Source organism: uncultured Psychrobacter sp. (assembly GCF_947495825.1).
Taxonomy (GTDB): Bacteria; Pseudomonadota; Gammaproteobacteria; order Pseudomonadales; family Moraxellaceae; genus Psychrobacter.
Window position 1 is genome coordinate 57,672 of the sequence record NZ_CANMAH010000005.1, and the last position, 115,343, is coordinate 173,014.

106 protein-coding genes and 1 tRNA gene (1 of these 107 only partly in view) are annotated in these 115,343 nt (G+C 43.0%); 63 read left to right on the forward strand and 44 right to left on the reverse strand.

The annotated features are described in order from the left end of the window. A protein-coding gene (locus tag Q0895_RS06970; RefSeq protein ID WP_299186970.1) for a hypothetical protein crosses the window boundary here: on the reverse strand, positions 1–775 show its 5' portion. Its footprint begins 320 nt before the window's first position; only the first 775 of its 1,095 coding nucleotides appear in the window; it begins with the start codon at positions 773–775; its stop codon lies off the left edge, out of view. Positions 776–814: 39 nt separating this feature from the next. Then, positions 815–1,777, reverse strand: coding sequence for an acyltransferase (locus Q0895_RS06975; protein WP_299187345.1), 963 nt, complete (start codon positions 1,775–1,777; stop codon positions 815–817). A gap of 584 nt (positions 1,778–2,361) precedes the next feature. Between Q0895_RS06975 and Q0895_RS06980 the strand changes: the two genes are divergently transcribed. The 7 genes from Q0895_RS06980 to Q0895_RS07010 all read left to right on the forward strand — a co-directional run bounded on the left by Q0895_RS06980 (position 2,362) and on the right by Q0895_RS07010 (position 11,059). Then, the gene (locus Q0895_RS06980; protein WP_299186973.1) at positions 2,362–3,018 is read left to right on the forward strand and encodes an OmpA family protein; all 657 of its coding nucleotides are present in this window, start codon (positions 2,362–2,364) and stop codon (positions 3,016–3,018) included. Between the two features lie 267 nt (positions 3,019–3,285). Further along, positions 3,286–4,746 carry an imelysin family protein gene (locus tag Q0895_RS06985; protein ID WP_299186976.1) on the forward strand — a complete coding sequence of 487 codons (1,461 nt, stop codon included), beginning with the start codon at positions 3,286–3,288 and terminating at the stop codon, positions 4,744–4,746. A 272-nt stretch (positions 4,747–5,018) separates the two neighbouring features. Beyond that, positions 5,019–6,680 carry a di-heme oxidoredictase family protein gene (locus tag Q0895_RS06990; protein ID WP_299186979.1) on the forward strand — a complete coding sequence of 554 codons (1,662 nt, stop codon included), beginning with the start codon at positions 5,019–5,021 and terminating at the stop codon, positions 6,678–6,680. A 95-nt stretch (positions 6,681–6,775) separates the two neighbouring features. Further along, positions 6,776–7,924 (forward strand): imelysin family protein, encoded by a 1,149-nt coding sequence (locus Q0895_RS06995; protein ID WP_299186982.1) that lies wholly within the window; start codon positions 6,776–6,778, stop codon positions 7,922–7,924. Between the two features lie 3 nt (positions 7,925–7,927). Beyond that, positions 7,928–9,511, forward strand: coding sequence for a DUF1513 domain-containing protein (locus Q0895_RS07000; RefSeq protein WP_299186985.1), 1,584 nt, complete (start codon positions 7,928–7,930; stop codon positions 9,509–9,511). 62 nt (positions 9,512–9,573) lie between these two features. Further along, complete coding sequence (locus Q0895_RS07005) at positions 9,574–10,200, forward strand: YgjP-like metallopeptidase domain-containing protein (RefSeq protein WP_299186988.1); 627 nt, start codon at positions 9,574–9,576, stop codon at positions 10,198–10,200. 256 nt (positions 10,201–10,456) lie between these two features. Further along, the gene (locus Q0895_RS07010) at positions 10,457–11,059 is read left to right on the forward strand and encodes a methyltransferase domain-containing protein (RefSeq protein ID WP_299186990.1); all 603 of its coding nucleotides are present in this window, start codon (positions 10,457–10,459) and stop codon (positions 11,057–11,059) included. On the opposite strand, the gene Q0895_RS07015 is transcribed toward Q0895_RS07010, so the two are convergent. Together Q0895_RS07015 and Q0895_RS07020 are read right to left on the reverse strand one after the other, a co-directional pair. Then, positions 11,040–11,708: a hypothetical protein gene (locus tag Q0895_RS07015; protein WP_299186993.1), complete on the reverse strand. Its 669-nt coding sequence runs from the start codon at positions 11,706–11,708 to the stop codon at positions 11,040–11,042. The genes Q0895_RS07010 and Q0895_RS07015 overlap by 20 nt on opposite strands. Before the next feature lie 54 nt (positions 11,709–11,762). After that, positions 11,763–12,671, reverse strand: coding sequence for a hydrogen peroxide-inducible genes activator (locus Q0895_RS07020; RefSeq protein ID WP_058369459.1), 909 nt, complete (start codon positions 12,669–12,671; stop codon positions 11,763–11,765). A 290-nt stretch (positions 12,672–12,961) separates the two neighbouring features. On the opposite strand from Q0895_RS07020, the gene ahpC reads away from it, so the two are divergent. After that, a complete protein-coding gene (ahpC, locus tag Q0895_RS07025) occupies positions 12,962–13,528 on the forward strand; it encodes an alkyl hydroperoxide reductase subunit C (RefSeq protein ID WP_058369458.1) in 567 nt (188 codons plus the stop codon). Positions 13,529–13,800: 272 nt separating this feature from the next. Beyond that, positions 13,801–14,667, forward strand: a complete 867-nt coding sequence (locus Q0895_RS07030) for a glucose 1-dehydrogenase (protein WP_299187002.1) — start codon at positions 13,801–13,803, stop codon at positions 14,665–14,667. 127 nt (positions 14,668–14,794) lie between these two features. On the opposite strand, the gene Q0895_RS07035 is transcribed toward Q0895_RS07030, so the two are convergent. After that, on the reverse strand, positions 14,795–15,043 hold the full coding sequence (locus Q0895_RS07035; RefSeq protein ID WP_299187005.1) for a DUF465 domain-containing protein: 249 nt from the start codon (positions 15,041–15,043) through the stop codon (positions 14,795–14,797). A gap of 504 nt (positions 15,044–15,547) precedes the next feature. Between Q0895_RS07035 and ahpF the strand changes: the two genes are divergently transcribed. Continuing rightward, positions 15,548–17,125 (forward strand): alkyl hydroperoxide reductase subunit F, encoded by a 1,578-nt coding sequence (gene ahpF, locus Q0895_RS07040; protein ID WP_299187008.1) that lies wholly within the window; start codon positions 15,548–15,550, stop codon positions 17,123–17,125. A gap of 68 nt (positions 17,126–17,193) precedes the next feature. Here ahpF and Q0895_RS07045 read toward each other — a convergent pair whose 3' ends face one another. From Q0895_RS07045 to Q0895_RS07065, 5 genes are all read right to left on the reverse strand, one after another. Next, entirely contained in the window at positions 17,194–18,054 is an 861-nt protein-coding gene (locus Q0895_RS07045) for a bile acid:sodium symporter family protein (RefSeq protein WP_299187011.1), read from the reverse strand. Positions 18,055–18,284: 230 nt separating this feature from the next. Next, positions 18,285–18,617, reverse strand: coding sequence for a TIGR01244 family sulfur transferase (locus Q0895_RS07050; RefSeq protein ID WP_299187014.1), 333 nt, complete (start codon positions 18,615–18,617; stop codon positions 18,285–18,287). A gap of 39 nt (positions 18,618–18,656) precedes the next feature. Then, positions 18,657–18,983: a sulfur transferase domain-containing protein gene (locus Q0895_RS07055; RefSeq protein WP_299187017.1), complete on the reverse strand. Its 327-nt coding sequence runs from the start codon at positions 18,981–18,983 to the stop codon at positions 18,657–18,659. A gap of 199 nt (positions 18,984–19,182) precedes the next feature. After that, a complete protein-coding gene (locus Q0895_RS07060) occupies positions 19,183–20,892 on the reverse strand; it encodes a SulP family inorganic anion transporter (RefSeq protein ID WP_299187020.1) in 1,710 nt (569 codons plus the stop codon). Positions 20,893–20,976: 84 nt separating this feature from the next. Next, positions 20,977–21,438: a metalloregulator ArsR/SmtB family transcription factor gene (locus tag Q0895_RS07065; RefSeq protein WP_299187022.1), complete on the reverse strand. Its 462-nt coding sequence runs from the start codon at positions 21,436–21,438 to the stop codon at positions 20,977–20,979. 177 nt (positions 21,439–21,615) lie between these two features. Between Q0895_RS07065 and Q0895_RS07070 the strand changes: the two genes are divergently transcribed. Then, entirely contained in the window at positions 21,616–22,485 is an 870-nt protein-coding gene (locus Q0895_RS07070) for an MBL fold metallo-hydrolase (RefSeq protein ID WP_299187025.1), read from the forward strand. 95 nt (positions 22,486–22,580) lie between these two features. Beyond that, complete coding sequence (gene trxA, locus Q0895_RS07075) at positions 22,581–23,018, forward strand: thioredoxin (protein ID WP_299187027.1); 438 nt, start codon at positions 22,581–22,583, stop codon at positions 23,016–23,018. A gap of 114 nt (positions 23,019–23,132) precedes the next feature. Here trxA and Q0895_RS07080 read toward each other — a convergent pair whose 3' ends face one another. The 4 genes from Q0895_RS07080 to Q0895_RS07095 form a co-directional block, all read right to left on the reverse strand. Next, on the reverse strand, positions 23,133–23,534 hold the full coding sequence (locus Q0895_RS07080; RefSeq protein WP_299187030.1) for a hypothetical protein: 402 nt from the start codon (positions 23,532–23,534) through the stop codon (positions 23,133–23,135). 205 nt (positions 23,535–23,739) lie between these two features. After that, positions 23,740–24,099 (reverse strand): SirB2 family protein, encoded by a 360-nt coding sequence (locus tag Q0895_RS07085; protein ID WP_299187033.1) that lies wholly within the window; start codon positions 24,097–24,099, stop codon positions 23,740–23,742. Positions 24,100–24,245: 146 nt separating this feature from the next. Then, the gene (locus Q0895_RS07090) at positions 24,246–24,566 is read right to left on the reverse strand and encodes a BolA family protein (RefSeq protein WP_299187036.1); all 321 of its coding nucleotides are present in this window, start codon (positions 24,564–24,566) and stop codon (positions 24,246–24,248) included. A 201-nt stretch (positions 24,567–24,767) separates the two neighbouring features. After that, positions 24,768–25,580, reverse strand: a complete 813-nt coding sequence (locus Q0895_RS07095) for a M48 family metallopeptidase (RefSeq protein ID WP_299187039.1) — start codon at positions 25,578–25,580, stop codon at positions 24,768–24,770. A 438-nt stretch (positions 25,581–26,018) separates the two neighbouring features. Here Q0895_RS07095 and Q0895_RS07100 point away from each other — a divergent pair. Together Q0895_RS07100 and Q0895_RS07105 are read left to right on the forward strand one after the other, a co-directional pair. Then, positions 26,019–26,093: transfer RNA gene (locus Q0895_RS07100), tRNA-Gly, on the forward strand. Positions 26,094–26,323: 230 nt separating this feature from the next. Further along, complete coding sequence (locus tag Q0895_RS07105; protein ID WP_299187042.1) at positions 26,324–27,115, forward strand: glucose 1-dehydrogenase; 792 nt, start codon at positions 26,324–26,326, stop codon at positions 27,113–27,115. A 145-nt stretch (positions 27,116–27,260) separates the two neighbouring features. On the opposite strand, the gene Q0895_RS07110 is transcribed toward Q0895_RS07105, so the two are convergent. The 5 genes from Q0895_RS07110 to Q0895_RS07130 all read right to left on the reverse strand — a co-directional run bounded on the left by Q0895_RS07110 (position 27,261) and on the right by Q0895_RS07130 (position 32,479). Further along, the gene (locus Q0895_RS07110; RefSeq protein WP_299187045.1) at positions 27,261–28,517 is read right to left on the reverse strand and encodes an amidohydrolase family protein; all 1,257 of its coding nucleotides are present in this window, start codon (positions 28,515–28,517) and stop codon (positions 27,261–27,263) included. A gap of 216 nt (positions 28,518–28,733) precedes the next feature. Next, on the reverse strand, positions 28,734–29,537 hold the full coding sequence (locus tag Q0895_RS07115; RefSeq protein ID WP_299187048.1) for an SDR family NAD(P)-dependent oxidoreductase: 804 nt from the start codon (positions 29,535–29,537) through the stop codon (positions 28,734–28,736). After that, positions 29,537–30,676, reverse strand: coding sequence for a hypothetical protein (locus Q0895_RS07120; protein WP_299187051.1), 1,140 nt, complete (start codon positions 30,674–30,676; stop codon positions 29,537–29,539). Before Q0895_RS07120 ends, Q0895_RS07115 begins: the two co-directional genes overlap by 1 nt. Positions 30,677–30,798: 122 nt before the next feature. Continuing rightward, positions 30,799–31,704, reverse strand: a complete 906-nt coding sequence (locus tag Q0895_RS07125) for a LysR family transcriptional regulator (protein WP_299187054.1) — start codon at positions 31,702–31,704, stop codon at positions 30,799–30,801. 166 nt (positions 31,705–31,870) lie between these two features. Further along, the gene (locus Q0895_RS07130; RefSeq protein ID WP_299187057.1) at positions 31,871–32,479 is read right to left on the reverse strand and encodes a YceI family protein; all 609 of its coding nucleotides are present in this window, start codon (positions 32,477–32,479) and stop codon (positions 31,871–31,873) included. A gap of 532 nt (positions 32,480–33,011) precedes the next feature. On the opposite strand from Q0895_RS07130, the gene Q0895_RS07135 reads away from it, so the two are divergent. The 3 genes from Q0895_RS07135 to Q0895_RS07145 all read left to right on the forward strand — a co-directional run bounded on the left by Q0895_RS07135 (position 33,012) and on the right by Q0895_RS07145 (position 34,800). Beyond that, positions 33,012–33,416, forward strand: coding sequence for a DoxX family protein (locus tag Q0895_RS07135; protein WP_299187060.1), 405 nt, complete (start codon positions 33,012–33,014; stop codon positions 33,414–33,416). Positions 33,417–33,485: 69 nt separating this feature from the next. Continuing rightward, a complete protein-coding gene (locus tag Q0895_RS07140; RefSeq protein ID WP_299187063.1) occupies positions 33,486–34,040 on the forward strand; it encodes an NAD(P)H-dependent oxidoreductase in 555 nt (184 codons plus the stop codon). Positions 34,041–34,113: 73 nt separating this feature from the next. Beyond that, complete coding sequence (locus tag Q0895_RS07145; RefSeq protein ID WP_299187347.1) at positions 34,114–34,800, forward strand: YoaK family protein; 687 nt, start codon at positions 34,114–34,116, stop codon at positions 34,798–34,800. 205 nt (positions 34,801–35,005) lie between these two features. On the opposite strand, the gene Q0895_RS07150 is transcribed toward Q0895_RS07145, so the two are convergent. Further along, the gene (locus tag Q0895_RS07150; RefSeq protein ID WP_299187066.1) at positions 35,006–35,332 is read right to left on the reverse strand and encodes a GNAT family N-acetyltransferase; all 327 of its coding nucleotides are present in this window, start codon (positions 35,330–35,332) and stop codon (positions 35,006–35,008) included. A gap of 263 nt (positions 35,333–35,595) precedes the next feature. Between Q0895_RS07150 and Q0895_RS07155 the strand changes: the two genes are divergently transcribed. The 3 genes from Q0895_RS07155 (at position 35,596) to Q0895_RS07165 (ending at position 38,270) form a co-directional block, all read left to right on the forward strand. After that, positions 35,596–36,309 carry a pirin family protein gene (locus tag Q0895_RS07155; RefSeq protein ID WP_299187069.1) on the forward strand — a complete coding sequence of 238 codons (714 nt, stop codon included), beginning with the start codon at positions 35,596–35,598 and terminating at the stop codon, positions 36,307–36,309. A 205-nt stretch (positions 36,310–36,514) separates the two neighbouring features. Further along, positions 36,515–37,453 (forward strand): pirin family protein, encoded by a 939-nt coding sequence (locus Q0895_RS07160; protein ID WP_299187072.1) that lies wholly within the window; start codon positions 36,515–36,517, stop codon positions 37,451–37,453. Positions 37,454–37,658: 205 nt separating this feature from the next. After that, entirely contained in the window at positions 37,659–38,270 is a 612-nt protein-coding gene (locus Q0895_RS07165) for a nitroreductase family protein (RefSeq protein ID WP_299187075.1), read from the forward strand. A gap of 152 nt (positions 38,271–38,422) precedes the next feature. Here the strand turns inward: Q0895_RS07165 and Q0895_RS07170 are convergent, their stop codons facing one another. The 3 genes from Q0895_RS07170 to nadR form a co-directional block, all read right to left on the reverse strand. Then, a complete protein-coding gene (locus Q0895_RS07170) occupies positions 38,423–38,869 on the reverse strand; it encodes an Mpo1-like protein (RefSeq protein ID WP_299187078.1) in 447 nt (148 codons plus the stop codon). Positions 38,870–39,041: 172 nt separating this feature from the next. Continuing rightward, the gene (gene pnuC, locus Q0895_RS07175) at positions 39,042–39,785 is read right to left on the reverse strand and encodes a nicotinamide riboside transporter PnuC (protein WP_299187081.1); all 744 of its coding nucleotides are present in this window, start codon (positions 39,783–39,785) and stop codon (positions 39,042–39,044) included. An 89-nt stretch (positions 39,786–39,874) separates the two neighbouring features. Then, positions 39,875–40,930 carry a multifunctional transcriptional regulator/nicotinamide-nucleotide adenylyltransferase/ribosylnicotinamide kinase NadR gene (nadR, locus tag Q0895_RS07180; RefSeq protein WP_299187084.1) on the reverse strand — a complete coding sequence of 352 codons (1,056 nt, stop codon included), beginning with the start codon at positions 40,928–40,930 and terminating at the stop codon, positions 39,875–39,877. 608 nt (positions 40,931–41,538) lie between these two features. Between nadR and Q0895_RS07185 the strand changes: the two genes are divergently transcribed. The 4 genes from Q0895_RS07185 (at position 41,539) to Q0895_RS07200 (ending at position 45,819) form a co-directional block, all read left to right on the forward strand. Beyond that, positions 41,539–41,751 (forward strand): PspC domain-containing protein, encoded by a 213-nt coding sequence (locus tag Q0895_RS07185; protein WP_299187087.1) that lies wholly within the window; start codon positions 41,539–41,541, stop codon positions 41,749–41,751. 435 nt (positions 41,752–42,186) lie between these two features. After that, positions 42,187–43,170: a glycine--tRNA ligase subunit alpha gene (gene glyQ / locus Q0895_RS07190; protein WP_299187350.1), complete on the forward strand. Its 984-nt coding sequence runs from the start codon at positions 42,187–42,189 to the stop codon at positions 43,168–43,170. 9 nt (positions 43,171–43,179) lie between these two features. Next, entirely contained in the window at positions 43,180–45,273 is a 2,094-nt protein-coding gene (glyS, locus tag Q0895_RS07195; protein ID WP_299187090.1) for a glycine--tRNA ligase subunit beta, read from the forward strand. Between the two features lie 291 nt (positions 45,274–45,564). Beyond that, positions 45,565–45,819 carry a hypothetical protein gene (locus tag Q0895_RS07200; protein ID WP_299187353.1) on the forward strand — a complete coding sequence of 85 codons (255 nt, stop codon included), beginning with the start codon at positions 45,565–45,567 and terminating at the stop codon, positions 45,817–45,819. A 16-nt stretch (positions 45,820–45,835) separates the two neighbouring features. Here the strand turns inward: Q0895_RS07200 and Q0895_RS07205 are convergent, their stop codons facing one another. Together Q0895_RS07205 and Q0895_RS07210 are read right to left on the reverse strand one after the other, a co-directional pair. Beyond that, a complete protein-coding gene (locus Q0895_RS07205; protein ID WP_299187093.1) occupies positions 45,836–46,294 on the reverse strand; it encodes a cell division protein ZapA in 459 nt (152 codons plus the stop codon). Between the two features lie 108 nt (positions 46,295–46,402). Then, on the reverse strand, positions 46,403–46,843 hold the full coding sequence (locus tag Q0895_RS07210) for a hypothetical protein (RefSeq protein ID WP_299187095.1): 441 nt from the start codon (positions 46,841–46,843) through the stop codon (positions 46,403–46,405). Positions 46,844–47,055: 212 nt separating this feature from the next. Between Q0895_RS07210 and Q0895_RS07215 the strand changes: the two genes are divergently transcribed. The 4 genes from Q0895_RS07215 (at position 47,056) to Q0895_RS07230 (ending at position 50,392) form a co-directional block, all read left to right on the forward strand. Beyond that, entirely contained in the window at positions 47,056–47,709 is a 654-nt protein-coding gene (locus tag Q0895_RS07215) for a UPF0149 family protein (protein ID WP_299187098.1), read from the forward strand. A 73-nt stretch (positions 47,710–47,782) separates the two neighbouring features. Then, a complete protein-coding gene (locus Q0895_RS07220; RefSeq protein WP_299187101.1) occupies positions 47,783–48,265 on the forward strand; it encodes a nucleoside deaminase in 483 nt (160 codons plus the stop codon). Positions 48,266–48,300: 35 nt separating this feature from the next. After that, positions 48,301–49,536, forward strand: a complete 1,236-nt coding sequence (argE, locus tag Q0895_RS07225) for an acetylornithine deacetylase (protein ID WP_299187104.1) — start codon at positions 48,301–48,303, stop codon at positions 49,534–49,536. Positions 49,537–49,660: 124 nt separating this feature from the next. After that, positions 49,661–50,392 carry a LysE family translocator gene (locus Q0895_RS07230; protein WP_299187106.1) on the forward strand — a complete coding sequence of 244 codons (732 nt, stop codon included), beginning with the start codon at positions 49,661–49,663 and terminating at the stop codon, positions 50,390–50,392. Positions 50,393–50,502: 110 nt separating this feature from the next. Here Q0895_RS07230 and miaB read toward each other — a convergent pair whose 3' ends face one another. After that, on the reverse strand, positions 50,503–51,984 hold the full coding sequence (gene miaB, locus Q0895_RS07235; protein WP_299187109.1) for a tRNA (N6-isopentenyl adenosine(37)-C2)-methylthiotransferase MiaB: 1,482 nt from the start codon (positions 51,982–51,984) through the stop codon (positions 50,503–50,505). Positions 51,985–52,647: 663 nt separating this feature from the next. On the opposite strand from miaB, the gene Q0895_RS07240 reads away from it, so the two are divergent. The 4 genes from Q0895_RS07240 (at position 52,648) to Q0895_RS07255 (ending at position 57,469) form a co-directional block, all read left to right on the forward strand. Continuing rightward, positions 52,648–54,630, forward strand: a complete 1,983-nt coding sequence (locus Q0895_RS07240; protein WP_299187355.1) for a lytic transglycosylase domain-containing protein — start codon at positions 52,648–52,650, stop codon at positions 54,628–54,630. Positions 54,631–54,888: 258 nt separating this feature from the next. Beyond that, positions 54,889–55,710, forward strand: coding sequence for a hypothetical protein (locus tag Q0895_RS07245; protein WP_299187112.1), 822 nt, complete (start codon positions 54,889–54,891; stop codon positions 55,708–55,710). A gap of 329 nt (positions 55,711–56,039) precedes the next feature. Further along, on the forward strand, positions 56,040–57,023 hold the full coding sequence (locus Q0895_RS07250; RefSeq protein ID WP_299187113.1) for a malate dehydrogenase: 984 nt from the start codon (positions 56,040–56,042) through the stop codon (positions 57,021–57,023). A 206-nt stretch (positions 57,024–57,229) separates the two neighbouring features. Beyond that, entirely contained in the window at positions 57,230–57,469 is a 240-nt protein-coding gene (locus Q0895_RS07255) for a DUF2789 domain-containing protein (protein ID WP_299187114.1), read from the forward strand. A 78-nt stretch (positions 57,470–57,547) separates the two neighbouring features. Here the strand turns inward: Q0895_RS07255 and ribF are convergent, their stop codons facing one another. After that, positions 57,548–58,591 (reverse strand): riboflavin biosynthesis protein RibF, encoded by a 1,044-nt coding sequence (ribF, locus tag Q0895_RS07260; RefSeq protein ID WP_299187115.1) that lies wholly within the window; start codon positions 58,589–58,591, stop codon positions 57,548–57,550. Between the two features lie 201 nt (positions 58,592–58,792). On the opposite strand from ribF, the gene Q0895_RS07265 reads away from it, so the two are divergent. Then, entirely contained in the window at positions 58,793–59,431 is a 639-nt protein-coding gene (locus tag Q0895_RS07265) for a GNAT family N-acetyltransferase (RefSeq protein WP_299187116.1), read from the forward strand. A 41-nt stretch (positions 59,432–59,472) separates the two neighbouring features. Here the strand turns inward: Q0895_RS07265 and Q0895_RS07270 are convergent, their stop codons facing one another. From Q0895_RS07270 to ampD, 3 genes are all read right to left on the reverse strand, one after another. After that, positions 59,473–60,120: a DUF4878 domain-containing protein gene (locus Q0895_RS07270; RefSeq protein ID WP_299187117.1), complete on the reverse strand. Its 648-nt coding sequence runs from the start codon at positions 60,118–60,120 to the stop codon at positions 59,473–59,475. A 119-nt stretch (positions 60,121–60,239) separates the two neighbouring features. Further along, the gene (gene murJ / locus Q0895_RS07275) at positions 60,240–61,790 is read right to left on the reverse strand and encodes a murein biosynthesis integral membrane protein MurJ (protein ID WP_299187118.1); all 1,551 of its coding nucleotides are present in this window, start codon (positions 61,788–61,790) and stop codon (positions 60,240–60,242) included. A gap of 140 nt (positions 61,791–61,930) precedes the next feature. Then, positions 61,931–62,524: a 1,6-anhydro-N-acetylmuramyl-L-alanine amidase AmpD gene (gene ampD, locus Q0895_RS07280; protein ID WP_299187119.1), complete on the reverse strand. Its 594-nt coding sequence runs from the start codon at positions 62,522–62,524 to the stop codon at positions 61,931–61,933. Positions 62,525–62,692: 168 nt separating this feature from the next. On the opposite strand from ampD, the gene Q0895_RS07285 reads away from it, so the two are divergent. The 12 genes from Q0895_RS07285 to lpxC all read left to right on the forward strand — a co-directional run bounded on the left by Q0895_RS07285 (position 62,693) and on the right by lpxC (position 78,133). Continuing rightward, a complete protein-coding gene (locus Q0895_RS07285; RefSeq protein ID WP_299187120.1) occupies positions 62,693–64,783 on the forward strand; it encodes a DUF4105 domain-containing protein in 2,091 nt (696 codons plus the stop codon). Positions 64,784–64,857: 74 nt separating this feature from the next. Further along, complete coding sequence (locus tag Q0895_RS07290) at positions 64,858–65,697, forward strand: SDR family oxidoreductase (protein WP_299187121.1); 840 nt, start codon at positions 64,858–64,860, stop codon at positions 65,695–65,697. A gap of 135 nt (positions 65,698–65,832) precedes the next feature. After that, positions 65,833–66,870 carry a hypothetical protein gene (locus tag Q0895_RS07295; protein WP_299187122.1) on the forward strand — a complete coding sequence of 346 codons (1,038 nt, stop codon included), beginning with the start codon at positions 65,833–65,835 and terminating at the stop codon, positions 66,868–66,870. 61 nt (positions 66,871–66,931) lie between these two features. Continuing rightward, entirely contained in the window at positions 66,932–67,660 is a 729-nt protein-coding gene (gene pyrE, locus Q0895_RS07300; protein ID WP_299187123.1) for an orotate phosphoribosyltransferase, read from the forward strand. 125 nt (positions 67,661–67,785) lie between these two features. Continuing rightward, complete coding sequence (gshB, locus tag Q0895_RS07305) at positions 67,786–68,751, forward strand: glutathione synthase (protein WP_299187124.1); 966 nt, start codon at positions 67,786–67,788, stop codon at positions 68,749–68,751. 243 nt (positions 68,752–68,994) lie between these two features. Then, positions 68,995–70,080, forward strand: coding sequence for an undecaprenyldiphospho-muramoylpentapeptide beta-N-acetylglucosaminyltransferase (gene murG / locus Q0895_RS07310; RefSeq protein WP_299187125.1), 1,086 nt, complete (start codon positions 68,995–68,997; stop codon positions 70,078–70,080). Between the two features lie 89 nt (positions 70,081–70,169). After that, positions 70,170–71,609, forward strand: a complete 1,440-nt coding sequence (gene murC / locus Q0895_RS07315; RefSeq protein WP_299187126.1) for a UDP-N-acetylmuramate--L-alanine ligase — start codon at positions 70,170–70,172, stop codon at positions 71,607–71,609. 155 nt (positions 71,610–71,764) lie between these two features. Continuing rightward, on the forward strand, positions 71,765–72,733 hold the full coding sequence (locus Q0895_RS07320; protein WP_299187358.1) for a D-alanine--D-alanine ligase: 969 nt from the start codon (positions 71,765–71,767) through the stop codon (positions 72,731–72,733). A gap of 388 nt (positions 72,734–73,121) precedes the next feature. Next, a complete protein-coding gene (locus Q0895_RS07325) occupies positions 73,122–73,898 on the forward strand; it encodes a cell division protein FtsQ/DivIB (RefSeq protein ID WP_299187127.1) in 777 nt (258 codons plus the stop codon). Positions 73,899–74,077: 179 nt separating this feature from the next. Beyond that, positions 74,078–75,370 (forward strand): cell division protein FtsA, encoded by a 1,293-nt coding sequence (gene ftsA, locus Q0895_RS07330; protein ID WP_299187128.1) that lies wholly within the window; start codon positions 74,078–74,080, stop codon positions 75,368–75,370. Between the two features lie 279 nt (positions 75,371–75,649). After that, the gene (ftsZ, locus tag Q0895_RS07335; RefSeq protein WP_299187129.1) at positions 75,650–76,846 is read left to right on the forward strand and encodes a cell division protein FtsZ; all 1,197 of its coding nucleotides are present in this window, start codon (positions 75,650–75,652) and stop codon (positions 76,844–76,846) included. Positions 76,847–77,215: 369 nt separating this feature from the next. Further along, positions 77,216–78,133 carry a UDP-3-O-acyl-N-acetylglucosamine deacetylase gene (gene lpxC, locus Q0895_RS07340; protein WP_299187130.1) on the forward strand — a complete coding sequence of 306 codons (918 nt, stop codon included), beginning with the start codon at positions 77,216–77,218 and terminating at the stop codon, positions 78,131–78,133. Between the two features lie 299 nt (positions 78,134–78,432). Here the strand turns inward: lpxC and Q0895_RS07345 are convergent, their stop codons facing one another. Continuing rightward, a complete protein-coding gene (locus tag Q0895_RS07345; protein ID WP_299187131.1) occupies positions 78,433–78,948 on the reverse strand; it encodes a DciA family protein in 516 nt (171 codons plus the stop codon). Between the two features lie 151 nt (positions 78,949–79,099). On the opposite strand from Q0895_RS07345, the gene Q0895_RS07350 reads away from it, so the two are divergent. Next, positions 79,100–79,828, forward strand: coding sequence for a CHAP domain-containing protein (locus tag Q0895_RS07350; protein ID WP_299187132.1), 729 nt, complete (start codon positions 79,100–79,102; stop codon positions 79,826–79,828). Positions 79,829–79,999: 171 nt separating this feature from the next. On the opposite strand, the gene Q0895_RS07355 is transcribed toward Q0895_RS07350, so the two are convergent. Together Q0895_RS07355 and Q0895_RS07360 are read right to left on the reverse strand one after the other, a co-directional pair. Beyond that, entirely contained in the window at positions 80,000–80,761 is a 762-nt protein-coding gene (locus Q0895_RS07355) for a hypothetical protein (protein WP_299187133.1), read from the reverse strand. A 142-nt stretch (positions 80,762–80,903) separates the two neighbouring features. Then, positions 80,904–81,215 carry a YhbY family RNA-binding protein gene (locus Q0895_RS07360; RefSeq protein ID WP_058369384.1) on the reverse strand — a complete coding sequence of 104 codons (312 nt, stop codon included), beginning with the start codon at positions 81,213–81,215 and terminating at the stop codon, positions 80,904–80,906. A gap of 427 nt (positions 81,216–81,642) precedes the next feature. Between Q0895_RS07360 and Q0895_RS07365 the strand changes: the two genes are divergently transcribed. The 6 genes from Q0895_RS07365 to Q0895_RS07390 all read left to right on the forward strand — a co-directional run bounded on the left by Q0895_RS07365 (position 81,643) and on the right by Q0895_RS07390 (position 87,334). Further along, positions 81,643–82,275, forward strand: coding sequence for an RlmE family RNA methyltransferase (locus Q0895_RS07365; RefSeq protein WP_299187134.1), 633 nt, complete (start codon positions 81,643–81,645; stop codon positions 82,273–82,275). A gap of 279 nt (positions 82,276–82,554) precedes the next feature. Then, entirely contained in the window at positions 82,555–84,447 is a 1,893-nt protein-coding gene (ftsH, locus tag Q0895_RS07370; protein WP_299187135.1) for an ATP-dependent zinc metalloprotease FtsH, read from the forward strand. A gap of 201 nt (positions 84,448–84,648) precedes the next feature. Continuing rightward, complete coding sequence (gene folP, locus Q0895_RS07375; RefSeq protein WP_299187137.1) at positions 84,649–85,536, forward strand: dihydropteroate synthase; 888 nt, start codon at positions 84,649–84,651, stop codon at positions 85,534–85,536. An 86-nt stretch (positions 85,537–85,622) separates the two neighbouring features. After that, entirely contained in the window at positions 85,623–85,904 is a 282-nt protein-coding gene (locus Q0895_RS07380; protein ID WP_075102736.1) for a succinate dehydrogenase assembly factor 2, read from the forward strand. Between the two features lie 17 nt (positions 85,905–85,921). Beyond that, positions 85,922–86,401, forward strand: a complete 480-nt coding sequence (locus Q0895_RS07385; protein WP_299187140.1) for a hypothetical protein — start codon at positions 85,922–85,924, stop codon at positions 86,399–86,401. Between the two features lie 216 nt (positions 86,402–86,617). After that, positions 86,618–87,334 (forward strand): YidB family protein, encoded by a 717-nt coding sequence (locus tag Q0895_RS07390; RefSeq protein WP_299187142.1) that lies wholly within the window; start codon positions 86,618–86,620, stop codon positions 87,332–87,334. Between the two features lie 113 nt (positions 87,335–87,447). Here Q0895_RS07390 and Q0895_RS07395 read toward each other — a convergent pair whose 3' ends face one another. The 3 genes from Q0895_RS07395 to trmB all read right to left on the reverse strand — a co-directional run bounded on the left by Q0895_RS07395 (position 87,448) and on the right by trmB (position 91,467). Then, positions 87,448–88,569 carry a regulatory protein RecX gene (locus tag Q0895_RS07395; RefSeq protein ID WP_299187145.1) on the reverse strand — a complete coding sequence of 374 codons (1,122 nt, stop codon included), beginning with the start codon at positions 88,567–88,569 and terminating at the stop codon, positions 87,448–87,450. A 41-nt stretch (positions 88,570–88,610) separates the two neighbouring features. Next, a complete protein-coding gene (recA, locus tag Q0895_RS07400; protein WP_299187148.1) occupies positions 88,611–89,669 on the reverse strand; it encodes a recombinase RecA in 1,059 nt (352 codons plus the stop codon). Between the two features lie 1,060 nt (positions 89,670–90,729). Then, positions 90,730–91,467: a tRNA (guanosine(46)-N7)-methyltransferase TrmB gene (gene trmB, locus Q0895_RS07405; protein WP_299187361.1), complete on the reverse strand. Its 738-nt coding sequence runs from the start codon at positions 91,465–91,467 to the stop codon at positions 90,730–90,732. 405 nt (positions 91,468–91,872) lie between these two features. Between trmB and Q0895_RS07410 the strand changes: the two genes are divergently transcribed. Continuing rightward, entirely contained in the window at positions 91,873–92,802 is a 930-nt protein-coding gene (locus tag Q0895_RS07410) for a DUF2628 domain-containing protein (RefSeq protein WP_299187151.1), read from the forward strand. A 50-nt stretch (positions 92,803–92,852) separates the two neighbouring features. On the opposite strand, the gene Q0895_RS07415 is transcribed toward Q0895_RS07410, so the two are convergent. The 8 genes from Q0895_RS07415 to gmk all read right to left on the reverse strand — a co-directional run bounded on the left by Q0895_RS07415 (position 92,853) and on the right by gmk (position 104,221). Next, positions 92,853–94,742: a monovalent cation:proton antiporter-2 (CPA2) family protein gene (locus Q0895_RS07415; protein ID WP_299187154.1), complete on the reverse strand. Its 1,890-nt coding sequence runs from the start codon at positions 94,740–94,742 to the stop codon at positions 92,853–92,855. A 62-nt stretch (positions 94,743–94,804) separates the two neighbouring features. Continuing rightward, the gene (locus tag Q0895_RS07420) at positions 94,805–95,509 is read right to left on the reverse strand and encodes a hypothetical protein (RefSeq protein WP_299187157.1); all 705 of its coding nucleotides are present in this window, start codon (positions 95,507–95,509) and stop codon (positions 94,805–94,807) included. 543 nt (positions 95,510–96,052) lie between these two features. Then, a complete protein-coding gene (locus tag Q0895_RS07425) occupies positions 96,053–97,222 on the reverse strand; it encodes a cation diffusion facilitator family transporter (RefSeq protein WP_299187159.1) in 1,170 nt (389 codons plus the stop codon). Positions 97,223–97,529: 307 nt separating this feature from the next. After that, on the reverse strand, positions 97,530–99,803 hold the full coding sequence (locus Q0895_RS07430) for a primosomal protein N' (protein WP_299187162.1): 2,274 nt from the start codon (positions 99,801–99,803) through the stop codon (positions 97,530–97,532). Positions 99,804–100,005: 202 nt separating this feature from the next. Next, the gene (locus Q0895_RS07435; protein ID WP_299187164.1) at positions 100,006–100,386 is read right to left on the reverse strand and encodes a RidA family protein; all 381 of its coding nucleotides are present in this window, start codon (positions 100,384–100,386) and stop codon (positions 100,006–100,008) included. A gap of 117 nt (positions 100,387–100,503) precedes the next feature. After that, positions 100,504–102,690, reverse strand: coding sequence for an HD domain-containing protein (locus Q0895_RS07440; RefSeq protein ID WP_299187166.1), 2,187 nt, complete (start codon positions 102,688–102,690; stop codon positions 100,504–100,506). A 470-nt stretch (positions 102,691–103,160) separates the two neighbouring features. Further along, positions 103,161–103,421 carry a DNA-directed RNA polymerase subunit omega gene (gene rpoZ, locus Q0895_RS07445; protein ID WP_299187168.1) on the reverse strand — a complete coding sequence of 87 codons (261 nt, stop codon included), beginning with the start codon at positions 103,419–103,421 and terminating at the stop codon, positions 103,161–103,163. A 170-nt stretch (positions 103,422–103,591) separates the two neighbouring features. Beyond that, positions 103,592–104,221, reverse strand: coding sequence for a guanylate kinase (gene gmk, locus Q0895_RS07450; protein ID WP_299187171.1), 630 nt, complete (start codon positions 104,219–104,221; stop codon positions 103,592–103,594). 303 nt (positions 104,222–104,524) lie between these two features. Here gmk and ispH point away from each other — a divergent pair, with 303 nt between their 5' ends. The 10 genes from ispH (at position 104,525) to Q0895_RS07500 (ending at position 115,308) form a co-directional block, all read left to right on the forward strand. Continuing rightward, positions 104,525–105,481, forward strand: a complete 957-nt coding sequence (gene ispH / locus Q0895_RS07455; protein ID WP_299187174.1) for a 4-hydroxy-3-methylbut-2-enyl diphosphate reductase — start codon at positions 104,525–104,527, stop codon at positions 105,479–105,481. Between the two features lie 10 nt (positions 105,482–105,491). Then, positions 105,492–105,737: a hypothetical protein gene (locus Q0895_RS07460; RefSeq protein ID WP_299187177.1), complete on the forward strand. Its 246-nt coding sequence runs from the start codon at positions 105,492–105,494 to the stop codon at positions 105,735–105,737. A gap of 90 nt (positions 105,738–105,827) precedes the next feature. After that, positions 105,828–106,643, forward strand: coding sequence for a thioesterase family protein (locus tag Q0895_RS07465; protein ID WP_299187180.1), 816 nt, complete (start codon positions 105,828–105,830; stop codon positions 106,641–106,643). Between the two features lie 248 nt (positions 106,644–106,891). Then, complete coding sequence (locus Q0895_RS07470; protein WP_299187182.1) at positions 106,892–108,412, forward strand: catalase; 1,521 nt, start codon at positions 106,892–106,894, stop codon at positions 108,410–108,412. Positions 108,413–108,660: 248 nt separating this feature from the next. Next, positions 108,661–110,667, forward strand: coding sequence for a molecular chaperone HtpG (gene htpG / locus Q0895_RS07475; RefSeq protein WP_299187185.1), 2,007 nt, complete (start codon positions 108,661–108,663; stop codon positions 110,665–110,667). Between the two features lie 212 nt (positions 110,668–110,879). Then, a complete protein-coding gene (locus Q0895_RS07480; protein ID WP_299187187.1) occupies positions 110,880–112,370 on the forward strand; it encodes a C13 family peptidase in 1,491 nt (496 codons plus the stop codon). 217 nt (positions 112,371–112,587) lie between these two features. Continuing rightward, the gene (gene fghA, locus Q0895_RS07485; protein WP_299187189.1) at positions 112,588–113,478 is read left to right on the forward strand and encodes an S-formylglutathione hydrolase; all 891 of its coding nucleotides are present in this window, start codon (positions 112,588–112,590) and stop codon (positions 113,476–113,478) included. A gap of 366 nt (positions 113,479–113,844) precedes the next feature. Continuing rightward, complete coding sequence (locus Q0895_RS13460) at positions 113,845–114,108, forward strand: TIGR03643 family protein (protein WP_366139925.1); 264 nt, start codon at positions 113,845–113,847, stop codon at positions 114,106–114,108. Positions 114,109–114,213: 105 nt separating this feature from the next. Continuing rightward, positions 114,214–114,906, forward strand: a complete 693-nt coding sequence (gene rpe, locus Q0895_RS07495; protein WP_299187192.1) for a ribulose-phosphate 3-epimerase — start codon at positions 114,214–114,216, stop codon at positions 114,904–114,906. 51 nt (positions 114,907–114,957) lie between these two features. Beyond that, on the forward strand, positions 114,958–115,308 hold the full coding sequence (locus Q0895_RS07500; protein WP_299187194.1) for a hypothetical protein: 351 nt from the start codon (positions 114,958–114,960) through the stop codon (positions 115,306–115,308). The last annotated feature ends 35 nt before the right edge of the window (positions 115,309–115,343 follow it).

Here is a 115,343-nt window from a genome sequence, read left to right on the forward strand (position 1 = left end):
GAATTGCATTGCCCACTTCATTCGCTATAAGCTGGCCGCCCTGTGATCTATCGGTAAGCTTTTGAAGCATTGGCACAAGCTCTTGGCGTAATAACGATAACAGCATCGCTTCAATCTGGTCGCGGTTGCGCTCAATGGTCGATTTGATCAGCGACTTATGGACATCGGAGTCAGTAAGCTGCTGCCGAAAGTTATAGATAGTCGTTAAAATAACGCGATCAGATAACTCTTCTAGTAATACATCGATATAAAACTTAATGCGGTTGATCCATGGCTGCGGTAGTACCTGATAACCAAGTTGATGCAAGCGTCGACCAATAATCACAGCTCGAAACAAACGCAATGCCCGTAGCTGCGGAAAGCAGCCGAGTACTTCATACCAATGGACAAATGGAAAGAAAAACCAGCGATAATAAACCTTATCCTTAATGGCAATCGCCCAACGTACCAGAAGCTCTACAATCAAAAATATAGTAAAAAACCCGCCTACGGTACGTAGCGGATCGTGCACGCTCGTCTGATACCAGCTAAGTCCATCACTAATCGCCAACCATTCTGCCACATGGCTACTAAAGTTACTCATTAAAATTGCATCGATACTGATAAATAGTAGATCAATACTGATAGCGATGAGCATCACAATATCATAAGCCAGCTTTAACCGGTTCGGCTGTGGACGCCTAGGAGGCTTTGGTTCTGACAACGTGTTTTTTAGCTGATTGGGCAGCGGTTTTGTATCTGTAATAGAGCTAGTAGTAGAGGCGGACACAGTCATACCTTATATCATCGGTGGTTATGTTAGAGCGATTTAGTCTTAAGCGTTTTTGGATTCAATATTGGTATCAAATTCAGCAAGCATCTTATCAATACGTGCGTCTTTTTGTTGCCATACGTCTCCAACCCAATCAAACATCTTAGCCTTAATTGATTCATCTTTTTCATAACCGCCCTCTTGAACCGCAGTGAACAGCGTGTCAGGCATCTCAATATAGCGTACATCGACTCCCAAACGTTTGATATTGCCTTTCCACAAATCGCTGTAACTTGGTATACCATCAGGATATACGATGGTCATATCTAAAATTCCATCGATGTCTTCACCCAAGGCATTAATAGCAAGCGCAAGACCACCTGCTCGAGGCTTAAGCAAATGTCTATAAGGCGATTGCTGCTTATCGTGTTTGGCTTTGGTAAAGCGCGTACCCTCTAAGTAGTTTAGTAGGGTAAAGGGTTTACCTTTTAATAACGCACAAGCACGCTTGGCCTCTTCAATGTCTTTACCTTGCAAAGCTGGGTTTTTCGCCACTGCTTCTTTTGAATGCCGACGCATCATGGGAAAGTCTAAAAAGTAAAAGGCTTGTCCAATGACAGGAATATAAATCAGCTCAAACTTAGTAAAAAAACGCGTTAATGGTAGGCGTTTTTCACTGACATACTGTACGATACTGGTATCGACCCAGGACTGATGATTACTAATCAGCAAGTATTTACCATCTGGATGCACATCATCAGGTAAGTTAATACGCCAATCCTTATTGGGTAAAACGTTATCAATCAAAGCATTATTGCTATTTATCCAATAATTGGTCACTTTAATGACTGTATCATCAGCAATTTTCGAGCCAGTAATTGTCTTGGCAGCGCCCATAAACCATATAGGTAGGCTAGCACCGATACTATTACCAGTGATAACACCGGTTGCCGTTGCTAAAGAAAGGGCTTTACCAAGCCTAGGTGCACGATCATGCAGTTTTTGAATAGAGGAAGTCAGTCGCACGATAAGTCCTTTTTTATTTGTCATATTAATCGCTGTTAATATTTTATCTGTATAAAAGATTGCCATACTAAACAGGCACGAGTTTAGCAGAAAGCAAGAACAGTGTACGAGTGTTTACATGACTCATGGTAGCAAATACTACAAATATTTTTTATATGATTATCTTTTTAACTACTGGCTAAAATCGAGAGTTTCTATAAATAGTCATATTCGAGATAGCCTGAAAAAAGCTTACAATATTGATTTTTCATAATACCTGTTATATTCATATAACCGCATCCATAACACTGAGTGTAAGGTCTCATGCACTTTTTATACATAGATGTGACAAATTATTACACATAGATAGAACTTGCTTGCGATAATAATGACAAAGGTGAATAACACCTAATGAGCTATTTTATGTTTGGTATCTTATAAATTTATATTATTAATATATAACTGCTTTGGATTCTTTTTAAAGACGTTATAATCGTTAACTGCACTAAGTTTTGATAGGTATTACATTAATGGTTTGTTTTTAGAGGAAAAATTCTAGAATATAACAGAGCACAACTAATAAATTCAACTTAAGAGGAAATATTATGCGTAACAAATTAATGATTGCGGCAGTGGCTTCAGGATTGGCGTTAAGTGGTTGTACTACTGATCCTAACACAGGACAACAGCGTCTAAACAAAACGGCACTAGGTACTCTAGCGGGTGCAGCGGGCGGTGCGGTAGTATCTAAAGCGACTGGCGGTGAGAAGACTGGCCGTGATGCGGCTATCGGTGCAGCATTGGGTGCTGGTGTCGGTTACTACATGGAGCGTCAAGCCAAGCAGCTTGAGCAGCAAATGGCAGGTACAGGTGTAACTGTTGAGCAAAACCCGAATACAGGTAACATCGACCTTGTTATGCCAGGCAATATCACTTTTGCTTTTGATGATGCGACCCTAAGCTCATCTTTCAAGCCAACTCTTGATAAGCTTGCCTCTACAATGAACCAGTATAATAAGACCACGGTAAACATCGCAGGTCATACTGATAGTAAAGGTTCAGCGTCTTATAACATGGGTCTATCACGTGATCGTGCTTATTCAGTAGCGAACTACCTAACAGCACGTGGTGTTTCTTCTAACCGTATTAATGTAGTGGCTTATGGCGAGTCTCGCCCAGTTGCGGACAATAGCACTGACTATGGTCGTCAGCAAAACCGCCGCGTAGAGTTGACCATTAACTCACCACAGAGCGTTAATTAATTTATCGCTTTATTGACAAGTAAATTGATCATAAAAGAGTCAGCGAATTGCTGGCTTTTTTTGTTTTTATTACATGGCTATAACTATCGCAAACAATAATGACATGAAATTAAATATTGATAATGATTATCAATAACCCTATAATTTATAAAGGTTTTAGACAACTACCGTAACATTAGCAATATAAGAGCTGCTATCAAGGATGTTTTAAGCACCCGAGAGTGGCACAGACGACGTTTTTTTTTGCAATATATTTTGAGGATGTGTATGACGATTACTACAGGAACGAGCCGTAAGATTTTCCCCACCACTTTAGCTGCTGCGCTGGCAGGCGTGTTGCTGGTGTCAGGTTGTACCAAACAAACCGAAGAAAATACTGATACTACTGCTGAAGCTCAGACACAAGTGCAAGGCGCAGAGTCAGCTGACACAGCCGAGCTATCGGCTACTGATAAGGCGCATGTAGATAGACTGGCGATCAGCTATGCCAATATGGCTCATGCTGCCTATAAGGACTCACTTGAAACGGCTAAAGCGCTACAAAAGGCGGTGGAGACCTATGTAGACATGCCCACCGAGGCCAATCTAGAGGCGGCAAAAGCAGCTTACAAAACGGCGCGTCAGCCATACTCTCAGACAGAGGTTTTCCGTTTTGATGAAGGGTTTGTGACGGCCAATGATAAGCGTGCCATCGGTAGCGTCGATGGCTGGGAAGGTCAGGTCAATGCGTGGCCACTCGATGAAGCTTTGATAGACTATGTCAGCGATAGCTACGAAGGCGAGTACAACAGCCAAGACAATATCATCAATAGCGACAGCATCATGGTCGGTAGTATCAAACAAGACACCAGCAAGATCACACCTGAGCTACTGGCAGATATGAATGAGATCGGTGGTAGTGAAGCCAATGTCACCACAGGCTATCATGCGATTGAGTTTATGCTATGGGGCCAAGACACCAATGGTGTTAGCGCAGGGGCAGGCAACCGTCCTGTGACTGACTATGTCACCGAAGCTGGGCAATGTACCAGCGGTGATACGGTCAATGAAGACGCCAGTATATGTGAGCGTCGCGGCGAGTTCTTAAAAGCGGCAGCGCAGTTGCTGGTAGATGACCTCACAGCGATGGAAGCTGAGTGGCAGCCTGAGAGTGAAAACACCCTACGTAGCGATCTGATGGCGCGCAAATACGACAATGGCCTACGTCAAATCATGTATCAAATGGGCAGCTTGGCCTTAGGTGAGCTGGCCTCTGAGCGCATGCAGGTCGCGTTTGTGACGGGCTCTACTGAAGATGAGCACGAGTGCTTTAGTGACTTAACTCACCTAAGCTATGCCAATAACGCACGCGGCATCCAAAACGTCTTTAATGGCAGCTATAAGACTGTCGCTGGCAAGACCATCGGTGGCTACGGTGTCAAAAACTATCTGATCGATAGTGGTCATCAAGAAGCGGCTGACAAGCTGACTGCTGACTTTAAAAAGGTCGAAGACGCTTTTAATGTCATCGTAGAAAAAGGCGAAAAAGAAGGCATCAAGGTCGATCAAATGATTGCAACAGTCGGTCAAGCGAGCAAGCATGACATCTCAGCAGAAGAGCAAAACAAACGCCGCGGCTGGATCGAGGCGGGTATCACAAGTCTGCAAGCGCTGACAGATGGTATCGAAAATGCGGCAAAAGCAGTCGGTATCGATAACTTAGATGCGGACGCTGGCTCACAGTTTTAAGCGATTAACTTCTCTCACTTAGAATAATTTAATGATGTCAGCAATGTCTTACAAGTCATGAAAAGCTGATGGAAGATATGTTTGTAAAAGGACAAGTTATATATAATACATGCGTTGTTAACGACAGTTAGCAACGTATTTTTACGTGCAATAAAATAGGTCAGACGTTAATTTATAGCGTCGATGTATTTTTATACCGTTATATTAATAAGAAAAAATACTGTTATAGCCAGCCATTTTAATGGTTCTACTCTAGAACTAAGGCAACTCCTATGAGCGTCATTCATACCAAGTCCTCTGATTTCCCTTTCTTTTCTTCAAGCTTACAAGGTACATCGTTTAAACTTGCGCTTACCATCGTAGGTGCAATCGCCATCAGCGCTTGTCAGCCCACGGATAGCACGTCAGACAGCGCATCGACCAATAAAAACACCAATGACACTGCCGTTGCAAGTGGCGAAGGCGCGTCCGCTTTGACGCCCAAACGTACGCAAACCGTGGAATCGCTGGCTGGCGTGCCGATGCAGCAGCTGGTGACATTTGACCCGCAAGAGATCAAACAAGGCGGTGACACGGGCATTAGCATCACAAGTAGCGAGAGTTACTCCAAACCCTCATCCAATCTGTCGGCCTCGCGTAAAGGCAGTTTTTTTATTGGTAATGCGTTTTTTCGTCAGCCGTGGGTGGTCGCACCTGCCAGTACCGATAGCCGTGATGGTCTTGGAGCATTGTTTAACGTCGCGGCTTGTCAGTCTTGCCATATCAAAGATGGCCGTGGCCACGCACCGATGAGTAGTGAGGACGATGCCGACAGCTTGCTGATTCGTTTGGCGATGCCAGCGACCACCGATGAGGAGCGAGCGCAACTGCAAAACTCACTAATCGAAAAAGTCGTGCATCCGATGTATGGTGGTCAGCTACAAGATCGCGGTATTCAGGGCGTGCCTGCTGAAGCAAGAATCGCGGTACAGTGGACAGACAAGCCCGTCACTTTCGCTGATGGTCACGTCGAAACCCTGCGCGCGCCCACCTTTCATCTGACTAGCCCAGGCTATGGTGCGTTTGATGACGAGATGATGGTATCGCCGCGCGTGGCCTTGCCGATGATTGGGCTTGGACTGTTGGAGCAAATACCCGATGACGATATCAAAAAACAAGCCGTCGATAATGACAGCGCTGATATCAGTGGTAAGTTTAACTGGGTCATGGATCCACAGACGGGCAAAACCGCGTTGGGACGCTTTGGCTGGAAAGCAGGACAAACCAAGCTTTTGACACAAAACCAAAGTGCCTTTAATGAAGACATGGGGCTGACCTCAAACATTCGTCCTCATGAGTCCTGCATGCCTGCGCAAACGGCGTGTGTCAATGCAACCACGGGCGCTGATGAGCAAGGCGGTGGTAAGCCACCTGTGGAGGTCAATGACGAGGTGGCCAAGTTTGTGGAGTTTTATACGCGCAATCTGGCCGTCCCGCATCGCCGTAATGCCGAGGATAAGCTGGTACTTGCTGGCAAAAAACGCTTTTATGATATGGGCTGCCAAAGCTGTCATACCCCGCGCTATCAGTTGCCAAAAACCGACGATGACCATCTTGAGCAGCACGGACAAGTGATTTATCCTTATACTGATTTACTATTGCATGATATGGGCGACGAGCTTGCCGATCGGACGATCGCTGGTAAGCTGCCACCCAAAGATGCGCAAGTAGAGTTTTTGGCCAACTCTTATGAGTGGCGAACGCCAGCTTTATGGGGTATTGGTCTTGCCCAAACGGTCGATCCGCAAGCGACGTTTTTGCATGATGGGCGTGCTCGCACCTTGATGGAAGCAGTGCTATGGCACGGCGGCGAGGCCGAAAAACAAAAACAAAAAGTATTACAGTTAGACAAGCAAGGGCGGGCTGAATTGACAGCGTTCTTGCAGTCGCTATAAATTGCGTGACAAAAGGCTTGTGGGCAAAGGATACGCTCTTAGCAAATGACCAATAAACAATTGATAAAATCACTCATATAAATACCGAGAAACCTATGAAAATAAACCCTGCTGTAGCAATGGCACTGTCTGCTTTGAGTGCGGGCCTGCTGATCAGCTGCGTCAAACCTGCAGATGAAAACAAAGCGCCAAACTCTGAGGGTCAAGAAGTCGCGCAAGATAGAGCCGCTACGCCGTCTGTAGATGATAAAAACAACAGTACAGAGCGTATCGCTGCTGTCGATATCAGCGCTGAGACAGAAAAGACCTATCTGGCCCATGTGGCAGATGATCTCGTCATTCCTGCCTATGCCGATGCAGCGCGTCAAAGTGAGCTACTGCATGAGCTGGCACAAAAGCACTGCCAGTCAGGCGCCGTCAGCGGTGATGAGCTGCAAACGCTACGGGATCAGTGGCTGTTGCTGGCACAAGCGTGGGCGCGCGCTGAGATGATCAACTTTGGGCCTGCCACCGCTAGCATGAGCAACCTATATATCAACTACTATCCTGATGAGCGCGGGCTGGTGCATAGCGGTGTGGCTGATTTGATCGCAGCCAATCCAAAGCTCACCGCAGAGCAGCTCGCTGATGAGAGTGCTATCGTACAAGGGGTGCCAGGACTAGAAGAAGCTCTGTACGCCAATGATAGCTTGGATGCGGGGCAGTGTGCTTATGTGATAAGCGCCAGTGACGCCTTGAGTACGCGCCTACAAAACATCGAAAAAGACTGGCAAAAAAACGCGACAACGCTGTTGGCGATTGATAAAACAGCTGATAGCGATCAGGGCCTAAACCAATGGTTCAATTCGTTATTGTCGTTGGTTGAGACCATGAAATCTAACGCCATTGACCAGCCTTTGGGATTGACCGGCAAAGCCAAAGGTCATGTGCCAGCCGCCACCGCTGGCCAAAGCCGCGCCATTATCAATGCCAAATTAGCCACGTTAAATGAGGCGCTGACCGACCCTGTCCTGACGGCTATCCTCGGCAGCAATAATGAAAACAACGTCGCTGATACGCTATCGTCTGCCTTAGCAGATGCCACCACGCTATTGGCGCAGATGCCAGAAGATATCACCACGGCTGATAAAGCAACGCAGCAAGAATTGTATGACCATCTGACCACCATTACCCGTATTATTAAGCGCCAGCTGATACCGGCACTCGGTATCCGTGTAGGCTTTAATAGTACCGATGGCGATTAAATAATGCGTAAGCGTAACGACGATACCCATACCCGAGCTTTACTATCGAAAGATAGCAACCAGTCTCGCCACGAGCGACTGACGTCCGCTGTCACGACGACGCTCGCTAGCGTCACAGGTACGGCGGCGCTGGTCGCTGTCCATCATCATTATCGTAAACGCCGGCAGCCCGATGCAAGCTTGCAAGATTACGTGATCGGTGTCCGCGCGCAGTGGCAGACATGGCAGTTGAGCAGTAGCTCAGAGCCACAGCCGTCGGAGCCGCCTAAGTGGTCAAAGCTAGCACGCTTTCGCCATGCTTGCCAGCAGGCGGCGGTGACATGGCAGCGAGCCTATCAGCAGCCTTATTCAGATAACACTGATAATAACGTTATATCTGATTTGGCTGCTGTGCATACCACCACCATGATGGCACGCCCCGTGTGCTGGGTGAGTGGGGTGGCGTCTATGCCAAAAAATCTCACTGTCACTGACCACACTGATGGCCAGTCTGACAATGACTTTGGCGTCGTCGGTATAGACGCTGATAGACAGATCGTTTGGCAGACCACCATGCCTGAGCGTGTCCATGATATCGTCGTACAGCCGCCTGTCGATGGAGTGTTTGATACAGATACCCAGTACGATATGCAATACCATAAAAGCAATCATCAGTCGCACCGCGATGTTGTGGTGATGGGGCGTCGCCCGAGTGAGAGGTTTTGGGTGCTTGATACTGCCACAGGGCAGGTCAAGACAGCTATTCAAGCGACAAACCATCGACATTTTTATGGTCATGCCTGCTATAGCTTAGATGCCCAGCGTTTGTATGTAACCGAAAACGATACGGTGAGCCTCGATGGCAAAATCGGTGTCTATGATGCGACTGATGACTATAAAAAAATCGCAGAATTTGATGCTTTTGGTATCGGCCCACATGAGCTGGTCATGCATCCTGATGGCGACACACTGGTGATCGCCAATGGTGGTATCAAAACCGAGCGCGCCTCTCGCGAAGAGCTAAATCTCGATAGCATGCGCCCGTCATTGGTGTATCTCAATCGTCATACGGGCGCGTTGCTGGAGCAGGTCGTCCCAGCGCACAACCAGATGAGCGTGCGCCATCTCGCCATGCACGATGATGGCTCGGTGATGATTGGTATTCAGTTTCAAGGAGATAAGCATATCAATGTGCCTTTGGTATTGACGCATCAGCGCGGCGAAGCTGACTTCGAGCCACTCATCATGCCTAATGATGAGTGGCAGCGCTTTCATCAGTATATCGCTAGCGTCGCCGTCGATAGTGTGCATGATTTACTATGCGTCACCACCCCGATTGGCGGCTGTGCAGTGATTTATGATCTAAATACGCGGCAGTTGATTGATGATGTCAGTTTGCCAGATTGTGCGGGCGCGTCGGTGTTGGCTGATGAGAAAAAAGCAGGCTTTATCGTGAGTGATGGGCAAGGGCAGCTAACGACATTAGAGGTGAAGTCGGCACCGACAGCAGCGTCAGCCGCCAGCACATCGCTAGATACCGCTTGGCAAGTGAAGAGCGACAGCAAGTGGCATAAAATGTCTTTTGACAATCATTTGCAAGCGCTGTAACGGCGATAAGTGCTAAATAATAAAGCAAGAATGTAAGGAGACACGCCATCAGTTTACATGCGGTGAGACAACATCTTGCGCAGGCAGGAATAGAGCTGCAAGTCCATAAAAAACGCGTCAAAAACATCAATTTTCGCTTAAAGCCGTACACCTTGATGGTCTCCGCACCGGCTTTTATCAGTACCGTGCAAATCGAGAAAGCCATTGCCAAGCGTGTGTCTTGGGCAATCGACAATCACGCACAGGTCTTAGAGCAGCACCAGCGTAAACACCGTCCTTTAGCGGACTCTTCAACTACCGACAGTCCTATGCTGTTATGGGGGATTGAGCAATCCCTGACCCTCAGCCATGATAAAAAACTGACCTATTACCGTGAGCAGCTTGCGGCTATCATGCCGTTATTGTTTGACAAATGGCAACCTGTGGTCGGTGCCTATGCCAATGAGATACGCCTAAAAAAGATGCACACGCGCTGGGGCAGCTGCAACACGCGCGCGCGTCGTATTTGGCTGTCTGTATATCTGCCTGCCTATCCGCTTGAATGCACCGAATATGTCATCGTCCATGAGCTGTGCCACCTGCATCATGCCAACCATAGCCATGAGTTTTGGCAAACGGTGGCGACCGCGATGCCAGATTATCGGTATTGGCACGATATGCTGGCAGGCAAGACAGGGCAGTTGGATTAAGAATGGTATGGTCAATCCCATATAAAAACGATACAGCTATGCCAGCGTGCTACTGGTATAAATTTTCCTTGCGTGCTGCGAACCTAGAGGCTGCGCAACCTACATTTAAAAACAGCATCCCAGTAGAGCTATGTTCTTTTTAAAGTGGAGCGACTATGTCAATAATAACGCCAAGTAACCTATATAATACTGATATGATAATCTATAACAGTACAAAACGTATTATTTAAAATAAGAAATTAAGGATAAACATAATATGGAAAATGTCAGTCAATCCGAGTTTTGGCAGCAGCGCTACGAGCAAGACAGTATCGGTTGGGATATGGGACAAGTGTCGCCACCGCTCAAAGCCTATATAGATCAGTTGCCTGAATCTGCTAAGGCGCAGGCTATTTTGGTGCCAGGAGCGGGGAATGCTTACGAGGTAGGCTATTTGTATGAGCAAGGCTTTACTAACGTGACATTGGTGGACTTTGCTCCAGCGCCCATCAATGACTTTGCCGAGCGCTATCCTGACTTTCCATCTGAGCATTTAGTTTGTGCCGACTTTTTTGAGTTATCGCCTACGCAGTATCAGTTTGATTGGGTACTTGAGCAGACGTTTTTTTGTGCCATTGACCCTTCACGCCGCGATGATTATGTCAGAAAAATGGCCTCACTGCTCAAACCCCAAGGTAAGCTGGTTGGCGTGTTGTTCGATGTCGATTTTGGCCGTGATGAGCCGCCCTTTGGTGGTACAAAAGAAGCGTATCAGCAGCGTTTTGCCAGCCATTTTGATATCGATATTATGGAGCGCTGCTATAACTCACATCCGGCACGGCAAGGCAGCGAGCTGTTTATTAAGCTGCAAGCAAAGTAAGCTCACGTTGGATATTTGCTTGCGCTGGCGTCTCAAGCCGCTCATAGTAATAATGAGTTAGATAAAGCGTTGGATGTGCCAATAGTTTGTTTAATACTGCCATTCGTCCTGTACGATATTCGGCTAATGGCACATGGCTATACTCTTGGCGCACCGCTTGCGCATAGCGCTCGTACTGTGGCCAAGGCGCAGCCAAAATGCTTAAATCCATATCCAACAGATAAGCGGCATCACTGATTTTGTCAGGGTCGGATAGTCCCGTAAGTTGATGGTTAGCAGTCATCATGATCAGCGCATAGAGATGCTCGCACTGCTCAGCGCAAAGATACGGGCGTAACGTCTCTGCTGCGTACTCGGCGCTTTTTTGCTCATTGTCTGTACGCAGCGGGTCATATATCACATCATGATAAAACAGGGCTAATGCGACAATATGAGGATCGTTAAGCTTGTGCTTGATTTGCTCAAACTCTCCAAACAATTGCTGCAGGTGGCGTAAGGTATGATAAGCGCGTGTCGTTTCGTTATAGCGAGCAGCGATATCTTGCCACAGCGCATGGCCTGTCGCCGGCTTGTTATCGCTATTTATCGCAGATAAGTGCCGGGCAAAATAATGACCAGAATTAAGGGTTATTTGTGGAAATTGGCTCATACCTCACCTAAGTTGTTTTGCTCATTACTGCTCATTACGGCTAAGTCTTGCAGCTTAGGACTTGTTTGCAGCATCTTCAAACGCCTGTTTAAACACTTTACCCAGCAAATTGACATCATCGACCCGCGCATAGTTTAAGCGTGTGACAAAGGCAATATGACGATGCGGACCTGCCTCGGCAAGCGGTATCGCGACAGCATTGCGGTTTTGCAAATGCAGTTGATCTAGCGCCATCTCTGGCACCAGCGTCGTACCCATGTTGGCAAGTGCCATCTGAATTAAAGTGTTGAGACTGGCATCAGAAAAGCTCGATTTCATCTGTTCGCGATCGAAATGACAGACCGATAGCGTCTGATCGGTCAAGCAGTGACCTTCACCAAGGAGCATCAAATTGGCCGTCGCCAGCTCATCAGAGTTAATACTATCAAGCTTGGCATGTATATCGTCTTTGGGGAATACCGCAAAAAAGTCCTCACTCCAAAACTCAAAACTGTGAAGCCCATCGACGGCATAAGGTAGGGCGATAATGGCAGTATCGATATGGCCGTAGCGTACCTGCTCGAGTAAGCGCTCGGTTTGCTGTTCGATGATGGTCATACGAAACTCAGGATAATGCTCTCGCAGCGCGGGCAGTACTTTAGGAAGCAAGTACGGCGCAATCGTTGGAATGATACCGACCGTCATCGGATAAGCAAGCGGGGTCTGATGGCTATGCGCGCGCGTGGTCAAATCACTGACTTCAGAAAACACCCGCTGGGCACGTGTCAAAATATCTTGCCCAATTGGGGTAATCAGGACCTGCTTATTATTACGCTCAAAAATCTGCGTATCTAGCTGTTTTTCAAGCTCAGCGATACCGAGACTCAGCGCAGACTGTGAAATATTGCACTCTTCAGCAGCACGCTTAAAATGGCGATGTTTGGCGACGGCTAAGGCAAATTCAAGTTGACGTAAAGTAATCATAAAACCTCTCTATTTATGGGCTTTTTAATGCTATCTTGTCAGATGATTGATGTAAGATACTTGCTTACTAACAGGCCAGCATGCACGCATACAGCACTGATGATAAAAACTAGAGATAATAGTTTAACAAGTTTAATAAAACAAAACATCACATTAAAAACTTTTAACTGGATTAACCATAAAATTCGGGTATAGTTTGTCATGTAGCCCAAAGAGTTAAAGGCTTAGTAAAAAAGGTCAAATACTTAATCAACAATTAACTTAATATTTAATCAAAAAAGGAGCCAATCATGGCAGCTATTATTAATCAAGAAATCCCAGAATTTTCAACAGAAGCTTTCGTAAACGGTGAGTTCAAAACCATCACCTCAGAAGACGTAAAAGGTAGCTGGGCTGTATTTATGTTTTACCCACATGACTTCACTTTTGTTTGCCCAACTGAGCTTGAAGACATGGCAAACCATTACGAAGAGCTAAAAGAGTTAGGCGTAGAAGTATATTCAGTATCAACTGACACGCATTTTGTGCACAAAGCATGGCACGACTCTTCAGAAGCGATTGGTAAAGTAACTTTCCCAATGTTGGGTGACGGCACTGGTAAAATCACTCGCGGTTTCAACATCATGATCGAAGAAGACAATGCAGCGCTTCGCGGTACTTTCATCGTTGATCCAGATGGCCTCATCAAAGTGGCTGAAATCCATGATCTAGGCATCGGCCGTAGCGCAAAAGATGTGGTCCGTAAAATTAAAGCCGCTCAGTACGTTCGTGACAATGATGGTGAAGTATGCCCAGCCGCTTGGGAGCAAGGTCAAGCAACGCTAAAACCAAGCCTTGATTTGGTTGGTAAAATCTAAGTAGTTGATGCATTATTTAGATATTTCTATGGGACTGGCTACTAAGTATGTTTAGAGCCAGTATCATAGACAAAGACTCTATCAGCAGACGTTGATAGAGTCTTTTTTATTTTACATCTTATCTACAGGCTGACACCAGATTTTACCCAATTTTCATTTTAGATTACTTATGCTGATAGCACGCTTCAAACGATAAGAAGCGGTGGATTATTCAAAAACTCGTTTAATCACGACTACTATAAAAATGAATATGATAATAAAGGAGTAAAATCATGACTAATCAATCAGCGAATGATGGCTTTCCTCAGCAAGAGCAGTCTTTGCCCGGCTCACAAAAACAACAACAGCCGACGCCCGAGGTACTGCCAAAAGAGTATCCAAACGGTAAGCTGGCTGGCAAAGTCGCGATTGTGACGGGGGCTGATAGCGGCATCGGTCAAGCGGTAGCGATTTTATTTGCCAAAGAAGGCGCAGATGTGGTGGTCAGCTATCTCTGTGAAGATGAGGATGCCAAAAAGACGCAGCATCACGTTGAGTCCTATGGTCGCCGCTGTTTATTGGTTGCTTCCGATTTATCAAATGAAGAAAACTGCCAAAAGCTCATTGATAAAACGGTTAACGAGTTTGGCAAAATCGATATTTTAGTCAATAATGCGGGTCGCCAAGTGGAACAACAGTCCATCACTGATATCAGTACCGACCAGCTTAACAACACAATACACACCAATTTTTATCCGCATTTTTGGTTGAGCAAATTTGCCCTACCGCATATGAAATCAGGCAGCAGTATTATTAATACTACTTCTATTACCGCCTATCGCGGCAGTAATCATCTAATTGATTATGCCGCCACTAAAGGTGCAATCTTATCTTTTACGCGCGCGCTTGCCAATAATCTATCTGGCTCAGACAAAAGCATTCGTGTCAATGGTGTTGCGCCAGGGCCGATTTGGACACCACTGATTGTCGCCTCATTTGAGCCTGATGAAGTTGCAAAATTCGGCCAAGACAATCCGATGGGTCGCGCCGGTCAGCCCAATGAGGTCGCGCCTGCTTACTTGTACTTAGCAAGCGATGATGCAAGCTATGTGACAGGACAAGTAATCCACGTCAATGGCGGTGAAATTATAGGCGGTTGATAACTATTGACTAATATTTAAAACTATTAGCTAGTTATGCTACGAAATAAAAACCCCATCAGCAAAAGTTGATGGGGTTTTTATTCTACTAGAAAATGTTTGTATTTTTGCACTAGGGCGTGTAGTGCTAAGCCTGAGACTGTAGTTTGTTTTTATCAATTATTTTATAAATCTCATCTTTTAATTGTAGCTTTCGTCGCTTCATTTTTTCGATTTCTTCATCTCTACTGGCATGTGTCACCAGATCTTTATCAAGCTGATTGATTTGCTGATCGAGCGCTGTGTGCTCATCGAAAATACTGGCAAAATGGCTATCTTTCTGCTTAAGCTCGGCAATAATGTCTCTATTGTCTTGTAACGTATCAGTCTTTCTCATATTGTCATCCTTGTTATAAAGCACAGCCATGCAATAAGCGTCAGTGTCTTGTCATAAAGGTTGTCACGATGCGTTGCTATGATTGTGAGTCTTAGGTTTTATTGAACCTAGTTGAGGTTTGATTCAATAGTGATAAAGCTTAATATCAGCAGAAATGGCTTTTGGTAAACCAGCATAAAAGCGAATCTGCCACGAGACAAATAGGAACTTTTCCTATTCGCCTCATTCGATTGTAGCGAAAAAACAAGGGCTATACCATGGCTATTATCTGTCCATAAGTTTATATTTAATTAAATAAATGCATTTATGATTGGTTTTATAAAACGTAAAGTTTGAGTTTACCAGCTTGCCCAAATTTCTGAAACCTATGATAATAGAGACATTAAAGGGAACAAGCATATTGCCTAACACAGTTTTAACAAGATTATCAGTAATCAATAATCCATATTTGAACGTGCAATATGACAGTTGCCGTTACATATCCAATAATAATGAGGAACAAACATGATAGATCAAAATTTATTAGATGCTGTCAAAAGCTATAGTGAAAACATGACTCGCCCGATAACCTTTGTATTGGGTAGCGGCGAGCATGAAAAACGTAGTGAGCTAGTTGAATTTTTGACCAAAATCGCTGGTACCACCGATAAGATTAACTTTGATGCACAAGCAAACGACGACAGCTTGCCAAGCGCAATTAGCTTTGCAGTTCGTAGTCACATTGATGATGTAATTACCGATACAGGCATTGTGTTCAGCGGTATCCCAGGTGGGCACGAGTTCACATCGCTTATCTTAGCAATACTTCAAGCGGGTGGGCATACGTTGAAGCTAGATGAAGGCATTCAAAAGCTCATCAAGCGTTTTAATAAGCCTTTACAGTTCCAAACTTACGTATCGTTGTCTTGTCACAGCTGCCCAGAAGTTGTGCAGGCCTTGAACCAATTTGCACTGTTAAATGATGATATCAGCAACGAGATGATTGATGGCGCGTTGTTCCAAGAGCAGGTCGAGGCGAACAATATCCAAGGCGTACCAGCAGTCTTTTTAAACGGTAAGCCATTTGCTAATGGTCTCATCGATACGGCAAAATTGATTGAAAAGCTACAAGATCAGTTTCCTGACTTGTTAGCAGAAGCGAGCGATGACGAAGAGCAGTTAGAGCAGCAAGATGTCACTATCATCGGTGCAGGTCCTGCTGGGGTCGCGGCAGCGATTTATACGGCGCGTAAAGGTCTTAAAGTGACGATGGTCGCTGACCGTATTGGTGGACAGGTAAAAGATACGCAGGATATCGAAAACCTGATTTCTGTACCTTTAACTAACGGTACTGACTTATCGACCAACTTTGTTAAACATCTAGGTGAATATAACATTACGCTAAAAGAGCATGTCAGTGTCAAAGAGATTGGTGAGACCAAAGACGAAAACTACAGCATTCACCTAAACACAGGTGAGAGCTTTGAGACGCGCAGTATTATCCTAGCAACTGGTGCTCAGTGGCGTAAGCTTGGTGTACCAGGCGAAGAAGAAAACGTCGGTAAAGGTGTTGCTTACTGTGCGCATTGTGACGGTCCTTTTTTCAAAGGTAAAGATATTTCAGTCATTGGCGGTGGTAACTCAGGTGTGGAAGCGGCGTTAGATCTTTCAGGTATTGTAAAGCATGTAACGGTGCTTGAGTTCGCTGATGAATTAAAAGCGGATCAAGTGTTGATTAATAAAGCCAAAGAAAAAGACAATATCGAATTTATCACTAGTGCAGCGACGCAAGAGATTAAAGCGACTGATGGCAAAGTGACTTCTATCGTGTATCAAGATCACAGTTCAGGTGAGACGCACGAGCTTGACTTGTCAGGGGTATTTGTCCAGATTGGCTTAGTACCAAATACTGGGTTTATCAAAGGCTTTGTTGATTTGAACCGCTTTGGTGAGATTGAAATTGACGAGCGCTGCCGCACTGACCGCAAAGGTATCTTTGCTTGTGGTGACGTCACGACTGTGCCATTTAAGCAGATTAACATTGCAATGGGCGAGGGGAGTAAAGCGGCATTATCAGCGTTTGAATACTTGGTTATGCAGTAAGCTGTTCAGCTATAAAGTTACTATAAGAAGTCACCTCTTTTGAGGTGGCTTTTTTATGTCAGATACAATTAGTTCTTATTTCGAATCAAAGCAATAATCGGTAGCGCAATCACATACATGAGTACGCCATATACAGCAGCAGGTAGGGCAATAGCTGGCAAACCTGTAGCTGTACCCATAATGATAGGGGCTAAAGTAATGGCAGTCGTACTGTTTTGGATGCTGGTCTCTATCGAAATCGTCTTAGTGTCAAACCAGCTGAGCTTTAGCACCTTAGAAATCAAAATGCTTAATACAAATAACGCCATGATGATAAGGATTAGCTCAAGTCCCATTGATGTTAACTGTGATTTTAGTAGTTCCCAGTTAGAAGCGATGGCTGCAAAAACAATCAACACGAAAAAGATACTGGCCAAGCTGTTTAGAATACTGCTCCTACGCACCATAAAATTGGTAAATTTACGACGAGCAAGCATACCGAGGGTCACGGGCAGAGTCGTCAATAAAAACATGACAAGACCGATTTTGACAGCGCTAATAGAGCCTGCTTGGTCTTGCATAAAGTGCTTAAAGGCTAAAGTAATTAAGATAGGCAAGGTGACGACTGATAATAAGCTGACCACACCAGTGAGCGCAACAGAAAGTGCGACATTACCTTTAGCATAATAGGTAAGCATGTTACTGGTTACACCGCCTGGGCAAAAACTAATCAGCATGACACCAAAAGCAATTTCAGGTGGTGGCGCCATTACTAAGACAACTGCTAAAGCGATTAAAGGGACCACCATGACTTGGTTGATTAAGCCGACAAAAAAGGCTTTGGGGTAGTTGATGATAACTTTAAAATCGCTAGGTTTGAGTCCTGTCCCTAACGTAAACATAATGTAGGCAAGCGCTAAAGGGAGCAGAGCCAATGCAGTATTACTCATGAAACATTCCTTGTAAAATTGTCAGTCGTTATTAAAATGACTGTTCAAATAATCCACATTCCTTGTGGCAATAACATTATAAATATACCCTAAAACATACTTACAGATGCGATAAAAGCCCATATATTTATATGAGCTTTTATTTATTTCGCTGAGTTTTGACTGTCAAGACTTATCCCGATGGTATTACATCGGTTTTAGATTGCATTACCTATCTTAAATTAAATAAATCAGTCGTCTAATAAATCCATACGCTTAGCGGCTTCATAGATACCAGTTGAGCGATTGCCAGTACGGCAAAAAATCAGCATTGGCTGCTCGGCTTGATTAAAGAAATCCGCAAATTCTTCGACGTGATATTGGTTAAGCTCACTACCAGCAAAAGATACTTCTTTATAAGCGAGACCTGCATCAGTAGCAGCCGCTTCAATCTCTGCGCTGGTTGGCTGGCCTGGCTCTTCACCATCAGGACGATTATTAATAATGGTTTTAAAACCATTTTCAGCAATCATAGGGATTTGATCAGGGGTGATTTGTCCAGTAATACTAACTTGATGGCTCATAAAAATTCCTAAATTATTTAAACGTACATAAACTATAAATTACAACAAACCTTGCATCAAGGCACTTTGGTACAGTAGCTTGGCACGCGCCCCAGTCCCGCAAAACATTAATATAGGTTTGGGCAACGCGTGATAAAGCGCGGCAAATTGCTCAACTGTCAGCATACTCAAACGCTCATCATCGAAAGGAAGGTGCCGGTAGGATAGGCTTGCTTGCTCAGCAGCATTGGTAAAGTCACAGCTATTAGGCTGCATATCAACCTCAGCATCAGGTCGTATGTTAAGTACTGAGCGATAGCCAAGCTCTGCAATTTTGATACATTGGCTTGGATAAATTTGCTTGTAGATGGTTATATCATTGGTCATAACTAGATTCAACTGGATTTGTCAAAGTAGGTTTACTAAAGGCTAAAGAGTAATAAGTCAGTAATGAGATGGAGATTATTAGAGGCTATTTCAACTCATTTGTCTATACAAAAAACAGCATAGCGCATACCTTATCATAACGATATTTTGTGGCAGGCGATACCAGCGATTGATACGATGTCGTAAAACAAAGCATTCGCTAGCCATCTTTTAAGGCGTTGACCGCATCTAACGTACTTAGATAGACCTGCCCTGATAGCTCAGTAATCAGCGGTGTATGACCGATGACATCCATGACGGGTCCCTTTACAAAGCTAAAGTGCAGACGCTTATCTTGCAGTGCCAGCTCCTTATTAAGCGTGCCGAGCATCTCTTGGGCTGTCAGGTCGATATGATTGACAGCTGACATGATTAAGATAAGCTCACGCGCGTCTGGGTATTGTTGTAACGCCTTTAGGATACGACGATGCACCGACTCACTATTGCCAAAAAACAGACTCTCATCAATACGCAAGAGCAATAAATTATCGAAAGTCGCTACATCATGACGATTGATATTACGAAAGTGTCCTGTACCGCCCAGCTGACCAACGATGGCGACATGCGGCTTACTCGATTGCCAAATAAGGCTAGCAAAAGATACCATTAAACCGATGACCAGTCCTGTATTTAGGCCAAGTATCAGTACGCCTGCGAACGCTGCTATAAAGCTTGCTGCATCCAAGCGATCTCGCTGCCATGCCGACTTTAAGGTGTCGACATCGATAAGCCCAATGATAGAGGCCATGATAGTCGCCCCCAGCAGCGCATAGGGTAGCGGCGCGAGTGCTTGACCAAAAGCGATCAGTGCGGCTATCATCACCACCACAGTAACTAGGCTAGCCATTGGGGTTTTGGCCCCTGAGTCAACATTGATGGCAGTACGCGAAAAACCACCAGCGACCGCAAAGCTCTGAAACAGTCCGCCAGATAAGTTGGCAAGTCCAAGTCCTGTCAGCTCACGATTGGCATCGAAGCTTTCATCGCGCAGGCGTGCATAGGTGCTCGCAACTGAGCTACTAGACACAAAAATAATCAGCGCCATCAGTCCTGCGGTTGGCAAAAGCTTGAGCGCCTCTTGTACATCGGGTATATGAGGCAGGGTCAAACTCGGTAGCCCTTGCGGAATACTACCGATGGTCGCAACCCCCAGCTCGCCCCAATGCAATGCCATACTCAGTATAATCGCTATACCGAGCAATATTAGCGGAAATAAGCGCTCGGCCCATTTAGCATAGGACGCTGATAGCCACGTGCGCCATACCCATTCACTCGCATAGCGATTCGCTACCAAAAGCGCAAAAGCAACGATGCCAATGAGTAGAGTCAAGGGATGCAGCTGACGCACGTGCATCTGCATGGTAGATAGATAGCCAATCAAGCTGCTGCCAGCAATTGGTATATCGGTCAAATACTTCAGCTGACTGACAAAAATAAGTACCGCCGCGCCGCTGACAAAGCCTGCCGACACTCCGCGACTGATAAACTGCATGATCCAGCCAAGCTTGAGACGTCCAGCTATCCAGAGCAGTGCCCCTACCATAAATGCAAGAAGGCTTGCCATAAGAGCGTACTGTTCAGCGCCTGCATCGGCATACGGAAGTAAGCTACTCGCTGTCATAATCGCAGTGATGGCCACCGGTCCGACTGCTTGGACGTTACTTGATCCAAGCCAAGCATAGACAATGACGGGTACAATCGCGGCATACAGGCCATAAACAGGTGGCAGCCCTGCTAATACTGCGTAACCCAGGCTTTGAGGAATGACAAGCACCCCTACGACCAACCCTGCAATGACGTCAGTTGGTAAGGTAGCTAGCTGGTATTGACGCAGCCACGTAGGAATCAGGCGAGCAGCGATAGAAGACATATCAGTACGTCATCACAATAAAGGGTGTTATCACAATGAATAGCATCTTTATGCTAAGTTAAAGAGTTGGAATGCAGCACTATATTATTGCTCTGGCTTGGCACAAAAACGTTGATACAGTAGTTCTAGTACCGCTAAAGCATCTTCGCTTACGATACTGTAGTAGATTTGCTTGCCTTCACGGCGGGTAGCAACCAAATTGTCTTTACGCAATATACCTAGCTGCTGTGACAAACTTGGCTGACCAACACCAACCAAGCCCTCAAGCTCACCAACGCAGTATTCACCTTGAGTCAGCTGACACAATAGCAGCAAACGATCAGGATGCGAGAGCGATTTTAATAATTGGCTGGCTTGCATGGATGCTTGTTGCATTTGTTTGGCAAGGTCGATAGGGGCAAAGTCTGCTGCATTAGAAGATGCATCATCGCTGGTGTTGTGAGTAGATGTATCCAATGCTGAAATAGAGGTAGTCAGAGTGAGCTCCTTATATAAGATAGCGTTAAATGTTGCTCTATTATCTAACGATATATGGTTAATTATCAATGATATCGCAAATTATAGCAAGTTATAGTTATTTACATTATATAAATTGATAAACTATTAGGTAGTTGTTATATTACTAATCATGGATAAGTTGATAATATTTTAAACATTATATACGACTGAATATTATACTTAAAAAGTATTTAAAGATTAAAACATTCTTATAGCGAGGCTGCCATGCAAGTTCATTCTTTCTTACATAGCGACACTGAGACTTATACACACGTACTGGCTGACGTACAACAAAAGCTGTGCGCCATCATCGATCCTGTATTAGATTTTGATGCCAAATCGGGCCACACCGCTACCAGCAGCGTCGATGAGGTCATCACGTTTGTCCGCGAGCAGGGCTGGGAGCTCGTGTATATTATCGAAACGCACGCCCACGCCGATCATATATCAGCGGCCATTCATGTCAAAGAAATACTCGGCGGCCAGCTGGTCATGGGTCAACACATCACTGAAGTACAAAAAATATTTAAGCAAATTTTTAACTTCGATATGAGTTTTCGTACCGATGCCAGTCAGTTTGATATTTTGACGGACGACGGTGAGAGATTGGCTCTTGGTGACATTACCATCACAGCGATGTATGTGCCAGGTCATACGCGTGCAGATATGGCGTATGTCGCGGCCGATGCAGAAAAAACCGTGGTATTTGTTGGAGATACGTTGTTTGCCCCTGATGTGGGTACAGCGCGCTGCGATTTCCCAGGTGGCGATGCCAAAATGCTGTATCAGTCTATCCAAAAACTACTGGCGCTACCTGAGGATACCGTCATGTATTTGTGTCACGATTATCCGAGTCAAGGGCGTAAGCACTGCCCAACCACCACGGTCGCCGCGCAAAAGCTAGGCAATATCCATGTCAAAGATGGTATCAATCAGGCAGAGTTTGTGCAGATGCGCGAGCGCCGTGACGCCACGCTTGCAATGCCGCGCCTGATTATCCCGTCGGTACAGCTGAATATCGATGCCGGAAACTTTCCAGAACCAGAAGACAATGGTGTGCGTTATCTAAAAGTGCCGCTCAACGCCTTGGGGTAATGGGTTAATCGGTGAATATAAAGTTATGCTATATTAAATAAACAAATAGCCCTTTAATAACAATAAAAGATAATAGCTAAAAAAGGAGTCTGACAATGACTGAACAATACTCTCATCTGGTCTGTCCGCACTGCCAAGCGACCAACCGCGTACCAGCCGCTAAGCTAAATGCGGCGCCAAACTGCGGGAAATGTAGCCAGCCATTATTGACTGCTAGCCCGCATGAGCTGAACGCGCAAACAGCCAACAAAGTCATTCAAAAAAACGACGTATTGACCATTGTGGATTTTTGGGCGAGCTGGTGTCAGCCTTGCATTATGATGGCACCGCAGTTTAAAGCCGCTGCCAGTCAGCTGCCGCAAGTGGTCTTCGCCAAAGTCCAAACGGACAAATACGAGCAAGCCGCCGCGCCTTATAATATTCGCAGCTTGCCGACGATGGTAGCGTTTAGAGGCGGCAAAGAGATCGCGCGGCAGTCAGGCGCGCTGCCAACTCAGCAAATCGTCCAGTGGGTACAAAGCCTGCAAACATAACTACTGGACCAGATTTATGGTATAAACTAGAAAAGCCAATACGTCGATGGCGTATTGGCTTTTTTATTCTGGAGTAATAAACGAAATAATATGGTCGATATTATAATCGCTTATTTATTCGCCATAAATTTTTATGCCATTAGCAAAGCTACAGCGCTGAATACGAGCAGATTGGACTATCGCATCACGTTCGCCGTAGAGCCGTGAAAGTTTTGCATCGCGTGCTTTGGTATTGTTGCTTTTGCCCACGCCAAAGCTAATATTGGGTGAGATGCCCCAGCGTCCAGCAGAGACGCCGACTCCTACGCCAGAAGTGGACAATGATGAGTGTTGACTGCGAGCTGATTCGACATAACGGTTTACGCGGTTGTACTCTTGGCTGAGCGCTTGACAGTCATAGTTTTGGTACGTGCTTGGTGGCACGTATTGCGGGGTGATATTGCCAGTCGAAGCGCAGCCTGCAAGAGCAAAAACGCCAACTGTGGCCAGTAGTGTCGCGGCAGAGAAAGTTTTCATAATAGCTCCATAAGGCTAAGTGATTGTATTTAAGATAGCAAAAAACCACAGATTAAGATATTGAAAAATATATCATTTCTTAAATATTCAATCTGCTTAAACATAGTCGTTCCACTGCAAAATAAACATGAGGCGTCGGCTATAAATCTTGTATAGCTTATATCAAGCTATGCCTCGTAATCTCTCATTATAATTGAGTCACTTACTAAAATAAGTTTGCAGGCTTGGCAAAAGCAAGTATTACGATACCTGTATAAGCAATCGCAGAGATCAAAATCCCTGTCTTTCTTTGGCCAGGCGTGGCGTGGTTATGAAAGGCTTTTACGCTGGCACTAATGGCGGCGACTAGCAAAATGACTTTGGCAAATACCCACTGTACTGGAGCGTTTGCGCTTATTAGCTGCATCAGCATAATGGCACCTGAGCCGATGACGAGAGCATAGATGATATGCGTGGCTATCTTCACCGCCTTCGGTGCGCGTCTATTGGCACTCAATACCAGATAGCTTTGATATAAAAACAGTCCAATGGTTAGGACAGCCATCAGCATATGTAAATGTTTCATTGAGTATTATCCCTTTAAAGTAATCTAATCATGCAGCGATGCAGGCAACACGTCAATATAGCGTGCAAGCATGTTTAACGGTCACTTTGATCGTCATGTAATATGGTATCGGTTTTACATTACACCCTTTATATAAATAAAATGACTTAGGTGTTTTGACCAGCGCACAAGGGGCTGTCTGGGCTTTGACCTTGCCACTCTGTTGGTGTGTAGGCATGAATAGCCAATGCATGTACCGAGCCGCCTTGAGAAGTGAGTAGGGGAGCGACTAGTCCATAAACCAGTTGATGACGAGCGACCAAACGCTTGCCCTCAAAGGCATCGCTTACGATAGTGAGTTTAAAGTGGCTTTCTTTACCATCAAAGTAGCCTGCATGATTCATCGATTCGTTAATCAGCTCAATATGCTGCGGTTGTAATGATTGTAGCTCAGTATGTAGCGCATCAGCGGTAGGTGTGGTACTCATAGCAGTCCTTTTTTATATCGTGTCAACGTCTGTTACGTGTTAGCGCCTTTTGGCGATTTGTTACCACTATTATAGCAGACACTACTAATGATACTTTGGCATTCAATAGACGTTAATCTTGTAACAACAGCAGTAAAAAAGCAGAATACAAACTATAGTCTGTACTCTGCTTTATAGCCAATCTGAACTGGCGTGAGTGAATTAACGGCGTGATTGTTGATAGAGCGGCATGACTTTAGGCATTAATGATTGCAGCTGCGCAATACGGTTGCTGCTGGTTGGGTGAGTGCTCAAAAACTGCGGCGGCTCGCCTTGGCTGGCGCGTTGCATTTTTTGCCATAAGGTAATCGCAGCTTGTGGGTTATAGCCTGCGCGTGCCATTAGCTCAAGACCGATTTGGTCGGCTTCTGCTTCTTGAGTACGGCTATGCGGACGACTCAAACCTAGGTCACCTGCAACGTTTGCTAATTGCGCTTGACCTTGCGATAGACCAAAGATGCTCGCGGCGACACCGATGCCAGTTTGAGTTGCGTACTCACGTGAGAGGCGCTCACGAGAATGTTCACGAAGAGCGTGAGACATCTCATGACCCATAATCGCGGCGATCTCATCATCCGTCAGGTTCAGGCGGTCGATGATGCCTGAATAAAACATGATTTTACCGCCCGGCATAACAAAAGCATTCAATTGATCTGATTTAATGGTATGCACTTCCCATTGCCACTTTGCGGCATCTGGACGATATGTGCCAACTTGTCCGATCAAACGGTTAGAGATGTTTTTTAGACGATTGAGTTGTGCCTGATTAGTGTCAAGCAGACCACGCTTGCGAGCTTCTTGCAAGTTCTTATTATAACTTTGGGCTGACAATTGCTGTACCTGTTCACTAGAAACCAATAATAACTGTTGACGATCAACACCAACGGCACCGCTATTGGTTGTGCTAGTACAACCTGTTAGAGCAAGTGCCGACAACGAAGCTGCCATCACCGTAGTAGTAAGCATCTTTTTCATGATAAATATCCTCATTATAAATAGTAGAAAAAATTGAACAAAGACAACATAGTGGATAGACAGATAAGCTGTTGGTTAAATTTTCTTATCGCTTGCCAATCTGCATACCTAATAAAATTTTACCCGAACTTTTGTTAAACATAAGTATAATAATGTTATTGATGAAAAACAAAGGTAGGAAAAGTAACAAAACAACGTATCCTTGTAAGTAAAAAGATGGTGCGAGATAGAAATATTATTTTATTGCCTTGCGTTATAAATGAATAATATTGCTTACTAAATTAATAGCTTATGCTGATGCTTAGTCAGACTTAAGACCAAATCTAGCGTTTTTAGCAATAAATTTGAAAAAAGGCATTGACAGTCCCAGAATATTTGCTAAAATAGCCAGCCTATCGAGACGTAGTCGTTATCAATAACACTGCGATTTGATATTTAGCGGGATTAGCTCAGTGGTAGAGCATAACCTTGCCAAGGTTGGGGTCGAGAGTTCGAATCTCTTATCCCGCTCCAAATATGGCTCTTTAAGAGTACTAAAGCCTCACTTTATAGTGAGGCTTTTTTTATGGGTGAAATTTCCCGCCTCTCTTTATCAGTACCTGTTTATTTATCAGCGCCTATCTGTCAGCGTACACTCAAAAAGTGATTACAAAATACGGATGAATTGAAATACTTATTTTAGAGTAAGCGCGCATACTAAGTAAGGACTAAGACATGATAAATAACAATTATAAGGAATAAGTATGCAAGACTTTCAACCTAAAGCATTTGACCAGTTGTTTGATCTCACCGGTAAGATGGCTATTGTAACTGGCGGTGCCAACGGTATTGGCAAAGCAACCGCAATGCGTTTAGCAGAGGCGGGCGCTAATATCGCTATTGCTGATTTAAAATTAGAAGATGCTAAAGCTGCGGTCAGAGACATCGAAAAATACGGTGTCAAAGCTCTAGCAGTTGAGTGTAATATTTTAAAAGATGAAGATCTAGTCAGTATGGTAGAAAAGGTGGTTGCTGAGTTTGGCACTATTAATGTACTAATTAATAATGCTGGTGGCGGTGGGGGCGGTAAAGAAGACCCTGCCAAGATATCAGTTGACGATATTCGCCGTGATTTTGAATTAAATGTTTTTAGTGGCTGGCGCTTATGTCAGTTGTGCGTGCCATATATGAAAGAGTCAGGTTATGGCTCTATTGTGTTCACCACTTCTATGTCGAGTATCAATAAAAGTCCAAATATGAGTGGTTATGCAGGATCAAAAGCCGCAGTCAACCATATGATAGCCAACCTAGCTCATGACTTCGGCCCAGAAGTACGTATCAATGCAGTTGGCCCTGGCGCGACGCGCACGGCTGCGTTAGAGAGTGTATTGACACCTGAGATTGAAGAGAAGATGCTAGCACATACGCCTATTAAGCGTTTGGGCGAAGCCGAGGATATCGCTGGCGCTATGCTATATTTTGCCGCGCCTATATCTGAGTGGGTGAGTGGTCAGACACTGTTTGTAAATGGCGGCGGTGTGCAAACCTTGGATTAATATTAACGCTATAAAAGCATTGAAATCAAAGTACTAAAATAAAAGCATCATCTGACATCGCGTTAGATGATGCTTTTTTATTCTAATGTTAATACGTTATGGTAGCAATTTACGTGTTTTCATCAGTGCAAAGGCTCAAGCGAGTTTATTCAAAGCAAATATGAGCCGCTTCATTACAAAAAGTCTGCTTACCGTTTTTAAAGCCTGCTAGCGCTTGTGCATTGATACGAATAGCCTCTACCGCGTTTTTAGCTTCTAATATGACTAAAGTTGCTGGTGCGCCAACGGTGATATTGCTCTTAGTCGCTAGTAATTTAGCAGCATTTTTCGTGATCATATCAAAGGTATCGGTAAGCTCATCATCCGTAGATAGTTGTGCGATATTGGCATACATGTTGGCCATTCTAATTAATGACGCATCACCATAAGGTGTAAAGGCGTTCAAAATATTATTGCTAGAGATTGTTGTATTAAGTCCCAACGCTGCAAATTGATTTGCATTGACTGTGCCTCTAGGTATCAGGGCTTCATAGTTGCTACCGTTGATATAGATATCGGTAGCTGGCAGTACAATCAAGGTGATGTCTGCTTGCTTGAGCAATCCTGCCATCTCACCGCGCTTCATTTTATCCATAGCTGACAGTTTGGTAACGTGACCGATAGAGACGCGGCCTTGATAGCCACGCTTAATAGTCTCTTCTACTACTTTTGGAATGCTTGAACCTTGTGGATCTAAATCAAAATCCAAATGAAAGTCGACATCGACATCAAACTGCTCAGCGATATCGAATATCATCTCGATATGCTGGTCTGGATTTTCATCCTTATACGGGCAACCGCCTATTAAATCAGCGCCTTGCTCAAGTGCTTGCTGCAACAGCTCATGAGTTTTGGGTTTGGTAGTGAGACCCGACTGAGCAAAGGCGCATATCTCTATATTGATGACAAAAGCGTACCTATCTTGCGCTCTTTTTATCGCCTCAAAGCTACGTAATTCTGTCTTCTCATCAGTCTCTACAAAGGTACGTAGACCTACTGTGCCTTTTTTTATTGCCATCTCAATGACTCTTGAGGCGCGCTCAAATACGTCTTGTTCGGTAAAATCTTCTTTAGCTTTACCTGTCTCTTCAACCGCCTCCTTAAGTGTACCTTCTTGTACGCTACACCTATCTAAAATGCAGGCTTTATCAAGATGAATATGACTTTCAAAAAACCCTGAGCATACAAAGTTGTCTTTAGCATCGTAAACGTTTTTGGAAGTTTTAGACTTTTTGTCCGATTCGTTATCAGTGATATCATCTTTGATAACGTCTATACTAGCAATATGTCCATCTTTTATGTGAATATCGACAGGATACTGATAATCCATTAGTCTGGCATTTTTTATTGTTAAATCGGTCACTGTTATTATCCTATTTTAAGTAGTATTCGCTTATTGTTCTTTGCAAGACTGTCTTGACGATTTAATAGAATAGAGTATTGAAAAGACATCCACTATCCGTTGTTGTTTTTTTTAAGTGGGAGTTATGTAGACGTGATAGGGCAAGGTAGATTATTTTGCACAAAAAAGCCAAGCAATGTGCTCGGCTTTTCTTATCGTACTTGACTAGTAAATGACTTATTTTTTCATAGATAGGGCTACAGTCTTATTACCTATCCAATTCACCCATTTCACTGGGAAAAAACGCAGCTGTAATCTTATTAAGTTTGCCATTACGCCTGGCACTACTAAAAATTCGCGATTTTCTACGCCTTTTAGCATGGATTTAACCGCGCCTTCAATTTTGAGCTCTCCTGCTAGTTTTTTCATACCGACGCCAGCTTGCGACATAACGCCGACCTCAGACTGGGTAAGCGGTGTATCTATGGGCGGCGGCGCGAATACGGTGATATCGATACCCAATGGCTTCCATTCAAAGCTTAGCGACTGCATCATGCCCCAAATGGCAAACTTTGACGCGCTATAAGAGCTGTAGCCATAACTACCAGTGAAGGATGACATGGAAGCGGTAACCATGACTTGCTTGCCACGTGACAAAAACGGACGCACGGCAGCCAGTACGTTGCGCGTACCAAATAGATTGATATTCATCACTCGCTCAAACTGCTCTTGGCTCATATCATCAAAAGTCCAAGGCCCTGTAATCCCAACAAAATGCATTAAAATGTCTGGCGATAAGCTTTCGGCAGCCGTAGCGATTTGCTGAGTGGTCATATCCGCATCGGTCACATCCAACTGATAGGTTGCAATTGAAGCGTCATTTTTATTCATAGCTTGCAAGCTTGATAGCACCTCATCAAGAGGTTGTACGTCAAACAATACTAAGTTGGAATCTTGCTTGATGAGCTGTCTAGCAGTCTCAAGACCAATACCAGAGGCTGCGCCAGTGATATAAACCGTCTTATTGGTAAAATAACTCATTAGGCACTTTCCTTTTGCAATGCGCTATTTTTCGGGGCACTTGTTTGTGCTGAGCGACTTTCTGCCGATTTTTTCTGTAAGCTGCCAAACTTTGCTTCACCGATAAGATGGCTGACTTTATGACCGGGAATCAGCCAATAAGGAGTCGCTTCGCTGCTTGAAGCGCAGTTAGGAAAGTCAGAATTTTTAGAGGGACCGGCGATGGTTTTTTCGACGACCATTGAGATATATTGCTCATTACTACCTTCTAACGTATTGCCGTTTAGGATCACCTCCATGCCTGTTTCTTTAGCATAACGATGGATGGCATTCACTTTTGAGTTCATAGGCGCATAAGCATCAGCGCCGACGCCATTTTCTGAGGTGACTCTTATCCCATCTGGTACGCGCGCGACTAGTGAATGGTTGCCCTCGGTATGGCCTGGAGTATGCACCAGTGCTAAGCCTGTGCCTAATTGGATGCTACCAGTAAATTTAATAACTTTATCAGGGTCGACACCTTCGATGCCATTGGGGCAATACCAATCCGCTTGTACTGGTAGCAAAGCAGTGGTGCTTAACCATTCTTGTTCATGAACTAAAATCTTGGCATTATGGAAGTAGGCGGTTTGATCTTTGGTGCCAAGCCAACGACGTATATCTTGAGTATGTAGATGATCGTAGCTGATGTAGTCAACATCTTCTGGTGCTAAGTCGACTTCGGCGAGTGCCCCAGCCACATCACGGATGACAGGCGCGACTATATTCTCAAGCGGCGACCAGTTAGGCATCTTGTCCGTTAGGCGCTTAAAAAACGGCGTCTCGCGATCCGCTTCGATATCAGAAGGGGAGAACAACAAGGTCTTTAATTCACCTAAAAAGTCATAATATTGAATGATGAAAATACGGTTTAGGATATGAAGATAAGGGAATTTATAAGTGCTTTGCGTATAGACGCCGCTGTAAGCGTACCACGTTGGATAGGGTACTCTGACCATGTCCGCGCTTTGATAAAATTGAACAGGTGGCTCATCCATAAAGCGTTCTCTAAACGCGCTTGCCTGCTTGCGAGCTGCATGTAAGCGCTCTTGAGGTAGGGGACTTTGGCGTACATTGTCAAAGTCACTAATCGCTTTCATGCCTAGTGCTTGCAAATCCATAATGCATCTCCTTATGATTGATGGATGTCTTGACACAATACTAGCAACATTGTTTTGGGGTTTATAGCGACTTTAGAAAACTGTTGAGGCTTATTAAATTAGGCTTGCTTGTGTTTTTTTTATCAGAAGTCATCCCAGTAAGGGTCGTCTCCAAAACGCTCTGCAATAAAGTCAATCAAATAACGGCAGCGCTGTGATAAAAAGCGGTTTTTTGGATATACCGCATAGGCGCTTAGTGTGGGCAATTGGTATTGCTTAAGAATAGGTAGTAGCTCACCTTTAGCCAGTTTTTGATAAGCGATAAAGGTTGGTATAAAAATAATACCGTGATCTTTCACTGCCAAATCTACTAAGAACTCACCGTTGGTGGCTTTGATTTTTGCGTTTATTGTATAATTATGCCTTTTTCCTTGCTCATCAGTGAGCTCTAGATTGCTTGTTTTACTAAGACCATACTGTAAAAATTCATGTTCTGCCAAGTCTTCGAGCGTCTCAGGCGTTCCCATTTTACGCAAATACTCAGGACTGGCACAGAGCGCATAGCGAATCAGCGCTAGACGCTTTGCCTGATAGCTAGAGTCTTGTAGCTCTCTAATACGAATGGCTAACTCATATCCTTCCTCAATTAAGTCCACATGCCGATCAGAAAAATCCAAATCAAAGCTTAGATTGGGATGTTGATTGGCGTACTCATCAATCACATCATTTAGATGCATAAGCCCAAACGACAGTGGCGCTGTCATCTTGAGCGTGCCTTCAATACGTGTGGGTGCACCACTGGTCTGCTCATTAAGTGCATCAACTTCACTGAGGATATTGTTCGCCTGTCGATAATAATGTTCGCCAGCCTCGGTCAAGTTAGACTGCCGCGTGGTCCGACTTATCAACTGATTGCCCAAGCGAGACTCTAAGTCTTTTAGTCGCCTACTTACGGCCGATTTGGCAATATCTAATTGCTCAGCGGCTTTGGTGATACTACCGGCTTCGACAATGCGTACAAACATTGCCATATCTTCTAGCTGTCCCATTTTAGCTGTCCTATCGTTGTCCTAACTCATCGCTCTATAAGGGAGATTGTCTGCATAACACTCCCATGAACACTTTTATAAAATCAATGAAGCTGGGTTAACAAACCCAGCTTCATTGTAGTACAGATTGTCTTAAGTGGACGAGCCATTGTTGTTTAAGGTCTGCTTATTTAAGATCCGCTTGTTTACTGCCTTCTACCTGAATGACCAATTTGACATCTTTCATCATACCGCCATCTGTATAGGTATCGATACCCCATTTGGTTCTGTCGATAGTGGTTTCAAAATCACCACCACAAGCTTCAGCATTTAATAAAGGACTGTCGTAGCAGTTAAATTTAGTAGCTGTTAAAGTCACAGGATGAGTCTGGTCGAGCAGAGTCAAATCACCTGTGACTGATTTGACTTTATCACCATCGAACTGCCACTCAGTAGATTTAAAATAAGCAGTGGGGTACTTTTCTACATTAAAAAAATCAGCAGACTTTAGATGACCATCAAAGGTTTTTAGCCCGGTACTTAAACTGCCCATGGGGATTGTAATGCCGATAAAACCTTTTTGCTCTTCAGGTGCGTACTCAAGAGTACCCGATAGATTATGAAAGCCACCAGCGTTGGTCGTGGTACCAAAGTGATCTACATAGAAGCGTACTGCGGTATGTTTGGGATCAAGCTCGTAAGTCGCTGCATGACCTAATGTGCTAAGCATACCAAGCGCACTAATGGCTGCAAAAGTCATGGCACGATTCGCTTGTTTGATAGATTTTAAAGTCATTATAAATAATCCTTTTTAGATAAGTAAATTAGGTACGTTTAAGTGTGTACGTATAGGTAAGTAAGAGGTTTAGTAAATATAGTATTTGCTTTGGTCGTCAGCATAAAACTGATTGAATCTGAAACTATATTATTAATTACTGCTTATACATAGAAGTAATAAGTTTAGCAAAGAACTACTTTATTTAAAGCCAAACACTATCAAGAGATGTGTAATTCCGTTATTTTTTTGTACTTTTTATAGAGTCTTTAATACTTTCCTAACTAAACTCTGCTACACAAGTGAATAGGTTTTAACCATCTTACATAGGACGTTTTTCGTAAATGACTCACTTATAAAAGTTCTTTCGTGAACAAGAAGTTGATAAATGTCTAGCTATTGTTCTGATAAAAAGAACATATATTTGAGATTATTGCTGTTTATCTAAGTATAGTCAATGTCTACAATGAGCGCATTAAATAACCGAATCAACAATACTTAAATATATTTATTTTCATAAATATTTTAATTTACACTTTTATGGAGAGTGGCAATGGATAAATTACAAGACATAAGCGCCCCTATCGGTCGTCTGTTTTTATCAATGATTTTTATTTTTTCAGGGTTTAGTAAGATTACAGGTTATGCGGCGACAGCAGGCTATATGGAATCGGTGGGCGTACCAGGTATCTTGCTACCATTAGTGATTGCACTTGAGTTATTGGGCGGAATCGCTATCTTGATTGGCTTTAAAGCACGTCTAATATCGTTGCTGTTTGTCGGTTTCAATATCGTTTCTGCACTTCTTTTCCATCAATTTTGGAATGATGAATCACAAATGAACCCATTTATGAAAAACATCGCTATGGCGGGTGGTTTTTTAATGATATTTGCTCATGGTCTAGGTGCTTATTCAGTCGATAAAGACCCTGCACCAAGAAGAACAACGTTACACTAATAAAAATTATAAGTAACGGTTTATCAAATATTACTAAAACAATTAATGCACAGTACGAAGGAGGTCATCATGAGTACATCGACAAATGTAGCCCTTATTATTGGCAGCTTGCGAGAGGCGTCGATCAACCGTAAGTTTGCAGAATTTATAGTGTCGCAGTTACCTGACAATGTTACGGCGACAGAAGTGCATATCGCAGATTTGCCTCTTTATAATCAAGATTATGATGACCAGACGATTGACAGCTATGATCGTGTCCGTAAGCAGATTAAAGATGCTGATGCAGTATTAATCGTCACACCAGAGCATAACCGTACGATGCCCGCTGCTCTAAAAAACGTCATCGATATTGCCTCTCGTCCTCATGGCGATAGCGCTTGGACAGACAAAAAATTAGCCGTAGTGACAGCATCTCCTGGCACTTATGGTGGCAGAGCTAGTGGCCTTGATGTCCGTAAAAGTATGCAGATGCTATCAGCGCAAATGATGATTCGCCCTGAAGTGTACTTGGGTCATGCAACTGACAGCTTGGACGATGAAGGCAATGTTAGCGAACGTACGCAAAAATTCTTGCAAAAGTTCGTTGACGAGTTTGTCATATTTGCCAGAAATACCAGTGCATAACAGCGCCTCTCACGATACTGAGTCTAACGATACTTCAACTAAGAATAATAAGGACGGCGTTCAAAATAATAATTTGCCAAGCTTTTGGCAACGTTATCAAGCGCCTGTGTTGCTGACAGTCGTTGGTGGCGCTATCGATACCATTGGTTTTATTACCTTGTTTGGGTTCTTTACTGCTCATGTGACCGGAAACTTGGTGCTGGCGGGTAGCGGTCTGGTGAAAGGCGAAGATGGACTATGGATTAAGCTTGCATCTGTACCGCTATTTATTTTGACGGTAGTAGTAACGAAGATCTACATAGATAAAAGTAAAAAACAGCAGCTGTTACTGAGTCACTTATTATTAGCTGAAGCAGTGTTTTTAACCGCATTTATGATTGCAGGCTTGTCTTTTCAACCTTTTATCGATGCAGGCGGTATTACCGTTGCGATAACTGGAGGTTTGGGTTTAACCGCGTTGGCGATTCGTAATACTGCTAGCAAAACAGTCATCAAGCACATGAGCCCAACAGTACTAATGACTGGCAATACGACGCAACTAGGGATAGGTCTATCGGACTACTTATCAAATAGAACGTCTGAAAATGCTAAAAAGTTGGGACATAGCTCAGCGCTGGTTATTAGCTTTGTAATAGGCGCATTGTTAGGCGCTGTACTATATGTCAAATTAAGCTATTGGGCTGTTGGTTTGTTTGTGCTGCCTGTACTCTATTTGTCATTTTTGGCCAGAGACAAAGACTTTTTACAAAATATTGGTTAAAAGCTTTCTGTGTTGTTAAGTCGCTCTGTGAATTTATTATTTGCTAAAGTAGGGCTATTAAGTCCCTAAAGTCTAATCTTTAATGAGCAAACAATTAAAAGCAAAAGTTTCTGTTAAAAATTAACAGTTTATCGTTAAATCAAAAACGCCATGCTTTCTAGCATGGCGTTTTTTTGTCTTTAAAAAGTGGTGTTTAAAATATGAGTTAAGGCGTAGCGTTATGAAACACCGAGTTATCTTGATACTCAGGATGCTTATCGATATAAGACTTCACATAAGGACAAGTTGGCTTAACACGTAAACCTTTAGCCGCTGCATCGTCTAAGATGTATTTGACTAGATACCCTGCAATACCTTGACCACCTAATGACTCTGGCACTTCGGTATGCTTATATTCAATGCCTTTTTCACCTTGACTGGTGGTAAAAAATTCATAGTCTTCAAGGGCAATTTGATCATCGATATGAATCTCAAAACGCTTCTTATCTGTGTTATTGATAACTTCATAGTTTAATGTTTGTTTGTCAGACATAGTATGATCCCTTTTATTATAAATGATAGAACACTAACGGTCTGTTATGCTCTAAACCTTAGTTTTAATATGCTAACAGTTTATGGCTAACGTTCTGTTAGCTTTATATTACTTGGTATTGTTCTAAAAATAAGAATATTCATTTGCTATTTACCATGTTTATCTCTTCTTCAACAACAATTATAATAACTCCATTGTTTAGACAAGTTCGTTAATAGTATATTTTCAAACATGTTTAACGCCTCAATTAATAAGGATAAATTATGAAAACTATCTATCATGCAGCAGATTCTCGTGGCGATGCAAACCATGGCTGGCTCAAAAGCCGTCATACTTTTAGCTTTGCCAACTACCACAATCCAGAGCGTATGGGTTTTGGTGCACTACGCGTCATCAACGACGACTTTGTGATCGGTGGTCAAGGGTTTGGTAAGCACTCGCATCGTGACATGGAAATTATCAGTATCCCGTTATCTGGTAAGCTCGGTCATGGCGATAATATTGGTAACAATGGCATTATCGAGACAGGTGAAATCCAAGTCATGTCTGCTGGTACTGGTATCACGCACAGTGAGATGAATGGTGATGACAAAGAGGACGTAAAGTTTTTACAGATTTGGGTCATTCCAAATAAAATGAGCGTAGCGCCTCGTTATCAGCAAATACGCATGGATGACATCATGCAGCCAAATGAGTTCAATCAAGTACTGTCACCAAATGCGGACGATGCGGGTGTATGGATTCATCAGAATGCTTGGTTTAGCATGGGTGATTTTGATAAAGGCGTGACGCAGACTTATCAGCTAAAAGACCCTAACAACGGTGTCTATATATTTGTCATTAGTGGTAGAGTAAATGTAAACGGTAATACTTTAGATACTCGTGATGGCCTTGGTGTTTGGGATACTAAGAACTTCACGATGGATGTAGAAGAGAATGCTAAAGTACTACTAATGGAAGTGCCGATGAGTTTATAAGCCACTTCGAGCTTATAAGATACGTCTCTTTAAATGATAATATTTAGAAGGTGTTAAAATTATAAAGTACGATAATTAAAAGTAGCGTGGTGAGATGTTTAAAATATTTATATTTTAGCGCTACTTTTATTTCTACCTACTGTATATCAGGCTGTATCAGTTTCATTACATTGACTATCACATAATAGATAATAAGAGGTGAACCATGAGTATCAAAACCCTAGAACCGCGTTTGGCAGATGTTGGCGGTATTCCAATTGCCCGTCTTTTACCTAATACAGGCAAAAAACCGATTGGTGCTTGGTGCTTTTTGGATCACGCAGGCCCTGTTGAATTTGATAAAGGTGACTCAGGCATGCAAGTCGGCCGTCATCCGCACACCAATTTACAAACCTTTAGCTGGATGTTAAATGGCGAAGTGCTACATAAAGATAGCTTGGGTAACGAGCAAGTCATTACCAAAAACCAAGTCAATGTCATGACTGCAGGGACAGGCCTTAATCGCGGTATCAGTCATACTGAGCAAAGTGTCTTTCCAGATACGGGCGGCTCACCAGATGCAGCGCGTGCGATAAGCATGGTACAACTATGGATTGCACTACCGACCGATCAAGAGATTGAGCCAAGTTTCCATCATTATCCAGAGCTACCAACGTGGACGGAAGATAGCGCCCAGATGATTCTGACGACCGGTAGCTATAACAGTATCACAGGGGAGCGCTATGAGGCGCCAACCATACAGTACTCAAAAATGGTCGGTATCGATGTGTACTGGGTCGAAGACGGTGAAGTCACGCTAAACTTAGAGCCAGGTTTTGAGTATGGGATTTTGGTTACAGAAGGCGAGATTGAGTCTGAGGGCAAAGTCTGCCCACAAGATCAGCTATTACGCTTTCACGATAGCGATGTTGCTAATAATGAAAGCATAAAGCTTGTCGCCAAAAAAGACACGCGTGTCATGTTTATTGGCGGTGAGCCCTTAAATAACCAAGTACTGCTTTGGTGGAACTTTGTCGCAGACAATAAAGAAGAGATTGAGCAGTCTATCATCGATTGGAACAACGGTCACGAACGTTTTGGTGAGGTTGATTCTGATATGAAGCGTTTGCCTGCCCCAGAGCTGCCGGATGGCTTTAAAGGGTAGTTTGACATTAAAATGATAAGTTAAATTATCTATTAAAAGACACTTTATAATTAAGTTTTATTACAAAAAGGAAGTATGGATATAATCCAGTTTTCTTTATAATAAATTGGATGAATTTAGGGTGTGGTTATCAGATATGAATTTTTAATCATACTCATCTAGCGTTTATTTTAATCAATACACATTAATAATTTGGAGAAAATCTATGTCAGACCTAAAAGATCTACAACAATTGGCTGAAAAACGTCGTTCTATCTATGCCCTAAGCAATAAGCTGCCAGTGTCTAATGATGAGGTCGTTAAACTCGTTGAGCATGCTATTTTGCACACGCCATCAGCGTTTAACTCTCAGTCAGCGCGTATCGTTGTATTATTCGGTGACGATCATCAAAAGCTTTGGGATATCACTGAAGAGACCTTGAAGGTTATAGTTGGTGATGATGAGAAGTTCCAAGGTACGAAAGATAAAATCGCAGGCTTTAAAGCAGGCGCCGGTACGATATTGTTCTTTGAAGACAAAGGCGTGGTCAGAAACATGCAAGAAGCAGCGCCTTTATATGCGGATAAATTCCCAATTTGGGCACACCAAACCAACGCCATGCATCAGTATGTGATTTGGACGGCATTGGCAAGCATCGATGTTGGCGCAAACTTGCAACATTATAATCCAGTGATTGACCAGCAAGTTGCCGATACTTGGAATATCGCTGATGACTGGGAGTTGAATGCACAAATGGTGTTTGGTGCAATCGAGCAGCCAGCTGGCGACAAAGAGTTTAAGCCAGTAGAAGAGCGTATGAAAGTATTTGGTAAATAATACCAAAGCTCAGTAATATAAAAGATGAAGAGCTAAAAAAAGCGCCATCCAGTTAATGGGTGGCGCTTTTTTAGGTATAAAAACTATCAATACATAAGTTGTGGCTACATAGCACGCTAAACATAAAGCATTGCGCTGTTAAACGGTGGTTATTAGCTGTTTTTGCCACCCATAAGGCTGTTGGCCACCCAAGCAGGGCCAATCAATAAAAACTGTAAGTCTTCAAAAAACGATGGTTTTTTGCCTTCAATTTTGTGACCGATAAACTGTCCAATCCAAGCGACAATAAAAACACCTGCCCAAATCTTAAAACCCCATGGCAGCAAGCTCATCACTGACAGACAAATAAGAATGAAAATTCCCATCGCCATAAATAGTGGCGTAGAGAGTTGCATATAAAATAGTAATACCAAAGCACTAAGTACCAGAGTAAACCAGACTGAGAGCGACATTCCCATCCCTAAAAGGCTGACAAAGATAGTAGGAACGCAAAGCCAATGGATTTTCTTATTGACTAAGTTTTGGTGGCTGACAGAGTACTCAGTGAGCCATTGTTCGAGTGTGCGTTTGGACATACCTGTACGATTGATACGCGACATACTAACCTCCTTGTTAGTGTTTGAGTGCTTACGAGTAGTTAAGTCTGTACTGAACCATCAGTTTTAACACTATTTATGACAATCTACCACATTATCAGTTAGACCATACAGTCATAAGGTCTTGTTTTGGTAGAAATATTTACTGTCCGTTTGTCTAGTATTCTTGCTAGACTCAGACTTCTAACGTGTTTTGTTCACTACGGTGCCACTCGTATAAGCCAATAAAAGCATTAACTTGATAGACCATGGTTTGAATGGCAAAGATATAGTTGCCAGACATCAGATTTACGATGAGCCAGACGAAGTTGACGATAATCCACAGCCACCAGTTAAATGAATAGCGCAAAATCATAGCCGCTTGCGCCGTAATAGACAGTACAAAAGCTAAGACGTTGATCCAAAAAAAGGAAATGATGCCCAAAAACTTGCTGTTATCATCTTCTACAACAGCATAGCCATAGCTTGCTAGTATGTCATTGACTGTCGGAAATAGGGCCAAACCAATGACAATAAATGTAGCAGTGATAAGCCATACCCACTTACTGGCCGACTTAGGTATCATGTCACCATCAAGGTCGGTGTGCTTAGACCAATAAAACAACCCATAGACGTGGGTAAAAAAGTTAAATAATGGCGCGAGCATCAAACCTACTGCACCAGACGTTGCTTGTACGACCACCTCACCAGCGGTCGCCGCCATACCAAGGCCATTACCCATGACGTTTTTGCGAAATGATAGCGACACCACGCATATTAAACCAATAAAAGAGACACTCAAATAAAACATATCGAGGGTCGTGTGTTCTGTAGTAAGCCAAAAGCCTGTAGATAGTGCAATCACGCCGCAAATGAACCAGACGACAATCCATTGCATGGCCCATTTTCCAGTAATGTTGTCCAATAGCTGAATGCGCATAACTTGTTTTCCTAAAAATGTATCAGTGAGATACTGATATAAGCAATATTATTATAAATGTGGTATTCGGAAGTTTTTGAATTTTTGGACTACGATTTTGGTGTGTTCTTACCATAAATATAGTGATCGATAAATTTTAACGCTTGATGATAGCGGGCGTCATAATCGGGCTCATCAATTAGATGCGGTGCTATACTGTGCCGTGCAAATATATTGACAAGACGCTGCTCAAAACGTCCACGTGCATCAGGATCTCCCAGTGAGCGCATGCCATCGGCAACCCATGGCGTGTTGTTATCCAGCATAATCGTATGGTCTAAGCGAAACTCATCAATACAGGCAGTGACAAACGGGTGAGTGCGCCCTTCATATTCTTCACAAAACGCTTGTGTGGTCACAAAATCTGTATCAACAATAGTAACAGGAGCAGTTGCCGCAGCAGTAGCATCTCGGATAGCTTGTGCATGATCAAGCGCAATAGGCGCATAATCACTGTATTGTAGACCAACTTCACTACCGCCCAAGTCCGTCCCTACGTATAAGCGGCCCATCTCTAACGCAAAGCTTGCTCCATAATAGTTGGCAAGCTTATGGACTAAGGTCGTTTTTCCTGAGCTTTCACCGCCGACGATAGCGACCGTCTTTGTGTAATCACCGCGCGCTTGGGGATGAATCGTTGACCAATGTGCCACAGGGTCGCGGGCGATAGCATAAGAGTCAAACTCAGGCTGAAGCGTCGTCGTAACCACTTTCATCGTCAGCTGCTCTTGAGTGTGACTTTGCGCTAAAGGGTGATTGTCTGCGACAAATAAAACCGCTTCTGCGGGTAAGTTGAGCGCAGCGATTAAACGTTGCAGTCTGGCATTGCTGGCTGGGACATCAATCTTGATATCATCAAAGCTATCATGAAGTGGTAGCTCAATCTCGTGGGTTGTATGAATGTGAATAAAAGGCAAGTCAGCACAGGCCATTTGTAGCCAACGCGCTTTATCCTGCAGCGTAATAGTGAAGTTTGGATGCGGTGACGGGTGAGCGGTGATGACGATGTGTAGAGACTTTGCTTGTCCTGCAGCGTCTAAAATACTACGCATTTGCCCTAAGTGTAGCGGTTCAAAGTGTCCAATTATCAAGCCATTATCATACATATTATTTCCTAAAAATCTCTCTAAAAGCGACTTATCAAATATTTTATTGCACAAATTTTTTATTTGTTATTTATCACGTGTTATGTGATGCAGAGTTTTATTAAGTACAAACTATATAAAGCTTTTTACTTTGATACAGGTGCCTTATTGTAAACTACTGCTTGGTTTCTGTGAGTCCATTTAAATATTTTAGTACATTAAATGATAGGATTATTCAGGGTTAGCTGACTACCGTTTTAGACGAGAATTATTAGAGCAAACTGCCAGTAGAATAAGAGAAAGAAAAGCGCAACAAAGTGTCCGCTGAAACATTTTGAAATACTCTTTTAAAATCAGGTATTTAGATGAGATATGTGACAGATTAGAGCAAGTTTAAGTAGCATAAATTCACAAAGCATACCTACACTACTAATAGTAGATAGGCAAAACATTGTTATAATCATCTTAAGTTAAAAAGAACAAAAAATGCGTAAACAAAAATTATTAGAATATTTTTTAAAAGTCGATTTGATAATGGTTTAGATTTCTAATAAGCATCCATATAATAGTAGTTAAGTATTTTATAATAATAATATTAATCAGAAGTAACTGAAGAAGAGGTATGAGTTTTGGGTAAATTAACAAAATTACATCGTTCACAAAACAGTCGCATGATTGCTGGCGTGATGGGAGGCATTGCAGAGTATGTAGGTTGGTCACCAACTTGGGTACGCCTTTTATTTGTAATCATCTCTACGCTGAGTGCAGCAGTACCTGGCATATTGATTTATATTGTATTATGGATTGTCATGCCGAAAGCTTCTCCTCAGTCTTATCGGTAAGATAACTAACCAACCCACTAATATACAGTCAGTTGTACAGTAATATTAAAGCTAATAAATTACAATAATAATAAAAATACCACGCTATAAACGTAGCTCATAAGATATAGAAGGCTTAAATATAATTAGTAGCTACACAGTTTTCCTCCTGCCCAGATGTTAACTCATCTGGGTATTTTTTTGTTGTACGGTTTTATATCCTATAATAATTATGGCGTCTGTGATTATCTAGATATCCTCTTATTATTCGACACAACTTACTAGTATGATAAATTTAGTTGCTGTAAATATGGATAAAATATCTGTTTTTTAGTAAGGTGAGCAGGCAAATAGATATGTAGCCAGAGGCGCTACACGAACAGTGAGTATAGATGTTTATCACGTTCGGTCTAACCTTCTTAATTCCATAGTGATTTTCTTATGAATTCTCAACCGATGACTTTTCAAGACTTAATCTTAACCTTACAGAATTATTGGGCTGATAAAGGCTGCGTAGTATTGCAGCCTTATGATATAGAAGTTGGCGCGGGTACTTTTCATACCGCGACTTTTTTGCGCTCGCTTGGTCCTGAGCGCTGGAACGCCGCTTACGTTCAGCCGTCGCGTCGCCCAACAGACGGCCGCTATGGTGATAACCCCAACCGTTTGCAGCATTATTATCAGTTTCAAGTAGTGCTAAAACCTAACCCGCCCAATATCCAAGAGTTGTATTTGGATTCACTACGTGCCATCGGTATCGATCCATTAGTACATGACGTACGTTTCGTTGAAGATAACTGGGAATCACCTACGCTTGGTGCGTGGGGTCTTGGTTGGGAGATTTGGCTCAACGGTATGGAGGTGACACAGTTTACTTATTTCCAGCAAGTTGGCGGCATTGAATGCTTTCCAGTCACAGGCGAGATTACTTACGGTCTTGAGCGCCTAGCAATGTATGTACAAGGCGTCGATAGCGTTTATGATTTGGTTTGGGCAGATGGTGAGTTTGGCCGTGTCACCTATGGTGATGTCTTTCATCAAAACGAAGTTGAGCAGTCCACTTATAATTTTGAGCATGCTGATGTGCCAAAAATGGGCGAGTTTTTTGACTTTTATGAAGCACAAGCAGATAAATTGGTTGCCGAAGGCTTACCACTACCAGCGTACGAGATGGTGCTAAAAGCTTCGCACGCCTTTAACTTACTGGACGCTCGCGGTGCTATTTCGGTCACTGAACGTCAGCGCTTTATTTTACGTGTGCGTACCTTAGCACGCAAAGTGGCTTTTAGTTATGTCGAAGCACGTGCCAAGCTTGGTTTTCCATTGGCAGATGACGACCATCGACAAGCAGCGCTTGATAAGTATTTGCCAAAGGATGAGACTGAGACGGCAACTGAAACTAAAGAATCAAACAAAAACCAATCAACTGATAATAAATAGGAGCATCCCATGAGTACTATTCTATTTGAATTGGGGTGTGAAGAGCTACCTCCAAAAAGCCTAAAACCTTTACGCGATGCCTTAGAGAGCAGTGTCAAAGAACAGCTGAATGAAGCTAATATTAGCTTTGATAGTATCAAAGCCTTTGCCGCACCGCGCCGTTTGGCGATTCAGATTGAAGGGATTGCAGATAAGCAACCTGATCGCACGGAACAAAAACGTGGCCCTGCGATTAAAGCGGCATTCGATGCCGATGGCAACCCTACGCGCGCGGCGATGGGATTTGCCAAAGGCTTGGGCATAGATGCCAGCGAGCTTATCACTATCAATACCGACAAAGGTGATTATGTCGGCTACGAGCAGACCATTCAAGGTCAAGCGACCACCGAGCTGCTACCGAGCATCTTTCAGACGGCATTAGACAATCTGCCGATTGCCAAACGCATGCGCTCAGGTAGTAGCCGTGATGAGTTTGTGCGTCCAGTACAGTGGGCGGTATTGATGCAAGATGATGCTGTCATTGATGCCACTATCCAAGGACATCAAACCGGCACGCAAACTCGCGGTCATCGCTTCCATAGTCCTGATTATCATAACATTGCTCATGCCAATGATTATGAGCAGCTCCTTACTGACCTAAAAGTCGTGGCTGATTTTGATAAGCGTCAAATGCTCATCAAAAATCAAGTCAAAGCACTAGCTGATGAAGTCAATGCTAATGCCATCGTGCCGCAAGACTTGCTTGATGAAGTGACCGCACTGGTTGATTTTCCGATTGCGCTACGAGCTGACTTTGAATCGCGCTTTTTGCAAGTGCCGCAAGAGGCGCTAATCTCCACCATGCAAGCGGATCAAAAGTATTTTTGCTTAACCGATAAAGAAGGTAAACTGCAACCGTACTTTATTTTTATCACCAATATTGAGTCAAAAGATCCCAATCAAATTATTGAAGGTAATGAGAAGGTCGTACGTCCGCGCTTGGCTGATGCCGAGTTTTTCTTCTTGCAAGATCAAAAGCAGCCATTGTTTGCGCTAACTGAAAGTCTAAAAACCCGTGTTTTCCAAGATAAGCTGGGTACCATTTGGGAAAAATCTGAGCGTATTGCCAAGCTTGCCGCTTTTATCGCTACCTTAATGCAGCAGCAAGGCCATGACATTGAAGTTGATAACACAGTGCGTGCTGCTATCTTGTCCAAAGCGGATCTAGCAAGCTCGCTGGTCGGTGAGTATCCTGAGTTGCAAGGTATCGCAGGTACTTATTATGCGCGTCTAAATGATGAGCCAGAAGCCGTTGCCGCCAGCCTACAAGAGCAGTATTTACCTAAGTTTAGCGGTGATGTATTGCCGCAGACGCCGATTGGTATTTGTCTGGCATTGGCTGATCGTTTGGATACGCTCGTTGGTATCTTTGCGATAGACCAAGCGCCAACAGGTTCAAAAGATCCGTTTAGCCTGCGCCGCTCTGCTATTGGTATTTTGCGTATCTTGATCGAAAAACAGCTACCGATTAACTTGGTGGCTTTGGTTGAGCAAGCGATTAAAGGCTACAGCACAAGCGATGGTAGCAAAATTGCTAAGATGGGCGATACCTTCACTCAAGTAATGGCGTTTTTGAATTCGCGTTATCGAGCAATGTATACAGAACAAGGCGTCAGCGTCGATACCATCCAAGCTGTGCAAGCGATCAACCCGCATATGCCGCTGGATTTTGATCAGCGTATTCGCGCGGTACAAGCATTTAGTGAATTACCACAAGCTGAAAAGCTGGCTGATTCGAACAAGCGCGTGGCGAATATTTTAGCCAAATCAGAAGTAACGGTCGCTGACAAAGTCGATGAGGGATTGCTAACTGAGGCTGCCGAGCAAGCACTATATCAAGCGGTGCAGCAAGCCCAACGCGACGTTGCGCCACTGCTTGAAGCCGCTGACTACACCCAAGTATTGCAAACGTTGGCCCGCCTCGATGCGCCTTTGATGCAGTTTTTCGATCATGTCATGGTCAATAGTGAAGATGCAGCATTAAAGAACAACCGCTTAGCATTGCTAAAGCAAGTACGAGCGCTGTTTTTAACGGTTGCTGATATCAGTGAGTTGCAACTGTAACCCTGTTGTTTAAGCTCTCTTAAGTTATTTTTGCAAAATAGAACACTGAGAATAAAAAAACTGACTTATTACAGTCAGTTTTTTTATGATTCATCAAAAGATATTGTTAAAAGTGTTTTTGCGCTTGGTAATAATGAAACAGACAGTAAACAGACAGAGCAATGATTGTGCTTATAGCTCGATTTACAGTACACTTTATATCGTATCTATTACTATAGTACACAAACTATTGATCTAAGGAGCATGACCGTGGCGGCTGCTATTATTATCATCATTCTTATTTGGGTCTCGATGTGGGGATTTTATAAATTTATGTACCCACGAGCGCCCAAAAGTATGATGCCGCAAGAAGGCGATGTAACCACACCGCGCAATTGCGATTTTTGTGGACACAGTCTAGCCGAATATCGCGGCGTTCTTGAAAGCTCGCCTAACTTAGCTACAGATAGTGATAGCCATACTGTAGCCAATAAAGAGCTATTTTTTTGCAACTATGAGCATCAAACAGACTTTCATGCCGGTAAAAGTTATCAGCCAAGAGGGTAGCCTGCTATTTATAGATTTACAAAATAGATTGTGCATCCTTCATTATTTTGCTGAGTAACGCTTCTGCTTTTTTAGACGCTTGTGCCGTTTCTTCATCTGATTTTTTATGCGTATGGATTTTTTCATAAAGGTTTAAGCAGCATAATACTAGTAAGTTCTCTTGACTTAAATTCGGTGCATCCTTTTTGATGTTAAGCAAAAAGTCATTGATATAGTATACCGCTGAGCGTAACTCTGCTTCTTCATCTGCTGGACAATAAATCTGATAGGTTACTCCAGCAATAACGATGTCAACTTTTTTCATTTGTGGTTCAGACGTCGCAGGTTTTGCGCTCATATTAGAGTCAGAGCTACTAGAAACTGGATTATCAGAAGTCAAGCTTGCATTGTCAGTGCGGCTATTTGATTCTTCATTTTGGTTCTGCTGAGGTTGCAGTTTGTCTTTTTGAGTGGCGTTGCTATTGTTATCAGTCATAAAGGATCCCACAAGTTAACGTCGTTAGAATAGTATTATTGGCGCGGACATCATCAATACATGACGCACCGCAGCATCATTTAATTAAAGCATGTATGCAAAGTGTACTTAGCCTTCCATCTGATCAATACGCGTCAATCGTTTTAGTACGACCTGCGTACGTTCGGCAGCGAGCTGGTTTTTTTCTTGCAAATCATGGTTTTGTTTTTTGATATCGCTATTTTGTTGCTTAAGTTCATTGTTTTGCTGTTGTAGCTCATTATTCTTACGCTGCAACTCATTTATCTGTTTATGCAATTGGTCCTGTTCTTCGCCAATCATATGGTGTGCTTCAGCTAAGCTTTGATAGCGTTTATCCAGATCGCCCAATTGTTTTTTGGCATTGTCATTTTCAGTTTTAAAGCTATTTAGCTGCGTTTTGAGCGCTGCTAATTCTTTAGGGTCGCTATTGGGCTTTTGTTTGAGGCTGCTAAGTTCGCTACTGACGAGCTGATACTGTTTTTTTATATCGAGTATCATTTTTTCTAAGGTTTTGAGTTGATCATACATAGTCAGTTTTTATCCTTAACAAGTGATGCGTGGAGGAATTTTCTTCGTTACGTTTAATAATGCCATAGGTGACCGCATAATATCTATATCAACAAAGTAATTGCACGTATTGTGCTTCGTTTTTTGCTTTTATGGGCTGTAATCTTATAAATAGTATGAAGTTACAGCTATCTTAAATTAATAAGTACTAACTAATTGATAGGACAATTGTTATGAATGACAATATCTCAGGCTGGAATACTTGGTCAAATACGATTGGAGATTGGACTGATGTCAGTATTAGCGAGCTACACGGCTTGATGACTGGTTTGATGACAGCTTGCAATGCTCCTAGTGAGCAAGAATGGGCGACTGTCCTTGCAGAGCTGAGTTTTGCACCATTGCCAGAGGCAGCGCTAACCTTGTTGACAGAAGAGGGCGAAGATACGGTATTTCAGCTAAAAGATAAAGACGATGCCTATGCATATATGCCATTAGTGCCTGATGATGAACACAGTTTATACGAACGTGTCATGGCTTTGAAACAGTGGGCAAATGGTTTTATGACAGGTTTTGGGATTACTGATTGTAGTCTGAGTGCTGAAGAAAACGAGATGCTCTCAGATTTGGCCAAAATTGGGGCTATTCGTCTAGAAGAAGATGAAGAGTATGAGGGCGGTGAAGAGTCCTATCTTTATATTTATGAGTTTGCGCGTATGATACCTGTAAGCTTTGCTACCCGTAAACGTAAACCAGTTAAAGAGTTAGCACTGATCTCAGGTTTGGCTATAGATGCTAAAACGACAAAAGAGCTACAAGCAGAAGGTAAGTTGCCAAAGCCTATGCCGCCTGTGCTCAATGTTATGAACCAAAACAATCCATCATAAGTGTTTTGCTGTCTATAATGCCAAGTAGCATAGGGATGTTGATTTGCCGTAAGATGATAAAAGGGAGACTGTAATGATAACGGATAGTGACATGCAACATTTGCGCCGCTGTGTTGAGCTTGCTGCTGAAGCGGTAGAAGCGGGCGATGAGCCATTTGGTAGTGTATTGGTCGATGTCGAGGGTCGTGTGTTGCATGAAGATCGTAACCGTGCCAATACAGTCGACGCAACTTATCATCCTGAGATTGCCGTTGCAAAATGGGCGGCTCAAAACATGGACCCCGATGCGCGTGCAAAAGCGGTGGTCTATACCTCGGGCGAGCACTGCGCTATGTGCTCAGCGGCTCATGCTTGGGCAGGATTGGGGCGTATTGTTTACGTTAGCTCATCGAAACAATTGGGCGAATGGATGGAGGAGATGGGCGTCGAATCCTCCTCTCCTATCAATACCTTATCGATTCAGGAAGTGGCTCCGAACATACCAGTAGATGGCCCAGTTGCCGGTTTGGATGACAAAGTAAAAGCGTTACAACGACGCGCGCTCCAAAAAGGCTAATGCTTGTTTATTTTATATCGTAATAAGGATGTTTTATGACTATAAAGAATAGTAACGACGATGACGTCCAAACCTTGTCTCATGTGACGTATCCTGCGCAAAGCATCGATTGGCTAAAGCGTCTGATAGGCTTTGATACGGTCAGTCGCCATTCCAATTTAGCGTTGATCGAAGATGTACAAGCCTATTGTGAGCAATTGGGCTTATCGGTGGATTTGACCTTTAATGAGGCTAAAAATAAAGCCAATTTATTTGTCACTGTGCCAGCAGGAGCTAACGCTGATGAAGTGAACCATGGGCTTGTACTATCTGGTCATACAGATGTCGTGCCTGTCGATGGGCAGGACTGGAGCTCCGATCCATTTAAAGCGACGATTCGCGGCGATAAACTCTATGGACGCGGGTCGTGCGATATGAAAGGCTTTATTGCCTGTAGCTTAACGGTGCTACCTAAAGCAGTAGAATTATCTAAATCGGGTAAGCTGAGCCGTCCGCTGCATCTGGCACTATCCTTTGATGAAGAGGTAGGCTGTTTGGGCGCGCCGCTGATTTTAGCGGATATCGAGGCGCGCGGTATCACTCCTGATTATTGTATCGTCGGTGAGCCAACCAATATGACGGTGGTTGTGGCACATAAAGGCATTGCTGTTTATCGCTGCCGCGTCCATGGCAAGTCTGCGCATTCATCATTGACCAAACAGGGCGTCAATGCCATCAGCTATGCCAGTCGTCTAATCGGCTATGTCGATGAGTTGTCGGAAGAGATTAGTCAGCGTGATGACAACGATGACATGTTTGATGTGCCTTTTTCAACCATGTCAGTGGGTACAATAAAAGGCGGCACGGCGACCAATATCGTACCCAATCTGTGCGAGTTCACCTTTGACTATCGTAATTTGCCGCACATGACGCAAGAGGATATTGTAGCGCCCATCCAAGCTAAAATTGCCGAGCTAAACGCGCAGATGCAAGCGCGGTCTCCTGAAACCGGTATCGAGCTGATACAAGAAGAGGGCGTACCAGCAATGAACGATAATAATAATGATGAGCTACAAGCGCTGATAGCGGCACTAACGGGCGATGATGAGCGTCACAAAGTGGCGTATGCCACCGAAGGCGGGCAATTTACTAACGCTGGCATTCCGACCATTATTTGCGGCCCAGGGAGCATTGAGCAGGCGCATAAAGCCGATGAGTTCGTGGCATTGAATGAGATTGCGCGCTGTGATGAGTTTTTACAAAAACTGCTCAACAGCTGTGTGGCCAGTTAAAGCAGTAAGCAGTTCTTTTTTGTTATGAAGTAGCATAAAATATACCGTCTTTATGGCGGTATTTATTTTTTGCTTCTTTTGCGTTTATGCCATTTATTTTAAATAAAAGAGTAGGGGTTGGTTGATGTCTTGGCATCTGTTTGCGGTATTTTTTGCAAGTACGTTTTTTATTTCAGCGACCCCTGGTCCCAATATGTTATTAGCGTTCCAGTATGGGATGAACTATGGGGTCAAGCGGACACTATGGACGCTGGCTGGGTTAAGTCTTGGTTTGTTTATACTGCTATTATCGACTTTACTTGGATTGGATGTGATCAGCCGCCAGTCCCCTTGGCTACTTACAGTGATTAAAGCAGTTGGCGCAGTATATCTAATTTATTTGGGTATCAGCTCGTGGCGCGATGCTAGTGAAGGCAGTTTGATGAGCGATGCCCGTGAGATAAGCGAGGAGGTGGCAGCTGACTATCCCACTACTATGCAACCTACGGCTGATATGCCCAGACCGCGCTCGCTATCTAGCGCAGCAGTTAAGGTCTCTCCGAGCAACACGACCTTGTTTCGTACTGGTATCTGGGTATCGCTGTCTAATCCAAAAGCCATTTTGTTCTTTGCTGCGTTCTTTCCTAAGTTCCTCAATTTTAGTGCGCCTTTGTGGCCACAATATGTGGTATTGACTATAGGTTTGTTTTTGAGCGAGACAATCTGGCAGATAGTTTATACCCTAGGTGGTACAAAGCTCGCAAGCTGGCTCGATGTTGGAAATCGCTTAGTGTGGCTTAATCGTGGTTGTGGGGTGATATTTATATTAATTGCGGCAGCGCTATTGGCTGAAGTGCTCAATAGCTTTATGGTTTAAAATAAGTCGTTTGTTATTTAGAAACTTATCATTGCGTCATAAAAAAGCCGTTCACTATTGATAGTTAACGGCTTTTTTATTTTATTGCGATAGCTTTGAATCAATAGCTGTCAAGCCAAAACCTCAACCAGCTCACCCTTGACCATATGCGGACTTACAAAGTCAGTGATGCGAACGCTAACGATTTTGCCAAGTAGCTGATCTATTTGTTCCATATCATAAGGGAACATAACAGTGCGTGTATTATCCGCTGTGCCGATTAGGCAATCTGGATGACGATCTGCAACTTGTTCAACCAACACGCGAGTCGTCGTGCCGACCATCTCATGAGTTTTAGCAAGCGTTGAGTCAATGATGACTTGTTGAAATTCAGCCAAACGCTCTTTTTTGGTGGTAAAGCTCACATCGTCAGGCAACTCTGCTGCTGGTGTGCCCGGACGCTTAGAATAGATAAAGCTATAAGAGTGATCGAAGTTTAGCTCTTTTGCTAAGTTTAATGTATCTTGGAAGTCTTGATCGGTCTCACCAGGGAAGCCAATGATAAAGTCGCTCGACAGATGAATATCAGGACGAATAGCTTTGAGTTTATTAATCTGATTGATATAAACATCGATCGTATGATTGCGTTTCATCGCTGCAAGGATATTGTTTGAGCCGCTTTGCACAGGTAGATGCAGGTGGGATACCAGCTCTGGTAATTGCGCATAAGCATCAATGATATCATCAGTAAACTCTAGCGGATGGCTTGTGGTATAGCGAATACGTTCAACGCCATCGATATGTGATACATAGTGCAAAAGCTCAGCGAAACGGCAAATACTGCCATCATCTTTTTCACCGCGATAACCATTGACGTTTTGACCGAGCAAGTTAATCTCACGTATACCTTGCGCAGCCAAACTGTCAATCTCAGCCAATACATCGTCCAACGGACGTGACAATTCTTCGCCGCGTGTATAAGGAACCACACAAAACGAGCAATATTTTGAGCAGCCCTCCATAATAGAAACAAAGGCCTTATAACCCTCTACCTTTGGCTCAGGCAAAAAGTCAAACTTTTCGATACTAGGAAAAGAGATGTCAATGGTGCCAATGCGGTTTTTGGGCGAGATATTACGTTGCTCGCTTGATTGATCATACAGTTCTGGCAGACGGTGCAAGGTCTGCGGCCCAAATATCATATCGACGTAAGGGGCGCGTTTTTGAATATTATCCCCTTCTTGCGAGGCCACGCAGCCACCGACGCCGATAACTAAGTCTGGACGTTTCTCTTTTAATTTACGCCAGCGACCCAATTCTGAAAAGACTTTTTCTTGCGCTTTTTCGCGGATTGAGCAGGTATTCATCAAAAGCACATCAGCTTCATCAATGTCTTGTGTCACTACCATGCCGTGTGAGTCGCCCAGCACATCGAGCATTTTGTCAGAGTCATAAACGTTCATCTGACAGCCTTGAGTCGTGATAAATACTTTTTTACTAGCAGTTGAGGCGGTTGCTGGATTTGTCTCTACGAGTGCATTGATAGCAGGCGCAGTGACATCAGTTTTAGCACTAGCGTCAATGATGCGGGGGTCGAATACAGAAACACTCATAAGTTAAAATCCACAATTATCAAAAATTATCAAAACATAGCGGCGATAGGCCATGAATGCGTGGCGTATTTTATCATAACCATCTGCTAATGTGAAAAGTAACCGTCGCGTATCAACCATAATTGGCATAAATTATTTATAATACTATCAATTGCTTATCAGAATTTTTTTAGGTATTTAACACATATTATAAAGTTGGCGTCATATCATCTCTGTGTTACACGCCACTCTCTTATTTATTAACGAATAGTAATGGCGCTGGTTGCAGGTCAGATGAATGTAGTATGATGAATGCTATGCTATAAACACAGTACATTGTTCTGGTCTTGATTCAATTTGATAAATAATAGGTTTATTATTATATGAATGAAAAGATAGTCAGTGTTAACATAGATAGCATTTTTAATTTCAAAGCTGAGTTTTTAAAGTTAGCACAAAAAAGTTAGTGCAGATGGAAGAGCCAAAGCGACATAGATAGTCTTGGCGGTAAATGATGATTAAAACACAAAGAGAGCAAGTATGAGAAAGCAGTCAGCTGCCAACCGCATTCAGAACGACAGTCAAGTTAATGATTTTGCTATGTCTAAACCTAAACGCCAATTGACTGCTATGGGCATGCAAACTCGCTCACTACGTATCGGTGCGCTAAGCTTAGTTACTGCCATGAGTGCGGCTGGGTTGTCACAGGTTGCCTGTGCGCAGCCTGCGACATCTTATGGTAGTAGCTACCAGCAAGATAACAGTGTGGATTATTTTACGTCGGCTGCACAAGCGGCAGATCGCGGGGACATTAATGCACTGTTCAATTATGAGCAGTTGATGAGTGGTGGATTATTTGCTATGTATCCGACCTATTGGCGTATGAATCTGGACTTGGAAGCGCAAAGCCCTGCTGCCGTGTCGCAGTTCGTTCGTCAGTATCCTAATACGGTAATGGCTGAAAAATTGGTCGCTGATTTTGCCGAAACAAAAGCAGCTTTAGGCGACTACGCTTCGGTACGTCAAATTGCTAACTTAGTAACAAATGGCGATCGTAGCGAGCGCTGTGCAATTGCACTTGGGTTTAATAATGGCGGTGATACGATGCGTGCGTTGGCAGAAAAGCCAGATGTTTGGTTGAACACCCTTAAGCAGCCTGCACTGTGTGATCAGCTCGCCACTGAACTTAATAATAATGCACTTGTTAGTAATCAAGACCGCGCCGCCCGTCTCAAACGTATGTTACGTAAAGGTAAGACAGGCGATATCATGGCACTATCATCACGTCTTGGTACGCCGATTCCTTATTCTACCCTAAGTGAAATTCAGCTTAATCCAAGTGCTTATTTTGGACGATTTGGTATGCAACCAAACAACCAAACCAATCAGTATTTATATCTATATGCTATAGGACGACTTGCTGAAAAATCATACCGCGAAGCTGCTCTGCAGTTGGATTTTGATATAAAACAAGACAATCGACGTTCAACTAAGTTATTGAATGATGACACACGCCGCTACGCTTACCGCATTCTTGGGGTAGAGCGTATGAGCCATACCACTGATGATGGTTTTAGCGCTGAGGCTATCGACTGGTTTCGCAACAGCTTAGACGATGATTTTAACTTTGAAGAAGCTGAAGATTATGCTAAAGCGGCTATTCGTTTTAGTCGCTGGGATGATGTGATCGAATCTATCTCACAAATGGATGCTGAGACTCAAAAACTCAATCAGTGGCAATACTGGTTGGCTCGCGCATACGAACAATCAAGTGACAGCAGAAAGCGTAATACGGCTAAGAAAATGTATCAACACCTAGCCAAAAGTAACGATTATTATGGTTTGATGGCAAAAGATAAAGTTGGACAGCGCTTTAATGCTAGTAGCTTAGGTGGTAGTAACTTGCCGAACGTAAGTACTGCTGACAGAGCTCGTGTTTTACAAGACCAACATTTTGCACGCGCTTTTGCTTTATATAACGCTGATGCTAGCCGTGCCTATGCCAACCGCGAATGGAACTGGGCAGTTAAGCAAGCACGTGATAACCGTGATGATGGTCTAATTATTGCAGCGGCTCGTCAAGCGCATGATATGGGTTGGCTCGATCGCGCTATCTATGCAGCGGACAATACTGAGAGAGTAAACAGCTTGGCGCTATCGTATCCAATGCCGCATCAAGATGCAGTAGTACGTTATAGTCAGTCAGCAGGTATTGATCCAGCGTGGGCTTATGGCATTATGCGTCAAGAGAGTCGGTTTGTGACGTCAGCACGTTCTAACGTTGGTGCTAGTGGCCTTATGCAAATCATGCCAGGCACCGCAAAATATATCGCACGTAATCTAGGCGAGTCGTATAGTGCCAGTCGCGCCAATAGTGGAGATACTAATATCCGCTATGGCACATGGTATATGAGTGATATATTAGGTAAACTAAATTATCAGCCTGTACTGGCAACGGCAGGTTACAACGCTGGCCCTAACAACGCCAAACGCTGGCAACCTACTTATGGTCCACTTGCTGCAGATCAGTATGTCGAATCGATAGCCTATCCTGAGACTCGCAATTATGTAAAACATGTAATGGAGAATGCCACTGTTTATAGTAGCTTGTTAGGACGTACTAAGCCGATTAGTGAGCGTATGGGGACAGTTCCAGCAGCATTTTAGATTTAACAGTTAACCAGTTTTTTCTTATACTCATAATATGGAGTCAAAGGTTTGCTCAGTGGTAGTAAAGACCAAATAAAGTAACTTTACTACCTTGATTATAGTCGTCATTCTTTACAAAGTTTTACTAAACGGTTTGTTCAGAATTGTTGCTTAAATTATTAGCATTTTACGTTCAGAAATTAGCTGCATTTTACTGTATGATGTTGCCTAAATGCTGCTGTTCATGTTTAATAACTATTGAGTATCTTTTTAATTATGATAAATAATGGCCCCAATCGACCTGCGCACATATCCACCGGATTTCAATTATCTGCTCGAATGTGTGTGCGTCAGTTTATGCGGGTATTTGATTTAACAGCTCAGTTATGGCGAAGTGCTATAAAGAGTAATGAGTTACAAAGATATTGGTCGAGCAAGTATGAGAGCCGCAGCTTTGATAAAAGGCATCAATTAACCTTAAATATTATAGGTCTAATATTACTACAAGGCATATTGTCACTACCTGCGCAGGCAGCAAATGCTGTGCAATCTGGTCAAAGGGTGCTGATGATTGAGATGACTCCAGCGCTATGTAACCTACAGCCTTCAAGGGCTCGCATGCGCCAATGCTTAGAAGGTTACTCTTTGACGGTATCTGGGTTAGATATGGGATACGGTGAGCGCTGCGGCCGTGGTAGTGATCCGCGCTTGACGCCACTGCAGTTAAAAGTCGTTAACCGTATCATGCCAGATACGACCGTACGTAGCCAAGCATGGCAACATCATGGTGCTTGTAGTCCGCTTAGTGCCAGTAGCTATTTTCGTCAAATTACCAATTATGCAGGCGCCTTAAAGCTCCCTAGCGAATTAAATACAGGTAATAGTTATACGGTCTCAAAGTCTCGTTTTATCGGACAAATGCTACGTTTAAACAATGGCATGTCCTCTACTAGTATTGACTTAATTTGTCAGGCAGGTAGACGTCGTCAGTCTATCTTAACTGATATACATGTTTGTTATGATGGTAGTCAGTTTGGTAAATGCAACGAGGTCATCAACAGTTGTGGCAGTAACTTTATTATTTCAGGTGGTAAATAGTCACTATTATATCGTGCTGATGGTAAGTACGAAGCTTATAAAAGATATCGATAAACAGCCAATCAAAGCAGTTTTCAACTTTTACAGTTCTTTTTTAATGAGACAGTAATTTTTGCTGACAAACTTTTGTATGTATAAAATGTAACAATATAGACATTGCTAAGCACCTCGTTGTCCCTAGACGGTTTACCAAATGAAGTGCTACACTAGCTTTCGGTTTGTGACCGCTACCATTGAGCAAGTCTATATACCTCATTGAGCAAGTCCATATCTATCATGCCTGTCTGTATAATGATGACATTATCTAATAATTAATTAGGGAGTATTCTATGAAACAGCCTTTACGTGTTGCCGTGACTGGTGCTGCTGGTAATATCAGCTACGCGATGCTATTTCGTATTGCATCTGGTGAGATGCTAGGTAAAGATCAGCCAGTTATTTTGCAATTGCTTGAAATCACGCCAGCGCTTGATGCCCTAAAGGGTGTGGTTATGGAATTAGAAGATTGTGCATTCCCATTATTGGCAGGTATCGTCCAAACTGATGATGCAAATGTGGCCTTCAAAGATGCTGATTACGCGTTACTCGTCGGTGCCCGTCCACGCGGCCCAGGTATGGAGCGTAAGGACTTACTAGAAGCCAACGCTGCGATCTTCTCAGCACAAGGTAAAGCATTGAACGAAGTGGCCAGCCGCGATGTAAAAGTATTGGTCGTCGGTAACCCTGCCAACACTAACGCGCTAATCGCCCAGCGTAATGCACCGGATCTTGACCCACGCAACTTTACTGCCATGACTCGTCTAGATCATAACCGTGCAATGGCACAGCTGGCCGAAAAAACTGACAGCACTGTCAATGACATCAAAAACATGACCATTTGGGGCAACCACTCATCAACTCAGTACCCAGATCTGACCGCTTGTACAGTCAATGGTAAGCCAGCACTAGACTTGGTAGATCGCGACTGGTACGAAAACACTTATATCCCAGAAGTACAACAGCGTGGCGCGGCAATCATTAAAGCGCGCGGTGCCTCATCTGCTGCTTCTGCTGCCAATGCTGCCATCGCGCATATGCGTACGTGGGCACTAGGTACTGATGAAAATGATTGGGTATCGATGGGTGTTTACTCAAACGGCGAATACGGCATCGCTGAAGGCCTTATCTACTCATTCCCATGCACGTGCAAAAACGGCGACTGGTCTATCGTAGATGGCGTTGATGTGTCATCAGATTTCTCAAAAGAGAAGATGGCAGCGACTGAGCAGGAGCTTAGCGAAGAGCGTGATGCGGTAGCACACCTACTACCATAAGTTGTTCATTAGCTTAAATTATTATATAGAGTAATTTAAAAGCCCTCTTATACGGAGGGCTTTTTTGTGCCTTGGGTAGGTATTAATACAATTGATAACGTTAGATAAACGTTGATTAACAGCGAATAAAAAAAAGCTTGCTACAATAAATGTGTTCGTTGAAATAATAAGTACAATCAAATTTGCATCATTTAAGGAGAGACAGTATGTTGGGTGAACCTGAATATAGTATGAATGAGTTATTTGCTCAGTTAGGGCTGGATAGCTCTGATGAAGCGATTGAGCAGTTTATTGAAAAAAACAAATTAGCGAAAGACGAAGAGCTAATCGATGCTCATATTTGGAATGACAATCAGCGAGCTTTTTTAAAAGAAGAATGGTTCAAAGACGCAGCTTGGGTTGAGACTATTGACGAACTAAACGTACGCTTGCATCCGGATGCTTAAAAAGACAGTAGATTGATTAAAATAAAAACCCACAACCTTCAAGGTTGTGGGTTTTCATTTATATACAAGAAGCACGCTTTAACTTATTTGTTGATGTTCTCGCCATTCAAGTAAGTCTTTAACATCTTGCTGAATACCTGCTTTGAGTGCTTCTAAACCCTCGTAACGTCGTTCGCCATGCAAAAAGTGCAAAAAACGTACTTGTAAGGTCAGACCATATAAATCACCTTGAAACTCTGGAAAATGTACTTCTAAGCGCCAGTTATGGGCTTTATCAACAGACGGTCTGATGCCAATATTTGCAGTACCAAACAAACTATGCGGACGTAATCCTACCACACCGGCTTTTTCATCAGTGGCCAGTTCTGTTAAGCCGTGGGGTATTACTTCTCCGGCATCATCAAGATTGACCACATCAACAGCAAAAACCCCATGAAGAGCAGGCTTTAAACGATCCAAATCTATATTAGCGGTAGGAAAGTCCATTGTACGCCCAATTTTATCTCCATTAACGACCAATCCTGTCATGGTATAGTCCCGACCCAGTAAGGTATTGGCCCCCTCAATATCACCTGCCAACAGCAAGTCGCGAACGCGAGTGGAGCTGATGCGTACCGCTTCGCTGCTGTCATCTGTGACAGTATGTAGATTGGTCACATCTAAGCCATAATCCCGTAAAAACTGACTGTCACCTGTACGATCATGACCAAATTTAAAGTCATCACCCAATACCAGAGCCTTGACGTTTAGACGCAGTGCTAACAGATCAGCGAACGCTTGCGCTGATAGCGAACGAAACTCACCATCAAAGCTTGCTACGATTAGAGTCTCAACGCCATGTTCTGCTAGCAAGGCTTGCTTTTCTGCAAGGTTGGTCAAGCGTGCAGGAGCCGTCGCTGGTGCAAAAAACTCACGTGGTTGGGGCTCAAATATCATGACGGCAGAGTGAAGGTTTTGCATATCAGCGATGTCACGCACTTGTGCTAGCATGGCTTGATGACCTAAATGTACACCATCGAAGTTGCCAATAGTAAGCACACAAGGTGCCAAATCTACTGGGCTGGTATTTATAGGCAAAGTGCTTGGCGATGCAATCAGTTGCTCAAGAAAATAGGTGTTCATAAATTTCAGCTATGATAGATAAGACCAGATAAAAAACAAAAAACACATCTGTAAAAAAATCAGTGTGTCTAAAACAAGCCATTATAAAGTAAAATAGCCACACTAACATCTATAGTCTGCGGATAATACAAGTATAGTCAATCTACTATAAAAGCTTTACATCGCCTTACTACTAATTGTGTCATTAGCTATGGAGACTCTATGACTAATATCGCTTTAAATGCTATACCGCCTAACTTATCAATACATAACCTTAATGATCAGTTTATTGTGCATCTTGCCAATAAAGAGGATCTACCAGAGATTTTGGCGATTTATAATCAAAGTATCGCTGGCAAGCAAGCTACGGCAAATCTGACGCCAGTGACTTGTGAAGAGCGGGCAAGTTGGTTTGATGAACATCTAAGCAGTCCTACGCGTCCCATTTATGTGGTTAGAGCGGCGATTAGTTCGTCAGCTAACGCTAATAAAATTAATGCACAAAAAAATTCACCAATCGTAGCGTGGGGCAGCTTTAGTGACTTGTATGCTCGTACGGCTTATCATATTAGCACAGAGATCAGTATCTACCTGCATCATGATTATCATGGAAAAGGTTTGGGCAGCTTACTGACTCGCTGGATGCTGGTGCAAGCGCCAAATCTTGGTATTCAAAATGTCGTTGCGCTTATCTTTGCTCATAATAAACCAAGCTTGGGATTATTCCGTAAGCTTGGTTTTGAGCAATGGGGCTATATGCCAAAAGTATGTGACATGCAGGGGTTTATCGCTGATGTGGTGATGCTTGGTAAAGCAGTGACCGCAGATGATATCTTAGAGAAAAAAACTGAGACGCTTTAATCTCATAAGTTTTAACCTAAGATACTTTACTCTAAAACATCTTAACCCAGAATCTTCCATTGGCCGTCTATTTTTTGTAGCTCATAGGTCAGTGGCGCAGGCTCACTTTGGTCTTTTAGCATCAGCTCGCCTGTGATAGTGGCCCGCGTTTTGTCATTATTATATTTGGTATCAGTAATAGTGACGCCATCGACAGTTTGCTGAAAAGCAGACTGCGTATTGGCCAGCTCTTCTTCAAAATTCGCCATATCTACTTTGTAGTAAGAAGCAGCTTGCTTTATATCACCATCATACAAACTGTCTAAGGCTTGCTTCACAGCATCTTCTGGCGTACCAGCTTCGGTTGGATTAGTCACCAAGCTTTTTTGCTTGGCAGAGGCGGTAACAGGATTGACATTATCACTATCAATAGTGGTTTTATCTTCAGTATTGGTCGCTATCTGCTCACTTTTAACGTCATTATCGCTATCGACTGTCTCTACCGAAGTCGTTAGGTCATCCTCAGACGTTTTGGCAACAGTTGCCGTGTCTTCAATAGCTGCTGTGTTTTCAATTTCACTGGTTGCATTTGCATCATCTGTGTCTACATTATCATTATTGCTACAACCACTCACAAGTAAACCGGTGCTTAGAACGCCAGCAGTGAGTAAGGTCGGTAAGCGTAATAAGGTTGATTGCTTAGTTGTCATATTGTCCCTCAAAATTTACATATTCACTAAACGTTAATTATCACAACTATCAGTATCGTGTTCTGTCAATTCTCATACTAAGCTTGTTTTGGTTTCGTAAGTTAGCGTCCTGCTTAATTTTACCCATGTTTGAGCTGGCGAGGACGAAAGCCTGTGGCTAATAATACTGCGCCGTATACCAGCGCGCCAATCGCACACATGATAAGTAACGCTGCAATACGTCGCCATTGAGCGTCATCAGTTGGAAAATAGGGTAGCATGACATAAAGCACAGCAACCATGGCACTTGTAGCAATCGCAAACTGAGCAAACAGCTTTTTCCAGTGACTACCAAAACGGAATATTTCGCGTTGATATAAGAAATAATACAACAAGCCGGCGTTGACAAAGGCGGCACCTGTAGTCGCTAACGCTAAACCACCATGCAGCGGCATATCCAAAAAGTAAAATATCCCAATAAAAATCACACTAAAAATCATATTGGCAAAAACGGATATGATACCGATTTTTACCGGCGTCCTGGTATCTTGCCGCGCAAAAAACGCAGGCGCAAAAATCTTAATCAGCATAAAACCTAAAATACCGCCCGCCATACTACGCAGTGCCAGCGCACTCATCTGTGAGTCACGCAAAGTAAACTCTCCGCGCAAAAACAGCGCTTGCATCAGCGCATCTGCGAGTATGAATAACGCTGCTGATGCTGGCACACCCACCAAAATGATAAGCCTTGCAGCCCAGTCAAGGGTCTTTTTAAAGCTAACATCGTCTTTTTGTGCTTCGCTCTTTGATAAGCTTGGCAAAATCACCGTCCCGATAGCCACACCGATTAACCCTAATGGTAGCTCGCTCATACGCTCGGCTGCATAGAGCCAAGAGACTGAACCGCCTATCATAAGAGAAGCAAATACGGTATTGAGCAGTAGGTTAATCTGAGTGACAGAGACACCAAAGATAGCGGGGAGCATCAGCTTTAAAATGCGTTTGACGCCTTCATGCTTGAAGTCAACCTTGGGTGCGACCAGCAGTTTTTGTTGCCATAACTGCGGCAGCTGTATTAAAAACTGTAACAAACCTGCGATAGCCACTGCATAACCGAGCGCCATGATCGATGTGTCAAACATCGGCGCAAAAATCAGCGCGCCACCAATCATGCATAAGTTTAAGAGTACTGGGGCAAAGGCTGGCGCGGCAAAGCGTCCGTAGCTTTGCAAGATACCGCTGGCAAACGCAGTCATGGAAATAAACAGCAAATAAGGGAAAGTAAGACGGAGCAATTCAGCGGTGATGGCAAATTTATCGGGTTGGTCGGCAAATCCGGGCGCAAATAATGTCACTACCCAAGGCGCGATTAAAATCACCACTACCGTCAGCATAGATAACACTAGTAGCAGCGCTCCTGAGGTGCGGCTGACCAGTATCTGTACCTGTTGCAGGCTATATTTTTCTTTATATTCGGACAGAACAGGGACGAAAGCTTGGCTAAATGCGCCTTCGGCAAACAGACGCCGCAAAAAGTTTGGTATCTTGAAAGCGACCAAAAAGGCATCCATCAGGCCACCTGCGCCAAAGACACCTAATAACACAATATCGCGTACCAAACCCAAAATACGCGACAGCATGGTCATGCTACTGACCACCATGGTTGAACGAAATAACCGACTTTTTGCCATGAGAACCTATTTTGCCAAGTTGTTTACTGATGGTTGTTTGCTGATTTACTATTGTCAAAAAACTGACGGATTATAGCACTTTCATGGCACATCTATAATATAGATAAATGAATTGGATGTAGAAATGATAAATGCTACCTCTACAGTTGTTTAGCTACCATGCTACGCAACTTCGCCCATTCAAAATAATCACCAGGATCTGTCTTACGTCCTGGGGCGATATCGCTGTGTCCGGTTAGGTGACGGCGAGTTTTAGGGTAGGCGCTATATATAGCGGCGATAACGGCTGCAAGCGTGTCGTATTGCTCGGAGGTAAAGGACACAAAATCAGACCCTTCAAGCTCAATGCCGATGCTATAATCGTTACATTCAGGGCGGCCAAGGTAGCTGGATCTGCCTGCATGCCACGCACGATCGTTAAAATTGACAAGTTGTGTGATTGTACCATCACGTTCTATAAACAGGTGCGCTGACACTTCAGCGCCTTTGATCGTCTGAAAATACGGATGCGCCGCCCAGTCTAGTTGATTGGTAAATAACGCTTTTACATAATGCACGCCATCAGTGCCGCACGCGCCAAACTCATCAGGTGGTAGGCTGATATTGTGAATGACGATGGTATCAATAGTCGTATTGTCAGGACGGTTATTAAAATTAGGTGACGCAAGCCAAGTGGCTGCCGATAATAAACCACCGTTAATAGTCATTGATGATGGCGTGATTGAGCTTGGCATAATGTTCTCTTTGTATAATGATATTAATACCGTCAATGCGTTATAAAAGTGTTGATGCGTCAATCTTGCAGGCAGTATGACCTATACCTACACTTGACTGCTTTATCACGCTTCTAAACCAAATTGACGATAGCTTTTATAAAATAATAACGTGCGAGATTTTACCTCATGTCTATAAAGCCGACTTTTATATCTGTAGATTGTACCCTAGGCACTATTAGCCTGAGCGCACGTTTGCCTCTCGCTGTTGCAGGCCTGTTACTCTCTGCACAAGCGCAGGCTTTTTTGCCAACGCCAGTATCATTAGTAACGACGGGTGATCTGGCAACAAGCGCAGCTATCACCGATACAACTGCCAAAACTAGACAGACTATGGCAGATAATAAGGCCGACAACATACAGAATACTCAAAGCAGTGTAGCTGAACCGTTGCTAGTCAAATGGCGTAAGCAAGTACAGGCGCAAAATCTGTCTGAGCATACAACGTGGCGTCGGTTATTGTACTTTTTGGATGATAAAAAATCGCTCTTTAATAAAGGCGCGTCCAAGAGCCTCATCGATAACCCAGCGTTTTTTCTGAGTGCTGAAGGCCAGCACGACGCTGGCGCTGAACTGGATGCGATGCTAGTAGCGTTGAGCAATCAAATGACAGCGCCTAGCAACAATTCAGCCGTTTGCCGTTTTCCCGCGCGTACGCAATGGCTGACTGAGATGTTGGGTGTTGAAAGCTCGCGCTTGCAAGCGGACTGCCCTGATCTGACAGAATGGATGACGATGCTAAACCCCGAGCAGCTGTCCATTATGTTTGCCGAGGAGTACTTGGACAATCCAATATCTGCGTTTGCTCATACTTTGCTACGTATAGACTCACCAGCAAGCGCGGCAGATCCGAGTCAGATTTACCATGCCTATGCGCTCAATGATACCGTCGATGGTGACCCTGATGATGCTTTTGCCGTCTATGCTATTAAGTCAACCACAGGCGGTTATAACAATAGAATCGAGATTGACCCTTATCCAGAAAAGCTTGCCAAATATCTTAAAGACGATGAGCGTGACGCGTGGACTTATCAGTTAGATTTGACTCCCGCAGAGGTGCAGCAAATTATTCTGCATGTGTGGGAAACCAAAGATTTGGATATTCCCTATTATTTTACTACAGACAACTGCGCCTCTGAGATTCTACGCTTGATCGATGTTGTGCGTCCTGAGCAGGATTTGCTTAGCCAATTGCCTTATGTGGTCATCCCCTCCGATGTAGTGAAGCTACTTAACGACGAATCTCTATTAGCAGATGCACGCTATACACCGTCTGACAGTACGGTGCGCCAGGCTGAGTTAAATAAAGCCAAAGCCGCGGCCGCGCTTGGTTATCAACAATTAACCAAAGATGACGCGAATAATATTAAATCAGCAGAGCGCAATTTGGCATCGAGTATATCTGCTGGCGACTCTACGCCAAAAACAATTATAGATCATAGCATTGTAGCGTCGGACAACAACCCAATCGACAGGCATCTATTGCAAATGGCTCAGATCGGCATAGGTCAACGCGGTGACAACAGTTACCTCGATGTGGGGTTACGTTTGGGATTCCATGACACCTTGGATCGCGCCTCAGGGTTTCCTCAGTTTTTTAATTTAGAAGCGCTGGCTACGACATTGCGCTTTTATAAGACAGATAGCAGTAAAGACCATGAGCCAGATCGTGTGGTATTAGAAAACTTCACAATACTGCGTGGCCGCTCTTTCAATCCCGTCAACACTGCCAAACAAGGCAAGACGTGGGGCGCAAGTGCCGAGGTGACTCGCGTCAATGATGGTTCGCAAGAGGCAGGACACGACCATTTGGTCGGGAGCGTCGGCTATGAGTCCGGCTGGTCGTGGGCGCTTGGCACACCAAAAGCTGGTAGCGGAGAGATGCCACCGCAGCTGTGCTATGCGCTATTGTCAGGTACAGCGCAAGCAGGACGAGGCATTAATAAAGGCTTTCGAGTGGGCGTAGGCGTCAATGCTGGCTGTGATTATCAGATTAACAATCAGTTACGCGCGCAGGCCCAATTGCAATTACCATATTGGTATCATGGCAGCAGCGATGACCCCAACGTTCGCGGTCACTATTGGCAGCCAATCTCAAGCGTAGCTCTACAGTATGATATCGATAAAAACCAAGCTTTACGCATTAATGCTAATTATGACTGGCAAGATCGCGTCGATGCCAATGACGATGTACAGCTGTCATATAGACGTTATTTTTAATCGCTGTTATAACAGTCATACTTGGCAGATACGCCAAAAATCGTGACAAAAAACAGCCAACCAAAGGATGCATTATGAGTACGCAAAATCTACTGATTATCGGACAAGGTGATATTGGTCTGCCAGTCACTAATAAGCTTGCTCAGGATGGTTTATTGGTCACAGGTCTTGCGCGCAGAAGACGCGAACATTACGATTTGCATGATGATGCAACGTTTATGCAGGCAGATGCGTTGACACTTAGCGCTGATAAGCTGCAAGACTTTACGCATATGGCAATTATCGTCACGCCTGATGATTATTCAACCAGCGGCTATCAAAACAGCTATTTGGCGATTGCTCAGCATTTAGCCGCACTGGCTGATCAGTTGCCAAATCTTACGCGCGTCGTTTTTATTTCCTCAACAGGCGTTTATGGGCAAGATAATGGCGAATGGATAGACGAAGATACTGTGCCGACCTTGCCTGAGCGCGAAGCCTCTCAGATTATTTTGCAAGCAGAAAAGGTGCTGCAACAAGGCTTTGGTGATCGCGCTATTGTCATTCGTCCAAGTGGTATTTATGGACGCGAGCGTCTCATGCGACTGCGTAAAGCTCGAGAATCACAAAAAGAGCCAGTGGCAGCGACGCACTGGAGCAATCGCATTATGGATTGTGACTTGATCAATATAATCGCCAAGGTCTTGAGCATTGCTGCGCCAAAACCGCTTTATATTGCCACTGACTATGCGCCAGTCACCACTTATGAGCTTGGTGTCTGGCTCAGTGAGCAAGTGGGAGAAGTACCTCCTACAATAGATGATAAAAAAACCGCTGTTACGGGTAAACGTCTGCATAGCAACATTCCGTTAGCGTGGCTCGATTATCCTGACTGGCAAGTAGGTTACCGTGATATTTTGCGTCATCAAGCGTAAAATATCCTTACTATAGTCAATCTTAAATGAAACTGGCATGCACGATACTACACTACGCCACGTGCTACTGTTCTTTATTTTAAAGTAGGTTAACTATATTTCGCGCTTATTGTTTTTATCATTTATGGAGATTACATGACCCAGCCTTCTACTTCTGATAATCGCTTACCCAGTATCGAACATGCAGCAATAGGCGGTAAGCTGGCAGAAGGCAATACTGAGCGATCCTCTACGTTGCCTGATAGCAAACAGCCTGCGATCATGCACCCCAACTTTGATCCGAGTCAAGCACCACTTGATCCTGCACGGCCGCTAAGTGATATTCCAGAGCCTGCTCGACGCTTAAACGGTCAATTGCGTCGACTCTATGGAAACTCTGCGCGGTTCTATCAGCCTTGTGATGACAGCTTATCAAAGTGGGAGCTGATTGCATCAGAGGCATTGGCTGAGCATTTATCATTACTAAATGCGGCGAAGCTTGTCGAATTTCCTGACAATTTTTATCAAAATCATAGCGAGCAGCCGCTACTGTTACCGCTAAGCAATATGACGTTATTAGATATGTCAGATGTCCATCAAGCACTTCGGGCTTATCCAAAACTGAATCGTTATGGTTTTGCACCTGCTGACAGCTCGATAAAAACCAATGAAAATGATGGCGACTCTAACAACAATGTCTCTAGTAATAGCTATAATAACGATGATACTAAAGCGTCTTTAGCCTCGTTTCGTGCATTGACCAAACGTTATAACCCTGATGAGTTACTCAATAGCCTTTATGCCGATGACTGGCAAGTGATTTTGCAGCCACAGCAGTTTGAGACAGGTGAGGGCAATTTGGCGACAGACATCATGGCATGTAGCGTCGCTGTCCATGCGTTAAAGCAGTGTCATACACGCAAAACTATCAATCATAGCTATAGCGCGGCGCAAATCTGTCAGCATATCCGTAGCTATTTGCTTAGTCAGCTTGATCTTGAGCCAGCAAAGCGTTATCAGTATCGTCAGATTCGACTATTTGCAGGGCATATCGTTGTTGCCGCTTACCACTTAGGCTGGGACATACAGGTGAGTCATGATGGTCAGTGTTATTTTAATCTCTCATCGCGTAGTGGACTGCTCACTCGTTATCCTAATATGCAGGATTACAACATCAATGGTTGGTCAAGCTGATCAATAATGCGTACAATAATGCAAATTTTTTGTCCTTTATTTTGCTGATAGGAATATCATAATGCTCAATGCTTCAGTGCCCGATGCTCAACATACCCAAAACGCCTCTTTCTCATCTCATCAATTCATCCAGTTGGCTTTAGATAATCAAGTCCTAAAGTTTGGTGAGTTTGTGCTTAAGTCTGGCCGCATCAGTCCGTATTTTTTTAATGCAGGCTTACTTGCGACAGGTGAGATGTTATCGTTACTAGCGCGTGGTTATGCCGATGCGTTGGCCGCAGAGATGGCTAGCAATAATGGCACAGATGCGAGAGAGCTGGTCATTTTTGGTGCGGCTTATAAAGGGATTCCATTTGTTGCCGCAACCGCACAAGCGTTATGGCAACATCATGGTATCAATGCTAAATGGGGTTATAATCGTAAAGAAGCCAAAACTCATGGCGAAGGTGGTAACTTAGTGGGTGCTGATGTCAGTGGCAAAGCTGTTTGGGTACTCGACGATGTGATCACTGCTGGGACAGCGATGCGTGAAGTAGTTGATATTTTAGAGCAAGTGGGCGCAAGCGTAGCAGGTATTATCGTGGCGCTTGATCGTAAAGAAAAAGGCCAAGGCGAGCACTCTGCTATTCAAGAGTTGGCTGCGACGCTAGAAGTGCCAGTACGTGCACTTGTCAACATGGATGACTTAATCAGCTATTTGGCTGATGACAGTGGTGTACAAAACGGCCAGCATAAAGACGCGACCCAACTTGCAAAAATGCAGCATTACCGCGCGCAGTACGGTGTGTAGTTTGCCGCAAAGGGTTGTTATAAAAGCCTGACTATTGATGCTGCATAACTAGAGTTTTTTGTGTTGTACATGCCTGTAACTTCCCATAATTGCCTATTCATAATATAACGTAAGTGAGCCTTATCATGAGCCAAGAAAACCAAAAAAAATCTCTAAAAATACTCATCATCATGGATCCTATCGAGCAAGTCAATTATAAAAAAGACACTACCTTGGCGATGATGTGGGCCGCTCAAGATCGTGGTCATACGCTTGGCTATTGTCAGATTCATGATCTGTGGTTGGATCGTGGTCAATTGATGGTCGATACTCAGCCAGTGACGGTAAAGCGTGACCCTGAAAACTTCTATACGTTAGGTGATAAAGCGACAGGTCCAATCAGCGACTATAACGTGATTTTGATGCGTAAAGATCCGCCGTTTGATATGCGCTTTATTTATGCAACCTACATGCTTGATCATGCCAAAGCGGCAGGCGTGTTGGTAGTCAATGACCCACAAGCGATTCGCGACTGTAATGAGAAGCTATTTGCCACTTGGTTTAGCGACTATATGAGTCCGACAATTGTGACCAGCAAACAGGCGCATATTCGCAAATTTATCGCTGAGCAGCAAGATGTCATCGTCAAGCCGTTAGATGGCATGGGCGGTACGGGTATCTTTCGCTTGACCGCTGATAGCCCAAATATCGGTGTGACGCTGGAGATTTTGACCGAGCTTGAGACCTTACCAATCATGGCGCAGCGTTACTTGCCTGAGATCAAAGATGGCGATAAGCGTGTGCTCATCGTCGATGGGGTAGTGGTTGATTATAGCTTGGCACGTATTCCAGTCAAAGGCGAGACCCGAGGTAATCTAGCCGCAGGTGGTAGTGGTGTTGCTATGCCGCTTACTGATACTGAACGCCAAGTGGCAGAGCTGGTCGCTCCTATTGTCAAAGAAAAAGGCTTAATGTTCGTTGGTTTAGACTTGATCGGTGGGCGAATTACTGAGATTAATGTCACCAGTCCGACTTGCGTACGTGAGATTGATGACCAGTGTGGTACTGACATTGCGACAGACTTTATGATAGCAATAGAAGCTCGTTGCTAAAAACGATAACTTAGAAATGAGAGGCTATTAACTTTTTATTACCTCTCATTTTTATTGTTTTGCATTGACCATTAGACCTAGTAACTGAACGATAAAATGCTATATAAATCAGCGTAGATTCCTCTATAATGTGCAGGTTTTAGAGCATCATTGTAGAATGAATCGATTGTGTCAGTACGTTGATGGTTATTACCTAATAACTTAGTACAGATAAGTTCGTACAAACAAGAAAGGCAAGCGTTCATGAAAACACCGCACATATTGATGATGGCCGCTGGTACTGGTGGCCATGTATTCCCAGCACTGGCAGTTGCTGAGGAGTTGACCCAACGCGGTGCCATTGTTCATTGGCTAGGTACGCCAGCTGGTATGGAAAATGGTTTGGTCAAACCAGCTGGCTATGATTTTCATCCTATTGCAATGCAGGGATTACGCGGTAAAGGTATCACGCGCTTAGCCAAATTACCTTTTACCTTGCTATCAGCAACGATGGCTGCAGTCAAAATTATTCGTAGTAATCAGATTGATATGGTGGTGGGCTTTGGTGGCTATGTCACAGCTCCCGGCGGCATTGCAGCACGTATGACCAATACGCCGTTAATTATTCATGAGCAAAATGCCATCGCTGGTATGAGCAATCGTTATTTGGCTAAGATTGCGACTAAAGTACTACAAGCGTTTGAAGATACATTTGCCAACAGTCAGCAAGATGCAAAACTTGAAACCGTAGGCAATCCAGTACGTAATGCTATTTCGGGTGTCGCTGAACCGATTAAGCGCTACGATATCAGTGATCGTTCATCTTTAAAGCTATTAGTCGTTGGTGGCTCATTGGGCGCGCAAGTATTAAACGATACCGTCCCTAAAGCACTCTCATTAATAAACCGTCCTTTTGAGGTACGGCATCAGTGCGGTCGTAATAATGAGCAAGCGACAAAAGCGGCTTATGATAACGAGGATTTAGGCGCTCATAAGTTTACCGTGCAGCCATTTATTGATGATATGGCCGCAGCTTATAATTGGGCAGATATTATCGTTTGCCGAGCGGGTGCCTTGACAGTTACTGAAATCCAAAACGTCGGTATTGCCGCGATTTTTGTACCATTACCGCACGCGGTTGATGACCATCAAACTGCCAATGCTCGCACTTTGACAGCACAGAATGCTGCGATTTTATTACCGCAGTCTGAGCTGACACCGCAGCGTTTGAGTGATGAGCTTGCAGCGCTTGATCGTCATACTTGCTTGGAGATGGCAAAAAAAGGCCATGCTCTTGCCAATCGTAGCGCCACTAGCCAAGTTGCTGATATCATTTGGCAAGCCTTGTAACCTATATCTTCAGAAGCTACTGTTTTCATAACTGATTGATCCCCAACTAATTTAATAAATTTGTTAGCCTTTAATAAAGAGAAGCCCTTATGTCTACCTCCGCAAAAGCTCTACCTAAGCGTTTGATTGAAATACCAGAAATGCGCCGTATTCAGCATTTGCATTTTATTGGTATTGGCGGCTCGGGTATGTGCGGTATCGCTGAGGTGATGAATAATCAAGGCTACAAAGTTAGCGGCTCTGATATCGCTGATAGCGTGGTAACTCGTCGCCTACAGCAGATTGGGATTGAGATATCGATCGGTCATGATTCCAAAAACATTTCGAATGCAGATGTCATCGTTGTATCCTCAGCGATTGACCGTAGCAACCCTGAAGTAAAAGCGGCGTTAGAAGCGCGTCTGCCAGTGGTACGCCGCGCAGATATGCTGGGCGAATTAATGCGTTATCGCCACGGTATCGCGGTTGCTGGCGCGCATGGTAAGACTACAACGACTAGTTTGCTAACCACCATGATGGCAGAGGGGCAGCTAGATCCTACCTATGTGATCGGCGGTAAGCTAAATGCGTCTGGTAAGAATGCCGCGCTTGGTAGTAGCCGCTACTTGGTTGCCGAAGCAGATGAGTCGGACGCATCGTTTTTATCACTGCATCCGATGGCGGCGATTGTGACCAATATCGATCAAGACCATATGGAAACCTATGAAAACAGCTTTGATAAATTAAAAGCCGCCTACATTCAGTTCCTACAAAACATGCCTTTTTATGGCTTAGCTGTAGTATGTGGTGACGATCCAGAGCTGTATGCGATGATTGATGATATTGGCCGTCCGGTATTAACTTTTGGGCTTGAGCCGTTTAATGATGTGCAAGCGATCGATGTGGTTAGTGAAGGCACCAAGACGCATTTTACCGTATTGCGCCGCGACCGCGAACCATTGCGCCTGACCTTAAATATTCCAGGCATTCATAATGTCTACAACGCGCTTGCTGCTATCACTATGGCGACCGATGAAGGGGTAAATGACGAAGCCATTGAACGTGCTCTACAAAAATTTGAGGGCGTCGGTCGCCGCTTTGAGCAACATGCCTCTGTTACTGTTGATGAGGGTGATGTCTTATTGATTGATGATTATGGTCATCATCCAAAAGAAGTCGATGCCACCATTAAAGCGGCGCGCCAAAGCTTCCCTGATCGTCGTTTGGTGATGCTGTTTCAGCCGCATCGCTATAGCCGTACGCGTGATTGCTTTGATGATTTCGTTGAAGTGCTCTCAAGTGTGGATGAATTGCTATTGTTGGACGTATATCCAGCAGGTGAAAGTTTGATTGCAGGTGCTGATACTAAAGCACTAGCACGTAGTATTCGTCTTCGCGGTGCAGTTGAACCTACGATTGTTGACAAAGACAAACTTGCGCCTGTGATGCAGCGTCTTTTAAAAGCCAACGACATGCTTCTTACTCAAGGCGCTGGTAACGTCGGCCAAATTGCGATCGATTTGGCTGCAAATGATTTATATCTTAAGTAAGTCTTAAAGGATTTTTGGAAACTGTACTCATGACTATTAATGACAATCAAGAACACACAAGCGCTCTCAATAATACTGACAATGAGGCTGATAATAAAAGCTTTATCACTAATCCAGAGTCAGCTTTAGCCGCCGCGCAAGCAAAAAAAGAAGGTATGGGAAATAACCAGTCAGACCATGACATACCGTTGAGTGTTACTCCAAGTAAAGTCAAAGATGCTCGTGAATTTGGTAAGGTGGCCGTCGTTTATGGTGGTAGTAGCAACGAGCGTAGCGTATCGCTAGACAGTGGCGCAGCGGTATTGCAGGCTTTGCAAAACCAAGGCGTTGATGCCACTCATTTTGACCCTAAACACCAAGATGTTACTGAGCTTCGTGGATATGATCGCGTGTTTAATGTGTTGCATGGTCGCGGCGGCGAAGATGGTTTACTACAAGGTGTGCTGCAGTGGTTCGATATTCCGCAGACAGGCTCAGGTATTTTGGCATCGGCACTGGGTATGGATAAAGTTCGTACCAAGCAATTATGGCAAGGATGCGGTTTATCGACAGCGCCATTTTCCTTGCTGACCGCCGATACCGACTGGCAGCAAGTGGTCAATATGCTTGGACTTCCACTTATCATCAAACCTGTTCATGAAGGTTCAAGTATTGGTATGACCAAGGTTAATAACCTCGATGAGTTGCCTGCAGCATACGCAACAGCAGTGCAGTGCGGTGATGCGGTGATGGCCGAGCGCTGGATTACTGGTCGCGAGTTTACGATTGTCATCATTGATGATGAAGCTTATCCAGTGATACGTCTTGAGCCTGCTGATATTACCAATTTTTATGATTTTGAAGCCAAGTATAATCGTAACGATACCAGTTATTATATTCCGTGCGGCTTGAGCGATGCTGACGAGAAGCATTTACAGGCGTTAAGTCTTGCAGCGTTCCGTGCGGTTGATGCAAAAGGCTGGGGACGTATTGATGCTATGCAAGACGAGGCGGGCAACTTTTGGCTACTTGAAATCAATACCGTACCTGGTATGACCAGTCACAGTTTGGTTCCTATGGCAGCCAAAGCTCGTGGCATGGACTTTGACAAGTTATGCTGGCATATATTGGCACAAACACTTTAATAGGTAGAGATTACTTATTATGGATTGTTTTATGAAAAATAAAATTTATTACAGTTTATTAAACTAAATTATTAATATTTCTAGTACTGTATTGAACAAAACGGATATAATGTCAATCCATATTGTATCACTAGCCCTGCTATAACACAGCTTCATGTAAACTTGTGTAAAAACACTGGCTGCAGCATGGGTTAGGCTATTGTTTACCATCAAAATACGTTAAGATTGTGATGATTGGCTTATGTTGATGATATTCAGCTCATTTTAAGCATTTTTTGTTATACAAAATGATAAAGCCATGATAAAAGGTGTTTATTGGAATAACAGTTATTCAATCAAATATTTATTAAGTTAACAACATATAAAAAGTATAGGGGCAAATGCGGCTATGGCTCAAACTGTCAATGGAACAACTGACTTGATGAGTGATGATGCCCGTCGCCCAAGATCTAACTTACAAATACCTGCATGGTTAAAATATTTTTTTACGACACTCGTAATAGGGTTGTTGTTGTTAATACTACTTATGGGTGGTAAAGCGTTACGTGATGCACCGCCAGCTGCTATCCACGTTGATACACAAGATTTGTCTATTGCTCAACATCAAGCATTACAACAAACCATGAACCAGCAAGCAGTAAGTAGTTTTTTTACGACTGACCTGCAGGCGTTACGAGATATTGCAATGGGCCTTGCTTGGGTCGATGAGGTTAGTGTGACTCGTGACTGGCAACGCGGTATTGTTATTACTGCACTGCCCAAACAAGCAGTAGCTAATTTTGGGACAGAGCGTTTGGTTGATGCAAAAGGTGCAGTATTCGTGCCAGCTGATAACGAAGAGTTGATCAGATCACAGTTTGCTACATTGCAAGGTGAGATAGGACAAGCGCCCGTTATTATGCAACAAATGCAACAAATAAATGACTGGTATGTTCCGCTTGATATGCGAGTAGAAGATATTATTTTAACACCTCGAATGACATGGCTGGTACGCTTTGACAATGGTCTACGTGTGATTGTTGATAATGAAAATACTGCACAAAAGCTTCTTAATTTGAGCCAGCTTTTGAACAATCAATTGGCTGATCGTCGCGAAGATATGCAATCAATAGATTTACGCTATAAAAATGGTTTTACAATAGCATGGAAGGTCAATGAACCATAAGCAGAGTCGTCGACGAACCAGCCTGTAACATAGAGGTTGGATATTATAGTCCGACATATGAGTAGGGTAGTTGCGCAATTTTTGTACTATAAATGATGGAATAAATCATATAGTACTGTTCTAGTGATTCAATAGAGACATTCGATAGTTTTCTATTTAGCGATAATTTGTTTGGTAACATGAAAAATACTGAAAATCTGGTTGTTGTCCATCTAAGTGCCACTGCAGTTTATGTAGTGATTGGTAGCGTTGTGTCTGCAAAAGACATACGTATCATGGGTGTTGGACAAGTCAAAAATAGTGATTTTTACCAAGGCCAAATTAAACATCGCGAACGCTTACAAGGTGCAATCAAACAAGCCATTCAAGATGCTGAGGATATGGCGAATTGTCGTGTGCATAGTGTATGGCTGACACTCGCTACGCCTGAATTGTCTAGTAAAAATAGCATTGGTAGTGTTGCGGTCGAAGAAGAGACGGTTCGCGCAAGAGATATGGTACAAGCGTTATCTAATGCCAAGTCACAAGATTTGCCATCTGATTACTATCTAATGCATTGTTGTCAGCAAGGTATCTACATCGATGAACAAGATACAATGGTTGATGATGCTATCGAGATGATCGCAAAAGATATCACCGTCATGTATCACATGATGATGATGCCAGTCTCCAGTCGTCAAAATATACAAAAGCTATTGCAGGGCTGTGATGTCGGTATCGATCATATTGTTTTTGATGCAGTAACGAGTGCCGAATATAGCCTGATGAACGAAGAGCGACAGCAAGGTGTTTGTCTAGTAGACATAGGTGCAAGTACTACTAGTATTTGTGTATACAAAGAAAATAAACTCATTTTTACCCACTGTATAGCCAGTGGTAGTCATGAAGTAACTATGGATATTTCAGCGGATATCGGTATTTCTATGATAGAAGCTGAAAAGCTTAAAAAATCACATGGTACAGTAGACATAAATAGCATAGATCCAAGCTCATTCTTCATCTTCAAACCACAAGGTTCAGGTGATGAGGTCAATGTCAGTCTTTATAATCTAGCTCGCATTGTCGAGGCTCGTTATATACAGATATTCACTGAAGTTATTCGACAGCTTCATGAAGCAGAGCTTTTAGGTTATATTGATCGAGGGATTGTACTTAACGGTGGTGGCAGTACCATTAAAGGTATGATACCTTTTGCTAAAAGGCTGTTAAAAATGCCTGTAGTATTATCTAATACTCATCCTGCTATTACTGCCTATAACCATTTTGATAATGAAGAGTCGTTCAAGCAGTTAAGTATGCAGGTAAATAACCGTGCTTATCAAACAGCATTTGGTACTTTGTTATATAGTCAAAGCGAACAGTTTCGCCATAGTGAACAAAGTGAACCTGATGCTATTAAACAAGGCCGCCTAAAAGGGACGTTCCAAAGTGTCGGTCAACGTTTTACCAGCGTCCTAAAAAAAATACTTTAAGAGTTTAAAATAAAGTATTTTAAAACATAAGTATTTAAATGGGCTTGTTGTGCGCTACTGCAAGTCAACGTTTGATACATTTGTTTTAGGAATATTGTAGTACTGCAAAACCACATTATTAGCGTAAAATGTTTAAATAGAAGTTTAATGCATATTCATTAAATCTTAACTTTTTTATTTTATTTGTAAGTATTTATATATAGTAAGTCGATAGTACTTTATGCGAGTGCGTTGTCACGTATCGACCATCACGCTATCTGCAACTGGAGAATCTTTTTTATGTCAAAATACACCATGCCAGATGATAACCAGCATCAAAGCAATGGCCAAGCTCGTTTTACCGTATTCGGTGTGGGCGGCGGTGGCGGCAATGCAGTAGAACATATGGTACAACAAGGTATCAAAGGTGTGACGTTCATCTGTGCCAATACTGATAGACAAGCTCTTGATCGTTTGACTGTACCGCACAAGCTGCAACTTGGTGCTAAAAGTAACCGTGGTCTAGGAGCAGGTGCCAATCCGGAAGTCGGACGCGAAGCGGCAGAAAGCGAAGAAGAAGCAATTCGAACGTTGCTTGAAAACTCAGATATGGTATTTATCACGGCCGGTATGGGCGGTGGTACTGGTACAGGTGCCGCACCTGTCATCGCTCGTATTGCTAAAGAAATGGAAGTATTGACAGTTGCTGTAGTTACGACACCATTTAAGTTTGAAGGCGGTAAGCGTAATAAATCTGCTAAAGCAGGGATTGAGCAACTAACTAACTTTGTTGATTCTATCATTACTATTCCTAATGATAAGCTTATGAGTGTGTACGGCAATATTTCAATGAAAGACGCATTCAAAAAAGCGGATGATGTATTATTGCATGCGGTACAAGGCATCGCTGAAACCATTGCTCGTTCGGGTCTTGTAAATATTGACTTTAATGATATCCGTACTGCAATGACTGCTAAAGGTCACGCCATGATGGGTGTTGGACGTGCGAGCGGTGATGATCGTGCGCGTCAAGCAACTGAAAAAGCCATTAAGTCTCCTTTATTAGATGATCTATGTCTAGAGAACGCAAAAGGTCTATTGGTCAACGTTATCTCTTCTGAGACTTTATCGTTAGATGAGTTTAGTCAGATCAGTGAGATTGTCGAAGGCATTACAGATACTGATGAAGCGAACATTTTCTATGGTTCAGTTGTCGATGAAGAAATGGGCGATGACTTACATGTTACTGTGATAGCTACAGGTCTGACCTTAGATGAGAAAATGGAGAAAGCGCCCAAAGCTCAGCAGCCTGTACCTTCAGTCACTAGTACACAATCAGTAGATCCAAATTTACATACCAGTGCATTAAATAGCCAAAAACATTCGCAAAATCAGACGTATCAAGATAGTGGCGTACGCTCTGCGCCTGCACAAGAGCAACCGCAGACTAAAACCAACAGCATTCAAGATTATCTAAAACGTCAACAGAATAAGTAGTTTATTCTAAGTGATTATTATTTTAAGTTACTACAATATTAACGCAATGTGTATTTTTACAATTATTTCTCGGTTAATGAAGTATGAATAAATTATTAGTAACGTGATAAACATAAAAAACCAGCGCCATTGTGCTGGTTTTTTTGTGTCTGTAACTGAGAAAGAGAACATGTGCCCCTTTTTTTGTAAAAATCTAAACCATCATAAGCATTTACAAATAGTTTTATAAATATTTCACATTGCTCGCTACATAACTATTTATTATATAAATCATAAGTATAAGAAAATTACAGGTCTATAACTATAGCGGATTAAGCCTAGCTAATGGTACACTATGGTAATTGTAACAAAATATGTGAGAAAGCAGCCATGAATCAACGAACCATAGAAAAAGCTATAGCTATTACAGGTATCGGTTTGCATAGTGGTGAGCCTGTCGATTTAGAATTTCATCCACAACCTATCAATACTGGAGTAGTTTTTGAGCGTACTGATATCATTGGTAGCGCGCCAATACCCGCCAGTGCTTTTTTAGTACAAGATACTATGATGTCATCAAATCTTGTCTTTGGGGGAGCACGTGTTGGTACGGTGGAGCATTTACTAAGTGCGATAGCAGGACTTGGTATAGACAATCTATTAATAAGAGTATCGGCGAGTGAAATACCGATTATGGATGGTAGTGCCTCGCCTTTTGTGGGGCTATTATTACAAGCGGGCTTTGTTGAGCAAGATGCGCTAAAAAAGTTCTTGAGAATTACCAAACCTGTGCGTGTAGAGGTTGATGACAAGTGGGCAGAACTGCGCCCATATGAAGGGTATGAGTTAAATTTTGAGATTGATTTTGATCATCCCGCGTTTGATAAAGACTTTCAACATGCGCAATTGGATTTTTCAACACAAAATTTTATTGAGCAACTAAGTGAAGCCCGTACTTTTGGCTTTTTGCAAGACATTGAAGCACTAAGACAAAACAACTTAGCGTTGGGCGGGAGTATGGACAATGCAATTGTCATTGATGATGCTCGTATTCTAAATGCTGAGGGGCTACGGTTTGCTGATGAGTTTGTTCGTCATAAGATACTGGATGCTCTAGGTGATCTATATTTAATTGGCTATCCTATTATCGGTCGTTTCAATGCTTATAAATCAGGACACGCCTTGAACAATATGCTAGTCCGAGAGGTTTTATCAGACGAAACTAACTTTGAAATTGTAACATTCGATGACAATGTAACTTGCCCTATCGAGTATTTACCATTAACAGGTCTGATAGTTGAAGGGTAAATACAGGATGATACACGAAGTATCGCAACACTTACGTAAGATTACACAATTTGGGCATAAGGATGCTTAAATTATAATCACTTTAGTAAATATACAGTTTTATATTATTTGATTGAGTCGCTGAAGCCTACGGAATACAGAAGCTCAAGATTTCACAAAAATCATCTGCCAGCTAAAATCCTTAATAGGATTCTATCGGGCAGATGATTTTTTTTGTTTATAAGATTACAAAAACCTAGCGCCAACTACCTGTTTTACTATTTTTATTTACATAACTTTACATTGTAATGGAGAGGATTTTACTCATTTATTAGCCGTAAAAGGGCTTTTTTGAGGTTTTTATCTGTGGTGACATGCTCTGCAGCCTGTGCTATAGTCCGCTTTGTGTTTTGGCTAAGAGCCTGATTTTTACCGATTTTATAGTAGTTAAGGTCTTTCATTTTTGACGATAGTTTTTGTTCGTATAACGAATTATCTGAACTGCCTTTTGAAACTATGACCCGGATTTTTTTAAGTTGTTTAAATGTAAGCGACTGTTCTGTCAACACTTGTAAATATGCACTTTGTAAGTAACGAATATGATTGGCTGCAGTAGCTGAGCCTACACTTAGTGTTAATTGCTCCGAGTTCAAACCAACGACCCAGCAGTGAGCAAGTATTTCTTCAGGCAGACAGTCGATTAAAAGTGTTTTTAACTCATGAGTCATCTGTGTATAAAGCTGCATATCATTAGCTAAAGCTTGAGGCAGGGCGCTACCAGCAAATGCCTGATGATCAATAAGTTTTGCAAGCTGATTAGGCTGTTTTTTTGACATCGTGTTTACGCATCCTTTGGGTGATAAAGGCCGATATATAAATTGAGTATGCTGAATTTTATCATGGTTACTTAATGATGCTTCTTTTAAATTAATTAATGTTTTGTCATGGATGACAAGCAAACTTGTATTAACAATAGGTAGTAAATTTATGAAACAAGCTTTATTAATTTTGTCAGTATTGGGAATGGGTTTAGCACAAACGAGTGGTGCTGCCGAAACCAACTTTCAGCCAAATAATACCTTGAGTCATACCATCACAAATATTTCAGTCTCTCAAAATTACGGCTCTAGCCGTAACATCTATAGCACTAACAGTGGTGCCCATGTTTTTAGTAATGATGAAATTAGTCAAGCTATTGACAACCTAAGTGCTCATGCTAAACAAAAAGAATATGAGTTAGCATCATTAACCAGTCGCTTATCTTATGAGCGTCAGCAGCAAGCAAGCAGTAGAATACCAGATAGTAATTCAGCCCCTGCTATTGCAGCAGCTCGTGCATCAAGAGTTGCTCTTTCTAGAAGCTCTGGTTATTGTGCTCGCTACGTGCGTAAAGCTTTGCAATCAGCTGGTTATGAGTTTACTCCAAACCCTTCAGCTTATCAGTATGCTACTCGTGGCACACTTGCCAATGCAGGTTTTACTAAAATCAGTAACGACATGACGCCTCAAGTTGGAGATGTCGTAGTCTATGATCGCAGCTCAAAACGTCCGCATGGTCATATACAGATCTTTGATGGTTCAGGCTGGGTATCTGATTTCCGCCAAAACAGTATTAGCCCCTACAGTGGTGTACATAGCTATACCACATGGCGTGATTCACGTTATGTTGATGATGCATCAGAGCGTGGTATCTACCTAGCTATGGCTGACAAATAAAAATAAGTAGGCTGCTTAACTTATAAATTTAGTGTTTTCTCCTAACTCAGTAATGCTCTTCGTGACATTGCTGAGTTTTTTTATTTTTATGATGGTTCAATCACTAAAACTATCTGCTATTAACCGATTAAACAGTCAACCATGGGCTAAAGTTAATTTGTATGGTAAAAATTATTTAGTGAGTGCAGCTTGCAAGTCTAGTGGTGTCCAGTAGCGACGTTGATGAAAGTCAGGCGGAGTAGCATGAGCAGGAGCAAAATATAGATTTGTTTTACCAAACTGTAGAATGACGCATGGGTGTAGTAGCTTTATACCAGTATCATTAGACAAGTAGCAATTATCACTGTCTAGGGAAAGCTGATCTAAAGACACTCCAAAACAGCGTTGATACTGATAGTGCGAAGTAAATTTCGTAGTGCTCAAGTCTACAAAGTGGTTTGTCAGTATAGGGCGGGGTTTTAGGTTGTTTACCTGTTCTACCTGTTGGTTTGAGAGGCGCTTCGCCCAAGTGATGTATGCCTTTGTAGTGCCATCTGCTTGCGTCAATGGTAAGGGAGGATATACCGACGGCGTACGATAATCATCAAATTTATAAAGAGCATACTGTCCATTTGGACTGGCGTTAATTTCTATATAGTTGGTTGTCTCATTGGCAATGTCACTACTCACAAAACATTCAATACAAGTGCGCTGCCACAGGTAGTCGGTAAAACGGACTTGTGATTGTTGCCATACAGGCCAATGCAGTTTTGCAGCTAGCATAGCAGATGGTAGATGGATTTGATAACTTAACCAAAGCTTTCGTTCGGATAGCACAAGTGAAGCTTTTACGCTAATGCGTATGTTTTGTAGCTCCTCAATACACACACCGATTTGTTCTGCATCAGCCGATAATGTTTCGGTTGCCAATCGTAAGGTAAATAGCTGGCTCATAATGGCTGTTTCTTAATAAAATGACCTAACGAAAATCAATAATATAGATTTGATAAAATAAAAGCCACGAGCCATGATGCAACGCAGCTTCTATAATTGTGGTGATTCTCTAGATCTATTTGATGTGGTACATAGATATTAGTTATTGAGCGTGGCGTGCTAAGTTTGACAGCTTAGGATTCGCATTTGGGTTCTGACGTAGTAACAACGCCATACGACCAATCGTATGAATCACATTAGCTTTGGCAGTGGTTGCAAGCTCAGTAGCGACTACATCACGGTCATGTTTACTGCCAGCTGGTAGTTTTACCTTAATAAGTTCGTGATCGGTTAAAGCGCGGTCAATCTCTTCAGTGATAGCAGGAGTAATGCCATTATTACCGATCATCACGATGGGTTTGAGCTCATGACCAATACCTTTTAGGCGTTTAATCGTAGCGTTATCAAGTTGCATAGTATTCCTAAATTGTAGTAAAAACAAAAAACAGTTCTAAAATGGTTGAATTGCCATAATAAATCATAATAAATAAGAAGCAATGTTATCTAAAAAAAGGTATGACTAAAACCATACTATTAAAAAGTTAATATCCATTATAAATAATCTATGACTATCTTGCATGATATCAGGGCCATTTTGCACGATTTTACGTGATGAAAATGTTAAACTGAATAACTTGTTGCATTATAAACGCTGCTGAATCATAAAGCTGCTAAATCGTTAATAATGTCTTTAAATTTATTCGGAAAATAAAATTGTCTTTAAGAATTATTGTCGAATGAGTTTATCTGCATAATATATTCATTACTAAGTTAAACAGTAAAAATTTAGTCAGTCGTTTATTGGACAGTCGCTACATCATAAAGTAATAGGAGCAGGTATTTTGGCCACGCGCATTGAAAATAAAGGTTTATCAAAAAGTAGCCGTGCTTGGATGAAAGAGCATATTGATGATCATTATGTAAAAAGAGCACAAAAGGATGGTTATCGTGCGCGTGCTGCTTATAAGCTGCTTGAGATCAATGAAAAAGCTAAGCTGATATCTTCTGGAATGACAGTAGTAGATTTGGGTAGTGCACCTGGTAGTTGGTCACAAGTAGCCAGTCAACTCGTCGGTGACAGTGGTACATTGATTGCTTCTGATATCTTGCCTATGGACGCTTTGGCAGATGTAACCTTTATTCAAGGAGATTTTAGAGAAGCGGATGTTTTTGACAAAATCATGGCTGAGGTCGGTGACAGGCAAGTAAATGTGGTATTGTCTGATATGGCGCCTAATACGGCAGGTAACAGTGCTGTCGATCAACCACGAATGATATATTTATGTGAGCTTGCAGTAGACTTTGCTTTAGAGACCTTACCTGAAGGTGGCGCGCTTATTATGAAAGTGTTTCAGGGTGAAGGGTCACAAGAATTACGCAAGCAGATGCAGTCTAAATTTAGTAAGATTCGTAGTATCAAACCTGCAGCATCAAGACCACGGTCTAAAGAGATGTTTTGGATAGCAATAAAATAACTTGCTATTTCAACAGGTTGTACCCAATAAATAGTTTATTATTAGTTTTATAGAATACGCCATATCACGTGTAAAACCGCTACAATTGCTAACTGAATAAACGCAGCTTTCGCTTGAATTGTGCAGGTTAAAACCATATATCATGATATATTAGCTTTGTTTTGTTTCAAATGTTTCAAGCAAAGTCGTCTAATAATGTATGATGAGTTTATATTACATTTTTATATAGGCGTTACGTGTCTAGTAAACACACCAATAAGTAAGGGATGGGAATAACTAGTGAGCGACATGGTAAAAAATACCTTATTGTGGCTGGTGGTAATCGGCGTTTTGGTACTGGTGTTTAGCGGCTTTGATCAATCATCTGAGCCAGATAACCTTAACTACTCTGAGTTTGTGACCGCAGTGTCCGAAAACCAAGTAGCCAGTGTTGAGATCGACGGCGAGCAAATCATCGGCGAAAAGAAAAATGGTTCAACTTTTGAGACCATTAGGCCAGCTGTGACTGATGAGCAGTTGATGCCACTATTACGTGAAAACCAAGTCGAAGTCCAAGGGACTGCGCCTAAACGTCAAAGCGTGCTGATGCAATTGCTAATAGCCAGTTTCCCAATCTTATTGATTATTGGTTTATTTTTGTTCTTTATGCGCAATATGCAAGGTGGTGCTGGCGGTAAAGGTGGCGGACCGATGAGCTTTGGTAAGTCTAAAGCTAAAATGCTGACTGAAGACCAAATTAACGTCAATTTTGAAGACGTTGCTGGTTGTGAAGAAGCCAAGGAAGAAGTCGTTGAAGTCGTTGACTTCTTACGTGATCCTGATAAATTTACCAAGCTTGGTGCAACTATTCCACGCGGTATCTTAATGGTTGGCCCACCAGGTACAGGTAAGACACTATTGGCAAGAGCCATCGCTGGTGAGGCCAAAGTACCTTTTTTCTCAATCTCAGGTTCTGATTTTGTAGAAATGTTCGTCGGTGTTGGTGCATCTCGTGTGCGTGATATGTTTGAGCAAGCAAAGAAGAGTGCACCATGTATTATCTTTATTGATGAGATTGATGCTGTTGGTCGTCATCGTGGCTCTGGTATGGGCGGTGGTAATGACGAACGTGAACAAACGCTTAACCAGCTATTGGTTGAAATGGATGGTTTTGAAGGTAATGAAGGCGTAATTGTCATTGCAGCGACTAACCGTGCAGATGTACTCGATAAAGCCTTATTACGTCCGGGTCGTTTTGATCGTCAAGTACAAGTAGGCTTGCCAGATATCAAAGGTCGTGAGCAGATCTTGAAAGTGCATTTGAAAAAACTGCCCAATACAGTAGCGGTCGATGCAAATGCCCTTGCTCGCGGTACACCTGGATTTAGCGGTGCACAATTGGCTAACCTGGTAAACGAAGCAGCATTGTTTGCAGCTCGTCGTAATAAAACCAGCGTCGATATGAATGATTTTGAAGATGCCAAAGACAAGCTGTACATGGGTCCTGAGCGTAAATCTATGGTTATTCGTGAAGAAGAGCGCCGCGCGACTGCTTATCATGAGTCAGGTCACGCTTTAGTTGCAGAGCTACTTCCCGGTACTGATCCTGTGCATAAGGTCACTATCATGCCGCGCGGATTTGCACTTGGGGTAACATGGCAGCTGCCTGAGCATGATCAGACCAGTATGTACAAGTCAAAAATGTTGAACGACATCGCCATTTTATTCGGTGGCCGTATTGCAGAAGAAGTGTTTATTAATCAGATGTCAACAGGTGCTTCTAATGACTTCGAACGTGCCACCAAAATGGCTCGTGCAATGGTCACTAAGTATGGTATGTCGGATGCACTTGGTGTCATGGTGTACGAAGATGACGACAGTTCACAAGGCTATTTTGGTTCTAGCAGCCGTACTATCTCAGAAGCCACACAACAAAAGGTAGATGAAGAAGTACGTCGTATGTTGGAAGAGCAGTATGACATTGCCCGTGAGCTGATTGAAGGCAACCAAGATAAGATGCATGCGATGGTCGATGCGTTGATGAAATGGGAAACGATTGATCGTGATCAGTTGCAAGATATTCTAGCAGGTGAAGAGCCGCGTCCGCCTAAGGTTTATCAGCCTGGCGTCAATCTAGGTAAAGGTAATGCTAAGCCTACGGGTTTAACGCCACCTCCGTTACCAGCAATGTAAGCTGAAATTGAGATGTTAGCTATTATAAAAAAGCCCTTTTCACAAAGGGCTTTTTTAGTGGTTTAAAATTGTTGATGCTAATTGCTGGTACTATAGTTCATAGCTATTCCATTAGTTTTTGTGTTTGTTCTACTATTAGATATAATTGGGATATCTTATATTACAGAGTATATTGTTTATATAATCATTGATGGATGAGTTATGTCATTATTTGACCCTTTACCAGCTTATACGCTATCTGGACCTACTAAAGATCTAGATTTATCTCAGCCCCATATCATGGGTATTTTGAACGTAACGCCTGACTCATTTTCAGATGGAGGGCAGTTCAATGCTATTGATAAAGCTGTTGAACATTGTCAGCATATGCTTGAATCAGGAGCAACTATCATTGATATAGGAGGCGAATCTACTCGTCCAAATGCTGACTCTGTGGCTACTACTGAAGAAGTACAGCGTGTAGTACCAGTCGTTAAAGCCATACGACAACAACTTGGCGGAGAAGCTTGGTTATCGATTGATACTAGTAATCCTATAGTTATACAAGCGGCTGTTGAAGCAGGCGCAGATATTTGGAATGATGTACGTGCCTTAAAACGTGAAGGTGCAGTCGCAATGGCGGCCAAACTTGATATACCAGTAATGCTTATGCACATGCGTGGTGAGCCAACGACGATGAGTAGTTTGGCCCATTATGACGACGTAGTCAGTGAAGTAAGGGCTGAGTTGACGGCTCGTATCGATGAGGTGATAGCTCTCGGCGTTAAGCATGATAAGATGATTATCGACCCCGGCTTTGGCTTCGCTAAAAACTACGAACATCACTGTGCATTATTGACCCAGCTTGAGAGCTTAAAAGCGCTTGGATTGCCGCTAATGTTTGGCGTGTCGCGTAAGCGTTTTTTAGCAGAAGTATTGGCCAATAGTGGCCTTGATCAGCTTGCGACGACTAAAGCCCCTGAGCGCGATACAGTAGGAGTTGCGGCCGGTTTATTTGCGCTACAGCAAGGGGCGTGTATTATTCGTACGCATAATGTTCCTATGATGCAGCAAGCGGTAGCATTATGGAATCAATTATCCGCTTATTAGCAAAACAAGGTCTAATGGCAGGAATGATTGTTCTATAATGCTACAACGTATTTTTATTTAGATTTATCCTTAGTGAGATCAAATTTATGACAGCAACGAGTCAACCAGAACCAACCAATGAGCAGCGCCGGATTATTTATCAAGCACGACGCGGCCTAAAAGAGTTAGATTTTTATATCGATCCTTACGTAAAAGAGCTTTACTTAACAGCAGATCCTGCTGAACAAGAAGCTTTTGCAAACATGCTCACTTATGAAGATCCTGATCTATTAGACTATTTTACCAATCAGGCGCGTCCAGATGATGAGGCTATATGGACACTGGTTAAAAAAATTAAAACGTGGCGTCATGAAAAAGACTTGTCATAACCACTTGGTTTTTACCGATGCTTGATTCTACTGCGGTACAAGTACCTGTAGATACGTTACGTATTGATACTGCCATTAGATATGGCAGTCGACTTCGTGCGTTGATATATACTGGATTGGCAGTCTCGATCGTCTTATTATCTTGGTTTGCCAAACTGTCATTGTGGCAGTATGTTTTAATGCTGATTGTAAGCGCAGCAGTGATAAGTTATTTGGCTTTAGCGAGGCCAATACTACTACATTTAAGTCAGCCTCCTTTACATAAGCATGTAAGTAAAGAATGGCAATTGCTTATGCGTACTGGCCGCGGTGATGAGTTATGGCGAGCTGATCTCCAAAGTGTTCATCGTTATCAATGGTTGTTAAATTTTGAATTTGTTACTACTGAACCTTTTAAACGTTCTTTGAGCATTACTATCTATCGTGATCAAGTCAGCTTTGATCATTGGCAACAATTAAATATTTTAGCCACTATAGTAGGCAAAAAACTGAATTGAGGCTAAATTTTAAAACTGATATCGCTTTATAAATTTTGTAGTGACCCTTCTTATGTCACGCTTGATAGCTATCTTACGAAGTACTACGTGTGATAACAAAATACCTATCCTGATGGTTAAAACGGTTTGTTATATTGGCTAACAAGACAGCTCATACTGTTAATAGCTATGATGTCATGTACGACAATACGATTAAAATAAGGAGAGGACAATATTATGAGTTTATTAGGGAACTTAATTACACAAGTTGCTAGTAGTGCAATGGACCCAGAAGATTCCAAACGTAATCCGGTCAATCAAAACATTAATCCACGCCGCACGGGTGGTCTCGGTGATATTTTGGGTGGCGTATTAACAGGTAGTCGCAATCAGACACGTGAGTATAATCCGCAGCGATATGACAATCAGTCAGCTAATGGGTTGGGTTTAGATGATATCTTAGGAGGCTTGACTGGCGGTAGACAACGCGGTGGTATGAACTCTGGTGCAGGTGGACTAGGTGATATTCTAGGTAGTGTTTTAGGCGGACAGCGTACGAGAGGTGGTTTTGGTGGTAAAGGCATGTTAGTCGCCGCTCTTATGCCTATGGTGCTTAGCTGGATACAACGAAACGGTGGTCTTAGCGGCGCATTGTCTAAAATTACAGGTATGGGTTATGACAAGCAAGCGCGCTCTTGGATGAGCAATCATGAACTTAATGACAATTTAGACCCCAATGACGTTAGTCGCTTGTTTGACGAGAGCGAAATCCAGCAAGTTGCTGCACATACTGGAGCCAATCAATCAGAAGTGCGTCAAGGGTTGGCTGAGTTGTTGCCAGAAGTCGTGAATCAATTGACGCCACATGGTAACCTAGATAACGAAACAGAAGCCAATCAAGAAATCGATCAGATTGTGAGTCAATTATCCAGTCGTCTTGGAACGTTGAAATAAGTAGGCATGTTTTGATTTTATTATAATGCAGCCAAAATATAGAGTACGTTTAATCACGTGCTCTTTTTTTTGGCTATTTTTAATTCAAATAATGAGCTGACTACACAGGCTAGTTAAAAGCGTTCATCTAGTGTTTCTGTGGTATAGTTGAGAGCAGCAAAGCATACATCGGCTTTAAACCCGCGATACTGTAAAAACCGTAATTGCCGTGCTTTGTCTTTTTGCTCAGTAGGGATGTCGTTACCATATTTTTTGGTACGAGCGACCACTGCGAGTTTCAGCCAGTCTACGCCTTCAACCAGATTATTTGGATCATCATCTACAAACTCACTAAACTCATCAGACTCTGTATTGGCCATATCAATAAGCTCGTCAATATTGCTTGGCATTTCAACTTTTTTGCGATAAAACTCTTGTTTAATACGACCACGACCACGACCTTTACGAATGCTTTCTCGAATCAGCATCAAGGTCGTACGATAATCACTTTGATAGCCTTTCTCCTCAAATTCATCGAGTAAAGTATCAATCTTATCGGGATCTTGCTCCTTATCCAAAAGTTTTTGTTTTAACTCGGCTTTGCCATATTCGCGGCGTGAAAGATAGTAAAATGCCAACCAGCGTAAGCGGCTTTCAGCTTTAATAGCATCAACATCCGCTTGTCGCTGCTCAGGTGTGCGTAAATAGGCTTTTAGCGCAGATGGTAAGTTATCTGTTTGATTATCTACTGCACTGTCTTCATTTAACTTTGTGACGTCGTCATCATTATGATCAATTGTAGCGTCACTAGTGTGATCTACAGCTGATTTTGCTTCTATATCAGACTTGTCGTCTATATTTTCTTCATGAACATTGCTTTTAACCTCCGCCAGTATCTCTTTAATACTTTGCGCTTTAGGTGGTTGATAGGTAGGTCCAGTGTTGGGTTCAGGCTCAAAGCTAGCCGCTGGATGAAAGCGCTTCTTACGCTTTTTGGATTTAGTCTTAGCGGAGGGGGCATGAGAAGAGGGCGGAGAAGTATGACTAAGGTTATCAAAGTTATCAAACGTCTCATCATCTTGTAAAGAAGGCTTAGGTGTGAATTTTTCAAACTTGGATTTAACGACAGAGTTCTTTTTTTTGGCAGGCTTTTTAGATAGATATTTTTGAGTGGCAGTCTTTGGCTTTAGAGCAGACGTACTAGCTGAGTCGGCTTCCGACTCAGCTAGAATTTCAGCTAATGTTTTAATCTTCATAACTATTAATCAGCTAAACAATAAAAGAAAAAATGCAGCCATTATTGAACTGGCGCTGCGTCAGTGTCTTCATCCATATCGTCTGCATCTGATGCTTCACTATTATCAATAGCACCAAGTTTTTCAGCACGAATCTTCGCCTCAATAGCTTGGGCAATCTCAGGATTTTCTTTTAAGAAGATAACTGAGTTGGCCTTACCTTGACCGATTTTTTCATCCCCATAGCTATACCACGCGCCAGCTTTACCAACCGCACCAACTTCGACACCTAGATCAATGACTTCAGCTAAATGGTTGGTACCTTCACCATAGGTAATTTCAAACTCAGCCTGACGGAATGGAGGTGCCATTTTGTTTTTGATGACTTTAACACGAGTCTGGTTACCGATGATTTCATCTCCGTTTTTAACCGCACCAATACGGCGAATATCCATACGTACTGAAGCATAAAACTTGAGGGCATTACCACCAGTTGTGGTCTCAGGGCTACCAAACATAACACCAATTTTCATACGAATTTGGTTAATAAACACTACCATACAGTTGGAGCGCTTGGCATTACCAGTAATCTTACGCAACGCTTGACTCATCAAACGTGCTTGCAGACCCATGTGTGAGTCGCCCATTTCGCCCTCAATCTCTGCACGCGGCGTCAAAGCAGCGACGGAGTCAACGACGATCATATCAACCGCACCAGAGCGTACCAACATATCAGTAATTTCAAGCGCTTGCTCACCGTTATCAGGCTGAGAAACCAATAGATCGTCAGTGTTTACTCCCAGTCTGCGCGCATAGACAGGATCAAGAGCATGCTCTGCATCAATAAAAGCACAAGTACCACCTTGCTTTTGACACTCTGCAATTGCTTGCAGCGTCATAGTGGTCTTACCTGAGCTCTCTGGGCCATAAATCTCAATAATGCGCCCTTTGGGTAGGCCACCAATTCCAAGGGCAATATCTAACCCTAATGAGCCTGTCGATACAACATCTACGTCAAGCGCTGCCGACTCATCACCTAGATGCATGATAGTATTTTTGCCAAACTGCTTTTCAATTTGACCAAGTGCTGCTTTTAGTGCTTTGGCTTTATTGTCGTCCATAATGGAGTCCTTGTCATAAGTTGTCATAAAAGAGTAATTTGAAAATATAGCAGGTAAGTATGGGAGGAATTCTGTTAAATCGGCTGTCTCAACTTACCTTTAATGTCATGGCTGTATAGATGAACGTGATATAAACATTTTGTCCCACTATACAGTAAAAAATACTGTTAATAAAAGTAGAATAAAGTTTAGAATAAAAGGGTTGGTAGATATGTGATTTGATGGAGTAATTATAACAAAATATAGATGCGACATCATGATATGAAAGGTACCAAACGACAACGGCTGTCGTGTGACATAAAAGGAGATTTAACTGTTTAAATAAGTAGAAAGTCTTACTGTTATTATGATAGATTAGACTCACTAACCACAGAAGATGTCAATAAAAATATTGAATTGTCCACAGAAAATAATAGGCTTTAGAGTCGATTTTGTGAAACATTAATTTGTATGCAAAATATTTTAAATTAATTTATAAAAAGTTATTTTTACTTTTATGGGAATGTAAGTTGTTGATTTAAATAGATATTTAAATTGTACAAAAATTAACCAATTTTACTTAAACCATTAGTTTATCAAGTCAAATACGTGTCAAGTAGTCACTTATCCACATACTTATCCACAGGGAATGGGGAAAACTCTGCAATCCCTTATGCTATCAATGTTTGCGCTAGTATTAAAAGTCATCTATCCATTCTACTCCCTTTTATTGAGGACGTTTTGGATAAAAATTGACATGATGCTTCTTCTTTTTTTGTCCATGTTTCACGTCATCGAAAAGTACAGTCTTCATGATAAACGCAGTCTTAAACTGTCAAAAATCCAAAATAGCAAAAGAGATTTCTATTAAAAAAGATAAACAAAAATAGCAAGGGTTTTTATCTTTATTTTTAGAGTGAAGCCGCATTCTAGAGCCAAGCAAAGAGTAACTAGGTCGATTAGGATGGTCTTGGTTAAGCGCAAAAACAAAATTGGTATTAGAACCAATAATATAGTCTCACAAAAAAGCGGCTAAGTTAATTAGCCGCTGTATATAAACCATCAAAGAAAATATAAGAATCTAGTCCTTAGTATATATCAAATCCCATACGCCGTGACCACGCTCTAAACCGCGACGTTCAAACTTGGTCATTGGACGAAAGTCAGGACGTGCTGTGAAGTTGCCTTTACCAGCTTGATTGCTAAGTCCAGCAAAGTTATCTAAAACATCAACCATCCAAAATGCATAATGCTCCCAATCAGTTGCCGTATGGAACCAGCCACCTTGCGTTAAGCTACGAGTGACAATAGCCATGCGTTCAGGACTAACGAAACGACGCTTATAATGACGCTTTTTTTGCCATGGATCAGGGAAGTAAAGCTGGATACGATCAATGTGGTTTTCTGGCAGCTGCTTTAGTAGCTGAATGGCATCACCATTGATGATTTTAACATTGGTTAAGTTCTGAGTACCGGCCATATAGGCACATTTGCCAATGCCAGGCTCGTGCACTTCAACGCCAACAAAATTACGTGCAGGATCGGCTGCTGCCATCTCAATGAACGAATCTCCCAGCCCAAAGCCGATTTCTAGGGTGAGTGGAGCGTCACTACCATTAGGTGTGTCACTAAACAACGAGCGCAGATCGTTTATGCCTTCAAGATTGCCATCACCAAAACTATTATTGACCAAATACTGAGCAAATTCTGGATCAGTTAGAGCCAGCTCAGCATTTTTATTCATATGTGTACGGCGTTTCATAAACGTATTGACGATACGTTTATGTTTAGTATTGGATGTGTCTGCATTAGATGCCATAGACTCATTGGTCTGTGTATCGGTGTCGGTGGAGACATCGGTATGATGCTTGATAGGACTATCAGTGAGAGAATGTTCATTCATAAGAGCAATAGAGTTCAGTTGGGTAGCGAATATGAGGGTATTATAAGTTAAATACCCCTATGTGTGAACGTGCAATATCATAATGCATGACTAAATCGTTAGTGACTAACCTACTTTGAGTGTCTCTTTAACATTTAACGTGAGGTTTACAATGGCTTATACACACTTTAATAGTCGCTATATCAACCTATACTAAAGTACATCGTATCTGCCGTTTTATTGTCATATAATAAAGAGCATTTATCGACACAATAAACCACTATTTGGTGTTCTAAATTCCAAGTAATTTTCAACCCTTACCAGTCAATAGAGCTTACTGCTATGTTATTTATTGAGACGGATTCGCCACCACCGTTTTATCAAGAACAGCTAACCCCTCTAAAGCGCAAAAAACTTGATCAATGGTTTATTGGTCATCGCACACAAGGTTATTATCTAAAACGCTTTGCACAATTTGATCAGCAAGGGTATTTGTCACCTAAGTGGCACTGGGCTGCGTTTTTTATGACTCTACCTTGGCTTTTATATCGCAAACGTTATATGGATGCGCTTGTCTATAGCGTTGCTGGCTGGTCATTTATTCAACTTAATATTGTCATTGCTCTAGTCACGTTTGAGTTTGTAGCGATGTCATATATTCCAGATGTCTATCAGATGGCAACACGTATCGGCATCGCCGCGATGATTTGGTTGTTTTGGTCATTTATGGTGGCGCGCTGGACAGATGCGTATTATTACCGCATGGCGAGGCGTGAGATTGCTGATGCTATCAATGACCATCCGCGTGATGAGGCAGCACAGCAAGCGCATTTACGCCGTGAGGGCGGGGTGAGCTTATTTGGTTTAGGTTTGGGGTTTGGGTTCTTTGCTTTTGCGCTTATGGTAATCAATGTGCAGTTTTTACCCATTCTTGCTAAGAAAAAAGAAAACGAGGTGTTATTTGATGCGTATGACATCACTAAAAATGCGCAGAATCGAGTCGCGCTAATTTATCAGCGAACAGGCGAGTGTCCGACCAGCTTGCCTCTTAGTACCGATGCTCAGCAAGTACGCATGCATATCACTACGCAAGTAGACGGCCTACCTGCTACTGACTGCGCAGTGATGGCGACAGTTCAAAACGTCAAGTTTCCTATACGCTATCTAAATGGTCAAACGCTAGTATTTCACCATAATCCTGATAGCGATAGTTGGAACTGTATAAGCTCACTTAACAAAAAACAAGCTCCCAAGCGCTGCATAACTAATTAGGATTAAGTATTTAAATATTAAGACTGCTAAAGCTAGGTTTGTAACAATCACTAGGCTTTAGGGTCAGTGGCAACGTCGCTTGAAGAGTCATCGACGGGTGTTGCTTGGCTTTTAAGTACTTCATAAAAATCGCCTAAGTCCATCTTGCGCGCTTTACCAATATCTTCGTCAAACAGGCTTTCAAGTTCTGCCATTGCCGATTGCGCTGATTCAATCAGCCGTGCTTCATCATCGTAGATAGCTTGCTGACGTTCAATCAAATCATCGTCGTAGTCGCGAAAAGTCTGAATCGTGTCACGCGCTTTTTCAGGTGATATACCAAGCAGCTGTAAGGACTCACGTGACATATCTAACGAAGATAAATAGGTCTCACGCCAGATATGACGCACGCCAACCTCACGTAAACGGTAATAATGCTGGCGGTCACGGGCGCGCGCCAACACAACCAAATCAGGATAGTTTTTGCGTAGATACTCAGCGGTGGTAATAGAGCGCTCTAAATCATCAACAGCGATGATAAAAATACGGGCTTTACTGATACCAGCCGCACGCAGAATCTCAGGGTTTTTTGGGTCGCCATAATAGACTTGGTTACCAAATTTACGCACAAAATCCACTCGGTTTGCTGAGCGTTCAATGGCCGTAAATTCGATATTGTGCATGCGTAATACGCGCCCAATAATTTGTCCGACACGTCCAAAACCTGCAATAATGACTGGATGCTCATGATCGGGAATCGTGTCGTGCTCGCGACTAGGCTTACTTTTGGCAAATAAAGGCTCACCTATTTTATCTAATAGTAAGAAGGCGAGCGGGGTGAGCGCCATAGAAATGGTCACGATTAAATTTAGCGTATTTTCCATTTCAGGCGCTAATACGTTTTGGGTTGCAGCGACGTTAAATAATACAAACGCAAACTCACCGCCTTGAGCTAAGGTCACGCCCAGCCTAATACTGGTCGGCCAGCGATTGCCTAGTACCTTTGCAATAGTGGTAATCACAGCGAACTTGATGAACATCAACGCCACAGCACAACTAATGATAAATACAGGATGTGCCATGATAAGCTTGATGTCAGTCAACATCCCTACTGACATAAAAAATAGACCAAGCAGTAAACCTTTAAAGGGCTCAATACTGGCTTCTAGTTCATGACGATATTCAGAATCCGCTAAGAGTACACCAGTCAAAAACGCCCCTAATGCCATTGATAGACCAATTTGTCCCATCAAAATAGACACACCCATGACGATAAATAAAGCGACAGCGGTCAGTAGCTCTGAGGCCCCACTAGATGCGACAAACTTAAAAAACGGTCGAATAACATAACGGCTAGCGAGGATAAGACCACCAAAGACGGCAAAAACTTTGGCAAAATAAATCAAATCGTAGCTTTGTTCGCGCACACCTGACAAAAACGGAATCACTGCCAATAAAGGAATGACGGCGATATCTTGGAACAATAAAATAGTAAAGGCTTCACGGCCATGGGTGCTAGAGAGCTGCTGTTTTTCAGTGAGTATCTGCAGGACAAAAGCGGTGGATGACAGTGCTAGACCAAAGCCGACGATAAAGGCAGTATCCAATCGTAGAGAGAAAAAATGATACATGGTGACCATTAATAGCGTGCCAGTAAGCCCAACTTGCAAGCCACCAAGGACGAATATAGAGCGCCGTAATGCCCAAAGCCGCGATGGTTGCAGCTCAAGACCGATAATGAACAGCAGCATGACCACGCCAAACTCAGAAAAATGTAGCAAGCTCTCAGCGTCACCTGCCACATCTAGCGCGCTTGGGCCTAATATGAGTCCTGTAATTAGATAACCAAGAACAGTAGCAATACCGAAGCGTTTGCCAAGAGGGACAAAAAGCAGCGCTGCACCCAAAAATATGGTGGCTTGTAGCATCAAGTTTGGAGAGCCGGCAGCGGCAGCGAACATATAACATCCTTAGCAATCAATTTAAAAGTATAACCAATGACATAGTAAATAAAACAATACAATTATTTTTTGCGATAAATTTTCCAAACGCCATTGTCTGCTAATGGATTGCTATAAGCATCGTTACGGCGCTTACGCGGCGTCTGTCGGCTATCAATTATTTTAAACTCAGGCAGCGCATGGACGATAAGACCGGTACGATAGAAGCGTACGCGCTCAGGCTCTAGCATCTCGCCTTTACTGTCGCGGCAAAACACATACGCACGTAGATCAATAAATTCACGATGAGCTACCAAACGTGCCTCGTCATCGTTATCGAATACTGCTGACATGCGCGCAATCTCTTCAGCACTATAATCGCCGCATTTATCAGTCAGGGCGCCGACTGAGCCAAAGCTTTTGGATTCCTTGGCATGGGTTTTGGTTAGATGTAGGCGCTGAACATGATAAATAAATTGGGGAATCTCAAGGCTGGCTGGCAGTGGTAGGTAGTCAGGTGGTAGGTTGGCTGCTGGATAAAAAGCCATCGCACGCTCAAGCAAAGTTTGCCAACGCTGTTGGTACGCTTGGACTTCTGCTAAGTTACCTTCATAAATGGGCATGTCACGGATTTGACGTAAAATGTCAGGCGGAAACTGCTCGTCACGAAACTTAGCAATATCTTCTTGCAGGGTTGATAGCAAAACCTTGGCGTGTTTTTTGCCATCTTTTGACGTAGGGTTGTCAATATAGTCTGGGGCGACAAAGGGCGCCGAGCGTCTAGACATAAGATTATATCGTCAATAAGTAGGTTAAAAAAATACTAATAAGTCTGCTTACCAATGTCAATCAGTATAATAAATAGTGGTTTATTATAGTTATTATAAACACATAAACCGCTTTAAGTTTAATTTGTTTAATGATTATAGTATTTCAAGCTATGATGTTAAGGCTTTTATTGGGTAGATGAGATGCGCTGTGATGCTAAAGTTTTTAGAGCGACAAAAACAAGATACTTGGATTGATACTACGCTAAGAATCTCTGTACGCTTTATAATTTTGGGTTTTATCCTAGCGTTTGGATTTGTGTCGATTATGGCATCAAACATGGGGCCAGCTTATCTACCTGATGTGTACAATGGCTGTTTAGATTTGTGGGTTAGAATGACGCTGTTAGGTCTTGGGCTACTAATTTGGGTCATAACTCCAGTTTGGTCAATTTGGCTTATATTACGTTACATTTATCGTTGTATTAGACGTAATCAATAATAGAATACGTCTATACCTCCTACAACTCTTCGATCTAACGGCTCCTAATTAATTATTCGTTACTAATGACTATGCCCAATATGACTATTATTATCTATAGGAATTTCTGAGACATCACAAACCAGTGCATCGCTATGGGTGCTGGTCTGCGGGTGCGATAAGCTTTCAACCTGAATGGTGGCGTGATGAATACCAAGCGCAAGCAAACCTTGTTCAAGATTGGCAATCAATACGCTGGCATCCGAGATTCTCATATCTCCATCGACCATCACATGGCAAGATAGCGCATTTAGCCCGCTGGTGATGCTCCAGACATGCAGGTCATGGACTTGTTTTACTTGTGGATGGGCAAGCAGTTTGTCCTCGACATTTACCAGCGATATACCTTCTGGAGTGCCCTCCATCAAGATATGTACCGAATCACGTACGACGCGGTAACCACTTACTAAGATAAGTACCGCGACGATCACCGACGCTACGGCATCGGCCCAAACCCAGCCAAACCCCATCATCAGTAATGCGGCGACAATAGCGGCCACTGAGCCCATCAAATCACTTAATACGTGCAAGTAAGCGCTTTGCATATTGAGGTTGACAGGCTCTTTTGAGTCAGCGCTTTTGGTTTTTACATGGTCTTTATTTGCTCCATGGCTGTGTGCGTGCCCATCGCCAGTGCTACTACCACGATGCATTAGCCAAGCAACCAAGATATTGACTAGCATACCGATGGTCGCGACGATCAGCATACCTTGGGTGGCAATCTCTGGCGGCGAGTTAAAACGTTTGATCGCTTCATAAAAAATCATCAAGGCGATAATTACCAGCGTCGCACCATTGACGGTGGCCACGATAATCTCAAAGCGTTTATAGCCAAAGGTCTTTTGATGGGTGGCTGTCTTTTCGCCGATTTTAAATGCCATCAACGTCGCGCCAAGAGCGATGGCGTCGCTGAGCATGTGACCGGCATCAGAGAGTAGCGCCAAGCTGCCAGTTAACAAGCCACCAATCGCTTCGATAAACATATAGCCTGTGATAATCACAAAACTAATCAATAACGTACGCTGATAGCCTTTGGTGTCTCTCGGCGCGGTAGTCTGCTTTAAGTGTTCATCATGATCATGAGCGTCTTGATTGCCAGCAGTATAGTTACTATCGCCATCTTTATGCACATCACTATGCTCACTTTGAGGCAAATGCTTATTTTGCTCATGATTGGGATCTTCTTGACTCATAACGTTACTCAAATTTATTAAGATTTATAGTAAATAACTTCAAGGATTAACAATAAATCTAACATAGTCGAGTATTAGAAGCTGTAACGACGAGGTAAAAATGCAGCCAGTAAAGCTATAATCGATTCACTGTAGAAATGACATGGTCTACTGGTATAAATTTTTCTTGCGTGCTGTTATCACAGAGGCTGCGCAAAATTCATTCCAGTAGCACTCTTCAATTTATAACCATGTTATTTTGAATTGACTATACGTTTAGTAGCCTAAGAATAATAAGAGGAAACGGTGATAAGTTCGAGGTGTCAGCCTACCAGCCAACAGGGTCGATATCTAAAGTCAGTTTTAGATATTTAGCGCTAGGTAGGGCCAGTACTGGTTGCCACCAGTGGCCCAATACATGGTGAAGCTGTCGCCGATCTTTGGCAAGTAATAACAGCTGCGCATGGTAGCGACTGTTTTTTTTACTCATGGGCGCATCGATGGGGCCGAGCACGGCCAAATTGTGGTTACTAGGCAAAATAGCGATGGCATCTTTGAGCGCCTGCATGGTAGCAGCAAGAGTTTTGCCTTCGCAGCGAATCAGCGCGGCATGGGTGTAAGGTGGCAGTCCCATCATTTTGCGTTCTTGTAGTAGCTCTCGCGCAAAAGACAGGTAGCCGTCTTTTACCAGTTTTAGCAGTAGCGCGTTGTCAGGCTGTAGCGTTTGGATTAACACGCGTCCTGCTTTGTCTCCGCGTCCTGCTCGACCAGCGACCTGAATCATCAGCTGCGCGGTATGCTCAGGCGAGCGAAAATCCGCGGATAAAAAGCCGCGATCGGCATTGGGTAAGCAAACCAAGGTAACGTTTGGAAAATGATGACCTTTGGCGACCATTTGTGTCCCCACCAAGATAGCAGGGTCACCTTGATTGATACGCTGATAAATATTCTCCCAGCTGTCTTTGCGCCGTGTGGTATCACGATCGATTTGAATAATGGGGTACAGCTCTTTGCTGGTTTGCGGATTGGCAAAAATCGCGTGCAAATTTTCGCTTAGTCTTGTCGTGCCTATACCTTTGGCATCCAAGTTTTGACTGCCACAATCAGGGCAAACGGTTGGAATATAAGCTTGCCAGTCGCAGTGGTGGCATTTTAGATATGAGCTATATTGAGACTGACTATTATAATGAACAGTCAGATGGGCATCGCAGCGCGGACAATCTGCTTGCCAGCCGCAAGCTTCGCACAATAAAACAGGCGCATAGCCGCGCCGATTTAGGAACACCAATACTTGATCGCCAGCTTCTAGGGTTTGCCGTATTGCCCCAATCATGGCGTCTGTCAGTCCTGTATCGTAGCGTGCGCCATCATCCGTCGTTTGCTGATGAGTACTTTGCAGACGCGCATCGATAAGCTGCATGGGCGCAGGCTTGGCATTGCCTGGTCGTGTCGATAGCTGACATTCTATGAGTTTGCCATCATCGACCAGCTTTAGATGTTCAAGAGAGGGGGTAGCGGTACCAAGGATGACTGGAATATTGTATTGCACGCCGCGATAAAGAGCGACGTCAGCGGCATGATAGCGCAGGGTGTCTTGCTGCTTATACGAGCCATCATGCGCTTCATCGACGACAATCAACCCTAAGTCAGCAAAGGGGTAGAGCACTGCTGAGCGCGTGCCAATGATGATTTGGGCGTGTCCTGTGCGACAATCTTGCCAGCCTTGCAGACGGTGGGTATTGTTCATACCAGAATGCAGCAACACAATATGAGCGGCAAAGCGACTGGCAAAACGAGCACGCGTCTGCGGTGTTAAGCCAATCTCTGGCACCAAGATCAAAACTTGCTTCCCTGCCTCGAGTACCGCTTGCATGACTTGTAAGTAAACTTCAGTCTTACCACTGCCTGTAATACCATTTAACAAAAAACCTGTGTAGCGCTGAGCTTCATGAGTAGCGATGATAGCGTTGACCGCCTGCTGCTGTTCTTCATTTAGATCAAGGGGCATTTTCGCTAACGTGACAGGAGTTGGTGCTTGTTTTGGCTCAATATAGCGCTCAATCAGACCTTTTTCTTCTAACGTCTTTAAAAAGGCGCGCTCCATACCTTCTAATAATAAGACGTCTTCGCTGGCACCGCGCTCGCCATGCAATTTGAGCATATCAAACTGCTGCTTTTGTTTTTTTGCATTGGCATGAAAGTCATCATCGCTTACATGCGGCAAAATTCGCCAATGCGTAATCAGTAAGTCCAGCGGCTTGCCCTGACGCACCAGCGTCGGCAAGATAACGCCAAATACATCGCCCAGTGGATAGTGATAATAGCGTGCCAGCCAGTAAGCAAGCTTTAGCATGCTGGCATCTAAAATAGGTTCAGCATCTAGGCATTTATTGATGGGTTTAAGCTTACCGCTAGGTACACTGCTATCAGCTTCAGCAATATGAGCGACTACAATACCGATTAAGGTTTGACGACCAAATGACACTTCGACACGGCTACCGATCTGCGGCAGAGAAACGTTTGATGAGACGTTGCTATCTGTTGATACGCTATAGTCAAATACCCGATAAAGGGGCACGGGTAGAGCAACTTGTACCAACATAAAATGCACCCTTAGCTTTTTGATATATAGCTTTTAGATTAAATTTTTAGATATGTAGCTTCTAGCTATTTAGATTATGGCATTGAGAATAAAGATAGCAATAAGCCCAAATAAACATATTTGGGCTTACTCTATAACTATCTTTTTAAAAGCATATTTTTTGACTTAAGCATTCAAGCATTTAGTCAAATGATATAGCGGCTTATTCAATATATAAAATGGCTTCAATCTCAACGACGCCACCTTTTGGTAGGGCAGCAACCTGTACGGCAGCACGGGCTGGGTATGGCTCGCTTAAGTTTTCGACAAAGACTTCATTAAGGACAGCAAAGTCATTTAAGTCAGTCAAGGATACGTTAAACTTCACCACATCGCTTAAGCTACCACCCGCAGCTTCACAAACGGCTTTTAGGTTAGCAAATACTTGCTTTGCTTGCGCTTCAAATCCGTCGCGCAGTTCCATCGTTTCAGGGTCAAAACCAAGCTGGCCTGAGATATATACGGTATTACCGACTTTTACGGCTTGTGAATAGGTACCAACAGCTGCTGGCGCTTTATCAGTTTGAATGGTTTGACGGCTCATGTTGTATCCTTGTCTTATTTTTACTGGTTTAGTTTGCAAGAGTTTTTGCTAGAAACTAGCAGGAGAGTCTAGCATTGTTTTGGATTTTTTTAAATTCATACAAAAGGTCGCATACGCTTATAGCTGGTATAAGCGCACGATATTAGGAAAGCCGAGTAAAGAGCGCAGTTCACGAATACCTTGCGCCAAATGATCGCGGCTACGGACAATCACATGAACGATGGTGTCGCTGCTACGTACATCGACAGTTTCGACGCCGATATTGAGCTGACGCAAATGGTAGATGACTTCACTAATTTGTTCATCGCTAAGAGCGATAGACAGCTTTAGGTAAGCTGGGAAACGTATCTTTCCACTTTGCTCATCCGCCTCACTTTGTTTGATCGCTTTGTCGCTACGCCAGCGTAACTGTATGACCTGATACGGATTGTCTTTACGAATATCATCAAGCGAGAAGCATTTGTGTCGATGGACGACCAGACCATGACGTGATAGATGTCCGACGATAGGATCACCATAGATAGGATGACAACAGTTGGCAAAATCAATCTCAACACCGGCAGCATTTGCAATCAGCTGCTGCGGTTGTACCATGCCATTATTGTGTCGTTGAGCCTGTAAGTTACTGACTTCATCACTGAACAAACGTGACACTACAAGTTGCGGCAGCAGGGTGCCAGAGCTTATTTGTTCAAAAAGAGCGCTTTTTTCTGGTAAGCCGCGCCATTCAGTGAGGTTTTGCCAGTCGCTATCCGTCAAGTCATCGAGGTTTTTTTGGTAGGTTTTTAGTGCACGATCCAAAGCTTGCTGACCATGATGTTGCTTGTCAGCTGCGGACAAGTCTTTAAACCAACGTAATATCTCTTCACGGGCTTTATTAGTAACGACAAACCCGAGCCATTCAGCTTTTGGTTCTGAATGACTATTGACTTCGATTTCGACCAGCTGACCGTTTTTGACTACGGTACCCAGTTTGGCTTTTTTGCCATCGATGTTGGCTCCGACCGCCACGTTACCGACCATAGGGCCTACAGCATAAGCAAAGTCTAGTGCTGTTGCACCTTGCGGTAGCTCATAGGCTCGGCCTTGTGGACTATAGCAAATGATCTTGCTAGAATGCAGATAATCCATCAGCTCGTTAATGGTAGAGACAGCCGCGGTAAAGTCAGGACTGTTTTCATCTAAGGACTCCTCGTCAACCAAGTCTTTCATGTTGCGTAACGAGGCTTGAATGACGGATTGACTCACATCAGATGCGTGTTCTGCTCCGATAACCCCAAGCCTTGCCGCATTTTGCATCTGTTTGGTCAAGATAGTGACTTTTACAAAATCATTATCACGTTCATAAATCAATGTGAGCGATTGATTGCCGCCAGGTAATGGCCTGCGAATATTATCCTCAATATGTGAGTCGTCAATCTGATACTTTTTTATCAGGTAATACGCAAGCTTGTCACAAGCTTCAATATTATCCAGCACAATCTCAAACGCATAATGGCGAAGTAGGGCATTGATTTCACCGCGATTGCGGAAAAACTGTCGGTATATAACCACGCGATTATCTAATACCTTTACATGACCGCCAAGCCCTAAATTATTGAGGACTATAGTCAGATAACGATGGATGGCTTCTCTTTGAAAATTACGCCCAAGACCATGCTGTAACAATTTATCAGATAACTTGTTATACATGTCAGAATTAAGGTTGCGATAACACAAGACTTCAATGTAATCAGCGATATCATTGAGACCCATCAAGCGTGCAAATGGCACATAAAAATCTAAGGTCTCTTGAGCAGTAGCGCGCTGCTTTTCAGGGCGAACCGCATCAAGCGTAGACATATTGTGCAGACGATCGGCAAGCTTAATGATTAGCACGCGTGGATCATTTAAAGTTGCAGTGAGGATTTTGTGAAAAGTAGCTGCTTTGTTTTGCTGCTTGTTATGAGTAGAGGACTTAAGCTTGGTGACGCCATCGACCAGTCTTGCGACAACCTTACCATACCGCTGTTCAATCTGCTCATCACTAACTTCTGTGTCCTCGACCGTATCATGTAAGATTGCTGCGATGATAGTATCTCGATCTAGCCGAAAGCCGGCCAGTATTTCAGCGACCGCTATGGGGTGAGTAATATAAGGCTCACCTGATTTGCGCCGGTCTTTTATGTGTGCAACATCGCCAAAGGCACACGCATCTATGATGTCGTGACGCTCAGCTGCACATAAATACCCAACCGAACGCAGTAAATTATACTGAGCTTCATCAACCAGATGGTGACTGAGTTTGGGTAAGTTTTGGCTCATAGAGTGGCGATCCTATTGTTCGTTACATGACTGGAAATTACGACTTAACCAGCTTTAATGCATCTGATGGCTTGGTGCTGTATATACGGGTTGGGCGATGGTAGCGGTGAAAATTATATCTATAAAGAGTAGTTAAGCCACACACTCTTCATTCTCTGTTTTCATGATTGCGACGCCACCCTCTAATTAATCTTAAATTGCGCTGAATGTCAACTACTAAGCATATAGACAGTTTAAAAACTTTCAAGCTGTAGTAATGGTTGAATGTTGTCTATAAATATATTTTGTTAACAATCGTTTAGAAAAATATGACCAGTATAAACGTCAAAAACCACAGTATGACACTGTGGTTTTCCTGTGGTTCTATTGGGGCTTTTATTATTGCAATCTTCGTTATAGCGTCTGATTTGAGCTTTAGTACAGATTATATGGCAATCGCTCAGACAAAAACAAGACTGTACTGCATAACTCTAGAAGCTATGATCGCCTGACAATGCTAAATCCAATGAGCTTGTAGCAAAATTATGCTCTGGCTGGTTTAGGATGTCGCGCGTAATCTTACCAACGGCAATCTCACGTAATGCTAATACTGTGGGCTTGTCATTATCGACTTCTACTAACGGCTCAGTAATACCTTTTGCAAGCTGACGAGCGCGTTTGCTGGCAACCAATACCAATTCAAAGCGATTATCAACATTCTCTAAACAATCTTCAATCGTTACTCGTGCCATAAATAGCTACCTCGGTTGTTTTTATCAGTAACGAACATTGCTCGCCACTCAATAAAAATAGTATCAAAAATATAAGGAATAATAACTGGCTATTATAGCATTTATTTACCCAAGCGCGCAGTTGCTTTTTATGTCTTGTAATTTAAACCTTATAGAATTAAATGTTTGACTTATGGCTGGTCAGCTGGGTCTAACAATAAGTTGGTGATAACGCGGCTATAACGCTGCTGTTGACGTCTTAGTGTTTGTCTGTCGGCTATGATGATGGATTTTAGTTCTGTCAACGCCACCTCAAAATTATCGTTGATCACCACATAGTCGGCATGTACATATTGTGACATCTCATTGACTGAGCCCGCTAAGCGCTGTTCAATGACATCGGTGCTGTCTGTTGCGCGTGTTGATAGACGCTGACGTAATGTCGCTACGCTTGGCGGTAAGATAAATACCATGATTGCTTCAGCAAATATCTTTTTGACTTGCAGCGCCCCTTGCCAATCAATCTCCAAGATAACATCGACGCCTGCTTCTAACTGCGTACGCACGCTTTGCTCTGAGGTGCCATAATAGTTGCCAAATACTTCTGCATGCTCCAAAAACTGACCTTCAGCGATAGCTTTGGTAAAAACATCAACACTAGTAAAGTGATAATGATGACCGTCAATCTCTCCAGGTCGTGGCTGGCGGGTAGTATGAGAGACACTGACAGTCAGATCGTTGGTGGTAGCAAGTAACTGTTTGACCAGTGAGGTCTTGCCAGTACCAGAGGCTGCAGTAATAATAAACAATGAACCTGTCATACAGTGTGTCCTAGTAATAAATGAGTAATCGAATAAGTAAGCAGATAAAGGCTGGTAAAAAAAGAAAATGCCATCATGTAAAACGATAGCAAGTACGACTAATAACAATTATGACTACTTTAATACTTATAAACTGCTTTTGTTATCGTCAAGTTGATGAGTAATTCTGTCAAAGTTATGACGATTGCGACTATGGTATTTTAGAAGGCAGTAAAAGCAAATTATGCTAAAGTAGCGTATTGTTCCACTCTAATTTTTTGAATTCAAGTTTAGAATCTAAATTATCTAATGATAGGCCATCTTATGCAAATTTATCTTGCTAATCCACGCGGATTTTGTGCTGGTGTGGACCGCGCAATTGCGATTGTTAACGAAGCATTAACGCGTTTTGAGCCCCCTATTTATGTACGTCACGAAGTTGTACATAATAAGTTTGTGGTTTCAGACCTAGCCAATCGCGGTGCCGTATTCGTTGAAGAGCTCGATGAAGTGCCAGATGGCTCAATCGTTATTTTCTCGGCGCATGGCGTCTCAAAAGCCGTTGAAGATGAGGCAACACGCCGTGACTTGACCGTATTTGATGCCACTTGTCCACTAGTCACCAAGGTACATATTGAGGTTGCAAGATTTGCGCAAGATGGTATGGATGCAGTGCTGATCGGCCATGCTGGACATCCTGAAGTTGAAGGTACGATGGGACGCTTTAACCGTCGTCATGGCGGGCAGATACATCTGGTCGAAAACGAAGGCGATGTCGAAGAATTGACTGTGCAAGATGCCGAACGTTTGGCGTTTGTTACTCAAACCACGCTTTCAATGGACGATACTGCGCGTGTCATCGACGCATTACGCGACAAATTTCCTAGTATTCAAGGTCCTCGTAAAGACGATATCTGCTATGCCACTCAAAATCGACAAGACGCAGTCAAAGATTTGGCTGGACGCTGTGAAGTAGTCTTGGTTGTGGGCTCACCAAACTCATCGAACTCTAATCGTCTACGTGAATTGGCAGAACGTATGAGCTGCCGCGCTTACTTGATCGATAATGCCAGTGAGATGAATCGTCAATGGTTTGAGGGGGTTGAAAGTGTTGGAGTAACCGCAGGCGCTTCTGCACCTGAAGTGTTGATTCAAGAAGTACTACAACAGCTGCAAGACTGGGGTGGTGATTTGCCTAGTGAGTTATCAGGTATCGAAGAAAACGTGACATTTAGTTTGCCAAAAGCGTTACGTATCCCGGTTACTCAAGTAGGTAAATAGGCAAAATGATATGAAAAAACAGAAAAAAAGATTTGTGTTGTCAGAGGCGACACTAGATGAGGTTAACAGGCAGTTAACAGTTAACATGTTTGTCATCGGGCTGCTGGTCATGTTGCTTGGTCTAAATACAGTACACTTTATGAAAGAGTACAATCTTTTTTATGGGCTTCTAATCGCCACTGTTATTTTTTTATTGTTCTTGATAATAAAGAGCCGCAAGATTCTCAAGATGAAACAACAAGAGCTTACTAAATAGGGCGTAGAGGTAGACCAACGCTCAAGTATTCTATAGGTTATACAACCTTGCTATATCTAAAAATACTTCACTTAAAAACTAAGGATGGTTATGTCAGCTTACTATAAATTTATAAAGCGCGAGCAACAAGCCGATGGTAGTTGTGTGGCACACTATCAACCAACCAAGCATGCGCAAGGTGCTTGGAATGAGCATGAGCAGCATATGGCACCAGCGACTGGACTGTTGACTGTCGAATTGGAAAAGTTTGTGCCGCAAGCCAATATGCGTATTGCCCGTATCAGTCTTGACATCTTAGGATTGATCCCGCTTGACGACTTTACCATTACTACACGTTGTGTTCGTCCGGGTAGAACGATTGAGCTCATAGAGTCAGTGATGAGCAGTCGAGGTCGCGACTGTATTATTGCGCGTGCTTGGCGTTTGATGACTCAAGATACTAGTACTGTCGCAGGACTAGAAGATCAAAAGGCCTTACATCAGCCGGATGAGCTGCCTGTCTGGGGGGATATGAAAGGTTGGCCTGGCGGTTTTATTGAAAGTGTGCGGTTGGTCGCTGCCCCAGAGCGTCGGCCAGGCAAGGGTATGGTCTGGATAACCAATGATATTGAAATGGTAGCAGGTGAGCCCACTGATGACTTGGTCCATCTTTTGGGTATGGTGGATACAGCCAATGGCGTCGTGCCAAGGCTTGGCATAGAGCTGTCAGCTGCCCAATGGATGTTCCCAAATACTGATTTGCAAATTCATATGCATCGCGCACCGAAAGGTCGCTGGCTTGGTATCGAAGCGGTACAGCAGTACGGTGATGACGGAATAGGGCTGACCAGTGCAGTGTTGCATGATGTACATGGGCCTTTTGGTCGCAGTGAGCAAATTTTGACAATTCGCCCAATGCCGCACTAGTTGTAACTGACATGTAGCTGATCGACCTGACTCAAATTGAGTACCGCAAGTTCTAGTAGCTAGTGATAGATCAGCTACAATTTTTATGAAATAATTCTTTGTTCTAAAAATTAAAACGAAAACATATGTTTAATTTATTATACTAATAGTTAAAAATCGGTTCTAATAGGAATAGTAAGACAATAAGTCATTTGTAAGATGTAATGATGGATGTCAGACTCTAATTTATTCCTTAAAGGAGCCCTACAATGAGCGATAAAAAATGTCCTTATGATCCTACCCAGCTCACCATGAGCAATGGTGCCCCAGTGGTAGATAACCAAAATAGTATGACTGCAGGTAAGCGCGGTCCATTACTGGCACAAGATTTATGGCTCAATGAAAAACTGGCTGATCTCAATCGTGAAGTGATTCCAGAACGTCGTATGCACGCTAAAGGCTCTGGTGCGTTCGGTACTTTCACTGTTACCAATGATATTACTAAATATACTCGGGCCAAAATTTTTAGCGAAGTTGGCAAGCAGACTGAAATGTTTGCGCGTTTTAGTACCGTTGCAGGTGAGCGCGGGGCGGCCGATGCTGAGCGTGATATTCGCGGCTTTGCGCTAAAGTTTTATACCGAAGAGGGTGTTTGGGATATGGTGGGTAACAATACCCCAGTATTCTTTGTCCGTGACCCGCGTAAGTTTGCAGATTTAAACAAAGCGGTAAAACGTGACCCACGTACCAATATGCGTTCGGCGACCAATAACTGGGATTTTTGGACACTACTGCCCGAGTCTTTGCATCAAGTGACTATTACGATGAGTGATCGCGGCCTGCCAGCTTCGTATAGACATATGCATGGCTTTGGCTCGCATACTTACAGCTTTATCAGTGCTGATAATGAACGTTACTGGGTAAAATTTCATTTTATCACTCAGCAAGGTATCAAAAACCTAACTGATGCTGAAGCCGAAGCACTGGTTGGAATGGATCGTGAAAGTCATCAAAAAGATTTGTATGATGCTATCGAAAACAAAGACTTTCCAAAATGGAAAATGTATGTGCAAATCATGCCCGAAGTGGAGGCGGATCAAGCGCCTTACCATCCTTTTGATTTGACTAAAGTATGGCCAAAAGGCGATTATCCGTTAATAGAAGTAGGCGAATTTGAATTAAATAAAAACTCTGCCAACTACTTTGCAGATGTAGAGCAAGCGGCTTTTGCACCTAGTAGTCTTGTACCAGGTATCAGCGCTTCACCAGATCGCATGCTACAAGCTCGCTTATTTAGCTACGCAGATGCGCAGCGCTATCGTTTAGGCGTCAATCATAAGCAAATTCCAGTGAACAAACCACGTTGCCCTGTGACAAGTAATCAGCGTGATGGCCAAGGCCGTGCTGATGACAACTACGGTAGCCTACCGCACTATGAGCCTAACAGCTTTAGACAGTGGCAAGATCAGCCTGACTACGCTGAGCCGCCCCTCAAGATTGATGGTTATGCCAAGCATTACGATTTTCGTGAAGACGACAGCGACTACTTTAGTCAGCCACGCACCTTGTTTAATTTGATGAATGATGAGCAAAAGCAGGTGCTTTTCGATAATACTGCAAGAGCAATGGGTGATGCCTTAGACTTTATTAAGTATCGGCACATTCGCAACTGTAACTGGTGTGATCCTGCTTATGGCGAAGGCGTTGCCAAAGCATTGGGTATGACCGTGGAAGATGCCATGGCAGCGCGGGATTCAGATCCTGCACGTCATTTGCCAAGCTGTCTATAGACTATCAATTATATGAATTTATCTAAAAGCATCGCCTTAGGAAACTAGGGCGGTTTTTTTATGACTAATAACTGTTTTTGCGCTATTTAAGCTTGAAATTTTTGCCCATGACCCTATCTGTTTAAACAGCCTAGCAGTGTTTACCGCGCAGTTTTATCTATAAGTTGCGTTTATCTGCTGGTACTTGATGTTCTTGTATTTAATCTGTGCTGCCAACAGCATTTTTGGTATAAATAATAGGAGTTTTTATGAGTGAACAGGTCCAAGCGGATAATAAAAATACTGATAACCTCAATACTAATAACAGTACCGCTAAAGAAAGCACACCTGAATTAAAAAAGCATACTTTTGAAGCGGAAGTCGCGCAGCTGCTCCATCTTGTGACTCATTCGCTATATTCTAATGCAGACATCTTCGTGCGTGAGCTGGTCTCAAACGCCTCTGATGCCTGTGACAAGTTGCGCTTTGAAGCGACTAATGACGATAGTCTGTATGAAGATGATGGCGAGTTAAAAATCCGTATTGCTGTCGATACCGATGCTAAGACTATTACCTTTACTGATAATGGCATTGGTATGAATGAGGCCGATGCCATCGAAAACTTGGGGACGATTGCCAAATCAGGTACCAAAGCGTTTTTGGATAAGCTGTCTGAGTCGCAAAAGCAAGATGGCCAGTTAATCGGACAGTTCGGTGTTGGTTTTTACTCAGGCTTTATCGTGGCCGATACCATCACAGTTGAATCACGAAAAGCGGGCGAGCCTGCAGATAAAGGTGTGCGCTGGGTATCAGATGGTACTGGTAGCTTCACCGTTGAGACAATCAACAAAGCAGAACGTGGCACCGCTATCACTTTGCACTTAAAAGAAGAGTATAGCGCAGGCGAAGATAACTATCTTGATCGCGGCAAAATCAAGCGTTTGGTCAATAAATACTCAGACCATATCAGCCTGCCAATTCAGATGCGTAAAGAAGTCTGGCAAGAAGATGTAAAAGAAGACGATAACGATGACGCACCTGCTGGCGGTGAGATGGTCTTGACCGACGAGTGGGAAACCATTAATAAAGCCAGTGCGCTATGGACTCGTTCAGCATCTGAGATTGAAGATGACGAATATGTCGATTTCTACAAAAACATCACTTATGACATGGATGCACCATTGACTTGGACGCACAACCGCGTCGAAGGCCGTGTGCAGTACACGCAGCTACTGTATATCCCCAAAAAAGCGCCGATGGATCTGTATACTCGCGAGCAGCAGCATGGTCTTAAGCTTTACGTCAAACGCGTCTTTATTATGGATGATGCCGAGCAGTTGCTACCGATGTATCTACGCTTTGTCAAAGGGGTTATCGATTCCGCAGACTTGCCATTGAACGTCAGCCGCGAATTATTACAAGAGTCACGTGATGTAAAATCTATCCGTGATGGTAACGCCCGCCGAGTTCTGACCATGCTAGCTGGTCTTGCTAATAGCGAAGACAGCGACAAGCAAGAAAAATTCGCTCAGTTCTATAGTGAGTTTGGCGATGTGATCAAAGAAGGTCTTGGCGAAGACATGGGCAACCAAGCACGTATTGCTAAGCTACTGCGTTATGCAACCAGTACGAACGATAAGGTTGAAACCAGCTTTGAAGACTACAAGGCACGTATGAAAGATGGGCAAAAGGCCATCTACTATCTAACGGCCGACAATCTGGCTGCTGCAAAAAACAGCCCACAACTTGAGCTATTTAAGAAAAAAGGCATCGAAGTTATTTTGATGACCAGCCGTGTTGATGAATGGGCGATGAATTTCTTAACCCAATTTGATGAGACACCGCTACAGAACATCGCAAAAGGCGCGGTAGATTTAGGTGACTTGCAAGACGATGAAGAAAAAGCAGAAGCTGAAAAGGCACAAGAGACCATGAAGCCAGTCGTCGATAAGCTAAAAACGACGCTTGGTGATCGAGCTAAAGATGTCAAAGTGTCAACGCGCCTAGTTGATAGCCCAGCTTGTTTGGTCGTGGGTGAGGGTGAGTTGTCACCACAAATGATACAAATGCTGCAGCAAATGGGACAAGAAGTGCCAGAGAGTAAGCCTACACTTGAGGTGAACCCTGATCATCCACTTATCCAAAAGCTTGAGAGTAGCGAGCAATTTGATGACCTTGCTCAAGTAATCTTTGATCAAGCGTTACTGGCAGACGGCGGTCAACTCGAAGATCCAGCTGCCTATCTTAAACGCGTGAATGAGTTACTGATGAAATAACGTCCGTTAATTGCATTAAAAAAGGTCTTGAATACAAGGCCTTTTTTTTGTCCAATCTTTAAGTCGATACTTTATGGGGAATTTTACAAATTATACTTATCGTCTTAACTGACAATCCGTTACAATCGCGATAGATTAGCAAGATAAACTATGAGGTTATGTTATCAATATGTTGATAACCATTTGTCTCGACTAGATAGAGGTCTAAGTCTTTGCCACTCTCTTCGCTAAAAACTGTTTCTCTTCAGCGCTTTTCACTCAACTTCGCTGCCAATATTATTGCTGCCCTTTGGATGCTGGTAGGGTCAACACGCGCGTTTTCTTGGGTAAAACCAACTTTTATACAGTTTGTTTTATTTGCCTCGTTAGCTTTAGGCAGCAACGTCTTATTTTCTTGGTTGGCTGCTGAAGCGGGTAGTGTCTTTAATGAACAAGGAATGGTCAGTTACTTAATTTGGCCCGCTATTATCTCTTTGGCCGGTATTGTTTTGGCGCGGCGTTCTGGTAATCATACGTTGGTGTTTGTACCAGTGGTACTATGGTTGGTTGCTGATACCTTATCTGCATTGTTGCAAAGTATGGTACAGGTTTTGGGCAGTCATGGATGGTTACCAAATTGGAGCTATTCTTTTTTACCGATATTGTTTTTAGTATTGTTCTTATGGCAAACATTAGCATTGTTATGGATATTTGCCCGAAGACTGCGTACCCCTTGGTGGGAGCGTATTATTATCTTATTGGGAGCAGTAGCATTACTAACCATTTGGCAGCGCAATGTCGCAGATCAACCTATCTTTAAGCAGATACCCGTACAGCCTGTGTTGGAGGAGGCAGCTCTGTACGAGCAGCCGCGTCTATTACAACAGGCATTAGCAAGTATCGATCCAAACGTACCGGGCCAAAATGATTGGTATTTTATGGGAGTTGCAGGGTTTTCTGAGCAAAATGTTTTTCGCTCTGAGATCAATAAAGTGCGAGAGTTGTTTGATGTACGCTTTGGCACTAGTGGTCACTCGTTGGCGCTCATCAATAATACTTATAGCTGGTTGGACGAGCCAGTCGCGACTAAGACTAGTATCTTACAAGGATTGAAAACAATTGGTCAGCAAATGGATGCTGATGAAGATGTGCTATTTATGGCGTTGTCCTCACATGGCGATCAAGACTTCGTTCATTTATCCAACCCACCACTTGAGATGGACAATTTAGATGCCACCTGGTTACGAGAGGCGCTTGACGCTTCAGGCATTCGCTGGCGCGTGATCGTAGTATCGGCTTGCTATTCTGGCTCATTTATTGATGAGTTAACTTCGCCAACGACTGTAGTGATAACGGCTTCAGCCGCTGATAAAATGTCTTTTGGTTGTACCAATACCGCTGAGATGACTTACTTTGGACAAGCTTTCTTTTCTGAAAGCCTACGTGAAAACACCAGTTTTGCCGCAGCCTTTAAGGATGCCAGTCTACGTGTCAGCGAGCGCGAAAATTTTATGGGCTTTGAGTCATCAGACCCGCAAATGGTGGTCGGTAGCCTGATGAAATCAGCCTTGCCAGCGTTTGAAAAAGTATTGTTTGATAAAGCGCGTGCCCCAGTAGGGCGCCTTACTAATAATACGGAAGCCAGCGGCGCAATGCTTGAAGATACTATTAATGATGATGCCATCAATAGTAATAAAAACACTGCTATGTACGGTGCAGAGTAATGAACCAGTGTCATTTGTTTAAGTCGTAGCAGTGATCTCTACTACGCCCACCATACTTAAAAGCTTGTGTAATCGCGCTTTTGATTTTGCTCACAATGACGTATCTTTTGTTTGACTTATCACTACGTCCATCATTTGTGAAAATGTTATCATTGTCTTATTGGTCGACGCGATAAAGCATGGTTTATTTTAAGTTTCATAAAAAAGGACAGTAATCATGAGTATTTCATATAACAACAGCTTACCTGCCAACACTCAGCTCACACAAAAAAGCGTGAACCGCTGCTTTGATGGCGAACAGCATTATTACAGTCATCAGTCGGCGGCGACCAAAACGCCCATGACGTTTAGTATCTACTTGCCAGACGAAGCGCTGGCAGGAAAGGTTTGTCCTGCCATGTTATATCTGTCAGGTTTGACTTGTAATGCTGACAATGTCACTCATAAAGCGCATTTCCAACAAAGATGTAGCGAGCTTGGCATGATATTTATTGCGCCAGATACTTCTCCTAGAAGTAGTGAAGATATTGAAGTACCAAACGATGAGCGTTATTTTGTCGGTCAAGGCGCAAGCTACTACGTCGATGCGACTCGTGCACCATGGGCAGAAAACTTCAATATGCAAAGTTATATCGTCGATGAGTTATATGATCTGCTTCGTTCTGAGTTTCCTATTAGCAGTATCGGTGTTACAGGACACTCTATGGGTGGTCATGGCGCATTATTGCTCGGTTTTAAATTCCCAAGTAAGTTCGTCAGTGTTTCAGCGCTATCCCCAGTAAGCGCAGCCAGCGAATCAGCATGGGGAGAGGCCGCTTATACAGAGTATTTCGGTGATGACAAGACGCAGTGGACGCAAGCAGACGCCGCTCAAACGATTAAAAGTGTTGGACGTCAATATTCAAGCATTTTAGTTGATCAAGGGGGCGCTGATAACTTCTTAGCGGAAGGGCAGTTGCAAACATCCAAACTCCAACAAGCTTGTGAAGAAGCATCACAACCCTTGACGTTACGTTATCAAGCAGGACATGATCATAGCTATTATTTTATCCAAACTGTAATCAATGACCATATTGATCATCACTGGCGTATGGCACAACTATGCTAGTTTATACTCTTATCGCTTATTTATAAGTTTATGATTAATAATCATTTATAAAGTCATTTATATGACTGTATTGTAGAGAGACTGACTGGTCAATAGTTTAATCAAGCGACATTATTACTATAAAATGGCGCTTGGTTAACTAAATGCACAAGGCATATAAGGTAAAAATACATGGTGTATCATCAAGCATTATGCGTAGATGAAAATTCAAATAAACAACCAAAAAATGAGCAATCATCACTTGCGACTATGCAAGCTGATATTAATGAAGCGTTACGATTAAAAAAACAGAGCCATGTTCAACCTCGAGATAAAGTCAATAAAGACGTTGTGAGCTCAGATCAGTTACAGTCGCAATCATCAAAGATAGCAAGTAATAAAGTATTGACCACCGTGCAGATATCACGTGTGATAGAGATGGCGTGGGAAGATAGAACACCCTTCGGCGCGATAGAGCATGGTTATGGGCTTAATGAGGCGTATGTCATCAAATTGATGCGTCAACAATTAAAGCCTGCCTCTTTTCGTTTATGGCGACAACGTGTGACTGGCCGCGCCACTAAGCATCAAATAAAGCGATCTTTTGAAGTTGGCCGTGCTTATTGCAAAACTCAATATAAGCCGCGATAGTAGTTTTCAAGTAGAAAGTTTATAAGCTTATCTGGCATCGATAGTGTTGAGATAAGCGTACTCGTTTTTATTAATTTATCAAAAATTTACTTAGGTAGCTCAATTATGATTAGTCCTTCTAACCAATATCTAATCGCCCCTTCTATCTTATCTGCTGACTTTGCACGCTTGGGCGAGGAGGTTGAGACGGTTTTAAAAGCGGGCGCTGACGTCATACATTTTGATGTAATGGACAACCATTATGTGCCCAATCTAACTTTTGGTAGCATGATTTGTAAGGCGCTGCGTGATTATGGTATTGATGCACCTATCGATGTCCATCTAATGGTCAGTCCAGTTGATGGTATGATTGAGCAATTCTTGGAAGCAGGTGCAAGTGTGATCACTTTTCATCCAGAAGCTAGTGCTCACGTAGACCGCTCGTTGCAACTGATTAAAGATGGCGGCGCAAAATGCGGTTTGGTACTCAACCCAGCCACGCCATTACATTATTTAGATTATGTCATGGACAAGGTCGATCAGATATTATTAATGAGCGTAAATCCTGGATTTGGGGGGCAGTCGTTTATTGAAAGCACGTTAGATAAGGTTCGCGAGGTTCGTCAACGTATCGATGCAAGTGGTCGCGATATTCGGTTAGAAGTAGATGGCGGTATCAAAGCCAGTAATATTCGCGCTATCGCTGAGGCGGGTGCCGATATGTTTGTAGCGGGCTCTGCTATCTTTAATCAAGATGATTATGAAGCTGCTATTACGGCCATGCGCCAAGAGCTAAACTTAGTAAATAGCGCGAATTAGTCAACATAGAGATACTGGCAAAAATATTCTTACTTCACATAAGGATGCATTATGAATAAGCCAACCTCACCAGTACAAAACGATAAGAATTCGTCTAATAAACAGCAAAAACGCAGTTTAGTACCCAAAGGAATCACCATCGGTTTAGCATTATTTTCGTTAATACTAAGCCTTGCTGGATATGGTTTTCGCTTAATGGTGGGGGATGACGTTGATAATGTATTACGTCATGCTGCAGTGGTAGTCCCTGCTTTTGTACTTGGTATTCCGTTACTTTTTTGGCTGGGTGCGCGTGTATTTAACAAGATTAATGGTACTGACATTGCAGGCTGGAATGCGATAAGTCTAGGCTATCTGACTTCCTGTATTGCAATGTTATGGTTGATGGGCACTTATAGCTAGTTTTCACGTTATCTATAAATTTTTTATCATTGTTA

Bases quoted from the DNA above. Each gene is read 5' to 3' on its own strand.
- murC (WP_299187126.1), top strand. From the start codon at position 70,170: ATGTCTACCTCCGCAAAAGCTCTACCTAAGCGTTTGATTGAAATACCA.
- Q0895_RS07070 (WP_299187025.1), top strand. From the start codon at position 21,616: ATGCAAGTTCATTCTTTCTTACATAGCGACACTGAGACTTATACACAC.
- Q0895_RS07140 (WP_299187063.1), top strand. From the start codon at position 33,486: ATGAGTACATCGACAAATGTAGCCCTTATTATTGGCAGCTTGCGAGAG.
- Q0895_RS07270 (WP_299187117.1), bottom strand. From the start codon at position 60,120: ATGACAACTAAGCAATCAACCTTATTACGCTTACCGACCTTACTCACT.
- miaB (WP_299187109.1), bottom strand. From the start codon at position 51,984: ATGAGTGTTTCTGTATTCGACCCCCGCATCATTGACGCTAGTGCTAAA.
- Q0895_RS07465 (WP_299187180.1), top strand. From the start codon at position 105,828: ATGTCAGCTTACTATAAATTTATAAAGCGCGAGCAACAAGCCGATGGT.
- folP (WP_299187137.1), top strand. From the start codon at position 84,649: ATGTCATTATTTGACCCTTTACCAGCTTATACGCTATCTGGACCTACT.
- Q0895_RS07095 (WP_299187039.1), bottom strand. From the start codon at position 25,580: ATGAAAAAGATGCTTACTACTACGGTGATGGCAGCTTCGTTGTCGGCA.
- Q0895_RS07020 (WP_058369459.1), bottom strand. From the start codon at position 12,671: ATGATTACTTTACGTCAACTTGAATTTGCCTTAGCCGTCGCCAAACAT.
- Q0895_RS07500 (WP_299187194.1), top strand. From the start codon at position 114,958: ATGAATAAGCCAACCTCACCAGTACAAAACGATAAGAATTCGTCTAAT.
- Q0895_RS07320 (WP_299187358.1), top strand. From the start codon at position 71,765: ATGGGAAATAACCAGTCAGACCATGACATACCGTTGAGTGTTACTCCA.
- gmk (WP_299187171.1), bottom strand. From the start codon at position 104,221: ATGACAGGTTCATTGTTTATTATTACTGCAGCCTCTGGTACTGGCAAG.
- Q0895_RS07085 (WP_299187033.1), bottom strand. From the start codon at position 24,099: ATGAAACATTTACATATGCTGATGGCTGTCCTAACCATTGGACTGTTT.
- Q0895_RS07000 (WP_299186985.1), top strand. From the start codon at position 7,928: ATGCGTAAGCGTAACGACGATACCCATACCCGAGCTTTACTATCGAAA.
- Q0895_RS07470 (WP_299187182.1), top strand. From the start codon at position 106,892: ATGAGCGATAAAAAATGTCCTTATGATCCTACCCAGCTCACCATGAGC.
- Q0895_RS07125 (WP_299187054.1), bottom strand. From the start codon at position 31,704: ATGGGACAGCTAGAAGATATGGCAATGTTTGTACGCATTGTCGAAGCC.
- pyrE (WP_299187123.1), top strand. From the start codon at position 66,932: ATGCTCAATGCTTCAGTGCCCGATGCTCAACATACCCAAAACGCCTCT.
- Q0895_RS07120 (WP_299187051.1), bottom strand. From the start codon at position 30,676: ATGGATTTGCAAGCACTAGGCATGAAAGCGATTAGTGACTTTGACAAT.
- Q0895_RS07200 (WP_299187353.1), top strand. From the start codon at position 45,565: ATGTGGGGATTTTATAAATTTATGTACCCACGAGCGCCCAAAAGTATG.
- htpG (WP_299187185.1), top strand. From the start codon at position 108,661: ATGAGTGAACAGGTCCAAGCGGATAATAAAAATACTGATAACCTCAAT.
- Q0895_RS07415 (WP_299187154.1), bottom strand. From the start codon at position 94,742: ATGTTCGCTGCCGCTGCCGGCTCTCCAAACTTGATGCTACAAGCCACC.
- Q0895_RS06990 (WP_299186979.1), top strand. From the start codon at position 5,019: ATGAGCGTCATTCATACCAAGTCCTCTGATTTCCCTTTCTTTTCTTCA.
- Q0895_RS07035 (WP_299187005.1), bottom strand. From the start codon at position 15,043: ATGAGAAAGACTGATACGTTACAAGACAATAGAGACATTATTGCCGAG.
- Q0895_RS07155 (WP_299187069.1), top strand. From the start codon at position 35,596: ATGAAAACTATCTATCATGCAGCAGATTCTCGTGGCGATGCAAACCAT.
- ahpF (WP_299187008.1), top strand. From the start codon at position 15,548: ATGATAGATCAAAATTTATTAGATGCTGTCAAAAGCTATAGTGAAAAC.
- Q0895_RS07160 (WP_299187072.1), top strand. From the start codon at position 36,515: ATGAGTATCAAAACCCTAGAACCGCGTTTGGCAGATGTTGGCGGTATT.
- Q0895_RS07390 (WP_299187142.1), top strand. From the start codon at position 86,618: ATGAGTTTATTAGGGAACTTAATTACACAAGTTGCTAGTAGTGCAATG.
- Q0895_RS07050 (WP_299187014.1), bottom strand. From the start codon at position 18,617: ATGAGCCATCAAGTTAGTATTACTGGACAAATCACCCCTGATCAAATC.
- trmB (WP_299187361.1), bottom strand. From the start codon at position 91,467: ATGGCATCTAATGCAGACACATCCAATACTAAACATAAACGTATCGTC.
- Q0895_RS07210 (WP_299187095.1), bottom strand. From the start codon at position 46,843: ATGTATGATCAACTCAAAACCTTAGAAAAAATGATACTCGATATAAAA.
- gshB (WP_299187124.1), top strand. From the start codon at position 67,786: ATGAGCCAAGAAAACCAAAAAAAATCTCTAAAAATACTCATCATCATG.
- Q0895_RS06980 (WP_299186973.1), top strand. From the start codon at position 2,362: ATGCGTAACAAATTAATGATTGCGGCAGTGGCTTCAGGATTGGCGTTA.
- ftsZ (WP_299187129.1), top strand. From the start codon at position 75,650: ATGTCAAAATACACCATGCCAGATGATAACCAGCATCAAAGCAATGGC.
- lpxC (WP_299187130.1), top strand. From the start codon at position 77,216: ATGAATCAACGAACCATAGAAAAAGCTATAGCTATTACAGGTATCGGT.
- ispH (WP_299187174.1), top strand. From the start codon at position 104,525: ATGCAAATTTATCTTGCTAATCCACGCGGATTTTGTGCTGGTGTGGAC.
- Q0895_RS07165 (WP_299187075.1), top strand. From the start codon at position 37,659: ATGTCAGACCTAAAAGATCTACAACAATTGGCTGAAAAACGTCGTTCT.
- Q0895_RS06985 (WP_299186976.1), top strand. From the start codon at position 3,286: ATGACGATTACTACAGGAACGAGCCGTAAGATTTTCCCCACCACTTTA.
- Q0895_RS07425 (WP_299187159.1), bottom strand. From the start codon at position 97,222: ATGAGTCAAGAAGATCCCAATCATGAGCAAAATAAGCATTTGCCTCAA.
- ahpC (WP_058369458.1), top strand. From the start codon at position 12,962: ATGGCAGCTATTATTAATCAAGAAATCCCAGAATTTTCAACAGAAGCT.
- Q0895_RS07135 (WP_299187060.1), top strand. From the start codon at position 33,012: ATGGATAAATTACAAGACATAAGCGCCCCTATCGGTCGTCTGTTTTTA.
- Q0895_RS07205 (WP_299187093.1), bottom strand. From the start codon at position 46,294: ATGACTGATAACAATAGCAACGCCACTCAAAAAGACAAACTGCAACCT.
- Q0895_RS07290 (WP_299187121.1), top strand. From the start codon at position 64,858: ATGAGTACGCAAAATCTACTGATTATCGGACAAGGTGATATTGGTCTG.
- Q0895_RS07030 (WP_299187002.1), top strand. From the start codon at position 13,801: ATGACTAATCAATCAGCGAATGATGGCTTTCCTCAGCAAGAGCAGTCT.
- Q0895_RS07360 (WP_058369384.1), bottom strand. From the start codon at position 81,215: ATGCAACTTGATAACGCTACGATTAAACGCCTAAAAGGTATTGGTCAT.
- Q0895_RS07055 (WP_299187017.1), bottom strand. From the start codon at position 18,983: ATGACCAATGATATAACCATCTACAAGCAAATTTATCCAAGCCAATGT.
- Q0895_RS07420 (WP_299187157.1), bottom strand. From the start codon at position 95,509: ATGTCTAGACGCTCGGCGCCCTTTGTCGCCCCAGACTATATTGACAAC.
- recA (WP_299187148.1), bottom strand. From the start codon at position 89,669: ATGGACGACAATAAAGCCAAAGCACTAAAAGCAGCACTTGGTCAAATT.
- Q0895_RS07435 (WP_299187164.1), bottom strand. From the start codon at position 100,386: ATGAGCCGTCAAACCATTCAAACTGATAAAGCGCCAGCAGCTGTTGGT.
- Q0895_RS07150 (WP_299187066.1), bottom strand. From the start codon at position 35,332: ATGTCTGACAAACAAACATTAAACTATGAAGTTATCAATAACACAGAT.
- Q0895_RS07170 (WP_299187078.1), bottom strand. From the start codon at position 38,869: ATGTCGCGTATCAATCGTACAGGTATGTCCAAACGCACACTCGAACAA.
- Q0895_RS07115 (WP_299187048.1), bottom strand. From the start codon at position 29,537: ATGAGTTATTTTACCAATAAGACGGTTTATATCACTGGCGCAGCCTCT.
- murJ (WP_299187118.1), bottom strand. From the start codon at position 61,790: ATGGCAAAAAGTCGGTTATTTCGTTCAACCATGGTGGTCAGTAGCATG.
- murG (WP_299187125.1), top strand. From the start codon at position 68,995: ATGAAAACACCGCACATATTGATGATGGCCGCTGGTACTGGTGGCCAT.
- Q0895_RS07265 (WP_299187116.1), top strand. From the start codon at position 58,793: ATGACTAATATCGCTTTAAATGCTATACCGCCTAACTTATCAATACAT.
- glyS (WP_299187090.1), top strand. From the start codon at position 43,180: ATGAGTACTATTCTATTTGAATTGGGGTGTGAAGAGCTACCTCCAAAA.
- Q0895_RS07380 (WP_075102736.1), top strand. From the start codon at position 85,623: ATGACAGCAACGAGTCAACCAGAACCAACCAATGAGCAGCGCCGGATT.
- rpe (WP_299187192.1), top strand. From the start codon at position 114,214: ATGATTAGTCCTTCTAACCAATATCTAATCGCCCCTTCTATCTTATCT.
- Q0895_RS07385 (WP_299187140.1), top strand. From the start codon at position 85,922: ATGCTTGATTCTACTGCGGTACAAGTACCTGTAGATACGTTACGTATT.
- Q0895_RS06995 (WP_299186982.1), top strand. From the start codon at position 6,776: ATGAAAATAAACCCTGCTGTAGCAATGGCACTGTCTGCTTTGAGTGCG.
- Q0895_RS07355 (WP_299187133.1), bottom strand. From the start codon at position 80,761: ATGAGCCAGCTATTTACCTTACGATTGGCAACCGAAACATTATCGGCT.
- Q0895_RS07410 (WP_299187151.1), top strand. From the start codon at position 91,873: ATGTTATTTATTGAGACGGATTCGCCACCACCGTTTTATCAAGAACAG.
- Q0895_RS07430 (WP_299187162.1), bottom strand. From the start codon at position 99,803: ATGTTGGTACAAGTTGCTCTACCCGTGCCCCTTTATCGGGTATTTGAC.
- Q0895_RS07015 (WP_299186993.1), bottom strand. From the start codon at position 11,708: ATGAGCCAATTTCCACAAATAACCCTTAATTCTGGTCATTATTTTGCC.
- Q0895_RS07460 (WP_299187177.1), top strand. From the start codon at position 105,492: ATGAAAAAACAGAAAAAAAGATTTGTGTTGTCAGAGGCGACACTAGAT.
- Q0895_RS07295 (WP_299187122.1), top strand. From the start codon at position 65,833: ATGACCCAGCCTTCTACTTCTGATAATCGCTTACCCAGTATCGAACAT.
- ampD (WP_299187119.1), bottom strand. From the start codon at position 62,524: ATGCCAAGCTCAATCACGCCATCATCAATGACTATTAACGGTGGTTTA.
- rpoZ (WP_299187168.1), bottom strand. From the start codon at position 103,421: ATGGCACGAGTAACGATTGAAGATTGTTTAGAGAATGTTGATAATCGC.
- pnuC (WP_299187081.1), bottom strand. From the start codon at position 39,785: ATGCGCATTCAGCTATTGGACAACATTACTGGAAAATGGGCCATGCAA.
- Q0895_RS07060 (WP_299187020.1), bottom strand. From the start codon at position 20,892: ATGTCTTCTATCGCTGCTCGCCTGATTCCTACGTGGCTGCGTCAATAC.
- Q0895_RS07215 (WP_299187098.1), top strand. From the start codon at position 47,056: ATGAATGACAATATCTCAGGCTGGAATACTTGGTCAAATACGATTGGA.
- Q0895_RS07220 (WP_299187101.1), top strand. From the start codon at position 47,783: ATGATAACGGATAGTGACATGCAACATTTGCGCCGCTGTGTTGAGCTT.
- Q0895_RS07240 (WP_299187355.1), top strand. From the start codon at position 52,648: ATGAGTGCGGCTGGGTTGTCACAGGTTGCCTGTGCGCAGCCTGCGACA.
- Q0895_RS07105 (WP_299187042.1), top strand. From the start codon at position 26,324: ATGCAAGACTTTCAACCTAAAGCATTTGACCAGTTGTTTGATCTCACC.
- nadR (WP_299187084.1), bottom strand. From the start codon at position 40,930: ATGTATGATAATGGCTTGATAATTGGACACTTTGAACCGCTACACTTA.
- ftsA (WP_299187128.1), top strand. From the start codon at position 74,078: ATGAAAAATACTGAAAATCTGGTTGTTGTCCATCTAAGTGCCACTGCA.
- Q0895_RS07255 (WP_299187114.1), top strand. From the start codon at position 57,230: ATGTTGGGTGAACCTGAATATAGTATGAATGAGTTATTTGCTCAGTTA.
- Q0895_RS07250 (WP_299187113.1), top strand. From the start codon at position 56,040: ATGAAACAGCCTTTACGTGTTGCCGTGACTGGTGCTGCTGGTAATATC.
- Q0895_RS07045 (WP_299187011.1), bottom strand. From the start codon at position 18,054: ATGAGTAATACTGCATTGGCTCTGCTCCCTTTAGCGCTTGCCTACATT.
- Q0895_RS07345 (WP_299187131.1), bottom strand. From the start codon at position 78,948: ATGTCAAAAAAACAGCCTAATCAGCTTGCAAAACTTATTGATCATCAG.
- Q0895_RS07395 (WP_299187145.1), bottom strand. From the start codon at position 88,569: ATGAAGATTAAAACATTAGCTGAAATTCTAGCTGAGTCGGAAGCCGAC.
- Q0895_RS07325 (WP_299187127.1), top strand. From the start codon at position 73,122: ATGGCTCAAACTGTCAATGGAACAACTGACTTGATGAGTGATGATGCC.
- Q0895_RS07130 (WP_299187057.1), bottom strand. From the start codon at position 32,479: ATGACTTTAAAATCTATCAAACAAGCGAATCGTGCCATGACTTTTGCA.
- Q0895_RS07090 (WP_299187036.1), bottom strand. From the start codon at position 24,566: ATGAGTACCACACCTACCGCTGATGCGCTACATACTGAGCTACAATCA.
- fghA (WP_299187189.1), top strand. From the start codon at position 112,588: ATGAGTATTTCATATAACAACAGCTTACCTGCCAACACTCAGCTCACA.
- Q0895_RS07440 (WP_299187166.1), bottom strand. From the start codon at position 102,690: ATGAGCCAAAACTTACCCAAACTCAGTCACCATCTGGTTGATGAAGCT.
- trxA (WP_299187027.1), top strand. From the start codon at position 22,581: ATGACTGAACAATACTCTCATCTGGTCTGTCCGCACTGCCAAGCGACC.
- Q0895_RS07350 (WP_299187132.1), top strand. From the start codon at position 79,100: ATGAAACAAGCTTTATTAATTTTGTCAGTATTGGGAATGGGTTTAGCA.
- glyQ (WP_299187350.1), top strand. From the start codon at position 42,187: ATGACTTTTCAAGACTTAATCTTAACCTTACAGAATTATTGGGCTGAT.
- ribF (WP_299187115.1), bottom strand. From the start codon at position 58,591: ATGAACACCTATTTTCTTGAGCAACTGATTGCATCGCCAAGCACTTTG.
- argE (WP_299187104.1), top strand. From the start codon at position 48,301: ATGACTATAAAGAATAGTAACGACGATGACGTCCAAACCTTGTCTCAT.
- Q0895_RS07285 (WP_299187120.1), top strand. From the start codon at position 62,693: ATGTCTATAAAGCCGACTTTTATATCTGTAGATTGTACCCTAGGCACT.
- Q0895_RS07245 (WP_299187112.1), top strand. From the start codon at position 54,889: ATGATAAATAATGGCCCCAATCGACCTGCGCACATATCCACCGGATTT.
- Q0895_RS07080 (WP_299187030.1), bottom strand. From the start codon at position 23,534: ATGAAAACTTTCTCTGCCGCGACACTACTGGCCACAGTTGGCGTTTTT.
- Q0895_RS07010 (WP_299186990.1), top strand. From the start codon at position 10,457: ATGGAAAATGTCAGTCAATCCGAGTTTTGGCAGCAGCGCTACGAGCAA.
- Q0895_RS07230 (WP_299187106.1), top strand. From the start codon at position 49,661: ATGTCTTGGCATCTGTTTGCGGTATTTTTTGCAAGTACGTTTTTTATT.